Below are 111,249 nucleotides of genomic sequence, written 5' to 3'. Positions count from 1 at the left end.
ACCAGCAGGAGCGGCAGGGTGCCCATGAGCGCTCCAGCGGTGATGACGGACCAGTCGGTCGACCAGCCGGTGCCCAGTCCGGCGAGGGCGACCTGGACCGTGGGGTTGGTGGAGCCGTTCATGACGATGATCGGCCAGAGGAAGTCGTTCCAGGACTGGACGAAGGTCAGCATGCCCAGGACCGCCATCGCCGGGCGGGCGACGGGGAAGACGACGTGCCAGATGACGCGCAGCGAGTTGGCGCCGTCGACCCGGGCGGCCTCCAGGAGTTCCGTGGGCAGGGCCTGGGAAAGGAACTGGCCCATGAAGAAGACGCCGAAGGCGGTGACCAGGACGGGCAGGATCAGCGCCCCGAGGTGATTGGCGAGCCCCAGGTTCTTGGTCAGGATGAACAGGGGTACGACACTGAGCTGCGCGGGCACGGCGAGGGTGGACAGGACCAGGCCGAGCATCACCTTCTTGCCGCGGAAGCGGAGTTTGGCGAAGGCGAAGCCGGCGAGCACGGAGAAGGTCACCGTGCTGACCGTGACGGCGCCGGCCACGAGCGTGGAATTGAGCAGCGCGACGCCCATGCCGCGCCCGCCGGCGTTGTGCCAGACGTACGTGAGGTTCTCGAAGAGGTTGCCGCCGGGCAGCATCGGCGGCGGGCTGGAGACGACCGCGTGGCTGTCGGTGGAGGCGGCGACCAGCGTCCAGTACAGCGGGAACAGCGAGGCCAGGGCCGCGAGGCCGAGGACGACCTGCGCGAGTCGCCCGGCCCGGTGCTGGCCGCCGGCCCGGCCGGCACGGGCGGACGGTCGCGTCGCCGTCCGGTGAGGGAGGTCGGATACGGGGGCGGTGGTGGTCATGGGGTACTCCACGTCACTGGGAGGCACGCAGGCGGCGGGTGATCAGCGCGTTGACGAGCCCGATGAGCAGCAGCAGGCCGAACATGATCCAGGCGACCGCGCTGGCGCGCCCGAGCATGCTGGAGTGGAAGCCCTGGTCGTACATGAGGATGCCGAGGGTCTCGTACTGGTGGTCGGTGCCGCCCTGGTGGCCGCTCTGGCCGCCGAACAGGTAGGGCTCGCCGAAGAGTTGGGTGGCTCCGATGGTCGAGACGATCACCGTGAAGAGGATCGTGGGCCGCAGGGCGGGGATCGTGACGTGCAGGAACTGCTGCCAGCGGTTGGCGCCGTCGAGGGCGGCGGCCTCGTACAGTTCGCGCGGTACGGCCTGCATGGCGGCGAGGTAGATGAGGGCGTTGTAGCCGGTCCAGCGCCAGGTGACGATCACGGAGATCGCGAACTGCGAGCTCCAGCGGCCGGCCTCCCAGTGCACGGGCCCGGCGCCGAACAGGCCGAGGAACCAGTTGGCCATGCCGCCCTCGGGGCTGAAGATCAGGGCGAAGACGAGGGTCGCGGCGGCGACGGAGGTCGCGTACGGGGCGAGGAGCGCCGTGCGCAGGAATCCGCGTGCGCGCAGCCGGTAGTTGAGCAGGTGGGCGAGGCCCAGTGCCATCAGCAGCTGCGGGACGGTGGACAGGACGCCGAGGGTGAAGGTGTTGAGGAGGGCGTTCCAGAAGTAGTGGCTGACCTGGCCGGTGAACAGGTCCGCGTAGTTGCGCAGGCCGACCCATTCGGCGCGGTCGACGTTGTACAGGCTCACCCGGTGGAAGGAGAGCCATCCCGTGTAGAGCAGCGGGAAGAGGCCGAAGGCGGCGAAGACGAGGAAGAAGGGGGCGACCAGGGCGTACGGGGTGCCCTTGGTGTCCCAGCGGTGCAGGCGGCTGCGCCAGGCCGAGGCCCGGGCGGGACGGGTCGGGGGCGGCGGGGCCGGCTGCCGGCCTGCGGGGCCGTTGCGGCTGGGTGCGATCGTGGAGGCCACGGGCGGTTCCTTCGGTGGTCACGGCCGGTCGCGTCGGTACGGGGTGGGGGCGGCCGGCTCCCCAGTGGCCGGCCGCCCCCACCCCCGCGACGACGGCGGGGAGAGGCGGGTGGGGCGGGAAGCGTTACTGGATGGTGCTGTCGACCTCGCGCACCGTGGCGTTCCACGCCTCCTCCGGGCTCTTGCCGTTCTGCTCCATGAGCTGGACGCCGGTGCCGAACGCGCCCGTCAGGTCCTGCGCGTGCGGGCCCGTCTCGGCGGGCCGGATGGCCTTGGCGGCCGTGGAGAAGATCCGTCCGGTGGCGGCATCGGGACCGATGTAGGCGTTCTTGTAGTCGACGACGCCCGGCAGGTCGTAGGCGGCCTGGTTGGCGGGGACGTTGCCGACCTTCTGGAAGACCTTCGCCTGCTGCTCGGGCGCGGTGAGCCAGGCGACGAGCTTCCTGGCCTCGTCCACGTGCTTGCCGGAGGCGGGCACGGCCAGGAAGGAGCCGCCCCAGTTGCCGGCTGCCGGGGGCTGGGCGATGTTCCACTTGCCCTTGTTGCCGGGACCGGAGAACTGCTGGATGTTCGCCTGCTGCCAGGAGGGGCAGACCGTGGTGGCGAAGGTGGACTTGGAGAACGCGGTCTGCCAGGGGGTGTCGAACATCTTCAGGCCCTGGCTGGTCTTGCCCTGGACGGCCTTGACGGCCAGGTCCCAGGCGGTCCGGACGCTGGGCGATTCCTTGTAGGCGAGCTTGCCGTCCTTGTAGTACTGCACGGGGCTGCTGGAGACGACGGCGTTGAACAGTCCGGTGGCGCTGTCCATGAAGAAGGTGCCCTTGGGCGCCTTGGCCTGGTACCGCTTGCCCGTCTCGACGAACTTCGCCCAGTCGCCCGCCCACAGCCTGCCGACCGACTCGGGGTCGGAGGGCAGGCCCGCGGCCTTGAACAGGTCCTGGCGGTAGCAGATGGCCATCGGGCCGACGTCGGTGCCCAGACCGACCGTCCTGCCGTCCTCGGTGGTGGCCTGGTCCCACTTCCAGGGCAGGTAGTTCTTCTTCTCGACGCCGGGGGCGTCGGACAGGTCGGCGAAGGCGTCGGCGAGGTCCTCGGAGGTGGCGAGGGATATGCGGCCGACCTCCAGGGCCTGGACGTCGTCCAGGCCGCCGCCGGACAGGCGGGTCTGCAGGGCGGTCCAGTAGTTGCCCTCGACGGTCGTCGGGTTCTCCTTGATGGTGATCTCCGGGTGCTGCTTCATGTACGCGTCGTACAGGCCGGCCTCCTTGTATCCGAAGGTCCCGAAGGTGCCGACGGTCAGGGTGATCTTCCCGTCGGCGGAGGCGGATCCGCTGCCGGAGGAGGAGCAGCCGGCGAGGGCGAGCGCGAGCGCCGCCGCCCCAGAGGCGAGTACGGCGGAGCGGATACGGACGCGCTGCACGGTCGGGCGGGGCATGGCATCTCCTCGAGGCGTCAAGGGAGGGGTGAGGGATAGATACGTCGGCGGGTCGCCCGGATGGCGGTGGCCGGCGTGGAAGAGGGGGGCCTTCGAAAGGCCGGGGGAAGCCACGCTGGTGGGGCCGAATCCCGATTTGGGAGCGCTCCCAAATGGTGGCGTCGAAACCCTGCCGCCCCCTTGACGGTCTGTCAAGGCGGTCGGCCGGGGCAGGGACCCGCGCGCGGATGAGCGCACGGCGGAACTCGGGCGGGCGAAGGCGGCGGGCCGCGAGACCCGCCGCGACGCGACCCGTCAGGCGCTGGCGCGGATGACCAGGCGCGTGGGGAGGATCAGCGGAGTGGGAGCCTGTCCGTTGATGAGCGCGACGAGCATGCGCGCCATCTCACGACCGAGACCCTCTATGGGCTGGTGCACCGTGGTCAGCGGCGGATCGGCGATCCGGGCCACGGCCAGGTCGTCGAAGCCGATCACGGCGAGGTCGGCGGGGACGCGGCGACCGGCCTCGCGCAGGGTGCGCAGCGCCCCCACCCCCATGTTGTCGCTGGCGGCGAACACCCCGTCGAGGTCCGGGTGGCGCGCCAACAGCGCGGCCATGGCCTCCGCGCCGCTCGACTCGGTGAAGTCACCGGCCTGCGGCGGACAGGGTTCCAGGCCCGCCGCCAGCATCGCGTCCCGGTAGCCACCGTAACGGGCGCGCCCCACCTCGGTGTCCAGCCGCCCGCAGATCGTGGCGACGCGGGTCCGGCCGAGCGAGATCAGGTGCTCGGTCGCCGCGCGCGCTCCGCCGACGTTGTCGACGTCCACGTACCACCGGGGGGCTAAACCGACCGGGCGCCCGCCGAACACGACAGGCATCTCCGCCTCCTGCGCCATGCGGGCCAGCGGATCGTCCTCGCGCAGCGCCATGAGCATCACACCGTCGGCCCCCTTGGACCGGAGCAGCTGCTCCACGCGCCTGCGCCCCCGGTCGGAGGCGGCCAGACACAGCATCAGATGCAGGTCGGCGTCCTCCAGGGCCGCCGAGGCCCCCACGATCACCTGGGCGAAGAACGGATCCGCGAAGATCGACGGGTCCTCGCCCGAGACGACCAGGGCTGCCGCGCCGGTCTGTCGGGTCGCCAGCGCCCGGGCGGTCGGGTTCGGTACGTATCCGAGTCGGTGGACGGCCCGTTCGACCGCCTCGCGTTTGGCGCGGCTGACGTGCGGGGCGTTGTTGAGTACACGCGAGGCCACCGACCTTGAAACTCCGGCCAGTTCGGCCACCTCGTCGAGGGTCGACTGCCGGCGCGGCACATCTTCGGCCATGATCCGCCTTCCTGTCGCGGCCTGAACGCCTGGAAGGCTGGAAGCGCTTCCAGTTTCAGGACTGTAAAGGCTGATCGCCGTCATGTGAAGTGCCGGTTAAACACGGCCCCTTGACAGTGACGATCAGCGGAACACACGATACGGCCACGCCCCGGACCTACGGACTGCGGACTGGAACCGCTTCCAATGGGAGCGCTTCCACGGATTTCCGTACGTCCGAGGCGTGCCGCCGTCCCCCGAGGTCGAAGCCACCGCCACACCGGGGACCTCGTACCACCGCACTTCCTCAGTGCGTCGCACCGCTCGGGACGAGAGCGCGCGACGCGTCCGCCGTCAGGAAACCGAGGTACAGCCATGCGCCGCCGAATCCGCGCCCTCGTCGCAGCCCTCTCCGCGCTGCCGTTGGCGCTCGCCGTCGCCCCGTCCGCCCACGCGGCGGATCCCACCACCATGACCAGCGGGTTCTACGTGGACCCGGACTCCAGCGCGAAGAAGTGGGTCGCCGCCAACCCCGGCGACGGCCGGGCCCCCGCGATCAACGCGTCCCTCGCCAACACACCCATGGCCCACTGGTTCGGCTCCTGGAGCGGCACGATCGGCACCGCCACGGGCGCGTACGTCGGCGCGGCGGACTACCACGACAAGCTGCCCATCCTGGTCGCGTACAACATCTACCTCCGCGACTCGTGCGGCGGGCACTCCGGAGGTGGAGCCTCATCGGCCTCCGCCTACGCGACCTGGATCGCACAGTTCGCCGGCGGGATCGCCAACCGCCCGGCCGTCGTCCTCCTCGAACCCGACTCGCTCGCGGACTACGGCTGCCTGAACCAGAGCCAGATCCGCGAACGCCAGGGCATGATCAGCGGCGCCCTCGCCGAGTTCAACCGCCAGGCCCCCAACACCTGGGTGTACCTCGACGCCGGCAACCCCGGCTGGATAAGCGCGGCGACGATGGCCCAGCGCCTCCACGAGGCCGGGCTCCGACAGGCGCACGGCTTCTCCCTCAACGTCTCGAACTACTACACCACCGCCCAGAACACCGCCTACGGCAACGCCGTCAACGGCGAACTGGCCGCCCGCTACGGCTACACCAAGCCGTTCGTCGTCGACACCAGCCGCAACGGCAACGGCTCCAACGGCGAGTGGTGCAACGCGTCCGGCCGCCGCATCGGCACACCCACCCGGCTGGGCGGGGGCGCCGAGATGCTCCTGTGGATCAAGACCCCGGGCGAGTCCGACGGCAACTGCGGCGTCGGGACCGGCTCCACGGCCGGACAGTTCCTCCCCGAGGTCGCCTACAAGATGATCTACGGCTACTGACGTCCGACTCCTGTGGCCCGGACTCCGCCGCCCCGCGACCGGGCCACAGGCACCACCGGCACTCCTCACCCCCGTCCCTCAGACCAGGAGCCCCCATGAAGCCACGCACCCGACGGCGCCGTGCGACCGCCGCCCTCGCGGCACTCGCGGCCTGCGCCGCCCTCACCGCGACGCAGGGGCAGGCGCAGGCCGCACCCGCCACGGACCCGCTCAGCCCGGCCACGAAGTTCTACGTGGACCCGCACAGCAAGGCCGCCAAGCAGGCGCTCACCGACCTCGGGAACGGCGACTTCACGAACGCCGTGAACATGGCCAGGCTCGCGAGCCGGCCGCAGGCCGAGTGGTTCACCGAGGGCACGCCCGACGAGGTCCGGGCCAAGGCAAGGGGCCTCGTCCGTGAAGCCCGGGCCGTGAACCGGACCCCTGTCCTGGTCGCCTACAACGTGCCGGGCCGGGACTGCTCCCAGTACTCCAGCGGCGGCGCCGCGTCCTCCGCCGCCTACCGGCAGTGGATCGACGCCTTCGCCGCCGGCATCGGCGACAGCAAGGCCGTCGTCGTGGTCGAGCCCGACGGCCTGGCGCTCCTCCCCAGCGACTGCGGGCAGGACGTGGACCCGACCGGCGAGCTCACCGCGACCCGCGTCGCCGACCTCGCCTACGCTGTCAGGACCCTCAAGTCCAAGGCCCGCACCGCGGTCTACCTCGACGCGGGCAACGTCCTGTGGCGGCCGGTCGGCGAGATGGCGCGGCGCCTGCTCGACGCCGGGGTCCAGGGCAGCGACGGCTTCGCCCTCAACGTGTCCAACACCCACCCCACCGACCACAACGCGCGCTACGGCACCTGGATCGCCAAGTGCATGTGGTACGCCACCGAGGGGCCCGAGCACGCACGCGGCCACACGGACTGGTGCGCCACCCAGTACTATTCGGCCGCCGCGCCCAACGACGGCGCCCCGGGCAACGCGGTCGACTCCGCCGACCCCGCCACCTGGCGCTGGACGGACGCCTGGTACGACCAGGCCATGGGGACCCCGCCGGCCGACGCGCTGGAGCACTTTGTCATCGACACCAGCCGCAATGGCCTGGGCGCCTGGATCCCGGAGCCCGGCAAGTACACCGGCGACCCGGAGATCTGGTGCAACGCGCCCGGCCGCGGCCTCGGCCCGCGCCCGACTGCCGACACCGGTGTCCCGCTCGTCGACGCCTATCTGTGGATCAAGATCCCCGGCGAGTCCGACGGCAGCTGCACGCGCAACACCGGCGGCACGATCGACCCCGAGTACGGCATCGTCGACCCGCCCGCCGGCACCTGGTGGCCCGACCAGGCCCACACCCTGGCCCGCAACGCGGCACCGCGGCTGACCTTCAACCGCTGAGGCCCGCTCCCGCCCCCGTCCGGCTCCGGGAATCCGCTCGCCCGGGCCGGACGCTCCCGTCTTCCCGCCTCGGGCGAAAGCCGTTCCTTCAGGATCCGTCCCTTCCGCCACGACAGGCAGGCCACCTGCACCGTCGCGCCGAACGGTCACCAGCCGCACGTGCCCCCACCACGACTCGTTACTCCCCCCGCCTCTCCACCACCCTCCTGACGGCCACGCTCCTCATCGGCGGTCTCACGACCGCACCGACCGCCTCACCACGCCGGCGGCGACCACAGCCGTCCGCGTCAACCAGGTCGGCTTCCTGCCGGACGGCCCGAAGCGCGCCACGGTCGTCACCACGGCGACGCAGCCCCTCACCTGGCAGCTCAAGAACCCTCCGGGACGGTGGTCGCCTCCGGTTCGACCGTCCCGCGCGGCGCGGACACGCCGTCCGGGCAGTCGGTCCAGGTGGCCGACTTCTCCTCGTACAGCGGGACGGGCACGGGGTACGTGCTCGCGGTGGACGGCATCGGCAGCGCGCCGTTCGACATCCGCGCGGACCTGTACGACGCGCTGCGCGCCGACTCGGTGGCGTTCTTCCACCACCAGCGCAGCGGCACCGACATGGACGACGCCCTCGTGGGCCCCGCCCACGCCCGCCCGGCCGGGCACCTCGGCGTCGCGCCCGACAAGGGCGACACGTCCGTTCCCTGCCAAGCCGGGGTGTGCGACCACGCTCAGGACGCCAGGGGCGGTCGGTACGACGCGGGCGACCACGGCAAGCACGTGGTGAACGGCGGCATCTCGACCTGGCTGGTCGTCAACTCCTTCGAGGCCGAAGCGGGCGGGGACGGAGAGGCGGCCCTCGGCGACTCGACCCTGCGCGTCCCGGAGAAGCCGTGGTCGACATGGGAGGACGGTTTCTCCGGAGAGCCGCCCTCCAACCGAAATGTCGCATCGGTCAGGAGGGCGGACTCCTCCTACTGATAGCGCGTCAGCGCATGCCCAAGGACGTGCGGACGCACCGGCGTCGGGGTCAGGACGGGTCGCCGTATTGGAGGCCGCGTCCGTTGGTGCCGACATAGACGCGGCCGTAGGTGTCGGGGTCGCCGGTGATGACGCCGCCGATGCTGCCCCACTGGTGGGCGTCGTCGTTGACGCGGAGCCAGGTCGCGCCCTTGTCGGTGGAGCGGAAGACGCCGGTGACGTCCTTGACGGTGCCGATCAGATACAGGGCCTGGTAGGAGGCACCGGGTGCGGCCCTGCCGAAGCCGAGGGCGGAGGCGGACTTCACCGTGGTGAGCGGGGTGAAAGTGCGGCCGCCGTCGGTGGAGTGCAGCAGGCCCCGGCCACCGCCGGCGATCCACAGGTCCCCCGCGACGCCGGGGACGGCCGTGAGCCGGCCATCGGCGGGCAGGCCGGTGGCCCGGGCGGTGAAGGTCGCTCCGCCGTCGGTACTGGCGTGGAGCGTGCCACCGGCCAGCGAGTAGAACGTCCTGGCCGCGGCGCGGTCGGCGACGACCGTGGCGTTCGTGCCCAGGCCCCCGACCCTCGACCAGCTCGTCCCCTTGTCGGTCGAGTGGTACGGGGCCTGGCCGGCCTGGGTCCAGATGATGGTGGAGCCGTCCGCCGCGAGCGCGACACGCCCGTCCTGGGCGCCTGCCACCGGCTCCGCCTTGAAGCCGCTCCAGCTGATGCCCCCGTCGGTGGAGTAAGCACCGTCCTGCGCGCCGCCACGGCCGACACGCACCATCACCGAGGGGTTGGACTGGGCGAAATCGATGTCGGTGCTGTTGGTCATCATCGGGTTGCTCAGCCGCCCGGCGGGCACCTTGGTCAGGTCGTCGTGGCGGAAACCGCCTTGGTCGCCCATGGCGGTGATGACGGTGGCACCGCCGGGCGGGGCGATGGCGTCCATCAGCGCGGTCTCCTCCAGCCCGCGCGCACCCACGGTCCAGTGGCTGGTGCCGCCGCTGTCGGTGGCGTCGGCGTCCTTGCTGCGCCAGATGCCGTTGCCGGTGCCGTACAGCACATGACCGGAGTCGAAGGGGTCGATGGCCAGGGCCGTCATCCAGTGCCCGGTGTGGGTGCCGATGTACGGAGCGGCGGAGGCGTCCCGTACCGACCTGCCCGACAGTGCCTTCCAGGTCGTGCCGCCGTCGGTGGTGCGGTAGCTCTCGTCCTCGGGCCACCAGCGGTCGAGGGTGGTGACCATCACCGTGGACGGCCTCCGCGGATCGACGGCCAGGCCGGAGAACCCGTAGCCGCCCTGCGAGGGGGAGATGTTCCTCCACGTCCCGCCCTGAGGCGTGTACTTCCACACCGAGCCCGCCGTCACGCCGTTGGGTCCGAGGGCGTTGGTGTACGTCAGGTACAGCGAGCCGTCACCGGAGACCACCGCGTGCTGCGGCAGTTGGCCCGCGGGCTGCCCGGGGACGGCCTGCCAGGTGCTGCCGCCGTCGGTGGAGCGGTAGAGGGAGGTGGACTCGTCCGCGACGCCGACGTAGATCGTCCTGTCGCCGGCCGGGCTGTACGTCACGAAGGAGATGCCCGCGCCACTGCTCGCCCCGTCCTTGACGGGGAACGAGGAGACCTGCCGCCACGTCACACCGCTGTCCGTGCTGCGCCACAGGCCGTTCTTACGGGTGCCCAGCAGCAGGGTGCGGTTGTCCGAGGGGTCGATCACAAGCCGCTCGCCCGCCCCGCGGCCGTCCTCGTTGCCGCCCAACTTGAACGGCAGGTCGGTGCGCTGGAAGGTGCGGCCCCGGTCGGTGGAGCGCAGGATCGCACCGTTGCCGGCCCAGTCGTTGGTGTAGGTGCCCGCCGCGAGGTAGAGCCGGTTCGGGTCCACGGGATCGGTGGCCAGCGCGTCGATGCCGAGCAGGTTCCAGTCCTTCTCGCCGAGCCAGTCGGTCAGCGGGATCCACTGCTCGGCACCGGTGTCCCAGCGGTAGGCGCCGCCCATGTCGGTGCGCGCGTACAGCAGGCCCCGCTCCCGCGGGTTGAACACCAGCCCGGTGACGTATCCGCCGCCGACCACCTGGGCGTTCTTCCATGCATACGGTCCGGTCCCGGTGGCCGGGGCCTCGGCCGTTCTCACCAGCTTCCACTGCTGGTTCGTGCTGCCATGGCCGGGATACTGGAGGACTGCCGCGCCGTCGGTCGTGGAGCCTCCGGATACGTCCAGGACCTGGCCGCTCCTGCGGGAGGTGAAGGTGACGGCATCGGAACCGCTCACGTCGTCGATCCGCCACTCCTGGGAGGCGGAGGAGCTGTCGGTCTGCTGCTCGGCGACAGCCGCCCGGGCGGTCGAGTCGCCCGCTATGCCCAGCACCTTGCCGCTGTTGCGGTTCACCAGCTCGTAGTAGCCGTCCCCTGTGGGGCGCAGTCTCCACTGCTGGTTGGCGGTGTTCTGGTCGGTCCACTGCTGGATGCGCGTGCCGTCGGCGGTGGAGAAGGCGTTGACGTCCATCACCTTGCCGCTGCGTACGGAGACGAGCCGGTAGTAGGCATTGCCGTCGACCGTCGCGGCCTGCGAGTCGTCCTGGGTGAACAGGAGGTACGGCACGACGGCGGCGGGCACTGCGAGCAGCAGGGCGGTGGCGCTCCAGCGGCGGCGGTGCCGACCGCGGCGCCGGACGCGGGTGGGGTTGTTCATGGGGAGGTGCGCTCCTTGCGTATCACGGTGAATCGGGCAGCTCAGCGCTGCAGGGTGAGGACGCCCGGCCGGTACGGCAGCTGGTCGTAGGGTCCGCCCGCCTGCGGGGACTTGCCCTGGTAGAGCAACTGCAGGTTGCAGGGGTCGATGGTCATGGTCTGATCGGGGTTGGTCCGGATCAGATCGCCATGGCTGATGTCGTTGGTCCAGGGGGCGCCGCTGTTGGCCCTGCCGGCGAAGGGGTTGCTCTCGGTCGCGGCCTGGGGGGTCCACGAGCCGTTCAGGCTGGTGGCCGTGAACGAGCGGAAGTAGCGGTGCTCATTCGCGCCCCGGGCCTCGACGATCATGAGGTACTGGTTCTGGTCCTTGACCTTGTAGACCTGCGGCGCCTCGAACAGGTTCTTCACCGTGTCGCTCATGACCGTCGTGTACGAGGAGCCGAAGCTGCCCGGGAAGTTCCCGATCGGCATGCTCGCCCGGTAGACCTTGCCGTTGTCACCGGCGAAGAACAGGTACATGTTGCGGTCGTCGGCGATCAGCGTCTGGTCGATCGGGCCGGTGGAGGAGTCGGCGCGGGGGATGCTGCCGGTGAACAGCGGCTGCGGCGCGGACCAGCCGTTGGGGTCGGTGGGGTCGCTCGACGTGCGGTAGCTGAAGGGCGATGCACCCCACTGGTACGCCAGCACCCAGATCCTCTTGGGCGCGAAGTAGAACAGCGTGGGCGCCACCGCGTTCTGGTTCATCCTGGTCTGCCCGGCCGCCGCCATGTCCGACCAGTTCGCGAAGGGGCTGAAGGCCATCGAGCCGTACGAGGTGCCCGACGCGCTCGACGCGTAGACCAGGTGCTTGCCGTTGTGCGTCACATGGGTGAAGTCCTTCAGCGCGGCCCACCCGTTCGACGGCTGCGCGAGGGGGCCGGTCGAACTCCACTTGTACGTCGACGGAAGAGCACACGTACCGCCGCCCGTCCCGGACGGGGCGGTCCACTTCTGGTTGCCGACGGACGCGCAGGTGTACAGCTGGATCCTGGTGCCGTTCGCGGTGGCCGCGCCGACGGCGTCGAGGCACAGGCCGGACTGGACGCCGGTGATCGTGCCGTCGGTGTTGATGTTCCACTGCTGGTTGGCGGCGCCGTTGCAGTCCCAGATGATCACCGGGGTGCCGTTGGTGGTGCCCTTGCTCTTGGCGTCCAGGCACTTGTTCCCGTGGACCTTCAGCTGCTTCGCGGCGGTGTAGGTCAAGCGCTGGTTGGGTTGTTCGCTGCAGTCCCACAATTGCGCCTGGGCGCCGTTGGCCGTCGCGGAGCCGGGTATGTCGACACAGCGCCCGGAGGCCACGCCCTTGATCTGCCAGCTACCGGGGTTGACCGGGCCGGTACCCGAGCCGGAGTTGAACGCGTCCATGACGGCGGTGTACGCGGGCTTGGGCTTGCCGTTGCTGTCGAACAGCAGCGGACTCTCGCCGCTGCGCCAGGAGTCGCTGTCGCGGACGCCCCACACCGTGATGCCGGTGCACCGTGCCACGGACAGGCAGGCCCGGACCGTGTTCGCGTAGGGGGTGGGTGACGCCTGGGCGATGTCCAGCTCGGTGATCTGGACGTCGACGCCGAGGGCGGCGAAGTTGGCCAGGGTGGTCCTCAAGCTCGTCGGCGGGCCGCCCGCCCCGAAGTGGCTCTGGAAACCGACGCAGTCGATGGGCACACCGCGGGACTTGAAGTCCTTGACCATGCGGTAGACGCCCTGGGTCTTGGCGTCCGACCAGTTCTCGATGTTGTAGTCGTTGTAGCAGAGCTTGGACGAGGAGTCGGCCGCCCGGGCGGTGCGGAACGCTTCCTCGATGAAGCCGTTGCCGAGCACCCTCTGGAAGACCGAGTCGCGGAGTCGGCCGCTGCCGCCGTCGGCGAAGGCCTCGTTGACGACGTCCCAGGCGTAGATCTTGCCCTTGTAGTGGGTCATCTGCGTGGTGATGTGGTGGTTCATCGCGCTGCGCAGCGTGCCCGCGTCGCGGATGGCGCTGACCCAGGAGGGGAGCTGCGAGTGCCAGACCGTGGTGTGGCCGCGCAGGCGCTGGCCGCCTGCCAGGGCGCGGTTGACGATCCGGTCCGCGGGGCCGAACTGGAAGGTGCCGCGGGACGGCTCGATGGCGTCCCACTTCATCTCGTTCTCCGGGGTGATCATGTTGAACTCCCGGTCCGCGATCGCGGTGTACGTCGGGTCGCCGAGCCTGCCGGCGGCTACAGCGGTGCCGAAGTACCTGCCCGAGGAGGCCGCCTGGCTGCCCAGGCCCGCGGCTCCGGCGGAGCTGGGGAGGAGGGTCACGACACCGGCCACCAGCGCCGTGGCCGACAGTCCTATCGTCAGTGTCCGGCGACGTCGGCGGAGCCGGTGCAGGCCCTTCATGATTCTCCTCGGGAGGTGGGGGTCATCCCGCGCGCCGTGATCGTGCGCGCGCCGGCCAGGGCGGCCTGATCTGCCGCGAGGTGGGCACGGTGCGGGACGCGTGGCCGTTCCCGCGCCCCGGTCGTCCCAGGTTCGTCGGTGTGTCGTGTCATGGGCGTGACTTTCTTCAGGGGACAGGTCGATGGGGGCAAGCCGGGCAACCCGCCACGCCGGCACGTCAAGGTGAGCGGCGGGAAGAGCACCCCTGAAGTGGAGGCTTGAGGACGCGCGGTCTCGTAACGGAAAAGTCGCACCGTCCGGACGATTGCTCGGTGATGCATCTCGCAGGCGGAAAGCGTTATGTCAGGCCCCGAGATCTGGTCGTCCCTGGGGAAGGGCGCACTGCACCGCTTGTCAGTGACGGATTCCGCTCACGGCGAGGCAGCCGTCGACGTCATGCGGATCGGATCCGGGTTCGGGCGCGGCACCCGGCTCATCGCCGGGTGGAGAAGGCGCGGTGCGGGACCGTACGGCGGGATCACCCGCTGCCACTGAGACGGCCCGGCCCCTGCTGATCGAGGAGCGGCTCTCAGGCCAAGGACCTGCGGACGATGAAGGAAGCCTGGCCGGCGAAGGCCCGAGTGCCGTCGGAGCCGTCGAGCCAGATGCCGCCGTCACGGTGGCGGATGACCGAGCCGGGATAGTTGTGCGCGTGCAGGGTCACCGCCCCGGCGACCGCCCCGGGGCGCGGGCAGAAGGTGGCGTCTTCCCGGAACAGTTCGCTGCCGTCGTCGGTGCTCAGCCGTAGCCGCAGGTAATAGTGGCGAAGATACCGGCCGTCCGCGGCGCGGAAGGTGACACACCCTGTGTCGGCCAGCCCCCTGACGACCGTGAAGGTGACCCGTTGCCGTGCCCGCTCGCCGCTTGACGCAGAAACCTGGCCGAGCGCCGCGAAGTCGCCGTCGTACGTGACGAACAGGCCGGGCCGGTCCACGGACTCCAGCGACTGCGCGCCCAGCGGAACAGTTCCGGTGCCGGTGGACGGGCCCGCAGGGGACGGTACGGCCGACGAGGTGGCGGGCGACGGGATCGGCGTGGGAGTACCGCTTGTGGAAGCCGCGACCGTGGGAGCGGCGATGACGCCGGGCACACGAGGTGCCGGTTCGGGCCAGGCCGCGTAGGTGGCGGTCCCAACGACGAGCACGGCGCCGGTGGCGAGGCTCACCATCGGATGGGCGGTCACCGCGTGGAGTTTGCCGAGCAGCGAGCCGTGCAGGCCGGCTCCCCCCGTCGCCGTGCCGGCGGTAACGTGTGCCGTGGCCAGCCCGGCGGCGCTCGCGGCCGTACCCGACAGCAGGCCCTTTGCGGTCAGCGCGGCGACGAGTGCGGCCGGGACGGCCAGCGGCGCGAGGCTGAGGAGCAGCAGCTCGGCCGGAACCCGTTCTGTCGTCGTCGCCGTGCAGACCGGGCAGTCGCGGGTGTGCCGCGCGATCCGCTTGCGCCACACGGATGTACGCAGACCGTCCCAGCCGACGACGGTCTCGTTCAGGCCCGGACAGCGCGGGTCCACCTCCAGCGCGGCGACGATCGTCCGGCTCAGTTCCCATTGCTCACGCATGCGCTGCAGGCGAACTCCGGTGTGCGCGGCACTGAGCCCCATCGCGTCGGCGATGTCCTGACGGCTCAGCAAGCCGGCGCATTCCTGCCACCACAGCGACAGCAGCACCCGGTGATCCGGGTCGAGCCACCGGCCGGCTTCGACCACCTGACGGCGTTCGTCCGACATGTGCAGACGCAGGATCGTCAGGTCCTCGAGCGCGCCGCCGACGTTCGGTACCTGGAGTGCCTCGTCGATGACCGTGGTCCGGTCATCAAGAGTGCGCTGCCGGTGCCAGTGAGTATTGATCTGGCGGAGCGTGATGGACACCAGCCAGGACCGGAAACTTTCCGGGGCACGCAGGGCCGGCAGGTCGCGCACCACGCGCAGCAGGGTCTCCTGGACGACGTCGTCGACGTCGGCGTGTCCGCTCAGCGCTCGCCCGACGATGTTGTAGAGCAACGGCAGGTACGCGGCGATCAGCTTCTCGCGCGCGCGATCGTCACCGGCCTGCGCCGCGACAACCAGCTCCGCGTGATCCGCGTCCATGAGCCCCATTCCCACCTCTTCATGAGAGCGATCCGCCGAGTACGGCGCCATACCTTAGCGTCAGCGAAGGCACGCGGCCCAAGCCTGGCCGAGGTACGGCGGCAGCGCGGCCTGCCGCCGTCGTCAACGGCGCTCCGGCCGAGCTCCCTTCGAGCTCAGGCAGGACCAGCCCTCAGGAGCGCGCCTCGCAGCACCCGCACCATGCACGATCGACGTCGGCCCGACGCCTCGCCCGGCGTCACGGAACGTCACTGCCGAAAGGCGAACCAGGAGGTCGGCCACCGACTCACCAGCCGGCCTCCTCACCCCTTCGGAGGGCCCACCGCCACCCGACTGCGGGCTCCTCCGTCTGCAGCAGAACCACGCATGACGAGCCATCAGAAACTGTGCCGCTCGTGCGTCAGGCATGCGTCAGGCATGCGTCAGGCATGCGTCAAGATATCGCCCGCAGCGCGCATATCGCACATCATGCACACTCGACAAAGCCGCGGGGCAGCGGCCCCTTTCGGCGAGCCCAAGGATCGCGACGCACTCGACAGGGTGGGTCATCGGGAACAGTTGGATGGCCGCCCTTCAGCTGCATCGGTGCCGGGACCGAGCAACTTCGTCAGCGAAGGGCGGGGATGATGTCGGTGCCGTAGGCGTCGATCGTGGCCTCGCGGTTGTCGTGCATGTCGTAGACGGCGAACTGGTCGACGCCGAGGCTCTTGAGGTGGCGGAGCTTCTCGATGTGGGCCTCGGCGGGGCCGAGGAGGCAGAAGCGGTCGACGATCTCGTCGGGGACGAAGGTGGTGTCGGGGTTGTCGGCGCGGCCGTGGTGGGAGTAGTCGTAGCCGTGCCGGTCCTTGATGTACGCGGTGAGTTCCTCCGGCACCATGTCGGAGTGTTCGCCGTACTTGGCGACCAGGTCGGCGACGTGGTTGCCGACCATGCCGCCGAACCAGCGGCACTGGTCGCGGGCGTGCGCCAGGTCGTCCCCCACATAGGCGGGCGCGGCGACGCAGATCGTGAGGGCGTCGGGGTCGCGGCCGGCGTCGGTGGCGGCCTGCCGGACCGCCTTGACCATCCACTCGGTGAGGAACGGGTCGGCGAGCTGGAGGATGAAGCCGTCGGCCTTCTGGCCGGCGAGGGCGAGCGCCTTGGGGCCATAAGCGGCCATCCACACCGGCAGCTTGCCGTTCTTGACCCAGGGGAGGCGGATCGGGTTGCCGTCGACCTCGGCCTCGCGGCCCTCGGCGAGGTCGCGGATGACCTCGATGGCCTCCCCCAGGCGGGCCAGGGTGTTGGGTTTGCGGCCGGCGACGCGCATCGCGGAGTCGCCGCGGCCGATGCCGCAGACGGTCCGGTTGCCGTACATGTCGTTGAGGGTGGCGAAGGTGGAGGCCGTGACCTCCCAGGTGCGGGTGCCGGGGTTGGTGACCATCGGGCCGACGTGGAGCTTGGTGGTGTTGGCGAGGATCTGGCTGTAGATGACGAAGGGCTCCTGCCACAGCACGGCGGAGTCGAAGGTCCAGCCGTAGCGGAAGCCGTTCCGCTCCGCCCGGCGCATCAGGCCGACGACCTGCGAGGCGGGCGGGTCGGTCTGCAGGACGAGTCCGAAGTCCACGCGGGACCTCCAAGTTCGAGTCGGTGCGATGAGACCCCGGGCTACTTCAGCCCAGGTACTGACAAAGACCGCGCGGCACGAACGCCCCGTGCCCCGCGTGACCCACGTACTTCCGCTGATCGACGACGACCTCACCCCGCGAGAGCACCGTCTCCACCTGTCCCGTGACGGTCTTGCCCTCGTACGCCGAGTAGTCGACGTTCATGTGGTGGGTCTCTGCCGAGAGCACCTGGGTGGCGTGCGGGTCGTAGATGACGACATCCGCGTCCGCACCAGGGGCGATCGTGCCCTTCTGCGGGTAGAGGCCGAACATCCTCGCCGGGGTGGCGCAGGCGATCTCGATCCAGCGGCGGCGCGAGATGTGCCCGTCGACGACGGCCTGGTGCAGCAGGTCCATGCGGTTCTCCACACCCGGCAGGCCGTTGGGGATCTTCGAGAAGTCGCCCCGGCCCAGCTCCTTCTGCCCTGTGAAGCAGAACGGGCAGTGGTCCGTCGAAACCACCTGGAGGTCGTTCGTCCGCAGGCCCCGCCACAGCGCCGCCTGGTGCTCCTTCGGCCGCAGCGGCGTCGAGCAGACGTACTTGGCACCCTCGAAGTCCGGCTCCGCCAGGTTGTCCGTCGACAGGAACAGGTACTGGGGACAGGTCTCGCCGAAGACCGGCAGACCCATGTCCCTCGCCGCCGCCAACTCGGCCACCGCCTCCTGCGCGGAGACGTGCACGACGTACAGCGGGGAGCCGGCCACCCGGGCCAGCTGGATGGCGCGGTGGGTCGCCTCCGCCTCCAGGAGGGCCTTGCGGACCTCCCCGTGGTACCGGGGATCGGTCTCGCCCCGGGCGAGCGCCTGCTCGACGAGGACATCGATCGCGATGCCGTTCTCCGCGTGCATCATGATCAGCCCACCGGTGTCGCCGGCCACCTGCATCGCCCGGAGAATCTGGCCGTCATCCGAATAAAAGACCCCCGGATACGCCATAAACAATTTGAACGAGGAAACGCCATGCTGAATGAGCCTCGGCATCTCCTTCAACGTGGACTCGTTCACGTCCGACATGATCATGTGGAACGCGTAGTCGATCGCGCACTTCCCGTCCGCCTTCACATGCCAGGCGTCCAGGCCGGCCTGCAGCGACTCGCCTTTCGACTGCACCGCGAAGTCGACGATCGTCGTCGTCCCGCCCCACGCCGCAGCCCGCGTCCCCGTCTCGAACGTGTCCGACGCGAACGTGCCACCGAACGGCAGCTCCATATGCGTGTGCGCGTCGACCCCGCCAGGGATCACATACTTCTGCGACGCGTCGATCACCCGGTCCGCCGTCCACTCCTGCGTCCCCGGCGCCGCCAACGCCACCACCCGGCCATGCTCGATCAACACATCCGCGTGCACCTCGTCCGCGGCCGTGATCACAAGACCACCGGTAATCAGAGTCCGAGTCATTCCCCAGCCATCCCTTCATACCCGCCGACCAGACCACCACCGGCACGGGCCGGGGCCACGCCCCGGCCCGCCGGCCCCCTCACGCCGCCACCCCACACGGGACACGGCCTACTCCGCTAGAAAACCCCTGGTCACGCGACCGAATGAAACCCTTGAAGGAGGTGATGCCCTCCTGGACGAGCTTGTCCATCTCCTTGAGCGTGTGCTCGTTGACGTCGGAGAGGATCATGTGGAAGGCGTAGTCGATCGCGCAGTTGCCGTCGGCCTTGGCGTACCAGTCGTCGAGTCCTTCGCGGAGGCTGTGGCCGACGGACTGGACGGCGAAGTCGACGATGGTGGTGGTGCCGCCCCAGGCGGCGGCGCGGGTGCCCGTCTCGAATGTGTCGGAGGCGAAGGTGCCGCCGAAGGGCAGTTCCATGTGGGTGTGGGCGTCGACGCCGCCGGGCAGCACGTAGCGGTCGGTGGCGTCGATGGTCCGGTCGGCGGTCCAGCCGGCCGCCGCGTCCGAGCCGTGGGCGGCGAGGGCGACGACGCGGCCGTCCTCGATCAGCACGTCGGCGTGGATTTCGTCGGCGGCGGTGACGACGAGACCGCCGCGGATCAGGGTACGGGTGCTCACGGGACTTCTCCCCTGCCAACTAGAGGGTGCGGAGGGCCTGTTCGAGGATCGCGGCGCCTTCCTCGGCCTCGGCGACGGTGAGCGAGAGCGGCGGGGCGATGCGCAGGGTGCTGGTGTTGTGGCCGCCGCCCTTGCCGATGAGCAGGCCGTTCTCGCGGGCGGCCTCCAGGACGGCGGTGGCCGCCTCCGGGTTCGCCCGGTCGGTGCCCGGTTCGGTGAGCTCGATGCCGATCATCAGGCCGCGGCCTCGGACCTCCCGTACCGCCGCGACTCCGGCCGCGGCGGCCCGGACGCGTTCGATGAGGAGGCCGCCGACACGGCGGGCGTTGCCCTGGAGGTCGTTCTCCAGGAGGTACGAGAGGTTGGCGAGGCCCGCCGCCATGGTGATCGGCGAACCGCCGAAGGTCGAGATCGAGTTGGCGTCGAGGCAGTTCATGATCTCGGCGCGGGCGACGACTCCGCCGACGGACATGCCGTTGCCGATGCCCTTGGCGAAGGTGAGGATGTCGGGCGGTCCGGCCTGGCCGTGGGCCTGCCAGCCCCAGAAGTGCTCGCCGGTGCGGCCCCAGCCGGTCTGCACCTCGTCGGAGATCCAGAGGATGCCGTGCCGGTCGAGGACGCGTCGGAAGGCTGCGTAGAGGCCGTCGGGCGGGGAGGTGAAGCCGCCGACGCCCTGGATCGGCTCCGCGATGAGGGCGGCGACGTCCCTGGTGTGGCCGAGGAGGTCCTCGAGGTCGGTGACGCAGGCCTCGGTGAACCGCTCGTCGGTGTACTGCGCGTAGGGGCCTCGGGTGCGGACTCCGCCGTGCACGTACAGGGTCTGGAGCGGGGACAGGCCGGTGGGCGACCAGGCGCGGTTGCCGGTGATGCCGACGGTGGAGAAGGAGCGGCCGTGGTAGCTGTTGCGCATCGCCAGGATCTGGTTCGAGCGGCGGTACGCGGTGGCGAGGAGGAGGGCCGTGTCGTTGGCCTCGGTGCCGGAGGTGGTGAAGAAGACCCGGGCGTCGGGGATGCCGGAGAGCCCGGCGACCCGCTCGGCGAGCTCCACCATGGGGCGGTTGAGGTAGAGCGTCGAGGAGTGGATGATCCGCCCGGCCTGCTCGGCGACGGCCTTGGTGACCTCGGGCAGGGCGTGGGCGGTCATGGTGGTGAGGATGCCGCCGAAGAAGTCGAGGTACCTGCGTCCCTCGGCGTCCCAGACGTGGCGGCCCTCGCCGTGGGTGATCTCGATGGGGTCGCGGTAGTAGAGGGCGACCCAGTCGGGGATGACGGCCTTGTGCCGGTCGTACAGGCTGCTCACGGCTGCACCAGCCCGTCGTACGCGTCGGGGCGGCGGTCCCGGTAGAAGGCCCACTGCTGGCGGACCTCGTCGATGAGTCCGAAGTCCAGGTCGCGGACGACGAGTTCCTCCGTCTTGTCGGAGGCGACCTCGCCGACGAACTGCCCGCGCGGGTCGACGAAGTAGCTGGTGCCGTAGAAGTCGTTGTCGCCGTACTCCTCCTGGCCGACGCGGTTGATGGCGGCGACGAAGTACTCGTTGGCGACGGCGGCGGCGGGCTGCTCCAGCTGCCAGAGGTACGAGGAGAGGCCACGCGAGGTGGCGGACGGGTTGTAGACCAGCTGGGCGCCGTTGAGCCCGAGTTGGCGCCAGCCCTCCGGGAAGTGGCGGTCGTAGCAGATGTAGACGCCGACCTTGCCGACGGCGGTGTCGAAGACCGGCCAGCCGGCGTTCCCCGGGCGGAAGTAGTACTTCTCCCAGAAGCCCCTGACCTGCGGGATGTGGTGCTTGCGGTACTTGCCGAGGTAGGAGCCGTCGGCATCGATGACGGCCGCGGTGTTGTAGTAGAAGCCGGAGTCCTCGATCTCGAAGACGGGGACGACGATCACCATGCCGGTCTCACGGGCGAGGTCCCGCATCCGGCGGACGGTCGGGCCGTCGGGGACGGGCTCGGCCCAGCGGTAGTGCTCGGGCTCCTGGACCTGGCAGAAGTAGGGGGCGTTGAACACCTCCTGGAAGCCGATCACCTTCGCGCCCTGCCGGGCGGCCTCCCGCGCGTGCTCCTCGTGTTTGGCGATCATGGATTCGGTGTCGCCGGTCCAGGTCGCCTGGACGAGCGCGGCGCGTACGACGTCGGTCATGAGCTGCTCCTTCGGCACGGCGTCAGAGAGCCTCTACGCACGTAGACGCGGTGCGTAGGAGGAGAACGTAAGCCCCGTCACACCTCGGAGCAAGACCGCCGCCGTGAAGCGGCCGGGTCGATCATGTTTCATACCCGAGTGGTCCACGTCGGACACGTACCGACACGTACCGACCCGTACGGATAGGCCCCCGGCCGTTTCTCGCGCCTCGGGGCGGGGGCCGGCGGCCCCTGCCCACTGCCACCGCCGCGTCGACGCTCCGCCCGGGGTACGAGAGGGCACCCGTCGGGCACAGGCCGTCGGCTCCGGCCCGCGCCGCGCCGTCGTACCCCGCGCGCGCCTGCACCGCGCTGTCGTACGTCACGACCGCGCCGCCCCGCCGTACGTCAGGAGCGCGCCGCGCTGTCGTACGTCACGCCCACACCGCCCCGCCGTACGTCAGGACCGTGTCAGCCCCGCCACCCGCAGGGCGTGGAGCAGGTCGCGCTCCCGGGAGGGGGACACCGCGCGGGCCGCGGCGAGCAGCTGCGGGGCGAGCCCGTGCGGGTCCGCGGCCGCGAGCCGGGCGGCGTCCTCGGGAGCACGGACCCGGACGAACGCGGTCAGCAGGGCGTGTGCCTCGCGGTGGTGGTCCTCCGCATGCAGCGCGGCGCACGCCCCGGCGAGCTCCTCGACCGGGCGGGCCACTCCCTGCCGGAGCAGCTGCTCACAGTCGGCCGACCGGCCCGCGTCGGCGAGCACGCCCGCGACGGCGGCGAGCCGGGCGGGCGGCAGCGAGGCCGCCTCCCAGAGCAGGGTGGACCAGTCGGCGCCGAGCCCGGCCCGGTGCAGCTCCGCCGCGAGGGCCGGCAGCCGGCCGGGCGGGCCGCCGAGCGCCTCGCAGAGCAGGGCGTGGGCCTCGCCGCTGCGGCCCTGGGTGCGGAGGCGCCGGAGGGCGTAGACCGCGTTGGCCGCGGCACGGTCGGCCTCGGCGGGGTCGGTCGGGGCGGGCTCGGCCACCACGACGGATTCGGCACCGCCCCCGAACCGGGCCCCCCGGGGTGCCGCTCCCCCGGTCGGGAGCGCGGGCATCGGCGTCGCCTCCATCAGGGGCTCGGCGCCCTCCTCCAGCCACGCGTACCGGGCACCCCGGGGCCGCCGCCTGGCGGGCTTCGTGCCACCCGACGCCGACCCGGCCGGCGGGCCGGGGGCGCGAACGGAGGTGCCGGCGTCCGGGCCCACGGCCTGAGCGGGGGCGCCCGCCACCGGACCGGCGACGCGGGCGCGGGCGACGGCCGCGGCGTCCGAGGCGCGGGGCTGCGCGCCCGCCACCGCCGGTCCGGTGCCGGCCGGCGCAGCCGCTTCCGCACCCGCACCCCGACCCGGCCCACCCCGCGCCCCCGCACCCGCACCCGCACCCGCACCCAGCCGAGCCAGTCTGGTCGTCAGTTCTCTGACGCGGGCGGCCGCTCTGGCGTGGTCGTCGCGGGTCCAGGCGAGGTCGTGCTCCAGGCGGGCGGCCTCCGTCGGATCCGGGGTCGTGCGCAGCCGCTCGGTGAGTTCGCGGCTCCGGGTCTCGGCGTACCGGCGTTCGCCCTCCATCAGGTCCCGGCGTTCGGCGAGCGCCTCCGCTCCCCCGGGCCGGCCGTCGTGGGCGCCCGCGGCCGCCGCGTACAGGATCCGGCCGTGCGCGGCGAACGGCCCGTCGACGGCTTCGCCCGCGTCCTGGAGGAGGGATTCGACGACGTCCCAGGGCAGGATCTCCGCTCCGTCGAGGCAGGAGCGCAGGCCCTGCGGGTCACGTGCGGCGAAGACCCCGTGCCAGCCGCCTGCCGGCTGGGTGCGGCCCGCGAGCTCGGCCAGCCAGCGTGTGAACGTGGCGATTTCCACCGGGAGTTGATACACCGTCATGCGTTACGCACCTGCCCCGCAGTCGACTGGAACCTTCCGGTCCGCGGGTATTGGATCGCATGCGTGTTACGGGACGACTACGGACCGTTTGCCACCGCGTGTGCGGGAGCCGGAAATCGAGTCGGCGGGCGTGTCAGAACGTCACGACGATGCCGGTGTGCGGGCGCTTGCCGAGCCGGACGATCATGGCGGGCACGTCGGTCAGCCAGTACTGCCAGGTGTACTTGCGCGAGAGCAGGCGCCGGATCCGGCCCAGCTCCTCCCCCTCCACCAGCCGGCCCGTGCCGGCGAACCGCTCCGCGCCCTCGGCGATGTTGCCGCGCAGGTCGCAGACGGCGACCTCGACCCGGGGGTCGTTCCGCAGGCGCTTGACCTTCCAGGAGTCGGAGCGGGTCCACACGTACAGGTCGGAGCCCTCCACCGCGTACCAGACGGGCGTCGCGACCCCCGTGCCGTTCTTCCGGTAGGTGGTCAGGCTCACGTAGCGGCCGCGCCGCAGTTCTTCGGGCATCATGCACGGCAGCCTAGGCGGGGGTGGGTTCGTTTCGCCCCGTCCACCACCGTGGCCCTACGCCACGGGGCTTGCCTCCTCGTACGCGCTGCGGGCCTCGTGGATCGCGGGGGCGTGGGTGCGCGCCCAGTCGCACGCGGTGTCGAGCGGGGCGATGAGGGACCGGCCGAGGGCGGTGAGGGCGTACTCGACGCGGGGCGGGTTCTCGTCGTGGACGGTACGGGTGAGGAAGCCGTCGCGCTCCATGGCGCGCAGGGTCTCGGTGAGCACCTTGGGGGTGATCCAGTGCAGGGGGACGCGGAGTTCGGTGAAGCGGCGGGGCGCCCCGTCCTCCAGGCAGCGCAGCACCATCGCGGTCCACTTGCCGCCGACGCGGATGGGCTGGGCGGGGACGCCGCAGTCGGGATCGCGGAAGAGGGAGGGGCTCAGCGGCTCCGGGGCGGACGTGTCGATCACGAGGCCGACGCTAGCCCAGTACCGTTGAAGTAACCAGGGTTGCCCGTTCTACGGTCCAGCCATGGACAACGACAGCAGCGAGAACAGCAGCAACAGCGTCAAGAACATCGTGGTCTTCGGCGCCGGCGGGCGGGTCGGCCGGGCGGCCGTGGCGGAGGCGGTGTCCCGGGGCCACCGGGTGACCGCCGTGGTCCGCGACCCGGCGGCGTACCACGACCTGGAGGGCGCGGGAGTCACGCTCGTACGGGGCGACGCGACGGACGCGGCCTCGGTCGCGGCCCTCGCCACGGGCCATGACGCGGCGCTGAACGCGGCGGTCCGGCTGGACGTGCCCTCGGTCGACTTCTTCACGACCGCGGCGAAGGCCATGGTCGCCGGGCTCACCGAGGCGGGCGTCGGACGGCTGCTCACCCTGGGCATCGCCACGACCCTGGAGACCGCGCCCGGCGTGCGGCTGATGGACGCGGCCGGCTTCCCGGAGCAGTACCGGACGTTCTCCCAGGGACACGTGGCCGAGTTCGAGCTGCTCACGGCGGAAGCGGGCCCCGGGCTCGACTGGCTGATGGTGGTCCCGCCGATGGATCTGAACGCGGAGGCGGAGCGGACGGGCGGCTACCGGACGGCGGTGGGCACGGTGATCGACGGCGCGGGCCGCATCGCCCACGCCGACCTGGCGCTCGCCCTCCTGGACGAGATCGAGCGCCCTCGCCACAGCCGGGTGCAGCTCGCGGTCTCCGTCTGAACCGTCCGAACCGTCCGAACCGTCCGAACCGGCTGGGCAGCCGGCTCAGACGGGTGCCGGGGTGCAGTGCACCACGAGCTCGTCCATGGAGAGACCGAGGACCCCGGCCAGGGCCGCGACGGTGAAGAAGGCCGGGGTCGGGGCCCGGCCGGTCTCGATCTTGCGGAGGGTCTCGGCGGAGAGGCCGGCGGCCGCGGCGATCTCGACCATGGACCGCCCGGCGCGTGCCTCGCGCAGGAGCAGGCCCAGGCGCTCGCCGCGCTCGCGCTCTTCGGGGGTCAGGGGTGTGCGCACCATGACGCCATTCTAATACCGGTATAGTAATTGGCTATGGTGGAGATCAAGACGAACGAATCCCTGGCGGCCATGCGTGAGTCGGGACGGGTGGTGGCCCGTGCCCTGGCGGCCGTACGGGACAAGGCGGCGCCCGGCGTCCCGCTCACCGAGCTCGACCGGGCGGCACGCGAGGTGCTCGACGGGGCGGGCGCCGGCTCGCCCTTCCTCGACTATCACCCGGAGTGGGCCCCGGTGCCGTTCCCGGCGGTCGTGTGCGTCTCCGTGAACGACGCGATCGTGCACGGCATCCCTGACGGCACCCTGCTGGCCCCGGGCGACCTGGTCTCGGTGGACTGCGGGGCGACGCTGGGCGGCTGGGCCGGGGACTCGGCCGTCAGTTTCACGGTCGGCCCGGCCCGGCCGGAGGACGCGCGGCTGATCGCCGCGGCGGAGGAGGCCCTGGAGGCGGGCATCGCGGCGGCCGTCGTCGGCAACCGCATCGGGGACATCGCCCACGCGATCGGCCGGGTCTGCCGGGCCGCGGGGTACGGCATCCCGGACGGCTTCGGCGGCCACGGCATCGGCCGCGCCATGCACGAGGACCCGGGCGTCCCCAACGAGGGACGCCCGGGCCGGGGCATGAAGCTGCGCCACGGGATGGTGCTCGCGATCGAGCCGATGCTCATCGGCGGCGGCACGGACGACCACTACACGGCGCGGGACGGCTGGACGATCCGTACGCTCGACGGCTCGCGCGCGTCCCACGCCGAGCACACGGTGGCGATCACGGACGACGGCCCGCGCGTCCTCACCGCTCTGTAGTCGCGCTGCGGCAGGTCAGGACGCCGGCCGCACGACCATCGCCGAGCCGCCACCCCTGCGGACCGTCTCCGCGGCGGCCACCCAGCGGCCGTCCGGCAGGCGCTGGACTCCGGTCGCCGCGCCGATCTCCGGGTTCTGCCGGAAGCCGTGCCCGATGCCCTCCAGCTCCGTCCTCAACGGGCTGTTCCACAGGGCGGGTTCGAGTTCGGTGGTGGCCTGGTTGCGCTGGCTGGCGCGCGGCGCGGCGATCGCGTCGACGAGCGGCAGCCCCCGGTCGACGACGCCCGTCAGGGTCTGCAGGACCGTGGTGATGATGGTCGCGCCGCCCGGGGAGCCGAGCGCGAGGACGGGGCGGTCGTGCCGGTCCAGGACGATCGTCGGCGAGATCGAGGAGCGCGGCCGCTTGCCGGGGCCGGGCAGGTTCGGGTCGTGGACGGCCGGGTTCGCCGGGGCGAAGGAGAAGTCGGTCAGCTCGTTGTTGAGCAGGAAGCCCCGGCCCGGCACGGTGATGCCGCTGCCGCCGGTGGACTCGATGGTGAGGGTGTAGGCGACGATGTTGCCCCACTTGTCGGCCACCGTCAGATGGGTGGTGTTCTCGCCCTCGTACGTGGTCGGGGCCGCCGTCCCGCCGTTCGCGCACGGGACCGGGCTGCTCGGGTCGCCGGGTGCGAGCGGGCTGGTGAGGGCGGCGTCGTCGCGGATCAGGCAGGCCCGGGAGTCGGCGAACCGCTGCGAGAGCAGTCCGTGCGTCGGTACGGACTCGGAGGCCGGGTCGCCGACCCAGCGGCCCCGGTCGGCGAAGGCGATGCGGCTGGCCTCGATGTACCGGTGCAGGTAGCGGGCCGGGGAGGCGGCGGCGAGGTCGGTGCCCTCCAGGATGTTGAGCGCCTCGCCGACGCTCGTACCGCCGGAGGAGGACGGGGCCATGCCGTAGACGTCGAGCCCGCGGTACGAGACCTTCGTGGGCCTGCGGGACTCGGTGCGGTACGCGGCGAGGTCGGCTTCCGTCAGGTCGCCGGGGCGGACGGTCCGGGTGGCGCCCTCGCGGAGCGGGGGCGTGCGCACGGTGTTCACGATGTCCCGGGCCAGCGGTCCCCGGTAGAGGGCGCCGACGCCTTCGCGGCCGAGCGACTCGTACGTACGGGCCAGGTCGGGGTTCTTGAAGACGCTGCCGACCACGGGCAGCTGGCCGCCCGGCAGGAAGAGCGCCGAGGTGGCCGGGAAGTCGCGGAACCTGGCCTCGTTGGCCGCGGTCTGCGCGCGGAAGGTGGGGTCGACGGTGAAGCCGTCGCGGGCGAGGCGCTCGGCGGGTTCGAGCAGGGTGCCCAGCCGCTTGCTGCCCCAGGCGTCGAGGGCCGTCTTCCAGGTGGCGGGGGTGCCGGGGGTGCCGACGCCGAGGCCGCTGGTCTGGCCCTCCTCGAAGGGGATCGGCGCGCCGTTCTCCACGAAGAGGTCCGCACCGGCGGAGCGGGGCGCGGTCTCGCGCCCGTCGATGGTGCGCACGGTGCGGCTCTTCGCGTCGTAGTACACGAAGTAGCCGCCGCCACCGATGCCCGCCGAGTACGGCTCGGTGACGCCGAGGGCGGCCGCGACGGCGACGGCGGCGTCGACCGCGTTGCCGCCCTTGCGGAGCACCTCGATGCCGGCGGCCGAGGCGTCGGCGTCGACACTGGCGACGGCGCCGCCGTATCCGACGGCGACGGGTTCCTTGACGGGCGGGTCCGCGACGGGCGGGGCCTTCGGCGGTGCGGCGGCGCCCATCGAGAGCACCGTCGCCACGACAGCGAGAAGTGAGACCTTGCCAGCGGCGGAGCGACGCATTCCTACCTCCAGTCAACGACCGTCCGCGCAGCGTAACTTCCCCCGACCCCTCCCGTCAGGAGCGCCTCGAACAGAAGGCCGTTTCCCCGCTAGCATGCGCGCCCATGAACGAAGACCTGCGCAACGTGGTGCTGGGGGTCCTGGCCACCGGCGTGAGCGGCTCCCTCGGCTGGCTGACCCGCACCTACATCTGGCGGCGCCGGATGCGGCGCAAGCAGGCCTTCTTCGGGCTGCCTCCCGGTTCGGAGTGCCTGCTCGTGGTGAACCGCCTGGCCGGCAACGAGCGCGGGGTGCACGCCACCGACGTGTCGGCGCTGCTCGAACTGTCGGCGCTGATCAAGGACTGCGGGGCGCGGGCCCGGATCGTGCAGCACGACACGGCCCGTCAGGGCCTCGGCGAGATAGCCGAGTTCTGCATCGGCGGCCCCTATTCGAATCGGCGCATGGCCGCCCATCTGCCGAACCTGCTGCCGGGACTCACGATGAACGTCGAGCAGGAGCCGCGTGAGGACCGGGCGATGTTCACCGTGGCGGGCGAGACGTACCGCCCGGAGTGGGGCGTCACCGAGTACGTCGTGCTCGCGCGCGTCACCGGGGGCGAGGGCGGGCGGCCGGTGTTCCTGCTCTGCGGCCAGGCGGCGGTCACCAATCAGGCCGCGGCACGGCACCTGGCCCGCCACCACGAGGCACTGGCCGGCAAGTACGGGCCGGACGGCTCCTTCGTCCTCCTCCTGAAGGTGGTCAACTCGCAGGCGTACGGCCCCGATGTGGTGGAGCTGGTCGCCGATGTCACGCGCGCGGCGCGGACGGCCCCAGTGGTCGAACCGGCAGCGTCTTGATCCCGTTGATGAAGTTCGAGACGAGGCGTCGGGGCGGCCCGGCGAGTTCGATCCCGCCGCAGGCCGCGCGTACCTCCTCGTAGAACACCCGGAGCTGGAGCCGCGCGAAGTGGGCGCCGAGACAGACGTGCGGGCCGTCACCGAAGGAGACGTGCGGGTTCGGGGTCCGGCCGAGGTCCAGGCGGTGCGGGTCGGTGAAGACCCGTTCGTCGTGGTTGGCGGAGGCGTGGAAGACGACGACCTTGTCGCCCGCCCGGATCTTCCGGCCGACGAGCTCGGTGTCGTGGGCGGCCGTGCGCCGGAAGGAGAGCACGGGCGGGTGGACGCGCAGGAGTTCGTCCACGACCGTGTCCGGGGAGACCTCCCCGGTCCACAACCGCCGCTGTTCCGCCGGGTGTTCGGCGAGGGCGAGCAGTCCACCGGGGGCGGCACTGCGGACGGTGTCGTTCCCGGCGACGGTCAGCAGGAAGAAGAACATCTCCAGTTCGGCGTCGGCGAGTTCGGAGGAGGCGAGGACGGTCATGACGTCGTCGGCCGGATGCGCGCGTTTGTACGCGGCGAGCTCCTGGGCGTAGCCGAACATCTCGGCGAGCATGGCGGGTGAGCGGGGGTTGACCGGCCGCCCTTCGGCGTCGAGGACGGGCGGTTCGTCGGGGTCCTGGTAGGCGATGACCCGTTCGGTCCAGGCGTGCAGCAACTCCCGGTCACTCGCGGGCACCCCCAGCAGGTCGGTGAGGTTGAGCAGCGCGTAGTCGTCGGTGACGGTCCGGACGAGGTCCACCTCGCCGCCGGCGGCGAACGCGGCGCCCAGCAGGTCGCGGGCCCGGTCGCGTGCGGTGCCGGCGAAGCGCTCGATCCGCCCGGGCGTGAAGGCCCGGCTGACGAGCCGCCTCAACCGGCCGTGACCCGGGGGATCCTGATTGAGCATCATGCGCCGGATGAAGGGCAGGTCGGCGGGGTCGGGGTCGCGGATCTGGGTGGCGCCGAGGTGCGAGGAGTACGTCCCCGAGTCCTTGAGCACCCGGACGACGTCGGCGTGCCGGGTGACGGCCCAGAAACCGGATCCGGCGGGCCAGCCGAGGATCTCCGGCTCCTCCTGCCAGGCGACGGGGGCGCGGTCGCGGAGTGCGCGGAAGCGCTCGTGCGGGATGCCGGCCGCGTAGATCCGCGGATCGAAGACGTCGGGTGCGTCGCGCCTGATGTCGCGTGCGTCGCTCGCGATGTCGCGTGCGTCGCGCGTGATGGCGGATGCTTCGCTCGCGATGTCGGGACTGTCGCCCGTGTTCCCCACCGGCCCTCCCCTCGGGGTGAAGACGTCACCATCATGACAGGTCAGAGGCGTTTTTCGTAGGACGGAACGCACAGTTCGAGAGCCTTGTCCGGCCTGCCCCACGACTCGCAGAATCTCCGTCGTGCATCAGACGGAGAACAGGGGGCACATGGGCGACACGGGCGAGATCGATCACGACGCGGTGATGCGGGCGCGGGTCATGCTGCTGGGGTCGGACCGGCCGAGCAGCAGGGAGGAGATCGAGGCGTACCGGATCCTGGCGGAGGTGAGCCCTCGGGTCTATCTGCCGAAGCTGGCGCATGCGCTGATCAAGCGCGGCTGGGAGCTGAGGGATCCTGAGGTGCATGTGGCCCTGCACGCCGAGGCGTTGGACGTGGTGCGGCGGTACGACGCGGAGACGCCGGACCGCGAGGAGGAACTGCATCGGGCCTTGAACAGGTACCAGCATTCGCTGTTCGCCGCCGGCCGGCGGGCCGAGGGTCGCGCGGTGTGCGAGGAGCTGGCGGAGGCGGGCCGGTACGGACGCCTGGCGATCGTGCTGGCCGAGGAGGGGCGCCACGCGGAGGCGGCCGAACTGTACGACCGGCACATCGTGCCCGGGCCGGCGGACCCGTCGGAATGGACCCTGATCGAGTGGGCGGCCGAACTCGACGCGGCCGGACGGCGCGAGGAGGCCCTTGAGGTGTTCGGGCGCCTCGTGGACGAGGACCGGCGCAAGGTGGCGGAGGACCGCGCCCCGCTGGCCTGCCTGGCATGGAAGCTGGAGCAGTACGCCGGGATGCTCCGGGCCGCCGGACGCCGGGAGGAGGAGGCCGGTGCGCGGCGCGAGACGCTGGCGCTCCTCACCCGTCTCGCGCGGGACGGCGAGCCGGTCTCCTGGAGCAACATCCAGGCCTGCTGGTCCACCCTCCTCGTCCTCTCGGGCCGGTCGGCCGAACCGGCCGCCACTCCGGATGCCCCGCTGCCGGCGTTCGGGGTCCACCTGGTCCACGGATGGTCTCCCGACGTGCGGGAGGAGTACTTCGCCTCCATCCCCGCCCTCGAACGGCGAACCGCCGCCCTGCGCGAGTCGGATGACCTCCACGGGCTCGTCGTCGCCCACCGTCGCCTGACCGTCCGCCGGGCGCTCCAGTGGGAGAGCTACGGCCGCAGGGACGAGGACGCGCTCCGCCCGGTCTTCGACGAGGGCGCGATCCTCGCCCGACGTCTGACCGGCGACCCGGGCGCCCTCGCCCGCGCCCTCACGGACCGGTCCATGTTCCTCGTCGCCGTCCAGCGGTACGGGGAGGCGCGCGCCGACTTCGCGGAGGCCACCGGGCTCCAGAGCGACCCGCCGCCAATCGTTACCCGCACGTAACTTACCAACCAGTTACCTCGGGTAAGGCACCGCGGTTACCGTCGGGTCACTTCACTGCCCCATCCCCACCCCCCATCACCGCCCCCCAGCGGTGCCCCAGTGAGGAGTGACCCGTGCGCACACCCCTGGCCCTCGCCGTCTCGGCCGCTCTCGTGGCCGGGACGGCCCTCGCGCTCGCCCCCACGGCCCAGGCCACCGACACCGCGGCGGCCGGCATCCGCTTCGTCGACATCGCCGGGGAGGGCGGCACCGTCCTCAAGGCGAACGTCGTCACGCCCGCCGGGGCCGACGGCGCCGCCCGCCACCCCCTGATCGTGCTGCCCACCAGCTGGGCCATGCCCCAGATCGAGTACCTCGCCCAGGCCCAGAAGCTCGCCGACTCCGGCTATGTCGTGGTGAGTTACAACTCGCGCGGCTTCTGGCAGTCCGGCGGGGAGATCGAGACCGCGGGCCCCAAGGACATCGCCGACGCCTCCAAGGTGATCGACTGGGCCCTCGCGAACACCCCGGCCGACCCCGCCCACGTGGGCATGGCGGGAGTCTCGTACGGGGCGGGGATCAGCCTGCTCGCCGCCGCGAACGACCCACGGATCAAGGCCGTCGCGGCGCTCAGCGGCTGGGCCGACCTCATCGAGTCCATCTACAGCGGCCGCACCCAGCACCTCCAGGCCGCCGCCCTGCTCGGCGGCGCCGGCTACCTCACCGGACGCCCGGGACCCGAACTCCAGGAGATCCTCGGCGACTTCCTCTCCTCCAACCTGGCCAAGGAGGAGGACATGATCGCCTGGGGCCGCAAGCGCTCCGCCATCGAGCAGCTCGACCGGATCAACGCCAACGGCGCCGCGATCATGCTCGGCAACGCCTGGGGCGACACCATCTTCCCGCCCAACCAGTACGCGAGCTTCTACGAGAAGCTCACCGGCCCCAAGCGCCTGGAGTTCCGCCCGGGCGACCACGCCACCGCCGAGGCCACCGGCCTCCTCGGCCTGCCCAACGACACCTGGACCAGCGCCCACCGCTGGTTCGACCACTACCTCAAGGGCGACGACAACGGCATCGACCGCGAGCAGCCCGTCCAGCTCAAGCCACGCTCCGACGCCGGCTACGAGGGCTACCCCGACTGGAAGTCCCTCGACGCGAACCGGCGGAAGTTCGGCCTCGGCGGCACACAGCGGATCTGGGCGAACGTCGACTCCGGCGCCGACGGCGGCGTCGTCTTGCTCTCCAACCTCCTGGACCAGTTCTTCCAGGCCCCGCCGGTCGTCTCCGTGCCCCTCCTCCCCCGCGCCTTCGCCGGCGTCTGGCAGTCGGAGCGGTACGACAGCCCGCAGCGGGTGCGCGGCACGGTGAAGGTGCACACCACGGTCAGCTCGACGAAGGAGAGCGGCACCCTCGTCGCGTACCTCTACGACGTGGGCCCGCTCGGTCTCGGCAAGCTCGTCAGCAACGCCCCGTACACCTTCCACGACCGGACCCCCGGGCAGCCGTTCGGCGTCGACCTGGACCTGTTCTCCACCGCCTACGACGTCCCGGCCGGGCACCGGCTCGCGCTGGTCGTCGACACCGTCGACCCGCTCTACATCGAGCACAACCCGACCGGCGCGCAGCTGACCTTCTCCTCCCCCACGGCCGACCCGTCGTACGTGTCGGTACCGCTGCGGAAGGAGTGATCACCGGCTGCTGCCGGGCGGGTGCGGCTCCTTGCCCGCTACTGCTGTCCCGGCAGCAGCGTCTGCGGTTCGGCCGGTGCGACCTCCACGGCCTTCGTCTTCGGGCTGCGGCGCTCCCTGCGAGCCACCCAGGTGGCGAACCAGGAGAGCAGCATGCACATCCCGATGTAGATCGGTGAGATGACGAGGACGACCGGGATGAACGGCAGGTCGTAGTCGAGGTTGGACGCGATCAGCTTGCCGGCGTGCAGGAACTCCTCGTAGGTGATGAGGAATCCGAGCGAGGTGTCCTTGAGGGCGACGACCAACTGGCTGATGATGGCCGGCAGCATCGCGCGGACGGCCTGCGGCACCAGGACGTACGTCATCACCTGGGTCTTGCGCATGCCGAGCGCGTACGCGGCCTCGCCCTGGCCGCGCGACACGGCATGGATGCCGGTGCGGAAGACCTCGGCGAGCACCGAGCCGTTGTAGAGGGTCAGTCCGGCGACGAGCGCGGGCAGCGGCTGCACCTTGAGCGCCACGAAGATGAAGAAGATCATCACGAGGACGGGCATGGCGCGGAAGAACTCGACGAGCAGGGTCGAGATCCAGCGCAGCGCCCGGTGCTCGGAGAGCCGCCCGGTGGCGAGGACCGCGCCGAGGGCGAGCGAGAGCACCGAAGCGTAGGCGAAGGCCTTGAGGGTGTTGCCGAGGCCCCTGAGCAGCAGCTCCTGGATGCCCTCGTACTCGAAGGGCGTCCATTTGGTGGCGGTGAACTGGTCGGTGTCGAAGAGGAGATAGAGGATCCAGCCGGCCAGCGCGAGGATCACGACGGTGGACGCGAGGCCGTAGAGGAGATGACGCCGCCGGGCGCCCGGCCCGGGGATGTCGTAGAGGGCGGTGGACTCGGTCATCGGGCGACTCCCCAGCGCTTCTCCAGGATGTGGAAGACGGCGCTGATGGTGAGGGTGATGATCAGGTATCCCACGGCGATCCAGACGAAGGTCCAGACGATGTTGTAGCCGAGTTCGCTCAACGTCTTGTAGGTGCCGAGGAGTTCGGTGACGCTGAACGCCCCCGCGATCGCCGAGTTCTTGGCGAGGGCGATCAGGGTGGAGCCGATGGGCGGGATGACCGTGCGGAAGGCCTGCGGCAGGACGACCGTGCCGAGCGTCTGCGAGAAGGTCATGCCCAGGCTGCGGGCCGCCTCGCCCTGTCCGCGCGGCACGGTGTTGATGCCGGAGCGCAGCACCTCGCAGATGAAGGCGGACGTGTAGCAGCCGAGGGCGAGGACCGCGAACAGCTTGAAGGGCAGGACGATTCCGAAGCGGGGCAGTCCCAGCATGACGGCGAAGAAGAGCAGGGTCAGCGGGGTGTTGCGCAGGACGGTGACCCAGACCGTGCCGAAGACCCGGAAGGAGCCCACGGGTGCGACCCGGAAGGAGGCCATGACGAAGCCCAGGACGAGGGCGAGCGCCGAGGCGTAGACGGTGAGTTCGACGGTGCCGAGGAACCCCTCGACGTAGAGCGAGAAGTTCTCTGTCAGTACGTCCATGTCAGCGGTGGGGGTCCTCAGTTGGCCGGGTAGCGGTCGATGGCGGGCGGCGCGGGGGCGGGTACCCCGGAGAGGCCGAGGGTGGCGTCGTACGCCTTCTTCCAGTCCCCGTTCTTCTCGTGGGCGGCGATCGCGTCGTCGAGGGCGAAGCGCAGCGCGTTGTCGCCGCGCGGGACGCCGATGCCGTACGGCTCCTCGGAGAACGGCTTGCCGACGACCTTGAGTTCGTCGGGGACCTTGGCGGCGTAGCCCATGAGGATCGTGTCGTCGGTGGTGACCGCGTCGACCTGGTAGGTCAGCAGGTTGTCCACGCAGACGGAGTAGGTGTCGTAGGCGACGAGTTCGGCCTTCGGGTAGTCCTTCTCGATCCGCTGGTACGGGGTGGAGCCGGCGGCCGAGCAGACCCGCTTGCCGGCCAGGTCCTGCGGTCCGTCGATGTCGTTCTCGTCGGTGCGGACCAGGAGGGACTGGCCGGCCTGGTAGTAGGGGCCGGCGAAGCCGACGAGCTTCTTGCGGTTGTCGTTGATGGTGTACGTGCCGACGTAGTAGTCGATCTGACCGTTCTGGAGGGCCGTCTCCCGGTTGGCCGAGGCGATGGTGCGGAAGTCGACGCGGGCCGGGTCGAAGCCGAGGGAGGCGGCCATCATCTTGGCGATCTCGATGTCGAAGCCGGAGTAGCGGCCGGTGGCCGGGTCCTTCTCGCCCATGTAGGGCTGGTCCTCCTTGGCGCCGACGACGAGCCGGCCACGCTTCTTCGCCCTGTCCCAGGTGGCCGAGTCGGACAGGGTGAAGCCCGACTGGACCTGGTAGACGGGGAGTTGGTCGGGCTGCGGGCCCTTCACGGGCGGGCTGCCCTCCTTGCCGCAGCCGCCGAGCACCGCCGTCACGGCGAGCAGCAGGGCGAGCGCGGCGACGCTCCGGTGCGTACGCTGCATGGTTCCCACCCCGGTCAGTGCTTGAGGATCTTGGAGAGGAAGTCCTTGGCGCGTTCGCTGCGCGGGGCGGTGAAGAACTCCTCCGGCGTGCGGTCCTCGACGATCTTCCCGTCGGCCATGAAGACGACCCGGTTGGCGGCGGAGCGCGCGAAGCCCATCTCGTGGGTGACGACCACCATCGTCATTCCCTCGCGGGCGAGTTGCTGCATGACCTCCAGGACCTCGTTGATCATCTCGGGGTCGAGCGCGGAGGTCGGCTCGTCGAAGAGGAGGACCTTGGGGTCCATGGCGAGGGCGCGGGCGATCGCGACGCGCTGCTGCTGGCCGCCGGAGAGCTGGGCCGGGTACTTGTCGGCGTGTGCGGCGAGTCCGACCCGTTCGAGCAGTTCGCGTGAACGCCGGTCCGCTTCCTCCTTCTTGCGCTTGCGGACCTTGATCTGTGCGAGGGAGACGTTCGCGAGGACGGTCTTGTGCGCGAAGAGGTTGAAGGACTGGAAGACCATGCCGACCTCGGCGCGCAGCCGGGCGAGCGCCTTGCCCTCCTCGGGGAGCGGCCGGCCGTCGATGACGATCTCGCCCGACTCGACGCTCTCCAGCCGGTTCATCGCGCGGCACAGGGTGGACTTGCCGGATCCGGAGGGACCGATGACGACGACCACCTCCCCGCGTCCGACGGTGAGGTCGATGGACTGGAGGACGTGCAGCGTGCCGTAGTGCTTGTTGACGCCACGCAGTTCGATCAGCGGATCGACGACGGCCATGCGCTGCCCTGCCCCGTTTCTCAGCGGTGTCACGGTCAGCGCAAACTATCCATGAGAAAAAGGGACTTCACGCCCGACACGCATGAAACAGGAATAAGCCGTATTTACTGCAAAAGGGTGGCCCGGACCTCGTGCCGGGCGGGTGGGGACTCAGTACTCGGAGGCCTCCGCGTACACCTGGGAGAGCTGCGGCGCGCCCGTCATCGCCCAGTCGAGACCGGCCTCGACGACCTGGATCTCCCGGCCGGACGCGAGCCGCACCACGGGGCCGCCACCGGGCCACACCTGCCACCGGGCGCCCGGCACGTTCCGGACGATCACGGTGCCGAGGTACAGCCCCGCGTCGTTCCCGAACCAGGGCAGCTCCTCCGGATCGTTTCGCCAGCGGGGCGGCAGCTGGTCGAGCTCCTCGAGGGAGCGCGGGGTGTCGTCCAGGGCCACCCCGGCCTCCTCGACACGGGTACGCAGCAGCTCGCACTCGGAGAGGAGCTCCGCCACCCCCTCCGGGTCGCGGTCGAAGGCCCCGGCCAGGGGGGAGTCCGCGGACTCGGGCTCATGCCGCTTTCGCCAGCTGTCCAGAAAGGGAATGTTCATCCGAACAGCGTCGCACCGTCACCTCGGGGTGGACCACCCGGCGCGCGGTGATCATCGCGACCGGCGTCAGACGTCGAGGTCGACGACGACGGGCGCGTGGTCCGAGGCGCCCTTGCCCTTGCGCTCCTCGCGGTCCACGAAGCTGTCGGAGACCGCCTCGGCGAAGGGCTTGTTCCCGTAGACCAGGTCGATGCGCATGCCCTTGTTCTTCGGGAAGCAGAGCTGGCGGTAGTCCCAGTACGTGAAGGGGTGGTCGTACTTCAGGGGGCGCGGGACCACGTCGGTGAGACCGGTCTCGCGGAGGCCGGCGAGCGCGGCCCGCTCCGGCTCCGTCACGTGAGTGGCGCCCTCGAAGACGGCGATGTCCCAGACGTCCTCGTCGGCCGGGGCGATGTTGTAGTCGCCGAGGAGCGCGAAGGGGCGCTCCCCCGCCGCGTCCGCCGCGACCGCCGCCTTGAGGGCCTCCAGCCACCGCAGCTTGTACGCGTAGTGCTCGTGGGCCACCTCGCGGCCGTTCGGCACGTACACCGACCAGACGCGGACCGGGCCGCAGGTCGCGGAGATCGCCCGGGGCTCCTCCGCCCCGTCGTACTCCGGGCCGCCGGGCAGGCCGGTGACGACGTCCGCGAGGCCGACCCGGGAGAGGAGGGCCACGCCGTTCCACCGCCCGGTGGCGTTGACCACCGACTCGTAGCCCAGGGCGCGCAGCTCCTCGGTGGGGAACTGCGCGGCGGTGCACTTGGTCTCCTGGATGCACAGCACGTCCGTGCCGCTGCTCTCCAGCCAGGCCAGGAGCCGGGGCAGCCGGGCGGTGATCGAATTGACGTTCCAGGTGGCGATGCGCATGTGCGCAAGCCTACTGGCGGGGTGTGACAGTCGGGCTCCGCACCGCTCAGAGCTCGGCGGACGCGCCGGGAGCCAGCCGGGAGTGGGCGGTGCCGCCGAGCTCGCCGATCTGGCGGTCGTAGATCGGCCGGGCGAGGTCGGTGAGCAGGGCGTCGTGGATGTCGTACGCCCGGCGCGGCTTGACCTCGCGCACGTAGTCGATGACCTCGGAGATCTTGTTCCAGGGGGCCATGACGGGCAGCAGCAGCGTGTCGACCGGGTGGTCGGGCACGGTGAGCGCGTCGCCGGGGTGGAAGACCGCCCCGTCGACGAGGTACCCCACGTTGGTGATGCGCGGGATGTCCGGGTGGATCACCGCGTGCAGCTCGCCGTGGACCTGGACGTCGAAGCCGGCCGCCGTGAAGGTGTCGCCGTGCCCGACGGTGTGCACCCGCCCCGGGAAGGCCGCCGAGAGCCGGTCGGCGACGCTGCGCAGCGTCCAGATCTCGGCGGCCGGATCCGCGTCCAGGGCGGCGCGCAGCCGGCCCTCGTCGAAGTGGTCGGGGTGCTCGTGGGTGACGAGCAGCGCGTCGGCGCCGAGGACGGCGTCCTCCTCGGTGAACATGCCGGGGTCGAGGACGAGCGTGCGGCCGTCCTTCTCCAGCCGCACGCAGGCGTGGGACTTCTTCGTCAGCTTCACGGGCCCAGGCTACGCCGGGGGCGTCGTCTCCTCCGCGATGGCACGGGCGACCACGCCCAGCGCCGTCTCGGCGGCCGGGAGGCCGCAGTACACGCCCGCGTGGAGGACGATCTCACGGAGCTCCTCCGGCGACAGGCCGTTGCGGAGGGCGGCGCGGGTGTGGTCGGCGAGGGCCTCCCGGTGACCACCGGCGATGAGGGCGGTGAGGGTGACGGCGCTGCGCATGCGCCGGTCGAGCCCCTCGCGGCTCCAGACCTCGCCCCAGGCATAGCGGGTGACGAGCTCCTGGAAGGCCCCGTCGGCGTCGTCGGCGAGGGCCTGGTCGACATGGGCGTCGCCGAGGACCTCGCGGCGCAGCCCGAGCCCCCTCTCGTACGGGTCGGGGCGGCCGGCCTCGGCGGGCCCGGCGTCCGGGGCGGCGGACGCGGGCTCGGCGGCGGGGACGGGCGGCGCGGGCGGCGGGGGCACGGCCAGGGTGCCGCTCGCCTCCGGGGCGATGCCGGAGAAGTGCTCGGTGAGCAGGTCGGTGACGGCGGCCGGCTGCTCGACGGGGGCCAGGTGGGAGGCGCCGGGGACGACGGCCAGCCGGGCGTCGGCGATGCCGGCGACCAGGGTGCGGGCCTCGGCGGGGCCGGTGACCTGGTCCTCGGAGCCGACGAGGACGAGGGCGGGGATGCCGATGCTGCCGAGGGCCTCGCGGACGTCGAAGACGGCGAGCGCCTCGCAGGCGGCGATGTAGCAGCCGGGGTCGGTCGTCCGGACCATCTGCACGGCCCAGTCGACGATGGCGGGCTGCGCGCCGGCGAACAGCGGGGTGAACCACTGCTCGGGGGCGGTGCGGGCCATCGGCTCCAGACCGTTGGCACGGACGATGACACCGCGCTGGCGGAACTCGTCGGCGGTGCCGAACCGGGGCGAGGTGGCGACCAGGGCGAGGGAGGCGACCCGGTGCGGCGCGCGGAGGGCCAGGTCGAGGCCGACGGCGCCGCCGAGGGAGCAGCCCGCGTAGCCGAAGCGCTGGACGCCGATCTCGTCGAGGGTGGCGAGGAGCCGGTCGCCGAGCTCGGCGACGGAGGTGAAGGGCTCCGCGGGGGCGCCCCCGTGCCCCGGCAGGTCGAAGCGGACGACGCGCCAGTCACGGGTGAGCTCCGGTATCTGCCGGTCCCACATGTGGAACGTGGTGCCCAGCGATGGCCCGAGGACCAGGACCGGGGCGTCCTCTCGCCCGTCGACGCGGTATTGCAGGGTGTTCGGTGGTGTCTCACTCACCCGCTAGACCCTCTCATCTCTCACCGTTCGTCACGCCGCCGGGTCGAACCTAGCGGCTCCTGTCCCTCGGCCGGGCGTCAGGTCCAGAACCGGCCGGGACAGCAGGGACACGACGCAGCGCCGTACGTCTCCAGAAGGAATCCGTCGAGCGGGGCCGAGCGCAGGACGGCCGGACGGGACTCAGCCGGCCGGAGCGAAGCCCAGGTGGGTGTAGAGGCGGGCGGCGGGGTTGCCTTCGGTGACCACCAGGGTGAGTTCGGATGCGCCGGCGGCGCGGAGGGTCGTCGCGCTGTGGGTGAGGAGGGCTCTCGCCAGGCCCCGGGAGGTGTGCGCGGGGTCGGTGAGGGCGAAGGCCACGAGGGGGCGGGACTTCCAGTGGGTCACGAGGGAGAGGGAGGCCGGTGCGGTGCCGTACCAGGCGGCTCGCGTCGCCCGCCAGTCCACCGCGCCGAACTCGCCCGCGAGCGCGGCGGTCATCTCGGCCCGGTGCCAGTCCGCGGACTCGCCGTTGTCGTCCACCCCGCCCCGGTACGCGCGGTGGGACAGCGCACCGAGAAGCGCGGCGTCGGCCGGGGTGACGGGGGCGGCTCGGTACGGGCCGGGCAGCGGGTACGGACACGGCGGCGCGGCCAGGTCCCAGCGCATGAGGGTGCGCCGGGCCGGCGCGGAGGGCGGCGGGGCGGCGCTCACACGGTCCGCCTCGGGCGGGGGGCGGGCAGGGGGATCGCCGGCCGGGCGGGGTCGGCGAGGGCGGGGCGGGCCTCGACGACGAGGTCCTCGAAGCGCTCCCAGCCGTTCGCGGCGAGGTAGCGCTCCTCCTCGGGGCGGAGCGGGAAGAGCCACCAGAGTTCGACCCGTCGGCCCGCCGCTCTGACCTGCCCGAACGACCGGTCGTGGTAGACGGCCCGGCTCACGTAGAGATGGTCGGCGCCCAGGGCGGCGGCGACCTCCGGACGGCAGCGCACGGCCGAGCCCCGGTTGACGACCACGCCGGAGGCGAGGCAGTCCTCGGCGACCTGGGCCAAGGCTGCGGTCAGGACGGGCTGCCAGGCGTCGTCGCCCGCGAGGGCGAGGAACTCGACCCGTACGGTGCGCCGGCGGATCGTCGAGGCGAGATCCGTGTCGGACACGCCGACGGTACTCAGCGTGGTCCCCGGCACCCCTGGCTGCGCGGTCGCCCACACCTCCACCGGTCCGGTGCGGACGAGCGGTGCGTCGGGGACGGGTGCGGCCGCCTTCGACAGCACGTGGTCGCGGACGTGGTCGGACAGGCGCGGTTCGGTGGTACGCGGATTCATCTGGTGGACCTCGGGTCGGCGGGGCGGTGTGCGGCCGGCGCGGGCGCGGGGGCCGCGGGTCCGGCGCCACCGGGGCACCGGGAGTCGGGTTCGGCAGGGAGGGTGCGCAGTCCCTGCGAGAAGGAGGTGGCGTACGCGGACGCGGTGTCCGGCAGGTGCCAGCGCGCGGCGGCCGGGGCGGCGCCCTCGGCCAGCCCGGTGAGCAGGGCGCGGGCCCAGGGGGCGCCGGGGCAGGCGTGGCGGCCGTGTCCGAACGCGGTGTGCGGCACCGGGCCGGGCCCGTGGCCGGGGGCGGCGAACACCAGCAGGACTCGCTCGCCCGCCGCGATGTCCTGGCCGGCGAGCACGGTGGGACGGGCGGCCGTACGACGCGCCTGGAGGATAGGAGGATGGCGGCGCAGGGTGTCGTCCAGGAGAGCGGGCAGGCCCCCGGCCGCCGCGCCGTCCCCGGGCAGGGCCCGCAGCAGCTGGGCCCCGGCCGAGACCGTCGCCCCGAAGCCCGCCTTGACGAGGAGGACCCAGTTGAGCGCGAACTCGGCGGGGGACGAGGTCAGCCGGGTGGCCAGCGCGGTGGGGAGGTCGTCGGCGGGGCGGGCGGTACGGTGCCGGCGCAGCCGCGCGCAGAGGTGCAGAAAGGCGCGCAGGGCCCGCTCCTCGGCCTCGGGATCGGCCGTCATCTCACTGCTGTCCACGCACCAGGACCGGAACTCCTCCCGCAAGCCCTGTGGTACGCCCAGGAGTTCGCCCAGCGCGTCCGCCACCACGGGCACGACGACGTCCCGCACGAGGTCTGCGGCGGCCGTACGGGCTGCGGTGGCCGTACGGGCTGCGGCGGCTTCCCTCACCCGCTCGCTCAGCCCGCGGGCGATGTCGGTACGCAGCGGGGCGGAGAGTCCGCGCCGCATCCGGGCGTGCGGGCCGTCCGGCAGTCCGGGGAGCTGGAGGCGCAGCAGGGCGGTCTCCTCGGGGGACGGGTCGCCCATCGCCGTACCGAGCAGTTCCCCGCTGAAGTCCCGTGGTCTCAGCGCCGCTTCCCGCAGCGCGCGGTGCCCGGCGACGGCCCACGCCCCTGCCCCGTCGCGGGTGCGCACGGCGACGCAGGGACCCAGGGTATGGAGGTACGGGAGCAGGCCGGCCCGCAGGGCGGCGGGGTAGAGGGAACTGTCGTCCCAGGCGTCGAGGAGGGCCGCGACGGGTCCCGGGGCGGCGGTCACGCCACACCCGCCGCGGTGCGGGATGCCAGCGCGTCCAGGGCGGCCCGCGCGTCGCCGTCCCCGCGCAGTCCGGCGGTCACGGCCGTCCATGCCGCCGGGGCGGCCCACCAGCGCGGACCCCAGCCGTCCCTCAGGCACTGGAGGGCCTCGTCGCGCCAGGCGAATCCGGCCAGGTAGGCGCGGGGCTGGAGGCCGTCGGCGGCGTCCTGGAGCAGGGCTTGGGGGGTGCGGTCGACGCGCAGGCGGGCGGTGAGGTCGCGGGCCAGGGCGAGCGTCTCGGCGGGCGTGGCGTCGGGCGGCAGCTCGTCGTCGAGGGCCGCCGCCGCGCGGAACATCTGGCGGTCGAGGAGTTCGGTGTAGGTGGCGGTGGTGCGTACGGCTTCGGTGTAGGAGGGCGGGAGACCGAGAGCCGCGAGCCACTCCGGGTCGGTGGCCAGGGATTCCAGGAGCAGTGCCCACCCCTCGGACCGGACGGGGTCGAAGCGCCAGCGGCTCTCCAGCGTCGAGTCCGGTGCGCGCAGGGCGTGTTCGGCCACGTGGGCGAGCTCGTGGAGGAGGTGGGCGAGGGCGGGGACGGCGGGGGTGGTGGACAGGACGAGGACGCTGCGGCCGGGAACCCGTACGGGTACCGCCACGGCGCTCGTCCAGACCTTCCGTACCAGCGTGACCCGGTGCTCCGGGGGCAGCAGCCCGGCCTGCCGCAGGCGGGTGACGAGGATCCGCAGCAGGGTGTCGGCGGGCGGCAGCGCGACCACCCCGCCGTGGCGGCCCTCGCGGAGGGCGGTCCTGAACGCGGGGGTGGTCACGTCCTCGTCCCGGCCCGCCCCGGACCAGCGGCGCAACAGCCCGTCGACGGGCTCCACCGGGCCGCCGCAGCGGAGCAGCCGGGACCGGGTGCCCGACGTGAGGGGGAACGGCCGGCCCCGCTCCCACCACGGGTCGCCCGTCCTCCGCCGCTCCAGGAAGCCGGCCGCCAGCTCCCCCGCGTCCATCGCGGCGAGGCGCCGGTCGACGGCGGCCCTGCGGACGGCCGGATCGGCGGTGGGGCTGGTGTCCAGGGCGAGCAGCGGCGGGGGCGGCGCCCCGCGGACGTCCGGTGCGAGGTGGGTCAACAGCCGCCGTACGCCCCCGGAGGCGGAGGCGGGAACCGGTCCCGGGTCCGCTCCGAGCCCGAGGTGGGCCAGCACCCGCGCTTCGAGGTACGCCTCCTCCGGCCGGGGCATGCGCTCACCGGCTCCGGCCGCAGAGCCAGGCCGTCAGCGCCCCGCCGACGGCGAGCCCGGCCGCGGCGATCGACCAGGTGACGGTGACCGAGTCGATGGCGGTCACGAACGATCCGACGACGAAGAGCCCGACTCCGGTCACCGCCCCGGACACCAGGGAGACGAAGGACAGCATGGTGGCCCGGTTGGCGTGGGTGAGCCGGTCGTTGACGGCGCCCTGGATGACCGGGACGGCCACGCCCGACGCCGCGGAGAAGCACACGTACAGCGCGACCGCCTGCCAGGCACCGCCGCTGAACGCGGTCAGCAGGAGCAGCGCCGCGGCCGCGAACGACGCGACGAGCACGATCGGCGGACGGGCCACGCCCCGCTTGGTGCGCAGTCTGCGCACCAGGTCGAGGAGCGGGATCTGCACCAGCGGACCGGCACAGCGCACGAGCCCGAGCAGTACCAGGCCGGCGGTGAACCGCCCCTCCAGATAGGTCGTCCACTGCACCCCCGGCAGGCTGCCCATCAGCGCGACGAAGGCCACCGCCCCGGCCAGGAGCATCAGCACCCGGTCCCCGCGCAGGGCCGCCCCGGTCCCGCCCAGGTTCTCCCGCAGGGCGGTCGGCAGCGAGAGCCCGGCGGGGCGCGGGGTCCGGCTGTGCTCGCGCATGACCAGGGGCAGGACGGCCGCGGTCACCGCGCACACCACCGCCGACAGGAGGAAGGGCAGGGCCAGGCTCCGGGTGCCGATGACGGCGCCCACCAGGACGCCGGAGATCAGTCCGGAGTTGCAGGCGATGCGGCTGCGGGTGAACAGCGCGTCGACCGTCTCGTCCGCGCCGAAGTGCTCGCTCTCGTCGACCGCCCACGCTTCGAGGGCGCCCGACTCGAAGGTCGTGCCGATGGAGACCAGGACGTGCGCGAGCAGCAGGACCGGCAGGTCGTGCGCGAAGAACAGCGCCCCGAATCCCACCGCCCGGAACACGAAGCTCGCGATGACCGAGCTGCGCCGGCCGAGCAGGTCGGCGACCATGCCCGTCGGGATCTCGAAGACCGCCTCGGCGAGCCACACGACCGCGACCGTGGCGAAGATCGCCCCCGGACTCAGGCCGATGGCGGCGAAGTAGAGGATGGACGTGGCGGCCCAGGTGAAGTCGATGAAGTAGCCGACGTACGAGATCCCGTAGAACGTCCTGGTCGTGCGGCGGATCGCCGCCAGGTCCTTCACGGGCGGCGATCCGGTGTCCGCGCCGACGGGCGCGGACGGCTCCTGGGACGGCAGATCAGTGGTCAAGGTCTTCCTTACACGTCATGCACGAGGACAGGGTCACGCGAACCGGGTGAGCAGCGACGGGTCCCGCTCGAAGCGCTCGTCGCCCACCGACTCCCGGACGCGTGCGAGGAGTTCGGGCAGGGCTGTCCGTGGGTCCCCGGTGGTGGGCAGGTGGGCACCGTACTCCTCCTGGATCGCGAGACGACCGGTACCGGCCACCTCCACCAGGTGCTGCATGTAGAGGTAGGGGACGTGCCGCAGGGCGACGAGGTCCAGCTGGAGCTGGGAGAGGCGGTCGCCGGTACGGCCGCCCGAACGCCACTTCTCGGCGCAGAGTTCGCCGTCGGCGAGCGCGGTGTCGATGGCGGGCTGCCAGGTGCGGCGGAACCAGCGCATGCCGGCGGCGACCGCGGCGACGTCGTCGTTCTCGTACAGGCCGACGATGTCGGGGAGTTCGTTGGGTGCGAAGGCGCGGCCCTGCCGGCGTTCGTAGAACTCGCGGATGGGGGTGCCCTGATAGAGCACGAGAGTCGTGTAGATCGCCTCGTGCGGGACGTAGTCGTAGAAGCCGAGCCGCCGGAGGAACGCGAGGTTCATGCGCAGATCGGCCAGGGTGGTGGCCGGGTCGAACATGATGAAGTCGACGACGATCTCGAGCCCGAGCCGTTGCAGCGTGCGGACGGCGTCGACGTTGACCTGCGGCGACACGCCCTTCGCCAGCCGTTCCAGCATCGTGGGCGAGGCGCTCTCGATACCGAGCTCGACGAACCGCAGGCCGATCTCCTTCATCCGCGCCAGGACGTCCTCACTGCGCAGGATCTGGTTGACGCGGGTGCCGAAACTGACCGTGATCTCGGGGTCGTACGCGTGGATCGCCTCGATGACGGCGAGCGAACGGCGCGGACTGACGTAGAAGTTGGCGTCGCTGAAGTAGATGTGCTGGTACGGGATGCCGTCCCGCTTCCGGAAGTGGTCGATCTCCTCGACCACGGACTCCGGCGAGCGGGTCCGGTAGCGCCGCCCGATGGTGAGCACACCGCAGAAGGAGCAGTTGTACGGGCAGCTCCGGCTGGTGTTGACGGTCAGCGCGGGCTTGAGCCGGCCGCTGACGTCGTCGAAGTACGACAGGGTCGGGTATCCCGAGTCGGAGGTGAACCGCGCTTCGGGGAACGGCAGGGTGTCCAGGTCCTCGATGAACGGCGGGTCCTCCCGCGAGGCCACCTCCCCGGTCGGCTCCCGCCAGGTCGTGCCCAGCACGCCGGTCACCGGACGACGCGCGGCGACCCGTCGCGCGATCTCCAGCATCGGTTCCTCGCCCTCGCGGCGCACCACCAGATCGACCTGCGGGTGCGCGGCGACCAGGTGGTCGGCGACCGCGGTCGCGTGCGGGCCGCCCAGCACGACCAGGGCGGCCGGGTTGCGCTCCTTGATCCAGGCGGCCATCCGCAGGGCGTTGTCGGCGGACTCGTTGTAGACGGAGAAGCCCACGATGTCGTACGTGTCGAGCCGGTGCTCGGCGGCGAGCCGCTCCGGCTCGCGGAGCGCGCCGCCGAAGTCGAAGCCCTCGCTCTCCAGGCCGTGGGAGCGCAGGTAGGCCATCACGTAGGCGAGCCCGATCGGCTTGGACTTGCGGCGGTCCGAGTACCCGACCGACGGGTTCACGAACGCCATGGCCGGGCTGAACTCGGCGGCCTCGGCGGGGGTGGGCGCCGGGGCGATCCGCAGGACCTCCGGCCGCTGCCGGGTACCGGGGGTCTTCGGCGTCGCCGGAGTGGTCCGCGCCATCAGTTGCTCCGCTCTGCGAGAAGCACGCCGTCGGCGAGCAGGGAGAGGGCGAACTCCCGGTCGCCTCCCTCCAGTTCGTCCGGGGTGGTCTCGTCGGCGAGCAGCGCCCGCCAGACCTTGGAGGCGGCGGTGTTGAGCCGTACGCACTGCCCTTGCGGGCCCCCCTCGGCCACGTAGACATGGCCGGCCTCGTCGAGCCAGCGATGAGTCGTCCGCATCCCGTTCTTCCCTGTGGTCCGTGTCCTCGGTGTGGTGGGCCGGTGGTGGCCCCGGCCGCTGAGTGAGCGAGCCGGGACCACCGGTGTGACCGGCGCGTCAGGCGGCGGTCCAGGTACGGCCGAGCATCTTCACGTAGCTCGCGCCGCCCAGGCTGACGGCCTCGGCCGCCGCCTCGTCCGTGTCCTCGAAGCCGTCCAGGGACAGCTCCTCGGCCAGCTTCGCCACGAGCTCCTGGTCGGTGGACTTGGTGGTCATGTTGTTCACCTCCCCCGTTCCTCCCGTACGTCCCCCGCGGACTGCGTCCCGGGGTGCTGCTCGACGACCATCAGGCCGGTGTCGAGCAGGTCCCTGAGCGCCCGGGCCACCGTGGGGGCGGCCGAGCCGGGCGCGGCGGCTCGGAGGGAACGGACGGCGAGGCCGCTGTCCACCCCGTCGCACGCGGTGAAGAAGGTCCACTGGTACGCGTTCAGCACGTGCACGTCCCACGGCTCGACCGTGGCCACGAGGCCGAGGTCGGGCTCCGGCCGCCAGGCCCGGTGCCCCGGGGCGCTGCGGCGGAGGGTGCCGGCGGGAAGGCCGGCGGCGGTGCTCGGCCGGGGCGGCGGCTCGGGATCCCGTTCGCGCAACGGAAGGCCGGGCGGCGACTCCGCGTCCTCGGACGCGACCGCCGCGCCTCCGTGGTCCGGCGGCGTGTCCTCCAGGACGTCGCGCAGCCACCGCGCCATCCGCACGCCGGCCGGCCCCAGGTCGCGGGAGGCGTCCCCCAGCAGCTCCGCCAGCAGATACGCGGCGCGTTCGCGGCAGACCGCCAGACCGGTCGCCCGGCTCCCGGCGGGCGGGTCGTGACGCTCGTACAGCGCGACGAGGTGGACGTAGACGTGGGCGGCGGCCAGCGCCCGGTTGGCCAGCCACCGGTGCGGCGCGCCGGACGCGTCCCGGTGCCAGGGGATGGGCAGCAGCAGCGCGCTGTCGTCGACCACGCCCGCGCGGTGGACGGGGCGGGTCAGGGTGAGCGCGTTGAGCTTGAGGTGGAGGGCCTCGTGCAGGAGGGCTTCGGCGAGACGGTCGGGGTCGGTGGTCATGCGGCGTTCGACGAAGATGATCCTCGGCTGCGAGAGAAGCGTTCCGCTGGCGAAGAGATCACCGTCGAAGAATGCGATTCCGTCGATGAACGGCAATGTCTCCCGAGCGATCTCGGGTACGGCCGCGCGGAGCAGTTCCGCCGCCGTCTCCACGGCTTTCCGTTCGATTTCCCCGGCCGCGTAGAGGGTGTTGACCATGAAATCCCCGTTCCCCGCGGAAAGGGCACGGGAATGTGTCTCGCGCGAGGTCGGCGCGCTGAGCGCGTACCGCCGGAATGCCGCCTCGACGGCCGAGGTCAGCGGCCCGTACACGCCCTGCCACAACCAGACGGTCTGCCGCCCCGCCTCGCCGATCCCCGCCGTGCGCGCCCGCGGTGGCTCCGCGCCCGTCGGCGACAGCTCCTCCCGCCGGGCGGCCCGCGGCGCGACCGCGGCGGCCAGTACCGACGACGGCTCGGCCACCGGCTCGTGCAGGCCGTCGAACATCGACTGCAGCGCGGCCCATACGGCCGGGTCCTCGGCGAGCTCCGGATCGGCGGTGACCTCGTCCCCGTGGCCGAAGCGCCGCAGGGCGGCGGCGAGGGTGAAACCGAGTACGTGCCGGGCGCGCCGCCGGATCGCGTCCGCGCGGCCGAAGTCCCGGTGCTCGGCCAGGAGCCCGGCGCGTCCGGGCGCGGCCCCGGCCTGCCGTTCAGTCATAGGTGGGCACCGCCCCGATGTCGTACTCGTAGCCCCGGCCGGCCTCGTCGAAGGTGCGGCGGACGGCCTGGCGGACGGTGGCCGGGATCTGCTGCGGATGGCGGCGGTGGAAGGCGCGCTCGTGCTGGAACATCACGAAGGTCTCGGGCCGGCCGAACCCGTAGCGGGCGTGGTCCTCGCCGAAGCAGGGGGCGAAGCAGAGGACGAACGCCCGGTGCTCCCCCCACTGGAACCAGTGGCTGGGGTCCGTGACGTCCTCCGGCGACACCCGCGGGCGGCGGGGGGTCGCACGCTCCCCGTACCAGTCGAAGACCTCGACGGTGGTCTCCTCGAGCCGCTCCAGCGACTCCCCCGCCCAACCGGGCAGTTCGAGGACGTAGCCGTCGGCCTCGCCGGTCAGACACTCCGCGAAGGCGGCCTGAAAGGACGGAAAGCTGCGTTCCATGTGGTCTTCGAGCGTCGCGGTGGAAACACTCGGCGGTGACGCCCGGATGACGGAACGCGCCGCGTAATGGCATTCGCTCCGGTCCAGCACGTACTGAAAAGCGTTCTGTCTCATACCCGGCCCCCGTCGGATATCCACGCTCACTTCGGGAGTGGTCGAACTCCCTGGTCGCTCGCCCCACAATTGACGAACACGAAAGGAGGCGCCGTCAATGCGTCAGTCGAAGCTTGGCCGGAATCCCGCTCTGGCGTGAAAGTACGTCTTGCGCGATGGCGGAAAGCGGTCGTGACCTCGGCGGAGGACGCCTCCGGACGGCCGGTCCTCACAAGCTGGTCGCGCACGGCGAGCGGGGCGAAGGCGCCGAGGGCGAACAGGAGGGCACGGCGGCCAGGAAGGTGTGGGCCGCGATCCGGGTGGCGGGGGATCCCCGAGGTCAGGGGCTCGTGGCGGAGACCGCGTACACCCGGGGGAAGGCCGGGTCGGTGAGGTCGACGGTGATGTCGGTGCGCGGGCGCGGGTCCTCGCGGGTGACGGTGGTGCCCGCCCAGCTCATGCCGTCGGCGAAGGTCCAGCCCGCGATGTCGGCGTCGCGCTCGCCGACGGTGATCCGGCCCGGGGTGAGCGCGGAGCGGGCCGTCCCGGACTCGGCGAGGAAGGCGTCGAGACCGCCGGCGGTCGTCGTGAACTGGACGTACAGCCGGCTGGTCTTCCAGTTGCTGGTCTCGTAGTAGGCGACGCCCCAGGCCCCGGAGGGGATCGGGACCTCGAAGACCCGGCGCTTCATCAGCGAGGGCCAGTTGTCCTGGAGGCCGGCCGCCGAGGACTCGCGCTCCTTGTCACGGCCGCTGTCGCGGCTCTGACCGGCGGAGATGACGAGGTAGCCGGCCGGGATGCCGACGAGGAGCACGATGATGACGGCCGTCAGCCAGCGGCGGCGGATCATGTGGCGGCGGTCCTCGGGCAGCTTGTCCTGCGGGGTGCGGGGCGGGGTGGACTGGTGGGGCACGGTCATGAAGGCGGGTCCTCGGGGGTACGGGCGGCCCGGCCCGAGGTTCCGTTGCGCAGGGCCTGGGCGTAGCGCTCGTACCGTTCGTACCGCTCGACCCGGCGCCGGTTGGCGCGGCGGAAGCGGCGGGCGACGAGCCGGGCGAGGTCGGCGGCGCCGACCATGCCGGCCTCGGGGCCGAGCTGGGCACGGGTGATGCGGGCCTCGGGGCGGTAGCCGCGGCCGGTGAGGTGCCGGCGGAAGGCGTCCCTGGCGGGTCCGATGAGCAGGTCGTCGGCGGCGGACACGCCTCCGCCGATGACGAAGCAGGAGGGGTCGAGGGCGGCCGCGAGGTTGGCGATGCCGACGCCGAGCCACTGGCCGATGTCCTGGAGCAGCTCGACGCACATGGCGTCGCCCTCGCGGGCGAGCTCGGTGATGAGGGGGCCGGTGATGTCGGGGATGTTCCCCTTGACCCGCTCGATGATCTCGTACGCGACCGGGGAGTCGGCGGCGGCCAGCTCGCGGGCCTCGCGGACCAGCGCGTTGCCGGAGCTGTACTGCTCCCAGCAGCCGCGGTTGCCGCAGGGGCAGCGGTGACCGCCGGGAACGACCTGCATGTGGCCGAACTCTCCGGCGACGCCGTACTTGCCCCGCTTGACCTGGCCGTCCTCCAGGATGGCGCCGCCGATGCCGGTGCCGAGGGTGATCATGACGAGGTGGTCCTCGCCGCGTCCGGCGCCGAAGCGCCACTCGGCCCAGGCCGCGGTGTTGGCGTCGTTGTCGACCATGACGGGGACGGCGAGGCGGCCCTGGAGGGCGTCGCGGAGGGGTTCGTTGCGCCAGGCGAGGTGCGGGGCGAAGAGGACCCGGGCCCGGTCGGCGTCGACCCAGCCGGCGGCGCCGATGCCGACGGCGTGCACGTCGTGCCGGTCGGAGAGGTCCAGGACCAGTTCGACGATGGTGTCCTCGACGACCTTGGGGCTCTTGGACTTGTCCGGGGTCTCCGTGCGGAGCTTCTCCAGGATGTTGCCGTCGGCGTCGACGACGCCGGCCATCACCTTCGTACCGCCGATGTCGATGCCGACGGTCGGCACCCGGGGCGCCGTCAGGTGGGAGCGCCGCTCCCGGGTGCCGACGGTGCGCAGCACGGTCCCGCGGGCGGCTCCCCGGTGGGCGAGGTCACGGTAGGTACTCATCGGCTCCGATTCTGCCAGGTGGGGTGTGAAGGGGCCGTTACGCGCCGGTCGGCCGCTCCAGCTCGTGGCGCAGGTCCTCCAGCTCGCTGCCGCCCGCCATCTGCCGGGTCAACTCGTCGAGCGTGACGGAGTCCTTGGTGTGGCTGGCGGCCATGACGCCCCGCTTGAGGAGGACGAAACGGTCGCCGACGAGGTAGGCGTGGTGGGGGTTGTGCGTGATGAGAACCACGCCGAGGCCCTCGTCGCGGGCGGCGGCGACGTACTTCAGGACGACCCCGGACTGCTTGACGCCGAGCGCGGCGGTCGGCTCGTCGAGGACGAGGACCTTGGCGCCGAAGTGGACGGCGCGGGCGATGGCCACGCACTGGCGCTCGCCGCCGGAGAGGGTGCCGATGGGCTGGTCGACGTCCCGGAGGTCGATGCCCATGCGGAGCAGTGCCTCGCGGGTGGTGGACCGCATCAGGCCGACGTCGAGCCGCTTGAAGGGGCCGGAGCCCTTGGTGGGCTCGGAGCCGAGGAAGAAGTTCCGCCAGACCGGCATGAGGGGGACGACGGCGAGGTCCTGGTAGACGGTGGCGATGCCGCGGTCGAGGGCGTCGCGCGGGTTGGCGAGGGTGACCTCCTCGCCCTCGATGCGGAAGGTTCCGGCGTCGTGCCGGTGGAGACCGGCGACGATCTTGATGAGGGTGGACTTGCCGGCGCCGTTGTCACCGAGGACGCACGAGATCTCGCCCGCGCGGACCTCCAGGGAGACCCCTTCCAGGGCGCGGATGTTGCCGTAGTACTTGCTGACGTCGTCGAGCTCGACGAGCGGGGCGGCCTGTGGCGTGGCTTCGGTCGTCACTTGGTGGCCTCCACGCGCTTGCGGATCCAGGCGTTCAGCAGGGTCGCCAGGAGGAGCATCGCCCCCAGGAAGAACTTGAACCAGTCGGGGTTCCACTCGGCGTACACGATGCCCTTGCTGGTCATGCCGAAGATGAGGGCGCCGACGGCCGAGCCGATGGCCGAGCCGTATCCGCCGGTGATCAGGCAACCGCCGATGACGGCCGCGATGATGTAGATCAGCTCGTTGCCGACGCCTTCGCCCGACTGGACGACGTCGAAGGAGAAGAGCAGGTGCTGGCCGGAGATCCAGGCGCAGAAGGCCACGGCCATGTAGAGGCCGATCTTCGTGCGGTAGACGGGGACGCCGACCGCGCGGGCCGCGTCGGCGCCGCCGCCGACGGCGAAGATCCAGTTGCCGAAGCGGGTGCGGAGCAGGATCCAGGTGGCGAGCGCGACGAGGCCGAACCACCACAGGATGGTGACCTTGAACTCGACGCCGCCGATCGTCACCTCCGAGGCGAAGAGCTTCCGGGCGGAGGGGAAGCCCTCCATGTCGGCGATGCTCTTGGTGGAGACGGTGCCGCTGATCAGCTTGGTGAGGCCCAGGTTCAGGCCGGTCAGCATGAGGAAGGTGCCGAGCGTGATGATGAAGCTGGGCAGCTTGGTGCGGGTCAGCATGACGCCGTTGAAGACGCCGATCGCCAGGGTGACGAGCAGCGAGACGCCGACGCCGACCCAGACGTTCGCCGTCATCTGGTAGCTGAACATCGACGAGACGAGCGCGGAGCTGGTGACCAGGACACCGGCGGACAGGTCGAACTCGCCGCCGATCATCAGCAGGGCGACCGGGACGGCCATGATGCCGATGGTGGAGGCCGCGTAGAGGACGGTGCCGAGGCTGGAGGGGTTCAGGAAGCTGTCGGCGACCACCGCGAAGAAGACGAAGACGGCGATCGCGCCGACGATCGAGCCGAGCTCGGGGCGGGCGAGCAGCTTCTTGAGCGGGGTGGTGCGGAGCAGCCGTTCGTCGACGTGGTCGACACCGTCCGACGGTGGGGCGGTGGAGCTCATCGGGTGCCCCGATCCGCGTACTGCTTCAGCGCGGCGGCCTGGTCCTTGGTGATGATCTGGGGGCCGGTCAGGACCGGCTTGCCGCCGCCGAGGACGTCGGCGTTGTAGCGGTAGAGCCAGAGCAGGTCGACGGCCTCGTAGCCCTGGAGGTAGGGCTGCTGGTCGACGGCGAAGCCGAGGGTGCCGGCCTCCAGGGCGGTCGCGACCTTGGCGTTGAGGTCGAAGGTGTCGACCTCGGCCTTGCTGCCGGCGCTCTTCGCTGCCTGGACGGCGGTGTCGGCGAAGGGGGCGCCGAGGGTGACGACGGCGTCGACGTCCTTGTCGGACTGGAGCTTGGCCTCGATGGAGGCCTTGACGTCGGGCATGTTGGTGCCGTCGACGTACAGGTTCACGAGCTCGCCGCCGAAGGTCTTCTTCACGCCGGCGCAGCGCTGCTCGTGACCGACGTTGCCCTGCTCGTGCAGGACGCAGAGGGCCTTCTTCTTCCCGCGCTTGTCGAGCTCCTCGCCGACGGCCTCGCCGGCGACGGTCTCGTCCTGGCCGATGTGGGTGAGCGCCCCGTAGGCCTTGGACTGCTCGGCGCCGGAGTTCACGGTGATGACCGGGATGCCGGCCTTGACGGCCTTGTCGACGGCGGCCTTCATGGCGTCGGGCTTGGCGAGGGTGACGATCAGTCCGTCGACGCCCTTGGCGACGTACGAGTCGATCAGCTGCGCCTGCTGCTGGGCCTCGTCGTTGTGGGCGTAGAGGAAGTTGATGTTGTCCTTGGCGGCGGCCTGCTTGGCGCCCTTCTGGACGATGTCCCAGAAGGTGTCGCCGTCGCCCGAGTGGGTCACCATGGCGAAGGTCCACCGGGGGGTGTCGACGGCCGCCCTGCCCTGGGCCTCGGCGGCCTTGCGGGCGTCCTCCGCCCGCTTTCCGCCGGTGCTGCTGCACCCGGCGAGCGCCGCGGTGAGTGCGAGGGCGAGCACGGCGCCGACTGCGGCGCGTACCCCTCCTGTCCGAAGCCTGGTCACGAGGCCGTGCCCTCCTTTGTGTCCTTCTGCGTGCATTGCAGTATCGGTCATGCGGGTCGTGGCGCTCGTCAGGGGGTTGCCCTGGGCTATGGACGGACCATCAGCTGGAACTCGAAGGAGTAGCGGGTGGCCCGGTAGAGGTGGGAGCCGTACTCGACGGCGCGGCCGGTGTCGTCGAAGGTGACGCGCTCCATCGTGAGCAGCGGGGCGCCTTCCGGTTCGTCGAGGAGCGCGGCCTCCTCGGCGGTCGCGGCGCGGGCGCCGACGGCCTGCCGGGCGCTGTGCAGCGTGAGCGCGGCGGAGCGGAGCATGCGGTAGAGGCCGGTGGTCTCCAGGAGTGCGGTGTCGGGGGCGATGAGGCCCGCGGGCAGGTGGTTGCACAGGTACGCCATGGGCTCGCCGTGCGCGGTGCGGAGCCGTTCGAGGTAGAGGACCTCGGTGCCCTCGGGTACGCCGAGGGCGGCCGCGACCGGTCCCGCGGCGGGTTCGAGGCGGTTGGCCAGCACTCGGGTGGCGGGGCGCTGCCCGGCGGCGGCGAGGTCGTCGTAGAGGCTGCTGAGCTCCATCGGACGCCGGACCCTGCTGTGCACGACCTGGGTGCCGACGCCCCGGCGGCGGACCAGGAGCCCTTTGTCGACGAGGGACTGGATGGCCTGGCGGACGGTGGGCCGGGACAGGCCCAGACGGGTGGCGAGGTCGATCTCGTTGCCGAGGAGGGTGCCCGGGGACAACGTCCCGTTCTCCACGGCGCTCTCCAGCTGCTGCGCGAGCTGGAAGTAGAGCGGGACCGGACTCGTGCGGTCCACGGAGAGCGGGGGCAGGGGGGAGCCGGACTGCTTGGGCACGGGGGGAGCGTAGCCCGGGGCGCTGAGGACAGGAAGCTGATGACGGGAAGTCGTGACGTCCGGTTGTCCTGACAAATCCTTGACACCGGGGGCGCCCGGCTCCACGGTGGGCCCATGCGCATCGGACTCATCGGTACGGGACGGATCGGGAGCTTCCACGCGGGTGTGCTGGCCAGGCACCCGGAGGTCGAGTCGCTGGTCGTGGCGGACGCGGACGCCGTCCGGGCGGCCGGGGTCGCGGGGGCGCTCGGGGCGGAGGCCGCGCCGGACGTGGAGTCGCTGCTCGGGCACGCGCTGGACGCCGTGGTGATCGCCTCGGCGACGGCCGCGCACGCGGAGCTGATCGCCCGCGCCGCCGGGGCGGGCCTGCCGGTCTTCTGCGAGAAGCCGATCGCCCTGGACGTGTCGCGGACGCTGGCCGCGCTCGACGCGGTGGCGGAGGCGGGCACGGTCCTCCAGCTGGGGTTCATGCGCCGCTTCGACGCGGGCTACCGGGCGGCGCGCGAGGCCGTGCGGTCGGGGCGGCTCGGCCGGCTGCACACCGTCCGGGCGGTCACCTCCGACCCGGAGCCGCCGCCCGCCGCGTACCTGCCGCTCTCCGGCGGTCTCTTCCGCGACTGTCTCGTGCACGACTTCGACATCGTCCGCTGGGTGACCGGGCGGGAGGTCGTCGAGGTGTACGCGACGGGCTCGGACGGCGGCCCGGCCATGTTCCGGGAGGCCGGGGACGTGGACACGGCCGCGGCCGTGCTCACCCTGGACGACGGCACGCTGGTGACGGCGACCGCGACCCGGTGCAACGGCGCCGGGTACGACGTCCGCATGGAGCTGGCGGGCGAGCGGGACCAGATCGTGGTGGGCCTGGACGACCGGAGCCCGCTCGCCTCGGTGGAGCCGCAGGGCCCTCCCGCACCGGGCAAGCCCTGGCCCGGCTTCCTGGAGCGGTTCGCCCCGGCGTACGAGGCGGAGCTGGACGCCTTCGTACGGCTCGTGCGCGGCGAGGCGCCCAACCCCTGCGACGGCCGGGAGGCGCTGGCGGCGCTGCGGATCGCCGAGGCGTGCGAGCGCTCGCGCCGGGAGCGGCGGCCGGTGGGTCTTTAGGACGTGAGGGGTCACCACCTGACCGGGAGGTGGCGGACGCCGCGCAGGAGGAGGCCCGGCAGCCACTCCCAGGGCGCGCCCTCGGGGTCGAGTTCGAGCCGGGGGAAGCGGTCCAGGAGCGTCCGGAGGGCGATCCTGCCCTCCAGACGGGCGAGCGGGGCGCCCAGGCAGTAGTGGATGCCGTGGCCGAAGGCGAGGTGGCCCTTGGTGTCGCGGCGGATGTCGAAGCGGTCGGGTTCGGGGAAGCGGACCGGGTCCCGGTCGAGCGCGCCGATCCCCACCAGGACGCTCTCCCCCGCCGGGATGACGGTGTCGCCGAGGGTGACGGGCTCCCGGCTGAAGCGGAAGGTGCCGGTCTCCACCGGCCCGTCGTACCGCAGGGACTCCTCGATCGCCCCGTCGAGGAGGTCCGGGTCGGCGCGCAGGGCGGCGAGCTGCTCGGGATGGGTGAGCAGGTTGCGGACGGTGTTGGAGATCAGGTTGACGGTGGTCTCGTGGCCGGCGATGAGCAACAGGTAGGCCATGGCCCGGAGTTCCGGCCCGGAGAGCCGGTCGCCGCCCTCGGCACGGGCGGCGATGAGGCCGGAGAGCAGGTCGTCGGCGGGTCCGGTGGCCCGCTTGTCCTCGATGAGCCCGTCGAGGTAGCCGCCGAAGCCCTCCAGGGCGTCGAGCATGCCCCGCTCGCCCGTCGGGGTGACGAGCTCGTTCGACCAGCCGCGGAAGGTCTCGCGGTCCTCGGCGGGGACGCCGAGGAGCTCGCAGATGACGGTGATCGGCAGCGGGAACGCGTAGGCGTCGACGAGGTCGGCGCGTTCGGCCGGTTCCATGGCGTCGGCGAGGTCGTGGGTGAGCCGCTCGATGCGGGGGCGCAGGCTCTCGACCCGGCGGCCGGTGAACTCCGCGGTGACCAGGCGGCGCAGCCGGGTGTGGTCGGGGGCGTCGGCCGCGAGGAGGTGGACGCCGATGATGTCCTCCTCCGGCGGCCGGACGCCGATGACGGAAGGGGACTTGGCGAGCCGGGGGTCGGTAAGCGCCGCGCGCCCTTCCTCATGGCCGACGACCAGCCAGAACTGGAAGCCGTCGGGCATCCGCACCTCGTGGACGGGCCCTGCTTCACGGAGCTTCGCGTAGAAGGGGTACGGGTTCGCGGTGAAGTCCGCGCCGTACTCCCCCAGTTCGATGACGGACATCCGGGCAGACTATCCGACCGGTCACTCTCGTCCCCCGGCCGTTCTCGCCCCCTGGTCGCCTTCGTCCCCTTGTTGTTCTCGTCCCCTAGTCGTTCTCGTCCCCTGGTCGCCTTCGTCCCCTTGTTGTTCTCGTCCCCTAGTCGTTCTCGTCCCCTTGTCGCCCTTGTCGATTAGTCGTTCTCATCCCCAGGCTCTTGGTCGTCGACGAGGCCGGCGTCATGTACCAGGAGCGCGATCTGGACACGGTTGTTGAGGCCGAGCTTGGCGAGGATCCGGGAGACGTGGGCCTTCACCGTGGGGACGCTCATGTACAGCTCGGCGGCGATCTCGGCGTTGGAGCGGCCGTGCCCGACGGCGACGGCCACCTCCCTTTCGCGGTCGGCGAGTTCGGTGAGTCGGCCGGCGGCCGTGGCACGCCGCGGCTGTTCAGGTCGCGCCGCTACGTGGGTCATGAGCTGGCGCGTGACGGCCGGCGAGAGGACCGGGTCGCCCGCGGCGACCCGGCGGACGGCGGCGACGATCTCGGCGGGCGGGGTGTCCTTGAGGACGAAGCCGGCGGCACCGGCCCGCAGGGCGCGCAGCACCTGCTCGTCGGCGTGGAAGGTGGTGAGGACGACGACCTCGGGGGCGCCGGGGTGGGCGCGGAGGCGTTCGGTGGCGGTGAGGCCGTCGACGTGGGGCATGCGGATGTCCATGAGGACGACGTCGGGGGCGTGCAGGGCGACGAGTTCGGGAACTTCACGGCCGTCGGCGCCCTCGCCGACGATCTCCAGGTCGTCGGCGCCGCCGAGCATCAGGGTGAGGCCCGCGCGGACCAGGGGGTCGTCGTCGACGATGAGCAGCCGGATGGTCATGCGGGCCACGGTAGCCAGGCGTGCAGGGCGAATCCGCCGTCGGGGTCCGGGCCGTGCTCCATCCGGCCGCCGGCGAGGGCGGCGCGTTCGGTGAGGCCGATGAGGCCCTGGCCGGAGCCGGGGACGTGCGGCACCGGTCCCTCGGGGGCCGGGTTGTGGATGTCGACGGTGAGGCCGTCGCCGGGGCGGCCGCGGACGGTGACGGTGACGGTGGTGCCGGGGGCGTGCTTGCGGGCGTTGGTGAGGCCCTCCTGCGCGATGCGGTAGACGGTGCGGCCGGTGGCGGCGGGCACCGCGGCCGGATCGTCGACGGTGCTGTCGAGGACGACCTCCGTACCGGCCTCGCGGGACTCGTCGACCAGCGCGTCGAGGGTGACGAGGGTCGGCTGCGGACGGTCGCCGTCGTTCTCGCCGGGCGCGCGCAGGACGCCGATGATCTCGCGGAGGTCCTGGAGGGCTTCGTGGGCGCTGTCGCGGATGACTCCGGCGGCCCGGGCGATCTGCTCGGGCGGGGCGTCGGGCCGGAACTCCAGGGCTCCGGCGTGGACGCTGAGCAGGGTCAGCCGGTGGGCGAGGACGTCGTGCATCTCGCGGGCGATGGCCTCGCGGGCGAGCCGCTGGGCCTGGGCGGCGCGCAGCTCGGCCTCGGCCTCGGCCCGGCGGGCCCGTTCCCTGAGGGCCTCGACGAGCTGGCGCCGGGAGCGGACGAGCATGCCCCAGGCGGTGACGAGCAGGATGAGGATGCAGCCGAGGGCGAGGGAGAGCCCGGTGCTGGTGGTGGGGTCGGGCCGGACGAAGACCTGGACGGTGGAGGTGACGACGGCGAGCGCGCCGATCCAGGCGACCTCGCGGAAGGGACGGCGTACGGCGACGCTGAACAGGCTCGCGAGGAGGGCGCCGGCGGCGACCGGGGCCACCACGTTCAGGAGCGAGAGGCCGACCGCGAGCCCGGCCGGCCAGCGGCGGCGGGTCCAGAGGGCGCAGCAGGCCGCGGCGCCGGCGAGCTGGTCGAGGAGGGTGACGGTTCCGCTGGTGTACCGCGCGCTGGTGTCGGCGGCGAGGAGACCGACGAAGGCCGCGAGGAGGAAGAGAGTGGTGTCCACGATCCAGTCGCGGACGGTACGGCGGGGCCGCGCCGCCCCGCTCCCACCCGGTTCGGCCAGGTGGGAGGGGAGCAGCCAGCGCTGCCGGTCCGTACGAGTCATGGCGCAAATCTACGCAGGCCGGGGGCGGTCCACCGGCCTTGCGGGCCCTCGGGCTACCGGAGTCGCGCAGGTCGATACTTTGGTATCGACCGCCGTAGACGAGCGGCGGACGCGGCCCGCCGGTCCCGGCGGTCATGATCGATTCATGAAGCGATTTCTTGAGAGTCTCGGGGGCCTGCTGTTCGTGGCCGGTGTCGCCGGTGTGATCCGCGAGCTGACGGACGGCTGGTTCAGATTCCTCGGGCTGACCCGGTTCCTCACGGAGAACGTGGGGTTCCTGGAGGGCCGGGAGCTGTTCACGAACATCGTCATCGCGGTCCTCGGCCTGGTCCTCGCGATCTCGGGGAGCCGCATAGCGAAGACCTGAGCCGGGGGCCGGCCGGAGAGGTCGGGGCACCCTCCCGTACAGGTCGGGGCTGGCGGGCAGGCCGGGACCGTCGGACAGGCTGGGGCTGCCGGGCAGGCCGGGACCGTCGGACAGGTCGGGACTGCCGGACAGGTGGAGCGCGGTCGGCTGGGCGCCGTCAGGCGCTCGCCTGCTCGAGGCGGGTGACCTCGGCCAGGTGCTCGGCCATGCGGTGCGAGACGGAGCCGCTGGTGTAGAGCGCGCTGCCGATGACGGCGACGGGCACGGACGCGCCGAGGACGGCGAGGAGTTCGGGCCAGTCGCGCTCGTTGACGCAGGAACTGTCGCTGTTGTGAAGGTTCTCGCTGGTGAACCGGGAGGTGCACTCGCGGCTGCTCTCGCCGGCCTCGAAGGGCGTGAAGAGGAGAACCGCGAGCCAGACCCACAACAGCCCGGCCACGGCGAGGAGTCCGAGTCCCCATGCCTGGGTGCGGCGGGCGCGGGCACGGAAGTCGATGTCGTACGGCAGTGAACGCATGGGCCAAGAACCTATCGGGCGTCCTGCTCGGCGGCGCGGCGACCCCAGCTCGTCCCCGCGAGGACGAGCACGGCACCCGCGAGGCCGAGGACGCCGGGGCGGTCGCCGGCGAGGGCGATGCCCGCGGCGGCGGCCCAGAGCGGTTCGGTGCCGAGGAGGAGGCTGACGCGGGACGGGGAGGTGCGGCGGACGGCCCACATCTGCACGAAGAAGGCGAAGAGCGTGCAGAAGACGGAGAGGAAGAGGAGCCCGGCCCACTCGCGGGGGCCGAAGTCGAGGGCCACCGCCCAGGGCGAGGCGCCGGTGCCGGGGAAGGCGGCGATGACGGCGAACACGGCGACGGCGGAGCCGAGCTGGACGGTGGTGAGGGAGAGCGAGTCGGCCGACCGGACCGCCTTGATCCGGGACATGGCCAGGACGTGGACGGTACGGGCGAGGGCGGCGAGCAGCATGAGCAGATCACCGACGGAGGGGGCGGTGAAACCGCCGCCCTGGGTCAGCAGCACCACGCCCGCCACGGAGAGCCCGGCGGCGGCGAGGAAGGCGCGGGGAACGGGGGTCCCCCCTGCTGGCGCGGAGCCGAGAGCTTGGGGGAGGACCCGGGTGACGGCGGCCTCGGCGAGCGGGGTGAAGATCATGGTGAGGCTGATGATCAGGCCCGCGTTGGTCGCGGAGGTGTGGACGACGCCGTACGTCTCCAGGAGGAAGATCCCGCTGAGGATCAGGCCGAGGGTCGCGGCGCCGCGCCACTGCGCCGCGCTCAGGGCCCGGAGCTTCCGCCACCCCGCGGCGACGAGGACGGGCAGCACCACGGCGAACCGCAGCACGAGGACCGCGATGACGGTGTGGCCGGTGGTGATGCCCTTGGCCGCGAGGTAGCTGGCGCCCCAGACGACGGCGACGAGCAGGACGGGCAGGTCGGTGAGCCAGGCCCGGCGCGGGGCGCCGAGGGGCACGGGTACGGCAATCGAGGACATCGCGGACCGTGTCTCCAACTCTCGGGGCGTGGTGGAGACTTCGACGGCTCGCACTCGGAGCGATCACCGTACCCGGACAGGCCCGTGGCGGCTACACCTTTCCGTGGCCGCCGCGGGCGGGGCGGCCCTGGTCAGTAGCTGCCGTACGCGGGGTGCGTCAGTAGGTGCCGCACGTGGGGTGCGTCAGTAGCTGCCGTACGTGGGGCGGCCGGCCAGTTCGTACGTGTGGAGGGCGACGCCCGTGCCGGTGGTGCGTGCGTCGGTGAGGCGGAAGGCGGTGGGGCGGACCCCGTCGGTGAAGAGGCGGCGGCCGGTGCCCAGGACCACGGGGAAGACGTGCAGATGGAGGGTGTCGATGAGGTCGTGGTCGAGGAGGGTCCGGGCGAGTCCGGCGCTGCCGTGCATCTGGATCTCGCCTTCGGTGCGCTCCTTGAGGGCGGCGACCTCCTCGACGACGTCCCCGCGCAGCAGGGTGGTGCCCTCCCAGTCCGCCGAGGTCAGGGTGGTGGTGGCCACGTACTTGGGGAGGGCGTTGAGCTTGGAGGCGACGGGGTCGGCGGGGTCGGTGTGCTTGGGCCAGTAGCTCGCGAAGATGTCGTACGTGCGGCGGCCGAGGAGGAAGGCGGTCGGCCGGGCGAAGATCTCGGTGACTCGCTGCCCGAAGTCCTCGTCGCCGAACGGGACGGACCAGCCGCCGTGCTCGAAGCCGCCGCTGGTGTCCTCCTCGGGGGCTCCGGGTGCCTGGATGACGCCGTCGAGGGTGAGGAACTGGGTGAGGCTGAGGGTGGCCATGGTGGATGCCCTTTCTGTTCTCCGGACCATCGTGTCTCACCCCTTTCGACTCCACCGCCCGGCGGAAGTCATCGGTGACCGGGTCGGCGTCCGAGTCCGATTCCCGCCAGCGTCCGGGCGCCCCACCGACTTTCCTTGAACCCGCAACCAATTGGCACTTCGCATGGAGGTTTCGGGATGTCCACGATGAACCACACGGCGGTCCTGGTGACGGGTGGCAGCCGGGGGATCGGCGCGGCCACGGCGGTGCGCCTGGCCGAGGAGGGCGCCGACGTCGCCTTCACCTACGTCCAGGACGAGGCACGGGCCAAGGAGGTCGCCGCGCGGATCGAGGCGGCCGGCCGCAAGGCGCTGCCGCTGCGGGCCGACGCGGCCGACGCCGGGGACGCGGCGGGCGCGGTGGAGTGGGCGGCGGACGCCCTCGGGCGCCTTGACGTCCTGGTGAACAACGTCGGCGCGGGCGTCCTCGGCCCGCTGGAGTCGCTGTCCCTCGCGGACGTGGACCGGGTCCTCGCGGTGAACGTCCGGGCGGCCTTCCTGGCCTCGCAGGCGGCGGCCGGGCGGCTCCCGGAGGGCGGCAGGATCGTCACGATCGGCAGCTGCATGACCCAGCGGGTGCCGGGCCCCGGCGGGACCCTCTACACGATGAGCAAGGCGGCGCTGATCGGCCTGACGAAGGCGCTCGCCCGGGAGCTGGGCGGGCGCGGCATCACGGCGAACATCGTCCACCCCGGTCCCGTCGACACCGAGATGAACCCGGCGGACGGGCCGTACGCGGAGGGCCAGGCGGCCATGACGGCGCTCGGCCGCTTCGGCACCCCGGCGGAGGTGGCCGCGATGGTCGCGTTCCTGGCGGGGCCGGGCGGGCGGTACGTGACGGGCGCCGAGTTCTCGGTGGACGGCGGGCACGCCGCGTAACCCCTCGGGAGCCGTGTCACTCCCCGAGAGGGATTGCGCGAGGGCGCACCGGTGCTGTCGGGTCGGTGCGCCCTCGCGGGCCGGGCGGGGTGTCGTACCCGCCCAGTCGGTGGAGGAGCCGGTCAGCCGCCGAGCTCCTGGTGGCGGGCGGTCAGCCGCGCCGTACCGGCCTCCGTGAGGGAGCCGAAGAGACGGAGGCGGGAGATGCCGCCGTCCGGGTAGATGTCGATCCGGACGCGGGAGCCGACCGCCGGGGTGTCGAGCACGAAGCGGTGGTTGGTGTCGGGCTGGAGGCGGGTCCGGGGCAGGATCTCGGTCCACTCCTCCGAGCCCTCGGCCGCGACGGAGAGGGCGGCCCAGCCGGCGCTGTTGCCCTTGAGGTAGGCGGTGTCGATCTCGACGGCGCGGATCTCGGACTCGGCGACCAGGCCGTAGCGGATCCAGTCGTTGCCCTTGTCGCGGCGGCGACGGGTCTCCCAGCCGTCGTCCATCTTGCGGGAGCGGCCCGGCTGGATGGTGTTGGTGGCCGGGGAGTAGAAGCGGTCCGAGGCGTCCTCGACCTGGCCGCCGTTCTCCAGGGCCGCGAGGTCGAAGGTGCCGAGGACGCCCAGCCACGCCGGGTCGGGGGCGACCTCGCCGTAGACGCGGAGGCGGGCGATGCCCCCGTCCGGGTGCTGGTTGACGCGCAGGTGCGTGAAGCGCTGCTCGACGTCGACGGCGAAGCCGTTGGCGGCGTGGCCGCCGACGGCGGTGCGCGGGACGAGCGTCGTCCACTTCACGTCGTCGGCGAGGAGCTCCTCGGGCGAGGGCGAGCCGGCCACGGAGGCGGCCTCGACGGAGACGGCCTGCGGGTAGTTGCCGCGGAAGTGGGCGGTGTCGATGACGATGCCGCGGACGACGCCGGGCGCGCCGAGGCGTACGAGGGCCCAGTCGTGGTCGTCCTCGGTGGGGTGCGGCTGCTGGGCCGAGACACCGCGGCGGCGGCGGGTCTCCCAGCCGTCCATGATCTTGCCCTTGTGGCCGAAGTGCTCGGGGTCGAACTCGGCGGCCTCGGGCTTGAGCAGGTTCTCGCGCTCGGCGAAGAACTCGTCGTTGGCCGCGATCACGCCCGCGCCCAGGCGCCGGTCCGCGAGGTCCGCGTACTGGGTGAAGGGGAAGTCGGCGGTCCGGTAGTCGGCGTACGGGTCGCCGCCGCCGTAGGGGCTCGCGTCACCGGTGAAGCCAGGTATGACGGACACGTCAGTTGTTCCTTTCGAGGAGACGGCCGGAGGGCTCGGCGAGGGTGCCGCGGTCGGCGATGCGCTCTCCGCGCAGCCAGGTGGAGGTGACGACGCCGCTCAGCGTCTTGCCCGCGTAGGCGGTGATGCGGTTGCGGTGCTGGAGCTCGGCGGGGTCGACCGTGAAGGTGGCCTCCGGGTCGATCACGGCGAAGTCCGCGTCGCGGCCGGCCTCGATGGCGCCCTTGCGGGTGAGGCCGGCGAGCCGGGCGGGGGCGTCGGACATCCAGCGGACGACGTCCGTCAGGTCGAAACCACGGCGGCGGGCCTCGGTCCAGATCGCCGGCAGGCCGAGCTGGAGGGAGGAGATGCCGCCCCAGGCCGAGGCGAAGTCCGGGGTCTTCAGGTCGGCGGTCGACGGCGAGTGGTCGGAGACGATGCAGTCGATCGTCCCGTCCGCCAGCCCCTGCCACAGCGCGTCCTGGTTCGACGCCTCACGGATCGGCGGGCAGCACTTGAACTCCGTCGCCCCGTCCGGGATCTCCTCCGCGGTGAGCGTGAGGAAGTGCGGGCAGGACTCGACGGTGACCTTCACCCCCTCGGCCTTCGCCGCCGCGATCAGCGGCAGCGCGTCCGAGGAGGACAGGTGCAGCACATGGACGCGGGCGTCGAGCCGGCGGGCCTGGTTGATCAGGTTCTCGATCGCCGTGTTCTCCGCGTCCCGCGGACGGGAGGCGAGGAAGTCCGCGTACGCCCGGGAGGACTTCTGCGGCGCCGCGGCCAGGTGGTGCGGGTCCTCGGCGTGCACGATCATCAGGCCGCCGAAACCGGCGATCTCCGCGAGCGAGTTCGCCAGCTGCTCCTGGTCCAGCTCCGGGAACTCCTCCACACCGGACGGGGACAGGAAGCACTTGAAGCCGTAGACGCCGGCGTCGTGGAGGGGGCGCAGGTCCTTGACGTTGTCGGGCAGGGCGCCGCCCCAGAAACCGACGTCGATGTGGGCCTTGGCACGGGCCACGTCCTGCTTGACCCGCAGGTTCTCCACCGTCGTGGTCGGCGGCAGCGAGTTGAGCGGCATGTCGAGCAGGGTGGTGATGCCGCCGGCGGCGGCTGCGCGGGTGGCGGTCCAGAAGCCCTCCCACTCGGTGCGGCCGGGGTCGTTCACGTGCACGTGGGTGTCGACCAGGCCGGGCAGGACGACGTCGTCGCCGACGTTCTCGAGCCGGGCACCGGCGGGTACCTCGGCGTCGTACGGCAGCACGGCCGCGATCGTCCCACCGGAGACGGCGATCGACGCCGGGCGCGTCCCCTCGGGGGTGATGACGCGTGTCGAGCGCAGGACCAGGTTGACGTCCACCCGTACCCCTTCTTCAAGCACTTCAACGGGAATTTCAACGAACTGTTGAAAAGGAGTGTTCACTTCCGGGCGACAGGTCGTCAAGGGCACACTTCCAGCATCCGCCGCGGACGAACCCGTCTTAGAGGTTTCCACAAAGTGGAATGAGAATTCCGTACAGTAGAACGTAGCTCCGCACATGCGGGGCAGACCCGGAGCGCTCCGGGCCGTCACCGACACCGGACAAACACCCCCTGACCGGCGCTGACGCCGATGCCGGGACCGTGTGCCCCGACCGGCGGCCCGGTAGGCTGCTGCCTTGCCCGCCTGCCTCGAAAGGACCGTTGACGTGCCGACGTCCAGCGCCAGCACCACCGACGCCGCCAAGCCCGCCGCCGCGAGCGGAGGCGTCCAGTCCCTTGAGCGTGCCTTCGACCTCCTGGAGCGGATGGCCGACGCCGGGGGCGAGGTCGGGCTGAGCGAGCTCTCCGCCAGCAGCGGACTCCCGCTCCCCACCATCCACCGCCTGATGCGCACCCTCGTCGCCTGCGGCTACGTGCGCCAGCAGCCCAACCGCCGGTACGCGCTCGGCCCCCGGCTCATCCGGCTCGGCGAGTCCGCCTCCCGCCTCCTCGGCACCTGGGCCCGCCCCTACCTGGCGCGGCTCGTCGAGGAGACCGGCGAGACCGCGAACATGGCGCTGCTCGACGGCGACGAGATCGTGTACGTGGCGCAGGTGCCGTCCAAGCACTCGATGCGCATGTTCACCGAGGTCGGCCGCCGGGTCCTGCCGCACTCGACCGGCGTCGGCAAGGCGCTCCTCGCGTACACGCCGGCGGAGGAGGTACGGGCGCTGCTCGCCCGCACCGGCATGCCGGCCGCGACCGAGAAGACCATCACCACGCCGGACGGTTTCCTGGACGCGCTGGTCGCGGTCCGCGAGACGGGGTACGCGGTCGACGACAACGAGCAGGAGATAGGGGTCCGCTGCCTCGCGGTGTCCGTGCCGGACTCCCCCACCGCGGCGGCCATCTCCATCTCGGGCCCGGCGGGCCGGGTCACCGAGGCGGCCACGGAGAAGATCGTCCCGATCCTCCAGGAAGTGGCCCGCGAACTGTCGGCGGCCCTGGCGAACACCGCGGGCAACAACCAGGGCTGAGGCCGTCGTGGGGGCGGACATCGACGGCGTGATCGAGGTGCGCGGGCCCGATGGCCGCTGGGAGCTCGCACTCGGTCTGCCGGACCGCGCCCTCCGGCGCGACCGGCACGCCTGGGAGTGCCTCTTCGGCTACGGCGGGGCGCTGCAGGTGGAGCGTCCCCTGTTCGACCGGCGCGGGATCCCGGACGGCGCCTCGGAGGACGTCCCGGCGTACGACGAGCTGAGCCACAGCCACTCGTACGCCACCTGGGCGGAGGTCGCGGCCGTCGACTGGGACGCGCCGCTCTGCGACGGTCCCGACGGGAACCACATCGGCGAATGGCGGCCGGGCCCGGACGGCGAGCTCGTCCTCCACGCCATGCCCGGGACGCCGATCGAGGTCCTCGACGCGGCGGAGGAGCTCTTCGGCGAGGACCTGACGCCGCACGAGTGGCCACCGGGCGGCGAGGTCCCCTGGAACGGCGCCGTGTACCGCCCCGTGACCTGGACGCCCCGCATGTTCGTCCCGCCGGACGGCGACTGGGGCGAGGCATGGGCGGCGATGCGGGAACAGGCCGCCGTCCACGGGGACGGGAACGTCCGCCTCGTCGTCTGGTTCGGCTGACGTCAGGCGCCCGGGCCCGGGGCTCCGGTTCGGGCGACCTCAGGCGCCCCGGCCCGGGGCTCTGGTCCGGCCGACGTCAGGCGTCAGGGCCCGGGGCTCCGGTTCGGCCGACGTCAGCCGTCGCGACCGGGGGGCGCGTGGTGACACGAGGCCCGATTCGTAGGCGAGGACGACCAGTCGGGCGCGGTCGCGCAGCTTGATCACGGCCCGGTTGACGTGGGTCTTCGCGGTCATCGGGCTGATCACCATGCGGTCGGCGATCTCGTCGTCGGACAGACCCCGCGCGACCGGGACCACGGCCTCGCGTTCGCGGTTGGTCAGCTCCCCGAGACCGGCCCCGGAGCCCGTGCCGAACGGCTCGGCGACGTACCGGTCGACGAGCCTGCGCGTGCTCGACGGAGCGAGCAGGGCGTCGCCCCGCGCCGCGACGCGCACCGCGTGCAGGCGACCAGGACCGTGACCGGAGCGCGGCGGCGCGCGGCGAGCGCCAGGCCGCCGGCCGCGAGCAGCGCGTGGCCGAGCAGGTCCAGGCCCGTGCCGGCATGCGGCCCGGACGCCCCGGTCGACAGCAGCGCCGCCGCCACACCGACGGCGATCACCCCGTCCACGACACCGTCCGGGACCTCGAACCGTCCTCTGATCACGCGCGCACCCCAGCCGCGCGGGAGGCACGGGCGGATCCCGCTCACGGAGGAGCCCGCGACTACCGCGGACGCGGTAGTCCGGCCGTTCCTGCCGCGTCCGCGGCAGCGCGAAGTGACCGCGTCTGCCGGACGACGCACGGCCGGTCCGACGGCCATCCTCAGGTGGTCCCGTCACCCGAGGAGAAGGAGCACCCCATGTCCGTCCGCACCATGCTCGTCATCACCGGAGCCGTCCTGGCCGGCGGTCTCGCGTTCGCCGTGCCGGCGGCCGCGGACCCCGCCGTCCAGCCGGTCGCCGCGAGCGTCTACACCCTGAGCGTCGGCCGCGTCGCCTCCTCCGCGGCCGCGCTGGTCGGCCTCCTCGGCGCGGTCAACGGCGGCCTCGCCCTGGCCCGCACGACGGGCCGGGGCCACATCCGCACCTGGGCCCGCCGGAACGGGGCCGTCACCGCCCTCGTCGCCGGGGCGATCTCCGTGGCCGTCGGCGCGGTGGTCGCGGCCACCGCGGACGGTGGCCTCGGCACCGGCAACGGTCTCGGCGGCGCGTACGTCGCCATGCTGGTGGGCCTGGCCGCGGTCGCCCTCGGAGGGCGGGCCCGCGTCCGGGCCCACCGGACCGGCTGAGCGCCCTGCCGGGCTCAGGCCGGGATCGACTCCGTCAGACGGCCGTCCTGGACCGTCACCGTGCGGTCCGTACGGGCCAGGTGCGTGCGGTCGTGGGTGACCAGGACCGTCGCCGTCCCCCGCTCGGCCGTCAGCGTGGCCAGCAGGTCCATGACCGCCGCGCCCCGCTCGTGGTCCAGGGCGCTCGTCGGCTCGTCGACCAGGAGCACGGACGGCTCGTTCATCAGCGCCCGCGCGATGTTCACGCGCTGCCGCTGGCCGCCCGACAGCTGGTGGGGCCGCCGGTGGGCCTGGTCCGCGAGGCCCACCGCGTCGAGGAGGTCCATGGCCCGGTCGCGCACCGACTTGGGCGCGCGCCCCGACAGATGGGCCATCACCTGGAGCTGCTCCACCGCGCTCAGCGAGGGCAGCAGATTCGGCTGCTGGAAGACGATCCCGATGTGCTCGCGGCGCAGCTCCGCCTTGGCGGCGGCGGTGAGCGCCCCCGTGTCCGTACCGGCGACGACGACCCGGCCCGTGTCCGGGGTGACGAGGGTGGCGGCCACCGCGAGGAGGCTGGACTTGCCGGAGCCGGACGGGCCGACGACGGCCGTGAGCGTGCCGGCGGGGACGGTGAGGGAGACGGCGTCGAGGGCGGTGAGCCGGCCGTCGCCGTCGGGGTAGGTGAGGGTGACGGCGTCGAGGACGAGGCTCATCGGGCGCTCCCGAGGGCGGTGAGGGGGTCGACGGCGGTGATCCGCCGGATGGACAGGGCGGCGCCGAGGACGCCGAGGACGACGATCACGGCGGCCGGGCCGAGGACGGTGAGCGGTTCGAGGACGAAGGGCACGTTCCCGCCGCTGACGAGGGCGCCGATGCCGACCGCGAGCCCGGTGCCGAGCAGGGTGCCGGCGGTGAGCATGAGGACGGCCTGCCCGAGGGCGTCCTTGAGGAGGTACGGGGTGGAGGCGCCGAGCGCCTTGAGGACGGCGACGTCACCGCTGCGCTGGATGGTCCAGACGGTGAAGAAGGCTCCTATGACGAGCGCGGAGATGGCGAAGAGGAAGCCGCGCATCAGCTGCAGCGAACCGTTCTCGGCCTGGTAGGACCCTATGGCGGTCAGCGCGCCGTCGAGGGTACGGGCCTCGGTGCCGGTGGCCTTGTCGCCGGCCGCCCAGTCGACTCCGTCGCCGCCGTCGCCGCTCAGCGCGATGACGGTGGCCTGTTCCTGCGCGGTGGTACCGCTGTGGCCGAGCTTCTGCCAGTCGTCGAGGGAGGTCCACACCACGGGGGTGTGGCTGTAGGAGGCGTCGCCGGAGACCGCGGTGACGGTGACCTCCAGCGAGCCGAGGCGGACGGTGTCGCCGGCGCGCACGGCCAGCTCCTCCGCCGCCGACTCGGACAGGACGGCCTTGCCCGCGCCGACGGCCCCGGGGGCGAGGCCCGACTCCGGCTCCGTACCGAAGGCGGAGACGGCGGCGGTGCGGTCCCCGGCGGCGGCGTCGAGGGTACGGATCCCGAGCGGATCGGCCTCCTTCACCCCGGGCCGCTCCGCCCACCCGCGCCACTGCTCCTCCGTCACCGTCGAATTGGTGAAGGAGACCGACTGCCCGGACGGCGGCGCCGCGAAGGCCAGCCGGTCGGCGGGCAGACCGGTGATCGCGGAGATGTTCTCTCGCGCGAGTCCGGCGGTCAGCCCGGACAGCAACCCCACGAGCAGGGTGATCAGCACGATCACGGTCCCCATGAGGGTGAAACGCCCCTTGGCGAATCTCAGGTCTCTCCATGCCACGAACATGCTGACCAGAGTGGTCCGCGAGGTGCCCCGCGGGCATCGCGCCACGGATGGCCCCGCAATCAAACTTTCGGTTGAGTCCGGATTGTCTCCCGGTGTCTACGCTGGAGGGATCATGGATCCCCGCTCCCTCACCCCCGCCCTGCGCGCGCTGCGCCTCTGCCTGCACCTCCTCATGGCGGGCCTGCTCGTCCTCGCGGCGGTACGGGCGGACTCGGCCGCCGGGACGGCGATGGCGGTGGTCACGGGCGCGGTCTACGCGGCCGGCTCGTACCTGCCGTCCGTGCGGAGCTCGCAGCGGGCCGCCGGCGTCTGGCTCGCGGTCCTCGGAGCGTCCTGGCTCGCGCTGCTCTTCCTCACCCCGGAAGCGCTCTGGCTGGCCTTCCCCCTGTACTTCCTCCAGCTGCACCTGCTGCCCACGCGCTGGTCGCTGCCGGCCGTGACGGTGACGGCGGGCGCGGCGATCCTCTCGTACGTGGGACACGGCGCCGCGCTGAACCCGGGGGTCTTCATCGGGCCGCTGCTCGGTGCGGCGGTCGCGGTGGCGACGGTCCTCGGCTACCAGGCCCTGTACCGGGAGAGCGAGCGGCGGCGCCGGCTGATCGAGGAGCTGATCGAGACGCGGGCGGAGCTGGCGGCGGCGGAGCGGCACGCGGGGACGCTCGCCGAGCGGGAGCGGCTCGCCCGCGAGATCCACGACACGCTCGCGCAGGGCCTGTCCTCGATCCAGCTGCTGCTGCGGGCGGCGGAGCGGGCGCTCCCGCCGGACTCCCCCGCCGCGGGCCACATCGGCCGGGCCCGCGAGGCGGCGCAGGACAACCTGGCGGAGGCACGGCGCTTCGTCCGCGCGCTCACCCCGCCGGACCTGGAGCACGGCTCCCTCGCGGCGGCCCTGGAGCGGCTGTGCGAGCCGGGCCCGCGTCCGGGTCCTGGTCCGGGTACGGGTCCGGGTCCGGGTACGGGTCCAGGTACGGGTCCTGGTCCGCGCGCGCACGATCCGGTTCCGGGTCCGGGTCCGCACGATCCGGGTCCGTACGGGCCGGAGGCCGGGCCCCGGGTGCGCTTCTCGGTGAGCGGTACGCCGGTCGAGCTGCCGACTCCGTACGAGGTGGCGCTGCTGCGGATCGCGCAGTCGGCGCTCGCCAACACGGTGCGCCACGCCACGGCCTCGCGGGCGGAGATCACGTTGTCGTTCATGGACGCGTCGGTGACCCTGGACGTGGTCGACGACGGCCGGGGCTTCGACCCCGCCTCCGTACGCCCCTCCTCCGACGCCGGTTTCGGGCTTCCGGCGATGCGCTCCCGGGCGGAGTCGCTCGGCGGCACGTTCACCGTCGAGTCGGCGCCCGGCCAGGGCACCGCCGTCGCCGTCTCCCTCCCTCTCCCCGCTGGAGCCTGAAGCATGACCATCCGACTTCTCCTCGCCGACGACCACCCGGTGGTACGGGCGGGCCTGCGCGCGGTCCTCGACACCGAGCCGGACTTCGCCGTGGTCGCGGAGGCGGCCACGGCCGAGCGCGCGGTGGAGCTGGCCGCCGCCGGGAACGTGGACGTGGTCCTGATGGACCTGCAGTTCGGCCCGGGGATGCACGGCTCGGAGGCGACGGCGGCGATCACGGCGGCGCCGGGCGGGCCGAAGGTGCTGGTCCTGACGACGTACGACACGGACGCGGACATCCTGGCGGCGGTGGAGGCGGGCGCCTCCGGCTACCTCCTGAAGGACGCGCCGCCGGAGGAGCTGGCGGCGGCGGTCCGGACGGCGGCGGCCGGTCAGTCGGCCCTCGCGCCGGCGGTGGCGCACCGTCTGATGGACCGCATGCGGACACCGGCGGAGGCGCTGACCAAGCGCGAGCTGGAAGTCCTCCAGCTGGTGGGCGAGGGCCTGTCGAACCAGCAGATCAGCAAGGCGCTGTTCCTGAGCCAGGCGACCGTGAAGTCCCACCTGGTGCACATCTTCGCGAAGCTGGGCGTGGACTCGCGCACGGCGGCGGTGGCGACGGCGACGGCCCGCCGCCTGATCAGACGGTGAGCCGTCCGGCCGGCCCTCGGCCGTTCGCGGCGGTGCACCCGGCCCCGGCGGGACGGGACGATGGACCCAGCCCCACCCCGTGAGGTCGGACTTGAAGACGTAGTCGGGCTCCGTCTCACGGACGGGTGGTGGTGCCGTCGGCGGGCGTGGAGGGACCGTCGTCGTTCAGGACGAGGGCCTTGGCCCGTTGGAACTCCTCCTCGCTGATGTCGCCCCGGGCGCGGAGTTCGGCGAGCCGGCCGAGTTCCTCGGCCCGGCTGGGACGACTGCCGCCCCCAGTGGTCTCGCGGACGTAGGCGTCGAAGGCCTGCTGCTTCTCGCGGGCGTGCTCGATCTCGCGGCGCCCCATGCTCTTGCCGCGGGCGATCAGGTAGACGAGCACGCCGAGGAACGGCAGCAGGATGACGAACGCCATCCAGCCGGCCTTGCCCCAGCCGCCCAGGGCGTCGTCGCGGAAGATGTCGGCGATGATCCGGAAGAGCAGGATGAACCACAGGATCCACAGGAAGAACCACAGCATGGTCCAGAACATGCTCAACAGCGGATAGTCGTAGGCGAGATACATCTGGGTGTCCATGTCTCCGCTCCGTTTCCGGGTCCTTCTCCCGCCGGGCTCCCGCCGGGACCCACCTCGGCCGTTCCGGCAGTGGACGCAGTTCCACCACGTGCAGTCCGAGCGACTTCGATGGTCCGCCTCCGTGTCTCCGCCTGCCTCACCCTCCGCGGGTGATTCACGGGCCGGCCGGGCCGCGCTCCGGCGGGTGGGGTCCGGGCTCCGGTGTGGGGTCGGGCTCCGGCGGGTTGGGGCCGGCGGCGTCCCGGTCGCGGCTCGCACCCCCGGCCTCGCCGGCGCCGGGCAGACCGCGCGTCACCAGGAAGCTCGCCAGGGTGACGCCCCCCGTCGCGAGGATGGCCGCCTTGAGGCCGGCGAGCTGGGCCGAGGCGTAGGAGTCGGTGACGGCGTCCACCTCATGCGGCGGAAGCCCCGCGCTCTCCGCCGCCGAGCGGACCTGGTCGGTGGAGACGAAGTTGATCCCGGCCTCCAGGGCGACGCTCGTCTGCCGGCGTGCCTCGTCCGAGAGCCTCGGGTCGTCCTCCACCTCGGTGGTGAAGGCCTGGGCCAGGGCTCCGATCAGCAGGGATCCGATGAGGGCCGTGCCCAGCGCGGACCCCAGGTTCTGGGCGGTGAACTGCAGACCTCCGACCTCGCTGCGTTCCCGCTCCCCCACGCTGGACTGGACGACGTTGCCGAGCTGCGAGGCCAGCAGCCCCATGCCCAGTCCGAGGAGCGCCATGGCCCAGAAGAACTGGGCGTCGTCGATGACGGGGTCGATGGTGCCGAGGAGCCAGACGATGGCGGCGAGGAGCAGCACCAGGGCCAGCCGTACGATCCGCCGCGGGCCCAGTCCGCGCCCGAGTTTCGCCGCGCCCAGGGAGGCCGCGAGCATGGTGACGGAGACCGGCAGCAGCCGCAGTCCCGTCTCGAAGGCGTCGAGCCCCTGCACCACCTGCAAGTAGAGCGGGATGGTGAAGAACAGCCCCAGCAGGATGAGGTTCTGGCTCAGCAGGGTCATCAGCCCCGAACGCAGGGTGGGCTTGCGGAACAGGGCCAGATGGATCAGGGGGTCGTCTCCTCGGGCCTCCCGTCTCTCCTCCCAGACCCGGAAGAGGAACAGGACCACCACCCCGGCCCCGATCACGAACAGCGTGGGGGCGAAGCCGAAGACGGTGAAGGGCGGGTTGCGCGGCTCCACCCATCCCCAGGTGCTGCTCTGCAGCACGCCGAGCACGCCGAGGCCCAGGCCGGCCGCCGACAGCCCGGCGCCGACGACGTCCAGGCCCGGACGCCGGCTCGCCGGGGGCTGTGCCGGAATCGCCCGCCGCAGGAGCAGTACGGCCAGCACCACCACGACCTCGCCGGCGAAGACCAGGCGCCAGGTGAGGTACGTCGTCACCCAGCCGCCGAGCAGCGGACCGACCGCGATGCCGGCGCCGGCCAGACCCCCGATGACGCCGTACGCGGCGGAGCGGTCGCGGCCCCGGTAGGACTCGGCGACGAGGGCCGCCATGGACGGGAGCACCAGGGCGGCGCCGAGCCCCTCGATGACCGACCATCCCAGGGCCAGCACCCACAGGGTGGGCGCGACGGCGGTCAGGGCCGATCCGACGCCGTAGACCGCCATGCCGATCAGGAAGACGCGACGCCTGCCCAGGATGTCCCCGATCCTGCCTCCGATGATCATGAAGGCTGCCATGACCAGGGCGTACAGGGTGATGACGGCCTGGATGGCGGTCACGTCGGTGTCGAAGTCCTCGACCAGCTGGCTGATGGAGACGTTCATGACGGAGGTGTCCAGCACCATCAGGAACTGGGCCGTCCCCAGCACGATCAGAGCGCGCCATTTCTTCACGGTCGCCACCTCGCCGGGCCTGGCTGCCGGTGTCAGTGGCAGCGGAGAGGGTGAGCGGGCGGGCCCACTCTCTCCGCCATCACATCCGAAAGGGTCGGCGGCCGCCTCACCCGCCACGGGTGAGCGCTGATGGCGGGGCGCTTCGTCCTCTCGGCGCCGGGTCCCGGCCCGGACGGGCCTCCGCGGAACCCTTGCCCCGGCCGCCGGAGGCCGTAAGACCGACCCTGGTCCCGGCCGCCGGAGGTCGCCGGGCCGGCCCTGGTCCCGGCCGCCGGAGACCGTCGGACCGACCCTGGTCCCGGCCGCCGGAGGTCGCCGGGCCGGCCCTCGGCCCGGTCGCCTGCCTACTGCCCGGGCTGCGGGGGCCCGAAGAGCTCGACGGCGCGACGGACCCCGGCGAGGCCCTCGGCGAGGGCGCTGACGGAGCCGACGGAGCCCGCGACGAGAAGCAGGGAGCGGCGCAGCCGCCGCACCTCGGGGTCGCCGCTGAGCGCCATGGCGTCAAGGGCGGCGAGCTCGTCCTCGGCGATCTCCCGGTCGGCGAACTCGACCCGGTGCGCGGCCAGTTCGCGCCGGAGCCGGGACACGGCGGACCGCAGTTCGGCCACCCTGGGGTCCACGCCCTCGCCGGTCACTCGCCTCTGCCCCACGCTTCGCAACATGGTTCTCCCCCCGCACAACACTGTGCGCAGAACTCCGTACGACGAACACTCCGAACACTCCGAGCCGACCTCCCCCGGACGGCGGTCGGGCGCCGTGAGTCGCGGGTCAGTTAACTCCTTCGCCACCCCGGCGCGCCACCCTTGGTGGACGGAATTCAGGCGACCGTGTCATTCCGCCTCATGAGGTATGCAGTTCCCATGACAACAGCGGAAGATCGAACCCCCGTCGTCGCCGGACTGCTGCTCGCCGCCGGGGGTGGGCGGCGGCTCGGGGGGCGGCCCAAGGCGTTGCTCTCGCATCGGGGGCGGCCGCTGGTCGAGTACGCCGTCGGGGTGCTGCGCGAGGCCGGGTGCGAGGCGGTGCACGTGGTGCTGGGGGCGTCGGCCGAGGTCGTGCGGGAGCGCGCGGAGCTGCCGGGTTGCGTGCTGGTGGACAACCCGGAGTGGGCGGAGGGGATGGGTTCCTCGCTGCGGGCCGGGCTCGCCTCGCTGGCCGCCGACCCGCGCGGCGTGGACGCGGCGCTCGTCCTGCTGGTCGACCAGCCGGGGATCGGGGCGGAGGCCGTGGCCCGGGTCCGGGCGGCGTACGGATCGAGGGATTCGCTGGCGGCGGCCTCGTACGACGGGCAGCGGGGCCATCCGGTGCTGTTCGGCGCCGGGCACTGGGCGGGCATCGCGGAGAGCGCGGTGGGCGACCGGGGCGCACGGGACTATCTGGCGGCGCACCGGGATGCGATCACCCCGGTGGACTGTTCGGATGTGGCCGAGCCCTATGACATCGACACGGAGGCGGACCTGGCACACCTGGAGTGAACGGGCTGGCACTGAGCGCCGCGTTCTGTCGATCCGGAGAATCTCGACATCAACAAACCATTGAACTTCCACCATGAGGAAACTAGTATCCACTGTTCAGAAGCGCCTGCTGGTACAGAGGGCGCTCGCGGCCGTATCTCGGCGCCTGCGGCACTCCGTGCCGTCCCGTGACGCCCGGCGGCCGCATGGCACCGCCCGTGAAGTCCGCTGAAGGAAGTGACAGTTCATGTCCGCACCAGCGCCGTCCCCCCTGGTCGTCGTCGATGCCGAGCCCCTGCCGCGTCAGGAGGAGGTGCTCACCGAGGCCGCCCTGGCCTTCGTCGCCGAACTGCACCGGCGGTTCACCCCGCGCCGGGACGAGCTCCTCGTCCGCCGAGCGGAGCGTCGCGCCGAGATCGCCCGCACGTCCACCCTGGACTTCCTTCCGGAGACCGCCGCGATCCGCGCCGACGACTCCTGGAAGGTCGCGCCGGCCCCGGCGGCCCTGAACGACCGCCGCGTCGAGATCACCGGCCCGACCGACCGGAAGATGACGATCAACGCGCTCAACTCCGGCGCGAAGGTCTGGCTCGCCGACTTCGAGGACGCCTCGGCGCCGACCTGGGAGAACGTGGTCCTGGGCCAGGTCAACCTGATCGACGCGTACTCCCGGAAGATCGACTTCACGGACCCGAAGTCGGGCAAGTCCTATGCGCTGAAGCCGGCTGGTGAGCTCGCCACCGTCGTCATGCGGCCGCGCGGCTGGCACCTGGAGGAGCGTCACCTCGCCTTCGACGGACGCCCCGTGCCCGGCGCGCTCGTCGACTTCGGGCTGTACTTCTTCCACAACGCCCAGCGTCTGATCGACCTCGGCAAGGGCCCGTACTTCTACCTCCCGAAGACGGAGTCGCACCTGGAGGCCCGCCTCTGGAACGACATCTTCGTCTTCGCCCAGGACTACGTCGGCATCCCGCAGGGCACCGTCCGCGCCACGGTCCTCATCGAGACCATCACGGCCGCGTACGAGATGGAGGAGATCCTCTACGAGCTCCGCGACCACGCCGCCGGCCTGAACGCGGGTCGCTGGGACTACCTCTTCTCCATCGTCAAGAACTTCCGTGACGGCGGAGCCAAGTTCGTCCTGCCGGACCGCAACGCGGTCACGATGACGGCCCCGTTCATGCGCGCGTACACCGAACTCCTCGTGCGCACCTGCCACAAGCGCGGAGCGCACGCGATCGGCGGCATGGCGGCGTTCATCCCGTCCCGCAAGGACGCCGAGGTCAACAAGGTCGCCTTCGAGAAGGTCAAGGCCGACAAGGACCGCGAGGCCGGCGACGGCTTCGACGGCTCCTGGGTCGCCCACCCCGACCTGGTCCCGATCGCGATGGCCTCCTTCGACGCCGTCCTCGGCGACAGGCCGAACCAGAAGGACCGCCTCCGCGAGGACGTCTCGGTGGCCCCGGGCGACCTGATCGCGATCGACTCGCTGGACGCGAAGCCCACGTACGACGGCCTGGTGAGCGCCGTACAGGTCGGCATCCGCTACATCGAGGCGTGGCTGCGCGGCCTCGGCGCCGTCGCCATCTTCAACCTGATGGAGGACGCGGCCACCGCCGAGATCTCCCGCTCCCAGATCTGGCAGTGGATCAACGCGGGTGTCGTGTTCGAGAACGGCGAGAAGGCCACCCCCGAGCTCGCCCGCAAGGTCGCCGCCGAGGAGCTGGCCGCGATCCGTGCCGAGATCGGCGAGGCGGCCTTCGCGGCCGGCAAGTGGCAGCAGGCCCACGACCTGCTCCTGCACGTCTCCCTCGACGCGGACTACGCGGACTTCCTGACGCTTCCCGCGTACGAGCAGCTGGTCGGCTGACGCACACACGTCGGCCGACCGCACAGCGGCCGCACGCCTCCTGAACAGGGCTCCGCCCCCGGTGACGCACATCGCCGGGGGCGGAGCCCTGTCGCGTTCCCGGTTGCGCCACAGGCGACGTGACGGAACCGAGATATGCAGCTACCTAGCGGTAACAAGTCACGCCGTGCGAGATTCCGCCATGCCACCGGCCGGCGGCTGTCCCGCACGTCACTGCGTCACCGCATACCGCAGGAGCACAGCCATGCCTTCGACCCCCCACCGTGCGCTGCGCGCACTCCTGGCACTGTGTACCGCCGCCGGGCTCGCCTCCGTCGCCGTCCCGTCCGCCCATGCCGCCCCAGGCGCCGGCCCCACCGCCGTCGTCACCATGGGCGACAGCTACATCTCCGGCGAGGCCGGCCGCTGGCTGGGCAACAGCCTCACGAACTCCGGCAGCCGCAACGGCACCGACCGCGCCTGGACGGGCAGCACCTACGACCCGTCCCGGGTGTACGGCGCCACCGCGGGCGGCTGCGACCGCTCGGACACCGCCGAGGTCAAAAGCGCCGGTCCGATCGCGAGTTCCATGATCAACCTCGCCTGCTCCGGCGCGACGACGGACAACGTCTTCCGCGCCTCCCAGGGCGGCCAGGCCTTCAAGGGAGAGGCCCCCCAGGCCGACCAGCTGGCGGCCGTGGCCGCCGCGAACGACGTCAAGCTGATCGCACTGTCCATCGGCGGCAACGACCTCGGCTTCGCCGACATCATCAGCACCTGCGCGACCGACTACATCGTCTGGTACTCGTACTGCAACGACGACCAGCAGGACGTCGTCGACGCGAAGATCGACGGCGTGATGGCCGACGTCGGCCGCTCCGTCGACGAGATCCGGGCGGTCATGTCCGCCGCCGGTTACGCCGCTTCCGACTACCGGATCGTCCTCCAGTCGTACCCCTCCCCCATCCCGCGCGCCGCCGACAACCGGTACGCGGAGAGCGGCTGGGCCCGCACCAACACCGGCGGCTGCCCCTTCTGGAACGGCGACTCCGACTGGGCCCGCGACTCCCTGGTCCCCCAGATCGCCGACCGCCTCAAGGGCGTCGCCACGGCCAAGGGCGTGCAGTTCCTGGACCTGAGGGACGCGCTCCAGGGCCGTGAGGTCTGCGCGAAGGCGAGCAAGCAGGTCACGTCGACCGTGCCTCCGTCGGGGACGACGAGCGAGTGGGCGCGCTGGATCGACAGCCAGAGCACGCAGGGGCTCGTCCAGGAGTCGATGCACCCCAACGCCTACGGACAGCAGGCCCTCGGACGCTGCCTGGCCCTGATCAACGCCCGCCCGACGGGGAACCAGAGCTGCCGGAACACCGCGGGGACGGGGCCGTCGGGGATGTACCTCACGGCGGGCTAGGGGGTGCCAGACGTCGCGGGCCGGGCGGGACTTTCCGGACGCGGCCTGGCGATCACCGTCACGGGAGCGTGATGCCGAGCGGGCCGAGGACCCGCTCGGTCTCGTGACGGTCCGCCTCGGCCATCGCGCGCAGCAGGGCGGCGGAACCGCCGGGCCAGGCGGCCGCCGCCGCGTCGAAGGCCGCGCGGCGGGACTCCAGGGGCCCCTTCTTGGCCGGCAGCGCGTCGAGGACGTGCAGGGCCCGGGCCGAGGTCCGCACCTGGATCGGGTCCGCCTCCTCGCCCCTCACGCGCAGGGCCTCCAGGGCGTACGCGCCGATGACCGGGTCGCGGAGGGCGCCTCGCAGGGCTTCGGGCGGTGCGCCGGACGTGTCCAGAGCGGCGAACAGACCGCGGGTCGCGGCCCCCTCGGAGGTGCCGGCGTGGACGGTGCCGAGGGCGGCGAGCAGCTGGGACCAGGCGTCGGCGGTGTCCCCGCGCGCGTGGAGCCAGTCGGCGAGTACGCGCGCGGCGACGCACGCGGACCAGCCCCCGGCCGCGGCGACCAGGTCCGGCGCGGTCCAGGCGGCGGCCTCGGCGGTGTCGGGCGCGGCGACCCCGCGTACTCCGAGCAGGTAGCGCACGACGCCGGCGCCGCGCGGCGTGAGCCCGAAGGCGTCGCCGCCGCGGAAGACGAGGCCGGTGGCGGCGAGGTGGTCGAGGACCGCGGCGAGGTCGCGGGCCGGCCCTTCGAGGCGGGCCCGGTCGGCCTCGGTCAGCTCGGCCGTGCCGAGGAGCCGTACGAGCTCGGGCAGCGGCGGGGTGGTGTACGCGTCGGGTGCCGCGTCCGGCACCGTGACCGGCAGGTCCTCCAGGGCCGGATCGACGGCCCAGTCCTCGTACTCGGCGGCCTTGCGGGCGACGGACTCGGCGGAGCAGCCGCGCTGGTAGACCGCGTACAGCAGGTGCGGCGCCTCGCCCCCGTAGGGCTCGAACTCCTCCTCCGCGAGCTCCTCGACGGCGGCGATGAGAGTGTCGGCGTCCTCCTCGACGGGCCCGGCCTCGATCCTGGGCGGCGGCGGTACGGGGGCGGCGGGGTCGCCGTAGTAGTCGAGGTGCTCGTCGAGGAGGGCGTCGGCGAGGACGAGATGGGGGAAGGCCTCGGGTCCCGGGGCGAACCGCGCGTACGGGCCGGCGAGCTGTTCGGCGAGACCGGCGGCGGTCCACCGGTCCTGGAGCGCGGCGGCGAGCTGCCCGATGCCGGTCGCGACGGCGTGGTCGGTGAGGAGCGGCCCGGTGGCCGGAGGCGCCTCGGCGTCCCGTACGTACGCACGGGTGAGCGCCTCGGCGAGCAGGACGTCGGCGAGGGCTGTCCGCCCCATGAGGTGGGCGCGGCGCACGCCGTCGGGGAGCGGTGCGCCGTCGAGTGCGGCGAGCCGGCGGCGTACGTCCTCGGGGTCGGCGAGGTCGGCGCCGCAGGTCCGCAGGAGCGAGGCGTACCAGCGGTGCCAGGTGAGGTTGCCGGGGTCGTTCATGGCGCGCTCGAAGTCGGGCGCGGACTCGGCGACGACGACGGCGATCCGCTCGCGCCGCCCCCCGTCGAACCGCGCCGCGAGGGCCCCGAGGACGGCCGGGTAGGCGGCGAGCTCGCCGGGCGGCGCGTACACGAAGGTCGGCAGGTCCTCGACCAGGAGCTGCCGGACGAGGCCGGGCGTCGGCTCGGGCACGCCCGTCGCCCGATCGGCGCCGCGCAGGGCGAGCAGTCCCAGGACCGCTTCGGCGGCCCGCGCGAACGCGGGGTCACGATGCTCGGGCGCTCCGTCGAGGAAGCTGTCGAGCCCGGTGTTGGTGAGAACGGTCCCGGCCACGCTTCCCAGGGTAATTCCGGGGAGCCGGTTCCGGCAGGCAAGGGGCACGGGTCAGGAGTGTCGGCGCAGTTCACGGGCGACGTGGGTGAGGTGCTGGATGTGGCCGGCGCAGATCCAGAGATCGGGGTGCCCGGTGCCGGGAAGCCCACTGCCGTCGGCGCAGGCGCGCAGCCAGCGGTCGCCCGCGCTGTACGCCGCTCCCCTGAAGTCGGGGGTGTCGACGATCGCGCGGGCGAGCGCGCGGACCGTGAGGTGGTGGCCGGACTCGGCCGGCACCTCGCCCACCAGGAAGGTGCGCGCGGCGGTGTAGCGCAGGGCGCCGCGGAACGGGTCGTCCCCCGTGTCGGAGACCCGGTCGGCGCTCGCCGTGTCGTGCGCCCCGTAGTCGCCGTGGACGAGATGCGGCCCGCGCCCGCCGGTCGCGTGGCGGAGTCGGTCCGGGAGGAACCGGTCGGCCCGGTACGTCTCGGCCAGGGACGCTCCGTAGCCCTCGGGGAACGCACGGGGGAAGGAGCCGGCCAGGAGGACGACGGTGCGCCAGGGGTGGAGGGGGCCGAGGAGGTTCAGGGCGTGGAGCGCCGTGTGGTCCGCGCCCTGGTCCTCGTCGACCGCTCCCAGATCGAGGAGGAGGTCCACCGGGCACCGTGCGAACGCGATCCGGTGCAGGAGACGGCAGAGCACGTCCGCCGTGCCCTCGGCGGTGTGGGGGCGCACCCGGATGCCGAGGCCGGTGCCGCCGGCACGGGCCGCCTCGGCACAGGCCACCTGCTGGCCGGCGTCCCGCTCGATGCCGGTGACGGGCCGCAGCGGGGGGCGGCACGCGCCGACGCCCGGGAATCCCTGTTCACGCTCGACGTGGCAGGTGTCGATCCAGGCCGGCCGATCGCGCTGGACCCGCGCGATCTCGTCCAGGGCGTCGTGGGCGTGGCGGGCGAGCGCGGCGGGGTCGGGGTCGTACGGGTGCCGGCCCTGGGTGCGGGCGACACGGGGCGGGACGGTCCAGAGTGGTGCCACGCGTGCGCGTACGTCCGGCGCCAGGTTGTCGTACGCGGTGAGCGCGCTCCACCGGGCGGGCAGTGCGGGTACGTAGATCGGCTCGGTCATCGGCGCCCCCCAGCGGCCCGTCGCATCCCCTGGTCGCAGGGTGAGGGGCGGTGGTTCCCGGCGAAAGGGTGCGATTCCGGCCACGGGCCGTGGAGTTCAGCGCACCACCACGGTCCTCGGGGCGGAGAAGTCGCCCCAGGTGCCGTCCGGGAGCTGGGCGCGGAGGGTGACGGTGTAACGGGTGCCCGGGGGGTCCTGGACCGGGAAGGTGTAGGTGGCGCGGCCGGGGGGTGGGGCGGTGCCCCAGATGATGGTGGTGGTGAAGCGGCCGTTGAGGTGGAGTTCGTGGTGGGTGACGGGGGCGCCCGTGATCGGTGGGGTCCAGGTGAGGGTGATCTCGCCCTTGCCTGCGGTGGCGGTGAGGTCCCTGGGGGCGGTGTTCGGCGGGGCGCCCGGGGACGGGGCGGTGGTGAGGTCGGCCGGGGCGCTGTCCGGGGAGGAGTTCTCGGCGGCGTCGCGGGCGCGGACGGTGAACGCGTAGGCGGTGCCGGGGCGCAGGCCGGTGAGGTGGGCGGTGGTGGCGGTGCCGGGGACGGTGTGGATGCGGGTGTCGGCCTGGTAGACGTCGTACGCGGTGACCCGGGTGTCGTCGCGGGCCGGGGCCCAGCGGAGGGTGGCGGCGCGGCCGCCGTCGGCGGTGACGTGGAGGGCGGTCGGGGTGGTCGGGGGTGTGCGGTCCTCGGCGACGGCCGGGAGGGTCGTGGCGGTGACGGTGGCGCTGGGGGGTGAGACGTTGCCGGCGGCGTCGCGGGCGCGGACGGTGAACGCGTAGGCGGTGGCGGGGCGCAGGCCGACGACGTCGGTCATCAGGGTGGTGGCGGGGAGGTCCTTGACCTTGCGGCCCTCGCGGTAGACGGCGTATCCGGTGACGGCACGGTCGTCGGTGGCCGCGCTCCACATGACGTGGACGGTGCGCGCGCTGCCGGCGGTGGCGGTGACTCCGGTGGGGACGGTGGGCGCCCGGGTGTCCTTCGGCGCGGGTGCGGGGGCATCGGAGCAGGCGGTGAGGGCGAGGGCGAACGCGAGGGCAGTCAACAGGCTTGCGGCGAGCGGGCGTTGCACGGGCCGGCCTCCGTCCGTCGAAAAGGTCCAGACCTATATCGCACAGCGGGCGCGGACTCGGCAAGAGGGCGTTGTCAGTGGGGTGCGCTTCACTGAAATCGTCACGCTCCGTAGTCGACTCAGGGGGAATCATGACGGACCGTACGACCTATGTGTCGCTCGCCGGGGTGCGCCGGCGCGGCTGGACCGACGCGATGGTGCGGGATCTGCTCGGCACACCCGACGTGCAGGGGCGCGACCCGCGCCGCTGGTCCCTCGCGCCCGTCCGGCTCTACCTCCTGGCCCGGGTGGAGACGGTGGAGCGGACGCCCGAGTTCACGGAGACGGCCGCGCTCTGCCGGGCCCGGGCCTCGGCCGCCGGGGTCCACTCCGAGCGGCGGCGAGCCGCCGTCCTGACGGCGATCCGCGCCGAGCCGATCGAGGTGCCCCTGCTGCCGCAGCCCGAGCTGGAACGGCGGTCCGTGCGGCACCGGCACCTTCTGGGGGCGCGAAGTCCCGGACCACGGCGGGAGGGGGGACCGGCCGAGGCACCCGCCGGGGCGCTCGTGCGGTGGCAGGTGAGCTATCTGCGGCACGCCCTGTCGCGGTACGAGTCGCTGCTCGACGGGCTGTACGGGGAGACCGGGCGGGGCGAGGCCGAACGGCTGCTGAGGCGGCGGCTGTACGAGGCGATCGCCGCCGCCTATCCCCCGCTGGCCCGGGAGTGCCGTCGCCGGATCGCGGTGGAGGAGTGAGCGCCGTGTGTCCGCTGTCCGCCCATCGGGCCGCCGCCCGCCGGCCCGCCGCCCGCCGGCCCGTCGCCCGTCAGGCCTTCAGCAGGTGGCCGATCGCTCGACAGGCCGCCGGGATGGGGGCGACGACGCGGACCGCGCAGCGGGCGCGGAGTTCCTCGGCCGCCTCGCCGAGCGGTCCGCCGCCGATGACGACGGCGCGGGCACCGTCCCGTTCGGCGCAGGCGCGGACGGCACGCTCCAGGCGGTCGAGGAGGAGCTCCGGGTCGGCCGAGAGGCGTTCGGGGGCGCCGGCGGTGAGCCGGAGGCCGGTGTACCGGTCGGCGAGGCCGAGGGCGGTCACACGCGCGTGGATGGCGTCGGCGAGGAGCGGGGTGGTGGTGGCGATGCCGAAGGGGGTTCCCCCGGCGGCCGCTTCGAGGAGCGCCGCCTCGCCGAGGCCGACGACCGGGATGCCGGTCGCCGCGCGCAGCGCCGCGAGGCCCGGGTCCCCGAAGGCGGCGACGAGGAGGGCGGCGCAGTCGCCCCGGGCCGCGGCGTGCAGGCCGGCGGCGAGGACCTCGGGAGCGGCGGCCCGCAGGGCCTCCGGGTCGGTGAGCATGCGCGGGCCCCGGGCGGCGGTCACGCCCCGGACGGGAAGGGCGGGCCCCAGGGTGCGCCGGGCGATGGCGGTCATCATCGCGGTCGTGGCGGTGGAGGTGTTGGGGTTGATCAGCACCACGGCCCCGGGTCCCGTGCGGTCGCCACGCACCACGGCCCCGGGCCCCGCGGCGTGCGCGGGGACCGGGGCGGGCGGTGGGACGAGGAGCGGGTTCAGTGGACGTGCGCCGCCTTCACGGAGTGGCTGCCGGAGATCTCCTCGCCGGGCTCCATGGGCGCGGTGACCTCGTCGGCGTCGCGGCCCCTGCCCAGGTGGTTGAAGACCACGTTGAGCAGGACGGCTGCCACGCAGCCGGTCGAGATGCCGGAGTCCAGGATGATCTGCGCGGTCTCCGGGAAGGCGTGGTAGAAGTCCGGCTTGGTGATCGGGATGATGCCGACGGCCAGTGAGACGGCCACGATCAGCACGTTGTTGTCCTTCTCCAGTCCGGCCTTGACCAGGGTCTGGATGCCGCTGGCGGCGACCGAGCCGAAGAGGACGACGCCCGCGCCGCCGAGGACCGGCCGGGGCACGACCGAGATGAGCGAGGCGGCGACCGGCGAGAGGCCCATGAGGACCAGGAAGCCACCGCCGCAGGCGACGACGAAGCGGCTGCGGATCCTGGTCATGGCGACCAGGCCGATGTTCTGGGCGAAGGCGCTGCACATGAAGCCGTTGAAGAGCGGGCTGAGCGCGGAGCCGAGGGTGTCGGCGCGCAGTCCGGCCGCGATGGTCTTCTCGTCGGCGGGCCGTTCGACGATCTCACCGAGCGCGAGCATGTCGGCGGTCGACTCGGTCATGGAGACCAGCATGACCACGCACATGGAGATGATCGCGGCGAGGGCGAACTGCGGGGCGCCGAAGTGGAAGGGGGACGGGAAGCCGACGATGTCCGCCTCGGTCACCGGGGAGAAGTCGGTGACCCCGAACGGTATGGCGATGAGCGTGCCGAGGACGAGGCCGACGAGGACCGCGACCTGCTTGAGGAAGCCGCGGGTGAAGCGGCGGAGCAGCAGGACCACGACGAGCGTGATGCCGGCGAGCGAGAGATAGGTGGTCGAACCGTAGTCCGCCGCCTTGGGATTGGGCCCCTGGGCCCAGCCGAACGCGACCGGGAGGAGGGAGACACCGATGAGGGTGATCACGGTGCCGGTGACGACCGGTGGGAAGAACCGCACGAGCCGGGAGAAGAAGGGGGCGGCGGCGAAGCCGAGGAGTCCGGCGACGATGATCGCGCCGAAGATCACGGGGAGCGCGTCGGCCTTGTTCTCGGTGGTGTCGACGATCGCGAGCATCGGTGCGACGCCGGCGAAGGTGACGCCGTTGACGAACGGCAGCTTGGCGCCGATCTTCCAGACGCCGAGGGTCTGGAGGAAAGTGGCGAGTCCCGCGGTGAAGAGGCTCGCGCCGGTGAGGAAGGTGAGCTCGGTGCCGGACAGGCCGACGGCGGCTCCGACGATCAGGGGCGGGGCGACGACGCCCGCGTACATGGCGGCGACGTGCTGGAGGCCGCTGGTGAGCATTTTGAGTGGGGGCAGCGTCTCGTCGACCGGATGCTTCTCGCGGTCTTCGGGAGCGGGGCCTGCGTCTGGTGCATTGCGAACCTGGGGCTTGGCGGCCACGGCGGTTCCTCCGGTCGGTTACACGTCGGCGGTGACGCGGGGTTCAGGGAGGTGGTGCGATGCGGTGCGAAGTGCAGGAGGTGCGGCTCGTTGCGGGGTGGAGCGGTGCCGCGGAAGAGATGCGGCGCGGTACGGGGTGGAGCGGTACGAGGTGGAGCGGTACGAGGTGGAGCGGTACGGGGCGGAGCGGTGCCGCGGAGGGGGTGCGGCACGGGGACGGGTGCCCGGTGTGGGGGTGCGGGCACGATTCACCGTCCCGGGTGGTGCCGTACGACTTTTGCGTACGGCACCACCCGGTCGGGCTGCCGCGGACCCCGCTCGGGTCCGCGGCGACCGACCGAGGGCCGTCCCCCTCGGTCGGACTCCGTGGGGAGGATCAGGCCTGGGCCGCGATACGGGCCAGACGCTGTGCCTCCGCGCGCGCGTCGCGCGCGATCTGCTCCTCGTCGGCGAACAGCAGTCGGTTGTTCTCGACGATCTGCTTGCCGTTGACGAAGGAGGCGGTGACCGGGGCCGCGGCACCGAAGACGATGGCGGTGACCGGGTCGGCGATCGAGGAGTGGCCGAGGCCGTCGATCTTCCAGAGGACGAAGTCGGCGAGCTTGCCGGCCTCGAGCGAGCCGATGTTGTCGGCGCGGCCGAGGACCTGGGCGCCGCCGTAGGTGCCGAGGCGCAGGGCCTGGCGGGCGTTGAGCGCGGACTCGCGGTGGGCGCCGAGGCGGTTGATGAGGAGCGCGTTGCGCAGCTCGGTGTGGAGCTCGCCGGACTCGTTGGAGGCGGTGCCGTCGACGCCGAGGCCGACGGGGACGCCCGCCTTGAGCATGTCCGGTACGCGGGCGATGCCGGCGGCGAGGCGCGCGTTGGAGGACGGGCAGTGCGCCACACCGGTCTTGGTGCGGGCGAAGGCCTCGATGTCGGAGTCGTTCATGTGGACGCAGTGCGCCATCCACACGTCCTCGCCGAGGAAGCCGGTGGACTCGAAGTAGTCCGTCGGGCCCATGCCGAAGAGCTCGTGGCAGAACTTCTCCTCCTCCACCGTCTCCGAGCCGTGGGTGTGCATGCGCACGCCGAGACGGCGGCCGAGCGCGGCGCCCTCGCGGAGCAGCTCGGTGGAGATCGAGAAGGGCGAGCAGGGAGCGACGGCGACCTGGGTCATCGCGTCGAAGGAGGCGTCGTGGTACTTCCGCACCGTCTCCTCGGTCGCGGCGAGCGCGCCCTCGGTGGTCTCGACGGCGAAGTCCGGCGGCAGGCCGCCGTCCTTCTCGCTGCGGTCCATGGAGCCGCGGGCGAGGGTGAAGCGGACGCCCATGTCGGAGGCCGCGCCGATGATGGCGCCGGAGAGGTCGCCGGAGCCCTGCGGGTACACGTAGTGGTGGTCCATGGCCGTGGTCACACCACCGCGGGCCATCATCGCCAGGGAGCCCTGCGCGGCCACGCGGACCATCGACTCGTCGATCCGCGACCACGTCGGGTAGAGCGCGACCAGCCAGTCGAAGAGGTTGTGGTCGGTGGCCAGACCCCGGGTGATCCACTGGTAGAAGTGGTGGTGGGTGTTGACCAGACCGGGCGTCACCAGATGACCGGTGGCGTCGATCCTGCGGACCACGTTCTCCAGGCCCTCGGGCGCCTTGCCGGCGCCGATGGACTCGATCTTGTTGTCGGCGACGACGAGGTGGCCGGAGGCGTACTCGGTGTCGTTCGCGTCCACGGTCGCGATCGCCGCGTTCTCGATGACGATGCGCTGGGCTGCCGAAGGTGCTGCCATGGCGGTGCTTCCTTCATTCCTCGGGGATGGTTCGGGCACGGCAGGACCCTAGGAGGATTTGAGTGCCGGAGCCGCGTGACGGGTCCGGGTGCCGAGATGGTGGAAGAACAGATTGAGCAGGACCGCGACGAGCGCGCCCGCGCTGATGCCGGAGCCGAGCACCGTCTGCGCCCAGGCGGGGAAGCCGGCGTAGAAGGTGGGCGCGGCGAGCGGGATGATGCCCGCTCCGAGCGCGACGGCCACCAGGATGATGTTGGAGCTGTCGTCGAGTCCGGCCTCGGACAGGGTACGGATGCCGCTGACCGCGATCGAGCCGAAGAGGACGATGCCGGCGCCGCCGAGGACGGGCATCGGGACCATGGAGACGACCGCGCCGAGGACGGGGAAGGCGCCGAGGACCAGCAGGGCGCCGCCGGCGACGGCGACCACGTACCGGGAGCGGACCCGGGTCAGCGAGACGACGCCGACGTTCTGCGCGAAGGCGGAGGTCGGGAAGCCGCCGAAGACGGGGCCGAGCAGGGTGGCGATGCCGTCCGTGCGCAGGCCGCGGGTGATGGTCCTCCCGTCGCTGCGCCGCTCGCAGATCTCGCCGAGGGCGAGCATGCCGGCACTGGACTCGGTCATGAGGACCAGCATCACGATGCACAGGGAGAGGATCGCGGCGGGCTGGAACTCGGGGGCGCCGAAGGCGAAGGGGGCGGGCAGGGCCGCGACGGGCGCTTCGCGCAGGGCGCTGAAGTCGGCCATCCCGAAGGGGATCGCGGCGAGCGTGCCGATGAGGAGGCCGAGCAGCAGGGCGATCTGCTTGACGAAGCCCTTGCCGAAGCGCTGGAAGAGCAGGATGACGACGAGGGTGAAGCCGGCGAGCGCCAGGTACTTCATGGCGCCGAAGTCGGCGGCGGTCTTGTCGCCGCCCTGGGCCCAGCCCACGGGCACGGGCATCAGGGTGACACCGATGAGGGTGATCACGACGCCGGTGACGAGCGGCGGGAAGAAGCGCAGGAGCTTGCCGAAGAAGGGGCCGACGGCGAGGCAGAAGACTCCGGCGACCATCACCGCGCCGTAGATGGCGGGGAGTTGGTGTCCGGGGGCGCTGGTCTCGGCGATGGCGAGCATCGGGGCGATGCCGGCGGACGAGGCGGCGTTGACGAACGGGAGCCGGTTGCCGGCGAAGCGTCCGAGGCCGAGGGTCTGCAGGATGGTCGCGCAGCCGGCGATGAGCAGGCTGGCCGCGATGAGCCGGGTCATCCCGGCGGCGTCCAGGCCGACGGCCTGGCCGATGATGAGCGGAGGGGTGACCACGCCGGCGTACATGGCGGCGATGTGCTGGAGTGCCGCGGGGACGAGCCGCGAGGCGGGGAGCTTCTCGTCCACCGGATGGACCTGGTGGGTGGTGTCCGGCGGGGTGGAACACGGGCCTTCGGCGTGCGCCGGCCCCTTTGCGGGCTGTGCCATGGAAATGCCTCCGCTCTGGTGCGGGCCCCGCCCGACTGCGGGCGGGCGGGGCCGTCACTCAGATGCCGCTTAGAGGTTGGTCATGTCGACCGGGATCTGCGCCGTGGCTCCGTCGCGGAGGACGGTGGCCTCGATGAGGCCGTACATGCGGTCGGCGGCGTAGTAGACCTCGTTGTCGTTCTTCAGGCCGAAGGGCTCGAGGTCGACCAGGAAGTGGTGCTTGTTCGGGAGCGAGAAGCGGACTTCGTCGATCTCCGAGCGGTGGTTGATGATGCGCGTGGCCATCTGGTACAGCGTCTGCTGGAGGGAGTACGAGTACGTCTCCGAGAAGGCCTCGAGCATGTGCTTCCTGGTCTGCTCGTAGGACCGCTCCCAGTTGGGCATGCGCTGCTCGTCGTCGGTCCAGTTGAACCGCCAGCGGGCGGACACCTGCGTGGCCAGGATGCGGTCGTACGCCTCCTGGAGCGTCGTGTACTGGTCCTTGATGTAGCCCCAGAACTCCGAGTTGGTGGAGTTCATGACGACGAGGTCCTTGAGGCCGGAGATGACCTCCCACTTCTCGCCGTCGTAGCTGATCTGGGTGACGCGGGTCTCCTGGCCCTTGCGGGCGAAGGAGTGGTTGACCTCGTCGGAGCCGATGAACTTGGAGTTGGCGTCCGAGGAGGCGATGCGCTCCCAGGCGTACTCCTCGATCCGGATGCGCGCCTTCTTGATCGGCTCCTGGCTCGTCACGAAGTGGCGGGCGAGGTGGATGCCGAACTGCTCGGCGGACTCGATGCCGTACTCCTTGGCGAACGCGAAGACGGTGTTCTTCGTCGTGTCGGTGGGGAGGCAGTGGGCGTTCGAGCCGGTGAGGTGGACGTCGTCGAGGTCGCCGGAGAGGGCGACGGAGACGTTCAGGTCCTTGATGTGGTGGGTGGCGCCGTCCCGCGTGATCTTGACGACGCGGTTCTCTGCTTTGCCGTACTGGTTCTGGCCGAGAATCGTGGGCATGTCTGCTAGCTCCCTCGGTAAACGGAGTAGCCGAACGGGTTGAGCAGCAGCGGTACGTGATAGTGCTCGCCCGGCGTGACGGCGAACGTGATCGCCACCTCCGGGAAGAACGCACCGCTGTCCCTTACGCGGGGGGCGTCCTGCTGCGCCTCGGCTTGCTTCTTGGAGAAGTAGGTCTCGACCTCGAAGTCGAGACGTACGTGGGTGGTTTCTTCCGGCAGCGCCGGCAGGTCCTTGCAGCGCCCGTCCGCGTCGGTGGCGGAGCCACCGAGCGTGACCCACTGCGCGTCGGAGCCGCTGCGGGCCGCGAGCGTGATGGCCACGCCCTCGGCCGGGCGGCCGATGCTGGTGTCCAGGATGTGCGTGGACACCGAGGCCGTGGTGTCGGTGCTCATGCGGAGCTCTCTTCCTCGGAGGTCTCGGAGGTCTCGGGGACCTCGGGGGTCTCCACGAGACGGGTCAGCCGGATGCGGTTGATCTTGCCCAGTTCGGTGCGGACGATCTCCCGCTCCGCCTCGGGCGAGTTGCCGATCCGCTCCCGGACCGCGTCGCGCATCTGCTCGCCGGTCCTGCCGGTGGCGCAGATCAGGAAGACATGACCGAACTTGTCCTGGTAGGCCAGGTTGAGTTCGAGCATCTCGGCCTTGAGCTCCGAGGAGGCGCCGGCCATCCCGCTCTGTTCGCGCGAGGAGGTCGGGTCCCCGGCCTTCGGACGACCGATCGGCGGGTGCCCCGCCATCGCCTCGGCCAGGTCCTCGGTGGTCAGCTCGGCCATGGCGGCGTCGCTGGCGAGGAAGAGGGCTTCGGCGGTGGTGAACGGGCGCTGGGCGAGCAGCTTGCTCCCCCACGCCGAACTGGAACACACCTCGTGGAGCGCGGCGACGGCCTCGCTGTCCGAGGAGGTGTTGAACCGGGTGAGGCCCGGTGTCGTACCTGAAGTCACGGGAAGCCTCCGTGGCTGTTTTTCGCTGTGCGTCGGACGGGCTGCGGATAGCTAACGCCCTCCGCAACACAACGTCAACACTTTGTTGAAAACTCGGCCACACAAAAGCCGTCGTCCCGACATCTGGACGACGGCTGGTGGGTAAACATGATCAACTACTCGCCCTTGGTGGCCTTTTCCCTGTTCAGGGCGGTCTCCCGGTTCAGGTAGTTGTACACGGTGAAGCGGCTGACACCGAGCGCGCCGGCCACCGTCTCCACTCCATGGCGTACGGAGAAGGCACCGCGTGCCTCCAGGATCCGGACGACCTCCTGTTTCGCCTTGCGGTCCAGTTCGGCCAGCGGCATCCCGTGCCGCCGCTGCATCGCCGCGAGGATGTGGTCCAGGGAGTCCGAGAGCTGCGGCAGCCGCACGGCGAGGACGTCCTCGCCCTCCCAGGACAGGACGACGTCGTCGCCCTCCGCCTGCGCGGGGACGAGCAGCTCGGCGCCCATGGCGTCCACCAGGGGCTTCACGGCCGCGACCAAGGGGTGCTCGCTCACTTCTCGCCCTCCCCGATCACGTTGACCTGGAGCGAGACGCGCGTGGCGCCGGCCGCGAGCGACTTGCGCAGCAGGGCGTCGACGGCGGTGAGCACCGCGTCGGCACCGCCCTCCGCCGTGTTGCCGAAGGGGCCGACGTCGACCGCGTCCAGTTCGGCCGACTGGATGACCTCACGAGCCACGACCGCGTGCGCCGGCGCCTCGTCGAGGTCGAACGGCTCGGTCGTGAACTCCACTCTCAAACGCTCCATGGCCCCACGCTACGGCCCAGCTCCGCGCTACGGGAGCGCCGGACCTGCGGGGACCTCTTGACAAGTACGTCACCCGCCTTGCAACATTCCGTCAGACAGAAACTTACTTCCGCAATACGGAAGGAGCGCCGCCCCTCATGGGATACACGGACCAGCGCTTCGATGTGAACCTGTCGATCCTCTTCACGGAACTCCCGCTCCTGGAGCGCCCCGCGGCCGCCGCCGCGGCGGGCTTCACGGCGGTCGAGCTGTGGTGGCCCTGGATCGACACCGCCACCCCCGAGCAGAGCGAGCTCGACGCCCTCAAGAAGGCTCTTGAGGACGCCGGCACCCAGCTGGTGGGCCTGAACTTCTACGCCGGGCAGCTGCCCGGCCCGGACCGCGGAGCCCTCTCCGTGCCCGGGGACGAGTCGGACCGCTTCCGCGCCAACATCGAGGTGGCCGCCGACTTCGCCGCCTCGGTCGGCTGCAAGGCGCTCAACGCGCTCTACGGCAACCGCGTCGAGGGCGTGGACCCGCAGATCCAGGACACCCTCGCCCTGGAGAACCTGGTCCTGGCCGCCCGTGCGGCCGACCGCATCGGCGCGATCCTCCTCGTCGAGACCCTCAACAAGCCGGAGTCGCCGCTCTACCCGCTGGTGAGCGCCCCCTCCGCGATCGAGGTCGTCGACAAGGTCAACGCGGCCACCGGGCTCGGGAACGCCAAGTTCCTGCTCGACATCTACCACCTGGCCATGAACGGCGAGGACGTCAGCGCGGTCATCGCGCAGTACGCCGACAAGACCGGTCACGTCCAGATCGCGGACAAGCCGGGCCGCGGCGCGCCGGGCACCGGCGACCTGCCGCTCGAGCAGCTCCTCGACGAGCTGAAGAAGGCCGGTTACGACGGCTGGGTCGGCCTGGAGTACAAGGCCGCCGACGCCGCCGCGTCCTTCGAGTGGCTGCCCGCAGAGGCCCGCCCGGCTCGCTGACGCAGGCCCCCTCCCCGTTCTACCTTGTTTTGAGAGGCACCCTCATGAGCAACCTTCCCAAGATCGCGTGGATCGGCCTCGGCATCATGGGCTCCCCCATGTCCGAGAACCTGATCAAGGCGGGCTACTCCGTCACCGGCTTCACCCTTGAGCAGGACAAGCTGGACCGTCTCGCCAAGGCCGGCGGCACCGCCGCCGCGTCGATCGCCGAGGCCGTCAAGGACGCCGACGTCATCATCACGATGGTTCCCGCCTCCCCGCAGGTCGAGGCCATCGCCTACGGCCCCGCCGGCATCGTGGAGAACGCCAAGCAGGGCGCGCTGATCGTCGACATGTCGTCGATCACCCCGCAGACCTCGGTGGACCTCGCCAAGAACGCCGCCGAGAAGGGCATCCGCGTCATCGACGCCCCGGTGTCCGGCGGCGAGGCCGGCGCGATCGAGGCCGTGCTCTCGATCATGGTCGGTGGCGAGCAGGCCGACTTCGACGAGGCCCTCCCGATCCTGGAGGCCCTCGGCAAGACGATCGTCCTCTGTGGCCCGCACGGCTCCGGCCAGACGGTGAAGGCCGCCAACCAGCTGATCGTGGCGGTCAACATCCAGGCGTGCGCCGAGGCCGTGGTCTTCCTGGAGAAGTCCGGCGTGAACCTCCAGGCCGCCCTGGACGTCCTCAACGGCGGTCTGGCCGGCTCGACCGTGCTGACCCGCAAGAAGGACAACTTCCTGAACCGGGACTTCAAGCCCGGCTTCCGGATCGACCTGCACCACAAGGACATGGGCATCGTCACCGACGCCGCCCGCAACGTCGGTGCGGCCCTCCCGGTCGGCGCGGTCGTCGCCCAGCTCGTGGCCTCGCTGCGCGCCCAGGGTGACGGCGGCCTGGACCACTCGGCCCTGCTGCGCGCCGTCGAGCGCCTCTCCGGCCAGCAGGTCTGATTCCCGGGGCCTGTCCCTCGGGCCAGGCCCCAGCCCCTTCACCGGGGCCCCTGATTTCCGGTCGGCGGCGGCGCTGACACCTGTCCTGTCGCGCCCAGGCGTCGCCGCCGACCGGAACACCACACTTCATTTTCAACAAACTGTTGACGTTACGTTCGAGCCGAATTTACGCTCCTCGGACCGTCAGCAGAGCTCCCGTACGGAAGGTCACGATGTCGAAGCGCGTGCTTACGACCGAGTCCGGCGCCCCCGTCGCCGACAACCAGAACTCCGCCACCGCCGGCGTCGGTGGCCCTCTCCTCCTCCAGGACCAGCACCTGCTGGAGAAGCTCGCGCGCTTCAACCGTGAGCGGATCCCGGAGCGCGTGGTGCACGCCCGCGGTTCCGGCGCGTACGGCTACTTCGAGGTGACCGACGACGTCACCGCGTACACCAAGGCGAACTTCCTCGGCGAGGTCGGCAAGAAGACCGAGACCTTCCTCCGCTTCTCCACCGTCGCCGACTCGCTCGGTGGCGCGGACGCGGTCCGCGACCCCCGCGGCTTCGCCCTGAAGTTCTACACCGAAGAGGGCAACTACGACCTCGTCGGCAACAACACCCCGGTGTTCTTCATCAAGGACCCGATCAAGTTCCCCGACTTCATCCACTCGCAGAAGCGCGACCCCTTCACGGGCAAGCAGGAGCCGGACAACGTCTGGGACTTCTGGGCGCACGCCCCCGAGGCCACCCACCAGATCACCTGGCTCATGGGCGACCGCGGCATCCCCGCCTCGTACCGTCACATGAACGGCTACGGCTCGCACACCTACCAGTGGACCAACGAGGCGGGCGAGGCCTTCTTCGTGAAGTACCACTTCAAGACGAACCAGGGCATCCGCAGCCTCTCCGCCGACCAGGCCGCCGAGCTCGTCGGCAAGGACGCCAACTCGCACCAGACCGACCTGCTCCAGGCCATCGAGCGCGGTGTGAACCCGAGCTGGACCCTGTACGTCCAGGTCATGCCGGCCGCCGAGGCCGCCGAGTACCGCTTCAACCCGTTCGACCTCACCAAGGTGTGGCCGCACAGCGACTACCCGCTGCAGCGCGTCGGCCGGCTGGTCCTCGACCGCAACCCGGACAACGTCTTCGCCGAGGTCGAGCAGGCCGCGTTCTCCCCGAACAACTTCGTCCCGGGCATCGGCCCCTCGCCGGACAAGATGCTCCAGGGCCGCCTCTTCGCCTACGCGGACGCCCACCGCTACCGCCTCGGCGTGAACCACACCCAGCTCCCGGTGAACGCCCCCAAGGCGACCGTGGCCGAGAACTACGGCCGCGACGGCGCCATGGCCACCCGCCAGGGCTCGCGCCACGACAAGAACTACGAGCCCAACTCGTACCAGGGCCCGGCCCAGACCGACGCCGCGCTCTCCGCGCCGCTCGCGATCCACGGCTGGACCGGCACCCACGAGGCGCCCGCGCACACCAAGGACGACGACTTCTTCCAGGCCGGTGAGCTCTACCGCCTGATGTCCGAGGACGAGAAGGGCCGTCTGATCGCCAACATCGCCGGCGGTCTCTCCCAGGTGTCCCGCGAGGACGTCATCGAGAAGAACCTCGCGCACTTCGCCGCCGCCGACGCGGACTACGGCAAGCGCGTGGCCGAGGCGGTCCGCGCCCTGCGCGAGGACTGACCGCACAGCAGCACCCAGACTGCGTACGGCACCTGACGGGAGGTCAGTGCCGTACGTGGTCCGGATCGCCGGCCCGGATGAGGGGTGGCCGGTGAACCGGACAAGCGTGAGGACCGCGGCGGCGCCGAGCCAGTGCGGTGGTAAGGACGCCGGGCCCCCTTCTTGACCTGAAAGAAGGGGAACCGCCACGGCGCCCGTCGGCACCACCGCGGTCCCAACGCCCCCTTCCGAGGGGACCCCGCAACACCCCGCAGACTCCGCCCGGCGGCGCGAACGACCCACTCCCGACGCCGCCCTCGCACTGCTTCGCAGGCTTCGGGACGGCTGCGTCGGACTCCGTCCGCCGGCCCCGGGAGCACGCACCCCACAGACTCCGCCCGGCGGCGCGAACGTCCTGTCGCGCCAGCCTCGTGCCGTCGGGCGGTCACAAGCGGGAGAGCGCGGAACCAGGTTTACGGTCCCTGGTTCCGCGCTCTTCTTCGTTCCCGCGGCTCTTGTCCGCGTACGGAAGCGCGTACGCGTCCCAGCGCATCGTTTCTGCGGTGAAGATCCGCACCCGCTCGGAGGAGCGCCCCGCGATTCGGGCCCGCCGTGCCGCGCGCCCGGCGCTATCCACTCGTACATGATCAAGAACCTGATGCGCGGTCTCGCGCCGCTCGCCCTGATCCTCTCCCCCCTGGCCGTCCCCTCCCCCGCCGTCTCCGCGAACGTCGTCCTCCTGCCCGACGCGCTCGCGGACCTGACCGAGGCCGCGGAGGACCCGGCCGGCTACCAGAAGAGCGCCTTCCACCACTGGAACCAGGGCCTCGACCCGGCGGACGGCTGTGACACCCGCTCCGAGGTCCTGCTCGCGGAGGCCGTGGACGCGCCGGAGGCCGGCACGGACTGCGCCCTGACCGGGGGCCGGTGGACCTCGCCCTACGACGGTCAGAACGTCACCGACCCGGCGGCGCTCCGCGTCGACCACCTCGTCCCGCTCGCGGAGGCCTGGGAGTCGGGGGCCTCCGGCTGGACCGCCGCCCGGCGGGAGCGGTACGCCAACGACCAGGGCGCGCCCGCGACCCTGGTCGCCGTCACCACCCGCAGCCTGCGGGACAAGGCGGGGCGGGACCCGGCCGACTGGGTGCCCTCGGACCCCGGCCGGTACTGCCGCTACGTCGGCGAGTGGGTGGCCACGAAGCTGCGCTGGGGCCTGTCCGCCGACAAGGAGGAGATGGCGGCGCTCAAGCTGTTCGCCGACGGTCCTTGCGAGGAGACGGTCGTGCTGCGCTCGGCGACACCTCGCTAGGCCGCTCGTCAGGCCGCTCGCCGTCCTCCGCCCGGGCGAGCAGGAACGTCACGGTGAGCGAGGCGAGGGCGAGCAGCACCATTCCCGTGCGCGGTGACGTGTACTGGGCGAGGGTGCCGGCCAGCGCCGCGCTCACCCCCTGGAGCGCGAGCATCCCCGAGGTGTGCAGCCCGAGGGCGTGACCGCTCAGCTCCTCCGGGACCAGTTCCATCAGCCGCTCCTGGTGCAGCAGGCTCGCCCCGTACCCGACCGCCGACACGGTCACGAGCACCAGCGCGAGGGGAAGCGCCGGGTCGAGGGCGAACAGCAGGAACGGGGCCGCGAGCAGCGCCTGGAGCGGGAAGCGGATCCGGCCGCGCAGCCGCGCCGGCAGGAAGCGGCCGACGGCGGTGTCCCCGGCCAGCATCCCGAACGCGCCGCAGGCGAAGAGGAGCCCGGCGCGCTCGGGGGCGTACGGCACGAAGAGCGACTCGCAGCCGACGACCAGGCCGTTCGGCACCCAGAGGGCGAGGTAGGTGCGGCGGCGGGCGGGCACGGCCCACAGCCGTCCGTTGGTACGCCAGGTCTCGGCGACCGACGGCCGCCCGGCCGCGCGGGGCGGGCGCGCCCCGAGGCCGAGGCGGGCGGCGAGGGCGGCGGCGAGGTAGAGCCCCGCGCCGACGAGGACCGTGCCGCGCGGCGAGAGCAGCGCGACGAGGAGCCCGCCCGCGGCGAAACCGCCGATCTGGCAGGCGCCGGCGGCCATGTTCATCACGGAGCGGCCGAGGAGGTACTCCTCGCGCGGGAGGATCTCGTTCAGGAGTCCGTGGCGCACCCCGCCGCCCAGCGAGGCCGCGAGCCCCTCCGCGAGCAGGATCACGAAGACGGCCCAGGTCGGCAGGCCGGGGATCGCCAGGACGGCGGTGCCGAGGGTGAAGAAGAGGGCGATGCCGGAGAGCGCGGTGCGCGGTGGCAGCCGGTCGGCGGCGGAGAGCAGGGTGGTCGCGCCGAGCAGCTGGGCGAGCGAGGGGCCGAAGAGGGCCAGGGCGGAGAGGAACGGGGACCCGGTCGCGCGGAAGACGAGCGTGGCGAGACCGAGTCCGGCGACGGTCTGGGCGGCGGTGTACGCGGCGCCGGTGACGAAGAGCGGGGTGAACTCGGGGGTGCGGAAGAGCGCGCGGTAGCGGGGCATGCGGGGAGTCTCGGAGAGCGCGGCGGACCACCGGTACTGTTTCGCGGGGAGGCGAAACATGGGCTGGTGGCAGATCGGCACGGACACCCTGGCGGGGAGTTCGTTCCTGCTGTCGCCGCTCGCCGAGACGGTCGCCTCGCTCAAGACCCTGCACGCGGCGGCGGCGACGCACCCGGGCGAGCGGGCCTGGCTCGGCCGGCACCTGCCCGCCTACCGGAAGCGGCTCGCGGCCGAGCCGCTCGACGCGCTGCTCGTGCGGGCGGCGATCGGCCCCACCTGGAACGCGGACTTCCTCACCCCCACCCCGCTGGGCGACCCCGAGCGGTCCTTCGAGGAGGAGGTCGAGGCCGTCCGGGCAACCGAACCCGCCGACGCCGTGGACCAGTTGGCGGTGGCGATCGGCGGCCCGGTGCCGGAGCCGCTGCGCTCGGCACGCGATCTGCCGGAGCGGCTCGCGGGGGTGCTCGGCTGGGTGTGGCGGGAGACGGTACGGCCGGAGTGGGCGCGGCGGCGGCGTGTCCTGGAGGCCGATGTGCTGGCGCGGACGGCCCTGTTGAGCCGGGGCGGCTGGGCGGCTGCGCTCGACGAACTGTGCCCGGGGAAGATGCGCTGGCTCGGCGACGGACGGCTCCAGGTCAACACCCGTGACTATCCGCCGCGTTCGGTCGACCGGGGCAGGCTGCTGTTCGTGCCGGTGACGCCGGCGACCGGCTGGGTCTCGTGGGAGGGGACGGAGCGGTACGCGATCGTCTACCCCTGCGCGGGAGTTCTGGCGGACACGGCCGGCCCGGCGGTGCCGGAGGCCCTGGGGACCCTCCTCGGGACGGCCCGCGCCGGTGTGCTCGTACGCCTCGAATCCCCGCTGTCCACCAGCCAGTTGGTGGCACTCACCGGGCAGGGCCTCGGCTCGGTCGGCCGGCACCTGAAGGTGCTGCTCGACGCCGGGCTCGTACGGCGGGGGCGGGCGGGCCGCTCGGTGCTGTACGAGTGGACGGAGGCGGGCGCGGTGCTGGTCGGAGCACAGGGAGACCCCCGCCCCGGTGCTCCTCGGGGCGGGGGTCGGTCCCTCTGCTGAGGGGGTCGATCAGACCTGGAGGGCCTTGATCGCGGTCGGCGCGTGGCCGGGCTCGGTGGCCAGGTCCTCGAACTCGGTGACGTCGCTCATGTCGACCGTCTTGCTCATGGCGATGTTGGTGATGCGCTCCAGGATGGCCTCGACGACGACCGGGACCTGGTGCTCGACGGCCAGCTTCTTGGCCTCCTCGAGCGCCTCGCCGAGCTTGTCGGGGTCGGTGACGCGGATGGCCTTGACGCCCAGGCCCTCGGCGACCTTGACGTGGTCGACGCCGTAGACGCCGATCTCCGGGGTGTTGATGTTCTCGAACTCGAGGTTGACCTCGAAGTTGATGCCGAGACCGCCCTGCGCCTGCCGGATCAGACCGAGGTAGGCGTTGTTCACGAGGACGTGGACGTAGGGGACCTTGTGCTGGGCGGCGACCGCCAGCTCCTCGATCATGAACTGGAAGTCGTAGTCGCCGGAGAGCGCGACGACCGGGGTCTCCGGGTCGGCGGTGGCGGCACCGATCGCGGCCGGGATGGTCCAGCCGAGCGGGCCGGCCTGGCCGCAGTTGATCCAGTGGCGCGGCTTGTAGACGTGCAGGAACTGCGCGGCCGCGATCTGCGAGAGGCCGATGGTGGTGACGTAGCGGGTGTCCTGGCCGAAGGCCTTGTTCATCTCCTCGTAGACGCGCTGCGGCTTCATCGGGATGTTGTCGAAGTGCGTGCGGCGCTGGAGGGTGGCCTTGCGGTCCTGCGCGGAGGCGGCCCAGGCGGAGAAGTCGGGCAGCGTGCCGGCGGCCTTCATCTCCTTGGCGATCTCGATGAAGAGCTCCAGGGCGGCCTTGGCGTCGGAGGCGATGCCGTAGTCGGGCGCGAAGATCTTGCCGAGCTGGGTGGGCTCGATGTCGACGTGGACGAACTTCCGGCCCTTGGTGTACGCCTCCAGGTTGTAGCCCGTGTGGCGGTTGGCCCAGCGGTTGCCGATGCCGAGGACGAAGTCCGACTCCAGGAAGGTCGCGTTGCCGTAGCGGTGCGCGGTCTGGACGCCGACCATGCCGGCGGCGAGCTCGTGGTCGTCCGGGATGGTGCCCCAGCCCATGAGGGTGGAGATGACCGGGATGCCGGTCAGCTCGGCGAACTCGACGAGGAGGTCGGTGGCGTCGGCGTTGATGATGCCGCCGCCGGCGACGATCAGCGGGCGCTCGGACTCCAGGAGGAAGCTCAGCGCCTTCGCGGCCTGCGCACGGGTGGCCTGCGGCTTGTAGACCGGCAGCGGCTCGTAGGTCTCCGGGTCGAACTCGATCTCGGTGAGCTGGACGTCGATCGGCAGGTCGATGAGGACCGGGCCGGGACGGCCGGAGCGCATCAGGTGGAAGGCCTGCTGGAAGACGCCCGGGACCTGCGCGGCCTCCAGGACGGTCGTCGCGGCCTTCGTGACCGGCTTGGCGATCGTGGCGATGTCGACGGCCTGGAAGTCCTCCTTGTGGAGCTTCGAGACCGGAGCCTGGCCGGTGATGCAGAGGATCGGGATGGAGTCCGCGATGGCCGAGTACAGGCCGGTGATCATGTCGGTGCCGGCGGGGCCGGACGTACCGATGCAGACGCCGATGTTGCCGGCCTTGGCGCGGGTGTAGCCCTCGGCCATGTGGGACGCGCCCTCGACGTGGCGGGCCAGCGTGTGGCCGACGCCGCCCACGTTCTTGAGCTCGCGGTAGAAGGGGTTGATCGCCGCGCCGGGGACGCCGAACGCCTGGGTGACGCCTTCGCGCTTGAGGATCTCAACGGCCGCTGCGGCGGCGGTCATACGAGGCATGGGAGTGCTCCTGCTTCGGCCGGGCGGATCCAGGCGGGTACCTCGTCTCGGGAGGCCCGACCACCTGTTTCCGTAATGCGGAAATACTGTTCTGCTATACGGAAGCAATGTAGGTCGGGCTGCGGAGAGCCGTCAAGAGAAGTCCGCCCGCCGGGATCACGGAAGTGGCCGAAGAGCCTCCCCCGGGCCGTCGGATGGGTGGACGATGGGGCGGAACGACAGGGGGTTGGGCTGTGGGCGAGTCGGTACCGGTGCGCTGTCCGGAATGCCTGCGCACGCAGGCGTACGCGCCACCCGTCTTCCCCTGCGCCTGCGGGAGCCCGGTCGCGCCACCGGTCATGGCGGGCGCGGCCGCGGAACCGATCACGCACCGGAACTGGACGGACGAGTGGGTCACGGTCCGCTGCGAGGCCTGCGGCCGCGAGGACGACTGGCCCCACCCGGAACTGGGCTGCCCGTGCGGGACGGTGCTGCGGATACCGGTACGACCGGTGGGAACGGAACCGGGGACGGCGTACGGGGGCGGGGCGGGGGCCGTCGGCGGGGATGACGGCGCGAGGGGCGGCGTGGCCGGAACCGGGGCCGTCCCTCCCTGGGAGCCGGGGGCGGGGGCGGAGCCTGGGTCCGGGGCGCCCGTGTCACCGTCGCCCTCGAGGCCGGAGCTGGACCTCGGCCCACTAGCGGCTGGGGGACGGGGGTTGGATTTGCGGCCTGGGACGGACGGGGCCGGGATGGGAGGGGCCTCAGGCGAGCCCGGGACCGGCGGGGTCGGTGGGGGCGGGGCCTCAGGCGAGCCCGGGACCGACGGGGTCGGTGGGGGCGGGGCCGGTGCGGATGTGTTCCGTACCGGCGGCGAGCCCGCCAGTGGCGGGGACGGGACGACCGGCGGAGCGCCCGACGCTGTGGCCGACAGGGCTGACGGCGGTACGTCCGGTGGGGCCGGCGGTGGCCGCCCCTCCGGGGGCGAGGCTTCCGCCGACGAGCCGCGGTCCGTGCCCGTGGAGCCGGGGTCCGCATGGTTCGGGCCCGGACCGAGGGCCGGGGGCGGGGCCGGTACGGCCGGGCGCGGCGCGGACGAGCCCGGCCCGGCGCGCCCCCGCACCTTCGCCGAGCGCTACCCGGCGCACATACCGCCGCCGCCCACGGGCCCGCGCCCGGCTCCGCTGCGCGGAGACTTCCGGCCCGTGACGATCCGGACGTCGCGGGACGCGGTCGCGGCTGCGGCCGGATACCTGCGCTGGCTCGGCTTCAGGGACGTCGTCCAGCCCGAGGAGCGCCCCGTGTCGGGCGTGGACCTGCGGGCGCCCGGTCTGCTCGCCGAGGTCGACCCGAGCACCCGGCCGACCGGGCTGCGGGCCGTCGAGTGCCTCTGGCTGAACGGGCTGAGCAACGCCGCCGTGAGCGTGTTCTTCTCGCTCGCGGGCTACACCCCGGAGGCCCGCTCGCGCGCCGCCGAGGTCGGCCTCCCGCTCTTCGTCCTCGACCTGACCGGCACCCCGCAGCCGGTCAACCACGCGGCGGACGAACTGGCGGCGGGCGGCGCCTGAGCCCGGAGGACGCAGGCACAACTCCTCGGCATCCGAAATCGGCCATTCACGCGTGACGATCACGCTTCCCCGGGCACAACACCCTCGGGGGTGGGTGTCATGTCGACGGGGACGTGGTGGTTCATCGGGGCGGCCTGGGGAGAGCTGCTGATCGCCGCCGCTCTGCTGCGAACCCGCAGTGCGAGGAGCGGGCACGCCGGAGCGGCCGAGGTGCCGCCGCCGCAGGCGCTCGCGCTGTTGCGGGGCGGGCGGCGGGCGGCCGTGACCGTGGCCCTGGTGGCGCTGCACCAGCGCGGGGCGGTCGCGGCGGGCCGTAAACATACGATTCGGGCCAATGGCGGACCGGGCCGGACGCGTGACCCCGTACAGCTCGGAGTGCACGGGGCGCTGCACCGGGCGCTCGCGCTGCGGGCCCTCACGCTGCGCCCCGAGGCGCGGCGGGCGGTGGACGCGCTGCGCGGCGAACTGCGCGGGGCCGGGCTGTTGCGCCCGTCGGCGCGCCTGTGGGCCGCCCGGGCGCTGCTGGGATGCGTACCGCTGACGGCGCTGGCAGGGCCGTTCGTCGCCGGGGCCTCGGGGGCGGGTCTCGCCGGGGCGCTCGCGGCCGGGGTGCCGCCGGTCCTCGTGGCGGTGGCGCTGCTGCGGTTGCCGGACACGACCGCGGCGGCGCGGCGGCTCCTCACGGGCCTGCGGGAGCGGTACCCGCTGCCGGCGCATCGGCGCGAGGTGACGGACGGGTGGCTCGTCCAGCTGTACGTGGCGCTGTACGGCGATCCGGCGCTCGCCCTGTTCCTGCCGCGTTTCTCGCGCGAGGGCGGGCTGCTCGACCGCCCCGGGGAGGAGGACCGGAACCGGCCGCCGCCGGCGGGCGGTCCGGCTGCGGGCGGTCCTACGCGTTGAGGCCGCGCCATACTGTCGTATGCGCATCAGAGCGGCCGCTCCGGCCGAACTCCCGCTGCTCCAGGACATCGAACGGGCGGCGGGCGAGCCGTTCCGTTCTCTCGGCATGGCGGCGATCGCGGACGACGACCCGCTGCCCCTGGACGTCCTGGAGACCTACCGTCGCGCCGGCCGGGCCTGGGTGGCGGTGGACGGCGCCGACCGCCCGGTCGCGTATCTGCTCACGGACACGGTCGACGGCGCCGCCCACATCGAGCAGGTGTCGGTGCACCCGGACGCCGCCCGCCGGGGCGTCGGCCGGGCGCTGATCGAGCACCTGGCTGCGGCCGCCAGGGAGCAGGGCCTGGCGGCCCTGACGCTGACGACCTTCACCGAGGTGCCGTGGAACGCCCCGTACTACACACGGCTCGGCTTCCGCGCGCTCGCCGACTCCGACCCGGCGCTCACGGAGGGCCTGCGCGCCATCAGCCACGCCGAGGCGGCCCACGGCCTGTCGGTCTGGCCCCGCGTGTGCATGCGCCGGGAGGTGGTCTAGGTCCCCTCGGTCCGGCCCCGCGTGTGCATGCGCCGGGAGGTCGGTCAGGAGCCTTCGCCGTACCGCTGCCGCAGCTCCACCTTCCGTACCTTGCCGCTCACCGTCATCGGGAACTCGGTGAGGATCTCCACCCTCCGCGGGATCTTGTAGTGGGCGAGCCGGTCCCGGCAGAACGCGGTGATCTCTTCCAGGGTGGGCGGGGCGGCGGGGTCGCGGGGGATCACGCAGGCCAGGATCTCCTCGCCGTACCGCTCGTCGGGGACGCCGACGACCTGGACGTCCGCGATCTTGGGGTGCCCGTAGAGGAACTCCTCGATCTCGCGCGGGTACACGTTCTCCCCGCCCCGGATGATCATGTCCTTGATGCGGCCGACGATCTGCACGTAGCCGTCGTCCCGCATGACCGCCAGGTCCCCGGTGTGCATCCAGCGCCCGGTGTCGATCGCCTCGGCGGTCTTCTCCGGTTCGTCCCAGTAGCCGAGCATCACGCTGTAGCCGCGCGTGCACAGCTCCCCCGCCGCGCCGCGTTCCACCGTGAGGCCGGTCGCCGGGTCGACGACCTTCACCTCGACGTGCGGCATGACCCGGCCGACGGTGCCGGTGCGGCGCTCCAGGTCGTCGTCGCGGCGGGTCTGGGTGGAGACGGGCGAGGTCTCGGTCATGCCGTAACAGATCGACACCTCCGCCATGTTCATCTCGGCGACGACGCGCTTCATCACCTCGACCGGGCACGGCGAGCCCGCCATGATCCCGGTGCGGAGCGTGGAGAGGTCGTACGCGGCGAAGTCGGGGAGGTTGAGTTCGGCGATGAACATGGTCGGCACCCCGTACAGCGAGGTGCAGCGCTCCTCCTGGACCGCCCTGAGCGTGGCGGCGGGGTCGAAGGAGGCGGCCGGGATGACCATGCAGGCGCCGTGCGAGGTGGCCGCGAGGTTTCCCATGACCATGCCGAAGCAGTGGTAGAAGGGCACCGGGATGCAGATGCGGTCCTGCTCGCTGTAGGCGATCATCTCGCCCACGAAATAACCGTTGTTGAGGATGTTGTGGTGGGAGAGCGTGGCGCCCTTCGGGAAGCCCGTCGTCCCCGAGGTGTACTGGATGTTGACGGGCTCGTCGCAGGACAGCGGTTCCGGGCGCAGCTCGCCGGGCGTCCGGGCGAGCAGCGCGTCCCAGGTGGGGTCGCCGAAGTAGACGGCCTCGCGCAACTCCGGGCATTCGGCGCGTACTTGCTCGACCATGGCGCGGTAGTCGCTCGTCTTGTGGGCGAGGGAGGCGAAGAGCAGGGAGATGCCGGCCTGCTTGAGGACGTACGCCAACTCGTGGGCCCGGTAGGCCGGGTTGATGTTGACCATGATCGCGCCGATGCGGGCGGTGGCGTACTGGACGAGGACCCACTCGGCGCAGTTCACCGCCCAGATGCCGACCCGGTCGCCCTTGCGGACCCCGCTGCCGAGCAGCGAGCCCGCCAACCGGTCGACGTCCGCGCCGAATTCGGCGTACGTCCAGCGACGCCCGGTCGGCACGTCGACGAGGGCCTCGCGGTCCGGCCAGGCGGCCACGGCCCGGTCGAGGTTGGCGGCGATGGTGTCGCCGAGGAGTTCGGTCGTGGAGGTCCCGTGGGAGTAGGACAGGTTCATCCGAGGTCCCCTTCCACGTACTCCTTGCCGCCGCCCTCCGCCGTCAGCCGGCGCAGTTCCACCCGGCGGATCTTGCCGGAGACCGTCTTGGGGAGGTCGGCGAACTCGATGCGCCGGACGCGCTTGTACGGCGCGAGGACCGCGCGCGAGTGGGCGAAGAGGGCCTTCGCGGTCTCCTCGCCCGGCTCCCAGCCCGCCGCGAGGACGACGTACGCCTTCGGGACGGCGAGCCGCAGCGGATCGGGGGCGGGGACGACGGCCGCCTCGGCGACGGCCTCGTGCTCCAGGAGGGCGCTCTCCAGCTCGAAGGGGCTGATCTTGTAGTCGGAGGCCTTGAACACGTCGTCGGCGCGCCCGATGTACGTGATGTAGCCGTCCGCGTCCCGCGAGCCGATGTCGCCGGTGCGGTAGTAGCCGCCCGCCATCGCCTCGGCCGTACGCTCCGCGTCGCCGTGGTAGCCGGTCATCAGGCCCACCGGGTTGACGGCGAGGTCGAGACAGATCTCGCCCTCCTCGACGTCCGGCGTGCCGCTCACCGGGTCGACGAGGGTGACCCGGAAGCCGGGGCTCGGGCGCCCCATGGAGCCCTCCTTGAGCCGCTGGCCGGGGCTGTTGGACACCTGCACGGCGGTCTCGGTCTGGCCGAAGCCGTCGCGGATGGTGACGCCCCAGGCGCGCCGCACCGACTCGATCACCTCGGGGTTGAGGGGTTCACCGGCGGCGACGACCTCGCGCGGCGGCCTCTTCAGCTGGCCGAGGTCGGCCTGGATCAGCATCCGCCACACGGTCGGCGGGGCGCAGAAGCTGGTGACGCCGTTGCGCTCCATCTCGTCCATGAGCCGGGCCGGGTCGAAGCGGGTGTAGTTGTGGATGAAGACGGTCGCCTCGGCGTTCCACGGCGCGAAGAGGTTGGACCAGGCGTGCTTCGCCCAGCCCGGCGAGGAGATGTTGAGGTGCACGTCGCCGGGCCTGAGGCCGATCCAGTACATCGTGGAGAGGTGGCCGACCGGGTACGAGGTGTGGGTGTGCTCGACCAGCTTGGGCCGGGCGGTCGTGCCGGAGGTGAAGTACAGCATCAGGATGTCGTCGGCGAGGGTGACACCCTCGGGCTCGAACACGTCCGACTCCTGGGCGGCGTCCTCGTACCCCAGCCAGCCGACGCCGTCGCCGCCGACCGAGATCCGGGTGTACTCCCCGGGGACGTCGTCGAACTTGGCGGTGTCCTCGGCGCGCACGATGACGTGCCCGGCGCGGCCCCGGTCGACGCGGTCGCGCAGGTCGGCCGGGCCGAGGAGCGGGGTGGCGGGGATGAGGACGGCGCGCAGCTTCATCGCGGCGAGCACGGTCTCCCACAGCTCGACCTGGTTGCCCAGCATCAGGATGATCCGGTCGCCGGCGCGCACGCCCTGGGCCCGGAGCCAGTTCGCGACCCTGTTCGAGCGGGCGGACATCTCGGCGAAGGACACCTTCGTCTCGGAGCCGTCCTCCTCGACGACGTGCAGCGCGGTCCGGTCGTTGTCCCGCGCGATGACGTCGAACCATTCGAGCGCCCAGTTGAAACGGTCGGGCCGGGGCCAGACGAAGCCCTCGTAGGCCGTCTCGTAGTCCTCGCGATGCTGCAGCAGGAAATCCCGGGCGGCCCGGAACCTCTCCGTCGCGCCGGTCGCGCTCGTGGGCGTCATGTGTCCTCCTCATTGCGGGACCTGTCCCGGACATCGTGTAATCGGTGACCCAGGTCTCACTACCCCCGTTCGGGGGTGAAGGAGTGGTTCCGTGCCCGAGATGATGGAAGCGGCGGAGTTGCGTACGGCGCTGCTGCGGCTCAGACGCGCCAGCGGGCTGCCCGTCGTCTTCGGCGGGCTGCTCCAGGAGGGCCGCGCGATGCGGATCGCCGAGCTCAGCGGCGCGGTGACGCCCGCGCTGCGCGGCCTGGCGATCTCGGCCGGCTCCGGGCTCGGCGGGAAGTGCCTGGCGCTTTCGCGGCCGTGCGCGGTCACGGACTACCAGGCGTCGCGCCACATCACCCACGAGTACGACGTCCCGGTCACGGCGGAGGGCCTGCGCGCGGTCATCGCCGTCCCCGTCGTCGTACGGCGCAAGGTGCGCGGCGTGCTGTACGGGGCACTGCGCGAGTCCCTCCCGATCGGCGAGCGGGTCTTCGACGCGGCGATGGCGGCGGCCCGCGACGTCGAGCAGGCCCTCGCGGTACGGGACGAGGTGCGGCGACTGCTCACGCCGCCGGCCCCCGGCCCGTCCTGGGAGGAGGTCCGCCAGGCGTACGGGCAGCTGCGCGAACTGGCCCCGAAGGTCGTCGACCCCGGGCTGCGCGACCGTATCCTCGCCGTCTGCGGCCGCCTCGAATCGGCCTCCGGCACCACGCCCACCACGCCCGGCGTGTCCCTGACCCCGCGCGAGACGGACGTCCTCGCGGCGGTCGCCTCGGGCGCGACGAACGCGACGGCGGCGGCCCGCCTGGGCCTCCGCCCTGAGACGGTGAAGGGCTACCTCCGCTCGGCCATGCGCAAACTGGGCGCCCACACCCGCCTGGAGGCGGTGGTGGCGGCGCGGAGGGCGGGGGCGCTGCCGTGACGGACGCGGGGTCGGAGCAGCGGGCGCGGTCCGCCGGGCCGGGGCACGGGGCGCGCGCGGAGGCAGCGGCGGACGGGAGGCCTTCGGATCGAGGCGCGGAGACGCCGGCGGGCCCGGGGTGCGCGGGCCCGCCGGGGGTGCGCGGGCCCGGGGCGCGGGCCCGACCGGAGGCCGGCGGCTTCAGAGGGCGGCGGCCCAGGCGTCGAACGCGGTGACGCACGCCTCCAGGGTGGCCGCCGGACGGCCGATCGAGGCTCCCGGGCCCCGCCGACAGGGTCAGGGCGAAGCCGCAGCCGCACGGGCCGCAGCCCTTCGGTCATCGCGAGGAGTCCGTCCCGCACGGTCTCCCCGTGGAACCAGGCGCCTCCGGCGCCGAGAGAGAGCAGCCGGCCCTCCTCGTCCACGGCCATCGGCGCTTCCGCGCCGGTGCGGCCGAGGGGGAAGAGCCGGGTGCCGAGCCGGTCGGCGAGCCGGTGCAGGGGCGGCTTGAACGGCCCGTCGCTCGGTCGCTGTCTACTCGGTCGTCATCGTGACCGCGTACAGCCGGTCGGAGACGAGTGCGGACTCGGCGCGGTATCCGAGGAACGGCTCGCGCAGGCTCGGCGCGAGCCCGTCGAAGAACTCCCGGACGGCGGGGTGGAGTCGGGGTTCGCCGTCACCGGTCAGATCGGGCTGGCTGGTGATCGCCCCTGGACTAGAAGGGACGAGAAGGGAGGCTGCGGTTCCCGGAAACGGTGTCAGCCAAAGCAGTCCCGCGCTTCCTGCTGGGGGCCGCGCAGCAGACAGCTGATGGCCTCGTACGTGTTAGCTCCCAGGAAATAGGGACCGGTGTGGTGCATGAGGAAGAAACGTCCGGTCTCGTCGATGAGCACCATGGCCCCGTCGAACGACTCGTATCCGACGGGAAAGAGCTTCTTCCCCACACTGCGGGCGAGTTCGGCGACCTCCTCGCCGCTCTCCTCGTAGATCCAGTGCGGGGTGAATCCGACGGCGTCCGGCGGCGTTCCCGGAATCACCAGGCGCAGCCCGCCGAATTCCCGGACGAATTCCTGGGCGGCCTGGAACGCTTCGACCGGATGCCTTTCCTCGGCGAAGCGGTCGATGACGAAGCCGAGGAGCTCGGGCAGCTGCGCGCCGATGTCACGCCCCCGTGACCAGCCCGCCTCGGTCAGGACCGCCTCTACTTCCTCCGCTGTCATTCTCGGCATTGCAGGCTCTCTCTCAGTGGTGCGCGATGACACCGGCGAGGGGCAGCAGTCTCTCCCAGGACCGGCACGGCGGTTTGTACCCGCCGTGCAGCAACTGATCGTCCCCGGGGCGAAAGAACGACACGACGGCGGCTGCTCCTCCTCGCTGCCGCACCGCTCGTCAGCTCTCCGCGTGGACGATGTCGTACGGAGTGCCGGAAGGCGCCAAAAGTCGGAGGGTCCGCTCCGCCTCGGTGACGAGGGCGGCGCGTGCCGCGCGGGTCACGGGCGCGAAGGGCTCGATGGTGAGCGTGGTGCGGTCCTTCGCCTCGTCGAGGCGCCACAGTCCGGCGACGAAGCCGTCGAGGAGGAAGACGCGGTGGGCCTGGTTGGCGGTCCAGGTGCGGGTCCGGTACTCGGCGGGGACGACGCGGGTGCGGTCGGCGTGCGAGAGGAGCAGGTTGTCGTACTCGGGCAGGAAGCGGGGCGGGGCGGGGGTGTCCTCGTCGGGGCGGGGCGCGTCGGGAAGGTCGAAGAGCTCGGTGCCGTTCTCGTCCCGGAAGACGAGGAGCCCGGGCCGCAGCCGCTCGAAGGCCGGGCGGAGGCGGGTGAGACCGCACCAGGTCTGCATGTCCTTGACGGAGGCGGGGCCGAAGGCGCCGAGGTAGCGCAGCACGGTCTCGTCGATGTCGGCGGCGACGTCCTCGGGCCCGTCGAACCACACGTCGACGGTGGTGAGCGCGACCTGCCCGCTGCGCCGCCACAGGCCGCGCGGGGTGACCTGCACCATCAGGAGCAGGCAGCGGGCGGCGATGGTGAGCGCCTGCGGGTCGGCGTCCGGCCACTCCTGGAGCAGGTGCTCCCGCAGCTCCTTCGGGGTGCGGGGGCTCTCCTCGACGTACGCGGTCGCCAGGGCCGTGAGCCGGTCGAGGTCCACGCCGTCGAGCCCCTTGCGGAACATCTTCAGCTCCCGGTCGATCGCCCCGCCCTGGACGAGCCGGCGCAGGCCGACGGCGTCGCGGGCGGTGTGGGTGTGGACGGTGGACCGGAGCGAGACGATACGGGCGACCCGCCGCGACTCCATCTGCGCGGACAGGTCCTCGGGCCGGAACCCTTCGAGTCGGGCGGCGAGCGCGTAGTACGGGGGCTTGGTGTTCTGGGCCTGCAGTCCGACGAGGTGCCCGACGGCCTCTTCGACGCCGAGCGGGGCCGGGCGCAGGAGCAGCTGCCGGTCGAGGGTGGCGCGGTTCAGGGCACGGGTGCCGAGCACGGGGTGGGTCGTCTTGAGGGCCATACGAGCACGCTATCGAGCCATGCGGACAGCTGCCGTCCTCAATGCGAACCCGACGAGATCCGGACGGGATCCGGACGGGATCCGGACGGGAGGGATTCACCCCATATATCCTGCTCCAGGCCCGTTGTCCCGCCCTGGGCGCCCAGGCCGAGGAGGAGCACGCCGATGTCCGACCGCCGCCCCCGCCCGGCCTGGCGCCGCCGGCCCGAACCGCCGCCCGCGACCTCGAACGCGCGACCGCCCTCGGCGGAGCCGAGCGTGGTGCAGTCGACGCTCTACCGCGACGGCCGGCAGGTCTCCTCCCCCACCACCCTCGCGGACACCTTCCGTCAGCTGCGTGAACACCCCGACGGCATGGCCTGGATCGGCCTCCAGCGCCCGACCGAGGAGGAACTCCACTCCCTGGCCGCCGAGTTCGACCTGCACGAGCTGGCCGTCGAGGACGCGATGGAGGCTCACCAGCGCCCCAAGCTGGAGCGGTACGGCGAGACGCTCTTCGTCGTCCTGCGCGCCGCCCGCTACCTCGACGCCC

The 111,249-nt window shown here is 72.2% G+C and carries 103 protein-coding genes and 3 pseudogenes (2 of these 106 cut by a window edge); 31 read left to right on the top strand and 75 right to left on the bottom strand.

Annotated elements, in window-relative coordinates:
- The 4 genes from ACN9M0_RS29815 to ACN9M0_RS29800 form a co-directional block, all read right to left on the bottom strand.
- Positions 1-848, bottom strand: partial view of a carbohydrate ABC transporter permease gene (locus ACN9M0_RS29815; RefSeq protein ID WP_426404493.1) — the 5' portion only. The gene continues 61 nt to the left of window position 1, outside the view; only the first 848 of its 909 coding nucleotides appear in the window; it begins with the start codon at positions 846-848; its stop codon lies beyond the left edge, outside the window.
- Between the two features lie 13 nt (positions 849-861).
- Complete coding sequence (locus ACN9M0_RS29810; RefSeq protein WP_399700055.1) at positions 862-1,866, bottom strand: carbohydrate ABC transporter permease; 1,005 nt, start codon at positions 1,864-1,866, stop codon at positions 862-864.
- 124 nt (positions 1,867-1,990) lie between these two features.
- On the bottom strand, positions 1,991-3,301 hold the full coding sequence (locus ACN9M0_RS29805; RefSeq protein WP_366039571.1) for an extracellular solute-binding protein: 1,311 nt from the start codon (positions 3,299-3,301) through the stop codon (positions 1,991-1,993).
- Between the two features lie 294 nt (positions 3,302-3,595).
- Positions 3,596-4,609: a LacI family DNA-binding transcriptional regulator gene (locus ACN9M0_RS29800; RefSeq protein WP_366039572.1), complete on the bottom strand. Its 1,014-nt coding sequence runs from the start codon at positions 4,607-4,609 to the stop codon at positions 3,596-3,598.
- 354 nt (positions 4,610-4,963) lie between these two features.
- Here ACN9M0_RS29800 and ACN9M0_RS29795 point away from each other — a divergent pair, with 354 nt between their 5' ends.
- The 4 genes and pseudogenes from ACN9M0_RS29795 (at position 4,964) to ACN9M0_RS29780 (ending at position 8,274) form a co-directional block, all read left to right on the top strand.
- The gene (locus ACN9M0_RS29795) at positions 4,964-5,929 is read left to right on the top strand and encodes a glycoside hydrolase family 6 protein (RefSeq protein WP_399700061.1); all 966 of its coding nucleotides are present in this window, start codon (positions 4,964-4,966) and stop codon (positions 5,927-5,929) included.
- Positions 5,930-6,024: 95 nt separating this feature from the next.
- Entirely contained in the window at positions 6,025-7,305 is a 1,281-nt protein-coding gene (locus tag ACN9M0_RS29790) for a glycoside hydrolase family 6 protein (protein WP_426404492.1), read from the top strand.
- A gap of 31 nt (positions 7,306-7,336) precedes the next feature.
- Positions 7,337-7,764, top strand: a pseudogene (locus tag ACN9M0_RS29785) (cellulase N-terminal Ig-like domain-containing protein); the annotation flags it as partial.
- 147 nt (positions 7,765-7,911) lie between these two features.
- Positions 7,912-8,274 carry a glycoside hydrolase family 9 protein gene (locus tag ACN9M0_RS29780; protein WP_426405341.1) on the top strand — a complete coding sequence of 121 codons (363 nt, stop codon included), beginning with the start codon at positions 7,912-7,914 and terminating at the stop codon, positions 8,272-8,274.
- A gap of 49 nt (positions 8,275-8,323) precedes the next feature.
- Here the strand turns inward: ACN9M0_RS29780 and ACN9M0_RS29775 are convergent, their stop codons facing one another.
- The 11 genes and pseudogenes from ACN9M0_RS29775 to ACN9M0_RS29725 form a co-directional block, all read right to left on the bottom strand.
- A complete protein-coding gene (locus ACN9M0_RS29775; RefSeq protein ID WP_366039575.1) occupies positions 8,324-10,945 on the bottom strand; it encodes an RICIN domain-containing protein in 2,622 nt (873 codons plus the stop codon).
- A gap of 41 nt (positions 10,946-10,986) precedes the next feature.
- Entirely contained in the window at positions 10,987-13,344 is a 2,358-nt protein-coding gene (locus ACN9M0_RS29770) for a non-reducing end alpha-L-arabinofuranosidase family hydrolase (protein ID WP_426404491.1), read from the bottom strand.
- Between the two features lie 568 nt (positions 13,345-13,912).
- Positions 13,913-15,469 carry a sigma-70 family RNA polymerase sigma factor gene (locus ACN9M0_RS29765; RefSeq protein ID WP_426404490.1) on the bottom strand — a complete coding sequence of 519 codons (1,557 nt, stop codon included), beginning with the start codon at positions 15,467-15,469 and terminating at the stop codon, positions 13,913-13,915.
- 607 nt (positions 15,470-16,076) lie between these two features.
- A complete protein-coding gene (locus ACN9M0_RS29760; RefSeq protein ID WP_426404489.1) occupies positions 16,077-17,075 on the bottom strand; it encodes a TIGR03842 family LLM class F420-dependent oxidoreductase in 999 nt (332 codons plus the stop codon).
- A gap of 46 nt (positions 17,076-17,121) precedes the next feature.
- A complete protein-coding gene (gene hydA, locus ACN9M0_RS29755) occupies positions 17,122-18,513 on the bottom strand; it encodes a dihydropyrimidinase (RefSeq protein WP_399700163.1) in 1,392 nt (463 codons plus the stop codon).
- A 142-nt stretch (positions 18,514-18,655) separates the two neighbouring features.
- A pseudogene (locus tag ACN9M0_RS29750) lies at positions 18,656-19,132 on the bottom strand (amidohydrolase family protein); the annotation flags it as partial.
- A 19-nt stretch (positions 19,133-19,151) separates the two neighbouring features.
- Complete coding sequence (locus tag ACN9M0_RS29745) at positions 19,152-20,432, bottom strand: aspartate aminotransferase family protein (protein ID WP_426404488.1); 1,281 nt, start codon at positions 20,430-20,432, stop codon at positions 19,152-19,154.
- A complete protein-coding gene (locus ACN9M0_RS29740; protein WP_366039582.1) occupies positions 20,429-21,271 on the bottom strand; it encodes a nitrilase-related carbon-nitrogen hydrolase in 843 nt (280 codons plus the stop codon). The genes ACN9M0_RS29745 and ACN9M0_RS29740 overlap by 4 nt, the downstream gene beginning before the upstream one ends.
- A gap of 438 nt (positions 21,272-21,709) precedes the next feature.
- Positions 21,710-23,140: a UL36 very large tegument protein gene (locus tag ACN9M0_RS29735; protein ID WP_426404487.1), complete on the bottom strand. Its 1,431-nt coding sequence runs from the start codon at positions 23,138-23,140 to the stop codon at positions 21,710-21,712.
- A 154-nt stretch (positions 23,141-23,294) separates the two neighbouring features.
- Positions 23,295-23,675, bottom strand: a complete 381-nt coding sequence (locus ACN9M0_RS29730) for a PPOX class F420-dependent oxidoreductase (RefSeq protein ID WP_399700171.1) — start codon at positions 23,673-23,675, stop codon at positions 23,295-23,297.
- 54 nt (positions 23,676-23,729) lie between these two features.
- Positions 23,730-24,128, bottom strand: a complete 399-nt coding sequence (locus tag ACN9M0_RS29725) for a winged helix-turn-helix transcriptional regulator (RefSeq protein WP_366039585.1) — start codon at positions 24,126-24,128, stop codon at positions 23,730-23,732.
- Between the two features lie 61 nt (positions 24,129-24,189).
- On the opposite strand from ACN9M0_RS29725, the gene ACN9M0_RS29720 reads away from it, so the two are divergent.
- Positions 24,190-24,870 carry an NAD(P)-dependent oxidoreductase gene (locus ACN9M0_RS29720; RefSeq protein ID WP_366039586.1) on the top strand — a complete coding sequence of 227 codons (681 nt, stop codon included), beginning with the start codon at positions 24,190-24,192 and terminating at the stop codon, positions 24,868-24,870.
- Between the two features lie 45 nt (positions 24,871-24,915).
- Here the strand turns inward: ACN9M0_RS29720 and ACN9M0_RS29715 are convergent, their stop codons facing one another.
- Complete coding sequence (locus ACN9M0_RS29715) at positions 24,916-25,167, bottom strand: helix-turn-helix domain-containing protein (protein ID WP_366039587.1); 252 nt, start codon at positions 25,165-25,167, stop codon at positions 24,916-24,918.
- Between the two features lie 33 nt (positions 25,168-25,200).
- Here ACN9M0_RS29715 and map point away from each other — a divergent pair, with 33 nt between their 5' ends.
- Positions 25,201-25,968 (top strand): type I methionyl aminopeptidase, encoded by a 768-nt coding sequence (map, locus tag ACN9M0_RS29710; RefSeq protein WP_426404486.1) that lies wholly within the window; start codon positions 25,201-25,203, stop codon positions 25,966-25,968.
- A gap of 15 nt (positions 25,969-25,983) precedes the next feature.
- On the opposite strand, the gene ggt is transcribed toward map, so the two are convergent.
- Positions 25,984-27,789 carry a gamma-glutamyltransferase gene (ggt, locus tag ACN9M0_RS29705; protein WP_426404485.1) on the bottom strand — a complete coding sequence of 602 codons (1,806 nt, stop codon included), beginning with the start codon at positions 27,787-27,789 and terminating at the stop codon, positions 25,984-25,986.
- Positions 27,790-27,893: 104 nt separating this feature from the next.
- Between ggt and ACN9M0_RS29700 the strand changes: the two genes are divergently transcribed.
- The gene (locus tag ACN9M0_RS29700; RefSeq protein ID WP_366039591.1) at positions 27,894-28,628 is read left to right on the top strand and encodes a hypothetical protein; all 735 of its coding nucleotides are present in this window, start codon (positions 27,894-27,896) and stop codon (positions 28,626-28,628) included.
- On the opposite strand, the gene ACN9M0_RS29695 is transcribed toward ACN9M0_RS29700, so the two are convergent.
- A complete protein-coding gene (locus tag ACN9M0_RS29695; RefSeq protein ID WP_426405340.1) occupies positions 28,579-29,829 on the bottom strand; it encodes a cytochrome P450 in 1,251 nt (416 codons plus the stop codon). The genes ACN9M0_RS29700 and ACN9M0_RS29695 overlap by 50 nt on opposite strands.
- 211 nt (positions 29,830-30,040) lie before the next feature.
- Between ACN9M0_RS29695 and ACN9M0_RS29690 the strand changes: the two genes are divergently transcribed.
- Both ACN9M0_RS29690 and ACN9M0_RS29685 read left to right on the top strand, forming a co-directional pair.
- Positions 30,041-31,276, top strand: a complete 1,236-nt coding sequence (locus ACN9M0_RS29690; RefSeq protein ID WP_426404484.1) for a hypothetical protein — start codon at positions 30,041-30,043, stop codon at positions 31,274-31,276.
- Positions 31,277-31,389: 113 nt separating this feature from the next.
- On the top strand, positions 31,390-32,946 hold the full coding sequence (locus ACN9M0_RS29685) for an alpha/beta fold hydrolase (protein WP_426404483.1): 1,557 nt from the start codon (positions 31,390-31,392) through the stop codon (positions 32,944-32,946).
- 38 nt (positions 32,947-32,984) lie between these two features.
- Here the strand turns inward: ACN9M0_RS29685 and ACN9M0_RS29680 are convergent, their stop codons facing one another.
- The 24 genes from ACN9M0_RS29680 to ACN9M0_RS29565 form a co-directional block, all read right to left on the bottom strand.
- Entirely contained in the window at positions 32,985-33,842 is an 858-nt protein-coding gene (locus tag ACN9M0_RS29680; RefSeq protein ID WP_366039594.1) for an amino acid ABC transporter permease, read from the bottom strand.
- A complete protein-coding gene (locus tag ACN9M0_RS29675; RefSeq protein WP_399700188.1) occupies positions 33,839-34,483 on the bottom strand; it encodes an amino acid ABC transporter permease in 645 nt (214 codons plus the stop codon). Before ACN9M0_RS29675 ends, ACN9M0_RS29680 begins: the two co-directional genes overlap by 4 nt.
- A gap of 17 nt (positions 34,484-34,500) precedes the next feature.
- Positions 34,501-35,418 (bottom strand): glutamate ABC transporter substrate-binding protein, encoded by a 918-nt coding sequence (locus ACN9M0_RS29670; RefSeq protein WP_366039596.1) that lies wholly within the window; start codon positions 35,416-35,418, stop codon positions 34,501-34,503.
- 14 nt (positions 35,419-35,432) lie between these two features.
- Positions 35,433-36,179, bottom strand: a complete 747-nt coding sequence (locus ACN9M0_RS29665; protein WP_366039597.1) for an amino acid ABC transporter ATP-binding protein — start codon at positions 36,177-36,179, stop codon at positions 35,433-35,435.
- Between the two features lie 150 nt (positions 36,180-36,329).
- A complete protein-coding gene (locus tag ACN9M0_RS29660) occupies positions 36,330-36,773 on the bottom strand; it encodes a DUF6278 family protein (protein WP_366039598.1) in 444 nt (147 codons plus the stop codon).
- Between the two features lie 66 nt (positions 36,774-36,839).
- Positions 36,840-37,619, bottom strand: coding sequence for an exodeoxyribonuclease III (locus tag ACN9M0_RS29655; RefSeq protein ID WP_366039599.1), 780 nt, complete (start codon positions 37,617-37,619; stop codon positions 36,840-36,842).
- Positions 37,620-37,665: 46 nt separating this feature from the next.
- Positions 37,666-38,298 (bottom strand): MBL fold metallo-hydrolase, encoded by a 633-nt coding sequence (locus ACN9M0_RS29650; protein WP_366039600.1) that lies wholly within the window; start codon positions 38,296-38,298, stop codon positions 37,666-37,668.
- 9 nt (positions 38,299-38,307) lie between these two features.
- Positions 38,308-39,567, bottom strand: coding sequence for an alpha/beta fold hydrolase (locus tag ACN9M0_RS29645; protein WP_426404482.1), 1,260 nt, complete (start codon positions 39,565-39,567; stop codon positions 38,308-38,310).
- 180 nt (positions 39,568-39,747) lie between these two features.
- The gene (locus tag ACN9M0_RS29640) at positions 39,748-40,257 is read right to left on the bottom strand and encodes a GNAT family N-acetyltransferase (RefSeq protein WP_366039602.1); all 510 of its coding nucleotides are present in this window, start codon (positions 40,255-40,257) and stop codon (positions 39,748-39,750) included.
- Positions 40,254-40,865, bottom strand: coding sequence for a suppressor of fused domain protein (locus tag ACN9M0_RS29635; protein ID WP_366039603.1), 612 nt, complete (start codon positions 40,863-40,865; stop codon positions 40,254-40,256). The genes ACN9M0_RS29640 and ACN9M0_RS29635 overlap by 4 nt, the downstream gene beginning before the upstream one ends.
- Complete coding sequence (locus ACN9M0_RS29630; RefSeq protein WP_426404481.1) at positions 40,862-42,079, bottom strand: hypothetical protein; 1,218 nt, start codon at positions 42,077-42,079, stop codon at positions 40,862-40,864. Before ACN9M0_RS29630 ends, ACN9M0_RS29635 begins: the two co-directional genes overlap by 4 nt.
- The gene (locus ACN9M0_RS29625; RefSeq protein WP_426404480.1) at positions 42,076-43,302 is read right to left on the bottom strand and encodes a hypothetical protein; all 1,227 of its coding nucleotides are present in this window, start codon (positions 43,300-43,302) and stop codon (positions 42,076-42,078) included. Before ACN9M0_RS29625 ends, ACN9M0_RS29630 begins: the two co-directional genes overlap by 4 nt.
- Positions 43,303-43,306: 4 nt before the next feature.
- Complete coding sequence (locus tag ACN9M0_RS29620) at positions 43,307-44,584, bottom strand: MFS transporter (protein ID WP_366039606.1); 1,278 nt, start codon at positions 44,582-44,584, stop codon at positions 43,307-43,309.
- Positions 44,585-44,617: 33 nt separating this feature from the next.
- Entirely contained in the window at positions 44,618-46,348 is a 1,731-nt protein-coding gene (locus tag ACN9M0_RS29615) for a B12-binding domain-containing radical SAM protein (protein WP_426404479.1), read from the bottom strand.
- Positions 46,348-46,566 carry a hypothetical protein gene (locus tag ACN9M0_RS29610; protein WP_366039608.1) on the bottom strand — a complete coding sequence of 73 codons (219 nt, stop codon included), beginning with the start codon at positions 46,564-46,566 and terminating at the stop codon, positions 46,348-46,350. The genes ACN9M0_RS29615 and ACN9M0_RS29610 overlap by 1 nt, the downstream gene beginning before the upstream one ends.
- A 97-nt stretch (positions 46,567-46,663) precedes the next feature.
- Positions 46,664-46,822 (bottom strand): hypothetical protein, encoded by a 159-nt coding sequence (locus ACN9M0_RS29605; RefSeq protein WP_366039609.1) that lies wholly within the window; start codon positions 46,820-46,822, stop codon positions 46,664-46,666.
- A gap of 5 nt (positions 46,823-46,827) precedes the next feature.
- Positions 46,828-48,348 carry an aKG-HExxH-type peptide beta-hydroxylase gene (locus tag ACN9M0_RS29600; protein ID WP_426404478.1) on the bottom strand — a complete coding sequence of 507 codons (1,521 nt, stop codon included), beginning with the start codon at positions 48,346-48,348 and terminating at the stop codon, positions 46,828-46,830.
- Positions 48,341-48,793: a hypothetical protein gene (locus ACN9M0_RS29595; RefSeq protein WP_366039612.1), complete on the bottom strand. Its 453-nt coding sequence runs from the start codon at positions 48,791-48,793 to the stop codon at positions 48,341-48,343. The genes ACN9M0_RS29600 and ACN9M0_RS29595 overlap by 8 nt, the downstream gene beginning before the upstream one ends.
- A 433-nt stretch (positions 48,794-49,226) precedes the next feature.
- Positions 49,227-49,805 (bottom strand): hypothetical protein, encoded by a 579-nt coding sequence (locus ACN9M0_RS29590; RefSeq protein ID WP_366039613.1) that lies wholly within the window; start codon positions 49,803-49,805, stop codon positions 49,227-49,229.
- Positions 49,802-50,977, bottom strand: a complete 1,176-nt coding sequence (locus ACN9M0_RS29585) for an ROK family glucokinase (protein ID WP_366039614.1) — start codon at positions 50,975-50,977, stop codon at positions 49,802-49,804. The genes ACN9M0_RS29590 and ACN9M0_RS29585 overlap by 4 nt, the downstream gene beginning before the upstream one ends.
- A 37-nt stretch (positions 50,978-51,014) precedes the next feature.
- Entirely contained in the window at positions 51,015-51,821 is an 807-nt protein-coding gene (locus tag ACN9M0_RS29580; protein WP_366039615.1) for an ATP-binding cassette domain-containing protein, read from the bottom strand.
- On the bottom strand, positions 51,818-52,873 hold the full coding sequence (locus ACN9M0_RS29575) for an ABC transporter permease (RefSeq protein ID WP_366039616.1): 1,056 nt from the start codon (positions 52,871-52,873) through the stop codon (positions 51,818-51,820). Before ACN9M0_RS29575 ends, ACN9M0_RS29580 begins: the two co-directional genes overlap by 4 nt.
- On the bottom strand, positions 52,870-53,889 hold the full coding sequence (locus ACN9M0_RS29570; RefSeq protein ID WP_399700223.1) for a sugar ABC transporter substrate-binding protein: 1,020 nt from the start codon (positions 53,887-53,889) through the stop codon (positions 52,870-52,872). The genes ACN9M0_RS29575 and ACN9M0_RS29570 overlap by 4 nt, the downstream gene beginning before the upstream one ends.
- 86 nt (positions 53,890-53,975) lie before the next feature.
- Positions 53,976-54,695, bottom strand: coding sequence for a GntR family transcriptional regulator (locus ACN9M0_RS29565; protein WP_366039645.1), 720 nt, complete (start codon positions 54,693-54,695; stop codon positions 53,976-53,978).
- Between the two features lie 153 nt (positions 54,696-54,848).
- Here ACN9M0_RS29565 and ACN9M0_RS29560 point away from each other — a divergent pair, with 153 nt between their 5' ends.
- Positions 54,849-55,835, top strand: a complete 987-nt coding sequence (locus tag ACN9M0_RS29560; RefSeq protein ID WP_366039618.1) for a Gfo/Idh/MocA family protein — start codon at positions 54,849-54,851, stop codon at positions 55,833-55,835.
- An 11-nt stretch (positions 55,836-55,846) separates the two neighbouring features.
- Here ACN9M0_RS29560 and ACN9M0_RS29555 read toward each other — a convergent pair whose 3' ends face one another.
- From ACN9M0_RS29555 to ACN9M0_RS29545, 3 genes are all read right to left on the bottom strand, one after another.
- Complete coding sequence (locus ACN9M0_RS29555) at positions 55,847-57,025, bottom strand: cytochrome P450 family protein (protein WP_366039619.1); 1,179 nt, start codon at positions 57,023-57,025, stop codon at positions 55,847-55,849.
- 170 nt (positions 57,026-57,195) lie between these two features.
- A complete protein-coding gene (locus tag ACN9M0_RS29550) occupies positions 57,196-57,879 on the bottom strand; it encodes a response regulator transcription factor (RefSeq protein WP_366039620.1) in 684 nt (227 codons plus the stop codon).
- The gene (locus ACN9M0_RS29545; protein ID WP_399700226.1) at positions 57,876-59,084 is read right to left on the bottom strand and encodes a sensor histidine kinase; all 1,209 of its coding nucleotides are present in this window, start codon (positions 59,082-59,084) and stop codon (positions 57,876-57,878) included. Before ACN9M0_RS29545 ends, ACN9M0_RS29550 begins: the two co-directional genes overlap by 4 nt.
- 145 nt (positions 59,085-59,229) lie before the next feature.
- On the opposite strand from ACN9M0_RS29545, the gene ACN9M0_RS29540 reads away from it, so the two are divergent.
- A complete protein-coding gene (locus ACN9M0_RS29540) occupies positions 59,230-59,451 on the top strand; it encodes a hypothetical protein (RefSeq protein ID WP_366039622.1) in 222 nt (73 codons plus the stop codon).
- A 157-nt stretch (positions 59,452-59,608) separates the two neighbouring features.
- Here the strand turns inward: ACN9M0_RS29540 and ACN9M0_RS29535 are convergent, their stop codons facing one another.
- The 3 genes from ACN9M0_RS29535 to ACN9M0_RS29525 form a co-directional block, all read right to left on the bottom strand.
- On the bottom strand, positions 59,609-59,968 hold the full coding sequence (locus ACN9M0_RS29535) for a hypothetical protein (RefSeq protein WP_426404477.1): 360 nt from the start codon (positions 59,966-59,968) through the stop codon (positions 59,609-59,611).
- An 11-nt stretch (positions 59,969-59,979) separates the two neighbouring features.
- Positions 59,980-60,945, bottom strand: coding sequence for a DMT family transporter (locus tag ACN9M0_RS29530; protein WP_366039624.1), 966 nt, complete (start codon positions 60,943-60,945; stop codon positions 59,980-59,982).
- A 183-nt stretch (positions 60,946-61,128) separates the two neighbouring features.
- Positions 61,129-61,737, bottom strand: coding sequence for a dihydrofolate reductase family protein (locus tag ACN9M0_RS29525; protein ID WP_366039625.1), 609 nt, complete (start codon positions 61,735-61,737; stop codon positions 61,129-61,131).
- 177 nt (positions 61,738-61,914) lie between these two features.
- On the opposite strand from ACN9M0_RS29525, the gene ACN9M0_RS29520 reads away from it, so the two are divergent.
- Positions 61,915-62,655 carry an SDR family NAD(P)-dependent oxidoreductase gene (locus ACN9M0_RS29520; protein ID WP_366039626.1) on the top strand — a complete coding sequence of 247 codons (741 nt, stop codon included), beginning with the start codon at positions 61,915-61,917 and terminating at the stop codon, positions 62,653-62,655.
- Positions 62,656-62,777: 122 nt separating this feature from the next.
- On the opposite strand, the gene alc is transcribed toward ACN9M0_RS29520, so the two are convergent.
- Together alc and allB are read right to left on the bottom strand one after the other, a co-directional pair.
- Positions 62,778-63,893 (bottom strand): allantoicase, encoded by a 1,116-nt coding sequence (alc, locus tag ACN9M0_RS29515; protein WP_399700234.1) that lies wholly within the window; start codon positions 63,891-63,893, stop codon positions 62,778-62,780.
- A gap of 1 nt (position 63,894) precedes the next feature.
- Positions 63,895-65,229 carry an allantoinase AllB gene (allB, locus tag ACN9M0_RS29510; protein ID WP_426404476.1) on the bottom strand — a complete coding sequence of 445 codons (1,335 nt, stop codon included), beginning with the start codon at positions 65,227-65,229 and terminating at the stop codon, positions 63,895-63,897.
- 328 nt (positions 65,230-65,557) lie between these two features.
- Between allB and ACN9M0_RS29505 the strand changes: the two genes are divergently transcribed.
- Both ACN9M0_RS29505 and ACN9M0_RS29500 read left to right on the top strand, forming a co-directional pair.
- The gene (locus ACN9M0_RS29505; RefSeq protein WP_366039629.1) at positions 65,558-66,367 is read left to right on the top strand and encodes an IclR family transcriptional regulator; all 810 of its coding nucleotides are present in this window, start codon (positions 65,558-65,560) and stop codon (positions 66,365-66,367) included.
- A gap of 7 nt (positions 66,368-66,374) precedes the next feature.
- Positions 66,375-66,971: a hypothetical protein gene (locus ACN9M0_RS29500; RefSeq protein ID WP_426404475.1), complete on the top strand. Its 597-nt coding sequence runs from the start codon at positions 66,375-66,377 to the stop codon at positions 66,969-66,971.
- Positions 66,972-67,106: 135 nt separating this feature from the next.
- Here ACN9M0_RS29500 and ACN9M0_RS29495 read toward each other — a convergent pair.
- A pseudogene (locus ACN9M0_RS29495) lies at positions 67,107-67,415 on the bottom strand (response regulator transcription factor); the annotation flags it as partial.
- Between the two features lie 395 nt (positions 67,416-67,810).
- Here ACN9M0_RS29495 and ACN9M0_RS29490 point away from each other — a divergent pair.
- Positions 67,811-68,239 (top strand): DUF6223 family protein, encoded by a 429-nt coding sequence (locus tag ACN9M0_RS29490; protein ID WP_366039631.1) that lies wholly within the window; start codon positions 67,811-67,813, stop codon positions 68,237-68,239.
- Between the two features lie 14 nt (positions 68,240-68,253).
- Here ACN9M0_RS29490 and ACN9M0_RS29485 read toward each other — a convergent pair whose 3' ends face one another.
- Positions 68,254-68,934: an ABC transporter ATP-binding protein gene (locus ACN9M0_RS29485; protein WP_366039633.1), complete on the bottom strand. Its 681-nt coding sequence runs from the start codon at positions 68,932-68,934 to the stop codon at positions 68,254-68,256.
- Positions 68,931-70,016 (bottom strand): ABC transporter permease, encoded by a 1,086-nt coding sequence (locus tag ACN9M0_RS29480; protein ID WP_426404474.1) that lies wholly within the window; start codon positions 70,014-70,016, stop codon positions 68,931-68,933. The genes ACN9M0_RS29485 and ACN9M0_RS29480 overlap by 4 nt, the downstream gene beginning before the upstream one ends.
- Before the next feature lie 112 nt (positions 70,017-70,128).
- On the opposite strand from ACN9M0_RS29480, the gene ACN9M0_RS29475 reads away from it, so the two are divergent.
- On the top strand, positions 70,129-71,412 hold the full coding sequence (locus ACN9M0_RS29475; protein ID WP_426404473.1) for a sensor histidine kinase: 1,284 nt from the start codon (positions 70,129-70,131) through the stop codon (positions 71,410-71,412).
- Positions 71,413-71,415: 3 nt separating this feature from the next.
- On the top strand, positions 71,416-72,042 hold the full coding sequence (locus tag ACN9M0_RS29470) for a response regulator transcription factor (RefSeq protein ID WP_366039636.1): 627 nt from the start codon (positions 71,416-71,418) through the stop codon (positions 72,040-72,042).
- A gap of 115 nt (positions 72,043-72,157) precedes the next feature.
- On the opposite strand, the gene ACN9M0_RS29465 is transcribed toward ACN9M0_RS29470, so the two are convergent.
- The 3 genes from ACN9M0_RS29465 to ACN9M0_RS29455 form a co-directional block, all read right to left on the bottom strand.
- Positions 72,158-72,619 (bottom strand): SHOCT domain-containing protein, encoded by a 462-nt coding sequence (locus tag ACN9M0_RS29465; protein WP_426404472.1) that lies wholly within the window; start codon positions 72,617-72,619, stop codon positions 72,158-72,160.
- A 154-nt stretch (positions 72,620-72,773) separates the two neighbouring features.
- A complete protein-coding gene (locus ACN9M0_RS29460) occupies positions 72,774-74,453 on the bottom strand; it encodes an MFS transporter (protein ID WP_426404471.1) in 1,680 nt (559 codons plus the stop codon).
- A gap of 344 nt (positions 74,454-74,797) precedes the next feature.
- Positions 74,798-75,115, bottom strand: coding sequence for a DUF5955 family protein (locus tag ACN9M0_RS29455; RefSeq protein WP_366039462.1), 318 nt, complete (start codon positions 75,113-75,115; stop codon positions 74,798-74,800).
- Between the two features lie 198 nt (positions 75,116-75,313).
- Here ACN9M0_RS29455 and ACN9M0_RS29450 point away from each other — a divergent pair, with 198 nt between their 5' ends.
- The 3 genes from ACN9M0_RS29450 to ACN9M0_RS29440 all read left to right on the top strand — a co-directional run bounded on the left by ACN9M0_RS29450 (position 75,314) and on the right by ACN9M0_RS29440 (position 79,167).
- Positions 75,314-75,928, top strand: a complete 615-nt coding sequence (locus ACN9M0_RS29450) for a nucleotidyltransferase family protein (RefSeq protein ID WP_366039461.1) — start codon at positions 75,314-75,316, stop codon at positions 75,926-75,928.
- Positions 75,929-76,154: 226 nt separating this feature from the next.
- Positions 76,155-77,777 (top strand): malate synthase A, encoded by a 1,623-nt coding sequence (aceB, locus tag ACN9M0_RS29445; protein ID WP_366039460.1) that lies wholly within the window; start codon positions 76,155-76,157, stop codon positions 77,775-77,777.
- 244 nt (positions 77,778-78,021) lie between these two features.
- Positions 78,022-79,167 (top strand): GDSL-type esterase/lipase family protein, encoded by a 1,146-nt coding sequence (locus ACN9M0_RS29440; RefSeq protein ID WP_366039458.1) that lies wholly within the window; start codon positions 78,022-78,024, stop codon positions 79,165-79,167.
- Positions 79,168-79,225: 58 nt separating this feature from the next.
- On the opposite strand, the gene ACN9M0_RS29435 is transcribed toward ACN9M0_RS29440, so the two are convergent.
- The 3 genes from ACN9M0_RS29435 to ACN9M0_RS29425 all read right to left on the bottom strand — a co-directional run bounded on the left by ACN9M0_RS29435 (position 79,226) and on the right by ACN9M0_RS29425 (position 83,179).
- Positions 79,226-81,013 carry a hypothetical protein gene (locus tag ACN9M0_RS29435; RefSeq protein ID WP_426404470.1) on the bottom strand — a complete coding sequence of 596 codons (1,788 nt, stop codon included), beginning with the start codon at positions 81,011-81,013 and terminating at the stop codon, positions 79,226-79,228.
- Positions 81,014-81,064: 51 nt separating this feature from the next.
- Positions 81,065-82,117, bottom strand: a complete 1,053-nt coding sequence (locus tag ACN9M0_RS29430; protein WP_399700247.1) for a beta family protein — start codon at positions 82,115-82,117, stop codon at positions 81,065-81,067.
- 96 nt (positions 82,118-82,213) lie between these two features.
- Positions 82,214-83,179, bottom strand: coding sequence for a fibronectin type III domain-containing protein (locus tag ACN9M0_RS29425; RefSeq protein WP_426404469.1), 966 nt, complete (start codon positions 83,177-83,179; stop codon positions 82,214-82,216).
- Positions 83,180-83,310: 131 nt separating this feature from the next.
- On the opposite strand from ACN9M0_RS29425, the gene ACN9M0_RS29420 reads away from it, so the two are divergent.
- Positions 83,311-83,913: a hypothetical protein gene (locus tag ACN9M0_RS29420; protein WP_366039454.1), complete on the top strand. Its 603-nt coding sequence runs from the start codon at positions 83,311-83,313 to the stop codon at positions 83,911-83,913.
- Between the two features lie 70 nt (positions 83,914-83,983).
- Here ACN9M0_RS29420 and ACN9M0_RS29415 read toward each other — a convergent pair whose 3' ends face one another.
- From ACN9M0_RS29415 to ACN9M0_RS29375, 9 genes are all read right to left on the bottom strand, one after another.
- Complete coding sequence (locus tag ACN9M0_RS29415; protein ID WP_366039453.1) at positions 83,984-84,631, bottom strand: aspartate/glutamate racemase family protein; 648 nt, start codon at positions 84,629-84,631, stop codon at positions 83,984-83,986.
- Between the two features lie 92 nt (positions 84,632-84,723).
- Positions 84,724-86,172 (bottom strand): nucleobase:cation symporter-2 family protein, encoded by a 1,449-nt coding sequence (locus tag ACN9M0_RS29410; RefSeq protein WP_399700254.1) that lies wholly within the window; start codon positions 86,170-86,172, stop codon positions 84,724-84,726.
- 376 nt (positions 86,173-86,548) lie between these two features.
- A complete protein-coding gene (locus tag ACN9M0_RS29405; protein WP_366039451.1) occupies positions 86,549-87,937 on the bottom strand; it encodes an 8-oxoguanine deaminase in 1,389 nt (462 codons plus the stop codon).
- A 48-nt stretch (positions 87,938-87,985) separates the two neighbouring features.
- A complete protein-coding gene (locus tag ACN9M0_RS29400) occupies positions 87,986-89,392 on the bottom strand; it encodes a nucleobase:cation symporter-2 family protein (RefSeq protein WP_366039450.1) in 1,407 nt (468 codons plus the stop codon).
- 69 nt (positions 89,393-89,461) lie between these two features.
- The gene (gene pucL, locus ACN9M0_RS29395) at positions 89,462-90,385 is read right to left on the bottom strand and encodes a factor-independent urate hydroxylase (protein ID WP_366039449.1); all 924 of its coding nucleotides are present in this window, start codon (positions 90,383-90,385) and stop codon (positions 89,462-89,464) included.
- Positions 90,386-90,390: 5 nt separating this feature from the next.
- Positions 90,391-90,780, bottom strand: coding sequence for a hydroxyisourate hydrolase (uraH, locus tag ACN9M0_RS29390; RefSeq protein ID WP_366039448.1), 390 nt, complete (start codon positions 90,778-90,780; stop codon positions 90,391-90,393).
- Positions 90,777-91,328, bottom strand: coding sequence for a 2-oxo-4-hydroxy-4-carboxy-5-ureidoimidazoline decarboxylase (gene uraD / locus ACN9M0_RS29385; RefSeq protein WP_366039447.1), 552 nt, complete (start codon positions 91,326-91,328; stop codon positions 90,777-90,779). Before uraD ends, uraH begins: the two co-directional genes overlap by 4 nt.
- Before the next feature lie 155 nt (positions 91,329-91,483).
- On the bottom strand, positions 91,484-91,822 hold the full coding sequence (locus tag ACN9M0_RS29380; RefSeq protein WP_366039466.1) for a helix-turn-helix domain-containing protein: 339 nt from the start codon (positions 91,820-91,822) through the stop codon (positions 91,484-91,486).
- A gap of 44 nt (positions 91,823-91,866) precedes the next feature.
- Entirely contained in the window at positions 91,867-92,121 is a 255-nt protein-coding gene (locus tag ACN9M0_RS29375; protein WP_078908558.1) for a hypothetical protein, read from the bottom strand.
- 137 nt (positions 92,122-92,258) lie between these two features.
- On the opposite strand from ACN9M0_RS29375, the gene ACN9M0_RS29370 reads away from it, so the two are divergent.
- The 4 genes from ACN9M0_RS29370 (at position 92,259) to ACN9M0_RS29355 (ending at position 96,985) form a co-directional block, all read left to right on the top strand.
- Positions 92,259-93,092: a TIM barrel protein gene (locus tag ACN9M0_RS29370; RefSeq protein ID WP_366039446.1), complete on the top strand. Its 834-nt coding sequence runs from the start codon at positions 92,259-92,261 to the stop codon at positions 93,090-93,092.
- Positions 93,093-93,136: 44 nt separating this feature from the next.
- Positions 93,137-94,027: a 2-hydroxy-3-oxopropionate reductase gene (locus ACN9M0_RS29365; protein ID WP_366039445.1), complete on the top strand. Its 891-nt coding sequence runs from the start codon at positions 93,137-93,139 to the stop codon at positions 94,025-94,027.
- A 212-nt stretch (positions 94,028-94,239) separates the two neighbouring features.
- Positions 94,240-95,697 (top strand): catalase, encoded by a 1,458-nt coding sequence (locus tag ACN9M0_RS29360; RefSeq protein ID WP_366039444.1) that lies wholly within the window; start codon positions 94,240-94,242, stop codon positions 95,695-95,697.
- A gap of 622 nt (positions 95,698-96,319) precedes the next feature.
- Positions 96,320-96,985 (top strand): HNH endonuclease, encoded by a 666-nt coding sequence (locus ACN9M0_RS29355; RefSeq protein WP_426404468.1) that lies wholly within the window; start codon positions 96,320-96,322, stop codon positions 96,983-96,985.
- On the opposite strand, the gene ACN9M0_RS29350 is transcribed toward ACN9M0_RS29355, so the two are convergent.
- The gene (locus ACN9M0_RS29350; RefSeq protein WP_426404467.1) at positions 96,921-98,156 is read right to left on the bottom strand and encodes an MFS transporter; all 1,236 of its coding nucleotides are present in this window, start codon (positions 98,154-98,156) and stop codon (positions 96,921-96,923) included. The two genes, ACN9M0_RS29355 and ACN9M0_RS29350, sit on opposite strands and share 65 nt — an antisense overlap.
- A gap of 58 nt (positions 98,157-98,214) precedes the next feature.
- On the opposite strand from ACN9M0_RS29350, the gene ACN9M0_RS29345 reads away from it, so the two are divergent.
- Positions 98,215-99,231, top strand: coding sequence for an ArsR/SmtB family transcription factor (locus ACN9M0_RS29345; RefSeq protein WP_399700264.1), 1,017 nt, complete (start codon positions 98,215-98,217; stop codon positions 99,229-99,231).
- Between the two features lie 9 nt (positions 99,232-99,240).
- On the opposite strand, the gene gcl is transcribed toward ACN9M0_RS29345, so the two are convergent.
- A complete protein-coding gene (gene gcl / locus ACN9M0_RS29340) occupies positions 99,241-101,019 on the bottom strand; it encodes a glyoxylate carboligase (protein WP_366039465.1) in 1,779 nt (592 codons plus the stop codon).
- A gap of 1,193 nt (positions 101,020-102,212) precedes the next feature.
- Here gcl and ACN9M0_RS29335 point away from each other — a divergent pair.
- The 3 genes from ACN9M0_RS29335 to ACN9M0_RS29325 all read left to right on the top strand — a co-directional run bounded on the left by ACN9M0_RS29335 (position 102,213) and on the right by ACN9M0_RS29325 (position 104,010).
- Positions 102,213-102,575 carry a hypothetical protein gene (locus tag ACN9M0_RS29335; RefSeq protein WP_426404466.1) on the top strand — a complete coding sequence of 121 codons (363 nt, stop codon included), beginning with the start codon at positions 102,213-102,215 and terminating at the stop codon, positions 102,573-102,575.
- Positions 102,576-102,674: 99 nt separating this feature from the next.
- The gene (locus tag ACN9M0_RS29330) at positions 102,675-103,475 is read left to right on the top strand and encodes a TIGR04222 domain-containing membrane protein (protein ID WP_366039440.1); all 801 of its coding nucleotides are present in this window, start codon (positions 102,675-102,677) and stop codon (positions 103,473-103,475) included.
- Positions 103,476-103,494: 19 nt separating this feature from the next.
- The gene (locus tag ACN9M0_RS29325) at positions 103,495-104,010 is read left to right on the top strand and encodes a GNAT family N-acetyltransferase (RefSeq protein ID WP_366039439.1); all 516 of its coding nucleotides are present in this window, start codon (positions 103,495-103,497) and stop codon (positions 104,008-104,010) included.
- 44 nt (positions 104,011-104,054) lie between these two features.
- Here ACN9M0_RS29325 and ACN9M0_RS29320 read toward each other — a convergent pair whose 3' ends face one another.
- Both ACN9M0_RS29320 and ACN9M0_RS29315 read right to left on the bottom strand, forming a co-directional pair.
- Positions 104,055-105,647: an AMP-binding protein gene (locus ACN9M0_RS29320; protein WP_366039438.1), complete on the bottom strand. Its 1,593-nt coding sequence runs from the start codon at positions 105,645-105,647 to the stop codon at positions 104,055-104,057.
- Positions 105,644-107,329: an AMP-binding protein gene (locus ACN9M0_RS29315; RefSeq protein WP_426404465.1), complete on the bottom strand. Its 1,686-nt coding sequence runs from the start codon at positions 107,327-107,329 to the stop codon at positions 105,644-105,646. Before ACN9M0_RS29315 ends, ACN9M0_RS29320 begins: the two co-directional genes overlap by 4 nt.
- Positions 107,330-107,429: 100 nt before the next feature.
- Here ACN9M0_RS29315 and ACN9M0_RS29310 point away from each other — a divergent pair, with 100 nt between their 5' ends.
- Complete coding sequence (locus ACN9M0_RS29310; RefSeq protein WP_426405339.1) at positions 107,430-108,236, top strand: helix-turn-helix transcriptional regulator; 807 nt, start codon at positions 107,430-107,432, stop codon at positions 108,234-108,236.
- On the opposite strand, the gene ACN9M0_RS29305 is transcribed toward ACN9M0_RS29310, so the two are convergent.
- The 3 genes from ACN9M0_RS29305 to ACN9M0_RS29295 form a co-directional block, all read right to left on the bottom strand.
- Complete coding sequence (locus tag ACN9M0_RS29305) at positions 108,149-108,715, bottom strand: SUKH-3 domain-containing protein (protein ID WP_426405338.1); 567 nt, start codon at positions 108,713-108,715, stop codon at positions 108,149-108,151. The two genes, ACN9M0_RS29310 and ACN9M0_RS29305, sit on opposite strands and share 88 nt — an antisense overlap.
- A 258-nt stretch (positions 108,716-108,973) precedes the next feature.
- Positions 108,974-109,435 carry an SUKH-3 domain-containing protein gene (locus ACN9M0_RS29300; protein ID WP_426404464.1) on the bottom strand — a complete coding sequence of 154 codons (462 nt, stop codon included), beginning with the start codon at positions 109,433-109,435 and terminating at the stop codon, positions 108,974-108,976.
- A gap of 169 nt (positions 109,436-109,604) precedes the next feature.
- Complete coding sequence (locus ACN9M0_RS29295; protein WP_426404463.1) at positions 109,605-110,717, bottom strand: winged helix DNA-binding domain-containing protein; 1,113 nt, start codon at positions 110,715-110,717, stop codon at positions 109,605-109,607.
- A 165-nt stretch (positions 110,718-110,882) separates the two neighbouring features.
- On the opposite strand from ACN9M0_RS29295, the gene ACN9M0_RS29290 reads away from it, so the two are divergent.
- On the top strand, positions 110,883-111,249 hold the start of the coding sequence (locus ACN9M0_RS29290; RefSeq protein WP_366039431.1) for a magnesium and cobalt transport protein CorA. The gene runs 740 nt beyond the window's last position; only the first 367 of its 1,107 coding nucleotides appear in the window; it begins with the start codon at positions 110,883-110,885; its stop codon lies beyond the right edge, outside the window.

It is taken from the genome of Streptomyces sp. R-07, assembly GCF_049913175.1.
GTDB lineage: Bacteria > Actinomycetota > Actinomycetes > Streptomycetales > Streptomycetaceae > Streptomyces.
This window is presented reverse-complemented; position numbering and strand designations above follow the sequence as displayed.

Excerpts from the sequence above, each read along its gene's own strand:
- ACN9M0_RS29805 (WP_366039571.1), bottom strand. The coding sequence starts at position 3,301 with ATGCCCCGCCCGACCGTGCAGCGCGTCCGTATCCGCTCCGCCGTACTC.
- ACN9M0_RS29800 (WP_366039572.1), bottom strand. The coding sequence starts at position 4,609 with ATGGCCGAAGATGTGCCGCGCCGGCAGTCGACCCTCGACGAGGTGGCC.
- ACN9M0_RS29795 (WP_399700061.1), top strand. The coding sequence starts at position 4,964 with ATGCGCCGCCGAATCCGCGCCCTCGTCGCAGCCCTCTCCGCGCTGCCG.
- ACN9M0_RS29790 (WP_426404492.1), top strand. The coding sequence starts at position 6,025 with ATGAAGCCACGCACCCGACGGCGCCGTGCGACCGCCGCCCTCGCGGCA.
- ACN9M0_RS29780 (WP_426405341.1), top strand. The coding sequence starts at position 7,912 with ATGGACGACGCCCTCGTGGGCCCCGCCCACGCCCGCCCGGCCGGGCAC.
- ACN9M0_RS29775 (WP_366039575.1), bottom strand. The coding sequence starts at position 10,945 with ATGAACAACCCCACCCGCGTCCGGCGCCGCGGTCGGCACCGCCGCCGC.
- ACN9M0_RS29770 (WP_426404491.1), bottom strand. The coding sequence starts at position 13,344 with ATGAAGGGCCTGCACCGGCTCCGCCGACGTCGCCGGACACTGACGATA.
- ACN9M0_RS29765 (WP_426404490.1), bottom strand. The coding sequence starts at position 15,469 with ATGGACGCGGATCACGCGGAGCTGGTTGTCGCGGCGCAGGCCGGTGAC.
- hydA (WP_399700163.1), bottom strand. The coding sequence starts at position 18,513 with ATGACTCGGACTCTGATTACCGGTGGTCTTGTGATCACGGCCGCGGAC.
- ACN9M0_RS29740 (WP_366039582.1), bottom strand. The coding sequence starts at position 21,271 with ATGACCGACGTCGTACGCGCCGCGCTCGTCCAGGCGACCTGGACCGGC.
- ACN9M0_RS29730 (WP_399700171.1), bottom strand. The coding sequence starts at position 23,675 with ATGATGCCCGAAGAACTGCGGCGCGGCCGCTACGTGAGCCTGACCACC.
- ACN9M0_RS29720 (WP_366039586.1), top strand. The coding sequence starts at position 24,190 with ATGGACAACGACAGCAGCGAGAACAGCAGCAACAGCGTCAAGAACATC.
- ACN9M0_RS29715 (WP_366039587.1), bottom strand. The coding sequence starts at position 25,167 with ATGGTGCGCACACCCCTGACCCCCGAAGAGCGCGAGCGCGGCGAGCGC.
- map (WP_426404486.1), top strand. The coding sequence starts at position 25,201 with ATGGTGGAGATCAAGACGAACGAATCCCTGGCGGCCATGCGTGAGTCG.
- ggt (WP_426404485.1), bottom strand. The coding sequence starts at position 27,789 with ATGCGTCGCTCCGCCGCTGGCAAGGTCTCACTTCTCGCTGTCGTGGCG.
- ACN9M0_RS29700 (WP_366039591.1), top strand. The coding sequence starts at position 27,894 with ATGAACGAAGACCTGCGCAACGTGGTGCTGGGGGTCCTGGCCACCGGC.
- ACN9M0_RS29680 (WP_366039594.1), bottom strand. The coding sequence starts at position 33,842 with ATGACCGAGTCCACCGCCCTCTACGACATCCCCGGGCCGGGCGCCCGG.
- ACN9M0_RS29675 (WP_399700188.1), bottom strand. The coding sequence starts at position 34,483 with ATGGACGTACTGACAGAGAACTTCTCGCTCTACGTCGAGGGGTTCCTC.
- ACN9M0_RS29670 (WP_366039596.1), bottom strand. The coding sequence starts at position 35,418 with ATGCAGCGTACGCACCGGAGCGTCGCCGCGCTCGCCCTGCTGCTCGCC.
- ACN9M0_RS29665 (WP_366039597.1), bottom strand. The coding sequence starts at position 36,179 with ATGGCCGTCGTCGATCCGCTGATCGAACTGCGTGGCGTCAACAAGCAC.
- ACN9M0_RS29660 (WP_366039598.1), bottom strand. The coding sequence starts at position 36,773 with ATGAACATTCCCTTTCTGGACAGCTGGCGAAAGCGGCATGAGCCCGAG.
- ACN9M0_RS29655 (WP_366039599.1), bottom strand. The coding sequence starts at position 37,619 with ATGCGCATCGCCACCTGGAACGTCAATTCGATCACCGCCCGGCTGCCC.
- ACN9M0_RS29635 (WP_366039603.1), bottom strand. The coding sequence starts at position 40,865 with ATGAATCCGCGTACCACCGAACCGCGCCTGTCCGACCACGTCCGCGAC.
- ACN9M0_RS29625 (WP_426404480.1), bottom strand. The coding sequence starts at position 43,302 with ATGCCCCGGCCGGAGGAGGCGTACCTCGAAGCGCGGGTGCTGGCCCAC.
- ACN9M0_RS29615 (WP_426404479.1), bottom strand. The coding sequence starts at position 46,348 with ATGGCGCGGACCACTCCGGCGACGCCGAAGACCCCCGGTACCCGGCAG.
- ACN9M0_RS29610 (WP_366039608.1), bottom strand. The coding sequence starts at position 46,566 with ATGCGGACGACTCATCGCTGGCTCGACGAGGCCGGCCATGTCTACGTG.
- ACN9M0_RS29605 (WP_366039609.1), bottom strand. The coding sequence starts at position 46,822 with ATGACCACCAAGTCCACCGACCAGGAGCTCGTGGCGAAGCTGGCCGAG.
- ACN9M0_RS29600 (WP_426404478.1), bottom strand. The coding sequence starts at position 48,348 with ATGACTGAACGGCAGGCCGGGGCCGCGCCCGGACGCGCCGGGCTCCTG.
- ACN9M0_RS29595 (WP_366039612.1), bottom strand. The coding sequence starts at position 48,793 with ATGGAACGCAGCTTTCCGTCCTTTCAGGCCGCCTTCGCGGAGTGTCTG.
- ACN9M0_RS29590 (WP_366039613.1), bottom strand. The coding sequence starts at position 49,805 with ATGACCGTGCCCCACCAGTCCACCCCGCCCCGCACCCCGCAGGACAAG.
- ACN9M0_RS29585 (WP_366039614.1), bottom strand. The coding sequence starts at position 50,977 with ATGAGTACCTACCGTGACCTCGCCCACCGGGGAGCCGCCCGCGGGACC.
- ACN9M0_RS29575 (WP_366039616.1), bottom strand. The coding sequence starts at position 52,873 with ATGAGCTCCACCGCCCCACCGTCGGACGGTGTCGACCACGTCGACGAA.
- ACN9M0_RS29560 (WP_366039618.1), top strand. The coding sequence starts at position 54,849 with ATGCGCATCGGACTCATCGGTACGGGACGGATCGGGAGCTTCCACGCG.
- ACN9M0_RS29555 (WP_366039619.1), bottom strand. The coding sequence starts at position 57,025 with ATGTCCGTCATCGAACTGGGGGAGTACGGCGCGGACTTCACCGCGAAC.
- ACN9M0_RS29550 (WP_366039620.1), bottom strand. The coding sequence starts at position 57,879 with ATGACCATCCGGCTGCTCATCGTCGACGACGACCCCCTGGTCCGCGCG.
- ACN9M0_RS29545 (WP_399700226.1), bottom strand. The coding sequence starts at position 59,084 with ATGACTCGTACGGACCGGCAGCGCTGGCTGCTCCCCTCCCACCTGGCC.
- ACN9M0_RS29540 (WP_366039622.1), top strand. The coding sequence starts at position 59,230 with ATGAAGCGATTTCTTGAGAGTCTCGGGGGCCTGCTGTTCGTGGCCGGT.
- ACN9M0_RS29535 (WP_426404477.1), bottom strand. The coding sequence starts at position 59,968 with ATGCGTTCACTGCCGTACGACATCGACTTCCGTGCCCGCGCCCGCCGC.
- ACN9M0_RS29530 (WP_366039624.1), bottom strand. The coding sequence starts at position 60,945 with ATGTCCTCGATTGCCGTACCCGTGCCCCTCGGCGCCCCGCGCCGGGCC.
- ACN9M0_RS29525 (WP_366039625.1), bottom strand. The coding sequence starts at position 61,737 with ATGGCCACCCTCAGCCTCACCCAGTTCCTCACCCTCGACGGCGTCATC.
- ACN9M0_RS29520 (WP_366039626.1), top strand. The coding sequence starts at position 61,915 with ATGTCCACGATGAACCACACGGCGGTCCTGGTGACGGGTGGCAGCCGG.
- ACN9M0_RS29490 (WP_366039631.1), top strand. The coding sequence starts at position 67,811 with ATGTCCGTCCGCACCATGCTCGTCATCACCGGAGCCGTCCTGGCCGGC.
- ACN9M0_RS29485 (WP_366039633.1), bottom strand. The coding sequence starts at position 68,934 with ATGAGCCTCGTCCTCGACGCCGTCACCCTCACCTACCCCGACGGCGAC.
- ACN9M0_RS29480 (WP_426404474.1), bottom strand. The coding sequence starts at position 70,016 with ATGTTCGTGGCATGGAGAGACCTGAGATTCGCCAAGGGGCGTTTCACC.
- ACN9M0_RS29475 (WP_426404473.1), top strand. The coding sequence starts at position 70,129 with ATGGATCCCCGCTCCCTCACCCCCGCCCTGCGCGCGCTGCGCCTCTGC.
- ACN9M0_RS29470 (WP_366039636.1), top strand. The coding sequence starts at position 71,416 with ATGACCATCCGACTTCTCCTCGCCGACGACCACCCGGTGGTACGGGCG.
- ACN9M0_RS29465 (WP_426404472.1), bottom strand. The coding sequence starts at position 72,619 with ATGGACACCCAGATGTATCTCGCCTACGACTATCCGCTGTTGAGCATG.
- ACN9M0_RS29455 (WP_366039462.1), bottom strand. The coding sequence starts at position 75,115 with ATGTTGCGAAGCGTGGGGCAGAGGCGAGTGACCGGCGAGGGCGTGGAC.
- ACN9M0_RS29450 (WP_366039461.1), top strand. The coding sequence starts at position 75,314 with ATGACAACAGCGGAAGATCGAACCCCCGTCGTCGCCGGACTGCTGCTC.
- aceB (WP_366039460.1), top strand. The coding sequence starts at position 76,155 with ATGTCCGCACCAGCGCCGTCCCCCCTGGTCGTCGTCGATGCCGAGCCC.
- ACN9M0_RS29440 (WP_366039458.1), top strand. The coding sequence starts at position 78,022 with ATGCCTTCGACCCCCCACCGTGCGCTGCGCGCACTCCTGGCACTGTGT.
- ACN9M0_RS29430 (WP_399700247.1), bottom strand. The coding sequence starts at position 82,117 with ATGACCGAGCCGATCTACGTACCCGCACTGCCCGCCCGGTGGAGCGCG.
- ACN9M0_RS29420 (WP_366039454.1), top strand. The coding sequence starts at position 83,311 with ATGACGGACCGTACGACCTATGTGTCGCTCGCCGGGGTGCGCCGGCGC.
- ACN9M0_RS29405 (WP_366039451.1), bottom strand. The coding sequence starts at position 87,937 with ATGGCAGCACCTTCGGCAGCCCAGCGCATCGTCATCGAGAACGCGGCG.
- ACN9M0_RS29400 (WP_366039450.1), bottom strand. The coding sequence starts at position 89,392 with ATGGCACAGCCCGCAAAGGGGCCGGCGCACGCCGAAGGCCCGTGTTCC.
- pucL (WP_366039449.1), bottom strand. The coding sequence starts at position 90,385 with ATGCCCACGATTCTCGGCCAGAACCAGTACGGCAAAGCAGAGAACCGC.
- uraH (WP_366039448.1), bottom strand. The coding sequence starts at position 90,780 with ATGAGCACCGACACCACGGCCTCGGTGTCCACGCACATCCTGGACACC.
- ACN9M0_RS29380 (WP_366039466.1), bottom strand. The coding sequence starts at position 91,822 with ATGGGCGCCGAGCTGCTCGTCCCCGCGCAGGCGGAGGGCGACGACGTC.
- ACN9M0_RS29375 (WP_078908558.1), bottom strand. The coding sequence starts at position 92,121 with ATGGAGCGTTTGAGAGTGGAGTTCACGACCGAGCCGTTCGACCTCGAC.
- ACN9M0_RS29370 (WP_366039446.1), top strand. The coding sequence starts at position 92,259 with ATGGGATACACGGACCAGCGCTTCGATGTGAACCTGTCGATCCTCTTC.
- ACN9M0_RS29365 (WP_366039445.1), top strand. The coding sequence starts at position 93,137 with ATGAGCAACCTTCCCAAGATCGCGTGGATCGGCCTCGGCATCATGGGC.
- ACN9M0_RS29360 (WP_366039444.1), top strand. The coding sequence starts at position 94,240 with ATGTCGAAGCGCGTGCTTACGACCGAGTCCGGCGCCCCCGTCGCCGAC.
- ACN9M0_RS29355 (WP_426404468.1), top strand. The coding sequence starts at position 96,320 with ATGATCAAGAACCTGATGCGCGGTCTCGCGCCGCTCGCCCTGATCCTC.
- ACN9M0_RS29350 (WP_426404467.1), bottom strand. The coding sequence starts at position 98,156 with ATGCCCCGCTACCGCGCGCTCTTCCGCACCCCCGAGTTCACCCCGCTC.
- ACN9M0_RS29345 (WP_399700264.1), top strand. The coding sequence starts at position 98,215 with ATGGGCTGGTGGCAGATCGGCACGGACACCCTGGCGGGGAGTTCGTTC.
- gcl (WP_366039465.1), bottom strand. The coding sequence starts at position 101,019 with ATGACCGCCGCCGCAGCGGCCGTTGAGATCCTCAAGCGCGAAGGCGTC.
- ACN9M0_RS29330 (WP_366039440.1), top strand. The coding sequence starts at position 102,675 with ATGTCGACGGGGACGTGGTGGTTCATCGGGGCGGCCTGGGGAGAGCTG.
- ACN9M0_RS29325 (WP_366039439.1), top strand. The coding sequence starts at position 103,495 with ATGCGCATCAGAGCGGCCGCTCCGGCCGAACTCCCGCTGCTCCAGGAC.
- ACN9M0_RS29320 (WP_366039438.1), bottom strand. The coding sequence starts at position 105,647 with ATGAACCTGTCCTACTCCCACGGGACCTCCACGACCGAACTCCTCGGC.
- ACN9M0_RS29315 (WP_426404465.1), bottom strand. The coding sequence starts at position 107,329 with ATGACGCCCACGAGCGCGACCGGCGCGACGGAGAGGTTCCGGGCCGCC.
- ACN9M0_RS29310 (WP_426405339.1), top strand. The coding sequence starts at position 107,430 with ATGATGGAAGCGGCGGAGTTGCGTACGGCGCTGCTGCGGCTCAGACGC.
- ACN9M0_RS29300 (WP_426404464.1), bottom strand. The coding sequence starts at position 109,435 with ATGACAGCGGAGGAAGTAGAGGCGGTCCTGACCGAGGCGGGCTGGTCA.
- ACN9M0_RS29295 (WP_426404463.1), bottom strand. The coding sequence starts at position 110,717 with ATGGCCCTCAAGACGACCCACCCCGTGCTCGGCACCCGTGCCCTGAAC.